At 56.1% G+C, this 115343-nt stretch carries 114 protein-coding genes, 3 tRNA genes and 2 rRNA genes (1 of these 119 running past the window's edge); 52 read left to right on the top strand and 67 right to left on the bottom strand.

Going from position 1 to position 115343, the window contains the following annotated elements; translation table 11 throughout:
- From mdcA to ACLEXF_RS15005, 10 genes are all read left to right on the top strand, one after another.
- A protein-coding gene (gene mdcA / locus ACLEXF_RS15050; protein ID WP_064187867.1) for a malonate decarboxylase subunit alpha crosses the window boundary here: on the top strand, positions 1–1401 show its 3' portion. 267 nt of this gene lie to the left of the window's left edge; 1401 of the gene's 1668 nt are visible here — the last part of the coding sequence; the start codon falls outside the window, past its left edge; the stop codon is at positions 1399–1401.
- Between the two features lie 11 nt (positions 1402–1412).
- Positions 1413–1745 carry a malonate decarboxylase acyl carrier protein gene (gene mdcC, locus ACLEXF_RS15045; RefSeq protein WP_017899902.1) on the top strand — a complete coding sequence of 111 codons (333 nt, stop codon included), beginning with the start codon at positions 1413–1415 and terminating at the stop codon, positions 1743–1745.
- Positions 1738–2667: a biotin-independent malonate decarboxylase subunit beta gene (locus tag ACLEXF_RS15040; RefSeq protein WP_407259581.1), complete on the top strand. Its 930-nt coding sequence runs from the start codon at positions 1738–1740 to the stop codon at positions 2665–2667. The genes mdcC and ACLEXF_RS15040 overlap by 8 nt, the downstream gene beginning before the upstream one ends.
- Complete coding sequence (gene mdcE / locus ACLEXF_RS15035) at positions 2667–3548, top strand: biotin-independent malonate decarboxylase subunit gamma (RefSeq protein WP_069603430.1); 882 nt, start codon at positions 2667–2669, stop codon at positions 3546–3548. Before ACLEXF_RS15040 ends, mdcE begins: the two co-directional genes overlap by 1 nt.
- A gap of 16 nt (positions 3549–3564) precedes the next feature.
- Positions 3565–4668 (top strand): acyl carrier protein, encoded by a 1104-nt coding sequence (locus ACLEXF_RS15030; protein ID WP_407259580.1) that lies wholly within the window; start codon positions 3565–3567, stop codon positions 4666–4668.
- Positions 4665–5369: a malonate decarboxylase holo-[acyl-carrier-protein] synthase gene (gene mdcG / locus ACLEXF_RS15025; RefSeq protein WP_057212851.1), complete on the top strand. Its 705-nt coding sequence runs from the start codon at positions 4665–4667 to the stop codon at positions 5367–5369. Before ACLEXF_RS15030 ends, mdcG begins: the two co-directional genes overlap by 4 nt.
- 1 nt (position 5370) lies before the next feature.
- Positions 5371–5589 carry an acetyl-CoA carboxylase biotin carboxyl carrier protein subunit gene (locus ACLEXF_RS15020; RefSeq protein WP_335891316.1) on the top strand — a complete coding sequence of 73 codons (219 nt, stop codon included), beginning with the start codon at positions 5371–5373 and terminating at the stop codon, positions 5587–5589.
- Positions 5590–5835: 246 nt separating this feature from the next.
- Positions 5836–6216 (top strand): malonate transporter subunit MadL, encoded by a 381-nt coding sequence (gene madL, locus ACLEXF_RS15015; RefSeq protein WP_407259579.1) that lies wholly within the window; start codon positions 5836–5838, stop codon positions 6214–6216.
- A gap of 19 nt (positions 6217–6235) precedes the next feature.
- Positions 6236–7006, top strand: coding sequence for a malonate transporter subunit MadM (gene madM, locus ACLEXF_RS15010; RefSeq protein WP_017899909.1), 771 nt, complete (start codon positions 6236–6238; stop codon positions 7004–7006).
- A 44-nt stretch (positions 7007–7050) separates the two neighbouring features.
- The gene (locus ACLEXF_RS15005) at positions 7051–7482 is read left to right on the top strand and encodes a HutP family protein (RefSeq protein ID WP_043520982.1); all 432 of its coding nucleotides are present in this window, start codon (positions 7051–7053) and stop codon (positions 7480–7482) included.
- Here the strand turns inward: ACLEXF_RS15005 and ACLEXF_RS15000 are convergent.
- The 13 genes from ACLEXF_RS15000 to ACLEXF_RS14940 all read right to left on the bottom strand — a co-directional run bounded on the left by ACLEXF_RS15000 (position 7445) and on the right by ACLEXF_RS14940 (position 22189).
- Positions 7445–8386, bottom strand: coding sequence for a LysR family transcriptional regulator (locus ACLEXF_RS15000; protein WP_017899911.1), 942 nt, complete (start codon positions 8384–8386; stop codon positions 7445–7447). The two genes, ACLEXF_RS15005 and ACLEXF_RS15000, sit on opposite strands and share 38 nt — an antisense overlap.
- Positions 8387–8487: 101 nt before the next feature.
- The gene (gene mtr / locus ACLEXF_RS14995; protein WP_043520983.1) at positions 8488–9732 is read right to left on the bottom strand and encodes a tryptophan permease; all 1245 of its coding nucleotides are present in this window, start codon (positions 9730–9732) and stop codon (positions 8488–8490) included.
- A gap of 143 nt (positions 9733–9875) precedes the next feature.
- On the bottom strand, positions 9876–11807 hold the full coding sequence (gene deaD, locus ACLEXF_RS14990) for an ATP-dependent RNA helicase DeaD (RefSeq protein ID WP_004206168.1): 1932 nt from the start codon (positions 11805–11807) through the stop codon (positions 9876–9878).
- Positions 11800–11880, bottom strand: coding sequence for a protein YrbN (gene yrbN, locus ACLEXF_RS14985; RefSeq protein ID WP_085903200.1), 81 nt, complete (start codon positions 11878–11880; stop codon positions 11800–11802). Before yrbN ends, deaD begins: the two co-directional genes overlap by 8 nt.
- Before the next feature lie 104 nt (positions 11881–11984).
- Entirely contained in the window at positions 11985–12869 is an 885-nt protein-coding gene (gene nlpI / locus ACLEXF_RS14980; protein WP_004206169.1) for a lipoprotein NlpI, read from the bottom strand.
- Between the two features lie 108 nt (positions 12870–12977).
- Entirely contained in the window at positions 12978–15113 is a 2136-nt protein-coding gene (pnp, locus tag ACLEXF_RS14975; RefSeq protein WP_004206170.1) for a polyribonucleotide nucleotidyltransferase, read from the bottom strand.
- 242 nt (positions 15114–15355) lie between these two features.
- Positions 15356–15625, bottom strand: coding sequence for a 30S ribosomal protein S15 (gene rpsO, locus ACLEXF_RS14970; protein WP_002918244.1), 270 nt, complete (start codon positions 15623–15625; stop codon positions 15356–15358).
- 148 nt (positions 15626–15773) lie between these two features.
- Entirely contained in the window at positions 15774–16718 is a 945-nt protein-coding gene (gene truB, locus ACLEXF_RS14965) for a tRNA pseudouridine(55) synthase TruB (protein WP_017899913.1), read from the bottom strand.
- Positions 16718–17119: a 30S ribosome-binding factor RbfA gene (rbfA, locus tag ACLEXF_RS14960; protein WP_002918248.1), complete on the bottom strand. Its 402-nt coding sequence runs from the start codon at positions 17117–17119 to the stop codon at positions 16718–16720. Before rbfA ends, truB begins: the two co-directional genes overlap by 1 nt.
- A gap of 102 nt (positions 17120–17221) precedes the next feature.
- Positions 17222–19912, bottom strand: coding sequence for a translation initiation factor IF-2 (gene infB, locus ACLEXF_RS14955; RefSeq protein ID WP_004206173.1), 2691 nt, complete (start codon positions 19910–19912; stop codon positions 17222–17224).
- A 24-nt stretch (positions 19913–19936) separates the two neighbouring features.
- Positions 19937–21424: a transcription termination factor NusA gene (nusA, locus tag ACLEXF_RS14950; RefSeq protein ID WP_002918252.1), complete on the bottom strand. Its 1488-nt coding sequence runs from the start codon at positions 21422–21424 to the stop codon at positions 19937–19939.
- A gap of 27 nt (positions 21425–21451) precedes the next feature.
- The gene (gene rimP, locus ACLEXF_RS14945) at positions 21452–21904 is read right to left on the bottom strand and encodes a ribosome maturation factor RimP (protein ID WP_002918364.1); all 453 of its coding nucleotides are present in this window, start codon (positions 21902–21904) and stop codon (positions 21452–21454) included.
- 208 nt (positions 21905–22112) lie between these two features.
- Positions 22113–22189: transfer RNA gene (locus ACLEXF_RS14940), tRNA-Met, on the bottom strand.
- Positions 22190–22496: 307 nt separating this feature from the next.
- On the opposite strand from ACLEXF_RS14940, the gene argG reads away from it, so the two are divergent.
- The 3 genes from argG (at position 22497) to ACLEXF_RS14925 (ending at position 25548) form a co-directional block, all read left to right on the top strand.
- Positions 22497–23840 (top strand): argininosuccinate synthase, encoded by a 1344-nt coding sequence (gene argG / locus ACLEXF_RS14935; protein WP_004144895.1) that lies wholly within the window; start codon positions 22497–22499, stop codon positions 23838–23840.
- A gap of 173 nt (positions 23841–24013) precedes the next feature.
- Positions 24014–24643, top strand: a complete 630-nt coding sequence (locus ACLEXF_RS14930; RefSeq protein WP_004206175.1) for a winged helix-turn-helix transcriptional regulator — start codon at positions 24014–24016, stop codon at positions 24641–24643.
- 353 nt (positions 24644–24996) lie between these two features.
- Entirely contained in the window at positions 24997–25548 is a 552-nt protein-coding gene (locus ACLEXF_RS14925) for a YfaZ family outer membrane protein (protein WP_032456656.1), read from the top strand.
- A gap of 41 nt (positions 25549–25589) precedes the next feature.
- On the opposite strand, the gene ACLEXF_RS14920 is transcribed toward ACLEXF_RS14925, so the two are convergent.
- The 7 genes from ACLEXF_RS14920 to rlmE all read right to left on the bottom strand — a co-directional run bounded on the left by ACLEXF_RS14920 (position 25590) and on the right by rlmE (position 31729).
- Positions 25590–25838, bottom strand: coding sequence for a hypothetical protein (locus ACLEXF_RS14920; protein WP_074447386.1), 249 nt, complete (start codon positions 25836–25838; stop codon positions 25590–25592).
- Between the two features lie 297 nt (positions 25839–26135).
- Positions 26136–26222: transfer RNA gene (locus tag ACLEXF_RS14915), tRNA-Leu, on the bottom strand.
- 9 nt (positions 26223–26231) lie between these two features.
- Positions 26232–26561, bottom strand: coding sequence for a preprotein translocase subunit SecG (gene secG / locus ACLEXF_RS14910; RefSeq protein WP_002918369.1), 330 nt, complete (start codon positions 26559–26561; stop codon positions 26232–26234).
- A 229-nt stretch (positions 26562–26790) separates the two neighbouring features.
- Positions 26791–28128, bottom strand: coding sequence for a phosphoglucosamine mutase (gene glmM / locus ACLEXF_RS14905; protein ID WP_004206179.1), 1338 nt, complete (start codon positions 28126–28128; stop codon positions 26791–26793).
- Entirely contained in the window at positions 28121–28969 is an 849-nt protein-coding gene (gene folP, locus ACLEXF_RS14900) for a dihydropteroate synthase (RefSeq protein WP_004206182.1), read from the bottom strand. The genes glmM and folP overlap by 8 nt, the downstream gene beginning before the upstream one ends.
- A 96-nt stretch (positions 28970–29065) precedes the next feature.
- Positions 29066–31000, bottom strand: a complete 1935-nt coding sequence (ftsH, locus tag ACLEXF_RS14895; RefSeq protein ID WP_004206183.1) for an ATP-dependent zinc metalloprotease FtsH — start codon at positions 30998–31000, stop codon at positions 29066–29068.
- A 99-nt stretch (positions 31001–31099) separates the two neighbouring features.
- Positions 31100–31729 carry a 23S rRNA (uridine(2552)-2'-O)-methyltransferase RlmE gene (gene rlmE, locus ACLEXF_RS14890; RefSeq protein ID WP_002918373.1) on the bottom strand — a complete coding sequence of 210 codons (630 nt, stop codon included), beginning with the start codon at positions 31727–31729 and terminating at the stop codon, positions 31100–31102.
- A 123-nt stretch (positions 31730–31852) separates the two neighbouring features.
- Here rlmE and yhbY point away from each other — a divergent pair, with 123 nt between their 5' ends.
- Positions 31853–32146, top strand: coding sequence for a ribosome assembly RNA-binding protein YhbY (gene yhbY / locus ACLEXF_RS14885; RefSeq protein WP_002918374.1), 294 nt, complete (start codon positions 31853–31855; stop codon positions 32144–32146).
- 152 nt (positions 32147–32298) lie between these two features.
- Here yhbY and greA read toward each other — a convergent pair whose 3' ends face one another.
- Positions 32299–32775 carry a transcription elongation factor GreA gene (gene greA, locus ACLEXF_RS14880; protein WP_002918375.1) on the bottom strand — a complete coding sequence of 159 codons (477 nt, stop codon included), beginning with the start codon at positions 32773–32775 and terminating at the stop codon, positions 32299–32301.
- Positions 32776–33010: 235 nt separating this feature from the next.
- On the opposite strand from greA, the gene dacB reads away from it, so the two are divergent.
- Positions 33011–34444: a serine-type D-Ala-D-Ala carboxypeptidase gene (gene dacB / locus ACLEXF_RS14875; protein WP_004206185.1), complete on the top strand. Its 1434-nt coding sequence runs from the start codon at positions 33011–33013 to the stop codon at positions 34442–34444.
- 52 nt (positions 34445–34496) lie between these two features.
- On the opposite strand, the gene cgtA is transcribed toward dacB, so the two are convergent.
- From cgtA to rplU, 4 genes are all read right to left on the bottom strand, one after another.
- Entirely contained in the window at positions 34497–35675 is a 1179-nt protein-coding gene (cgtA, locus tag ACLEXF_RS14870) for an Obg family GTPase CgtA (RefSeq protein ID WP_004206186.1), read from the bottom strand.
- Positions 35676–35690: 15 nt separating this feature from the next.
- Positions 35691–36656, bottom strand: a complete 966-nt coding sequence (locus ACLEXF_RS14865) for a DMT family transporter (RefSeq protein ID WP_004206187.1) — start codon at positions 36654–36656, stop codon at positions 35691–35693.
- Between the two features lie 93 nt (positions 36657–36749).
- A complete protein-coding gene (gene rpmA, locus ACLEXF_RS14860) occupies positions 36750–37007 on the bottom strand; it encodes a 50S ribosomal protein L27 (protein ID WP_002434222.1) in 258 nt (85 codons plus the stop codon).
- 20 nt (positions 37008–37027) lie between these two features.
- Positions 37028–37339 (bottom strand): 50S ribosomal protein L21, encoded by a 312-nt coding sequence (gene rplU, locus ACLEXF_RS14855; RefSeq protein ID WP_002918379.1) that lies wholly within the window; start codon positions 37337–37339, stop codon positions 37028–37030.
- A 260-nt stretch (positions 37340–37599) separates the two neighbouring features.
- Here rplU and ispB point away from each other — a divergent pair, with 260 nt between their 5' ends.
- The gene (gene ispB, locus ACLEXF_RS14850) at positions 37600–38571 is read left to right on the top strand and encodes an octaprenyl diphosphate synthase (RefSeq protein WP_004206188.1); all 972 of its coding nucleotides are present in this window, start codon (positions 37600–37602) and stop codon (positions 38569–38571) included.
- 196 nt (positions 38572–38767) lie between these two features.
- The gene (sfsB, locus tag ACLEXF_RS14845) at positions 38768–39040 is read left to right on the top strand and encodes a DNA-binding transcriptional regulator SfsB (protein ID WP_004206189.1); all 273 of its coding nucleotides are present in this window, start codon (positions 38768–38770) and stop codon (positions 39038–39040) included.
- A gap of 54 nt (positions 39041–39094) precedes the next feature.
- Here sfsB and murA read toward each other — a convergent pair whose 3' ends face one another.
- From murA to mlaF, 7 genes are all read right to left on the bottom strand, one after another.
- Positions 39095–40354, bottom strand: coding sequence for a UDP-N-acetylglucosamine 1-carboxyvinyltransferase (gene murA / locus ACLEXF_RS14840; protein WP_004206190.1), 1260 nt, complete (start codon positions 40352–40354; stop codon positions 39095–39097).
- 53 nt (positions 40355–40407) lie between these two features.
- The gene (ibaG, locus tag ACLEXF_RS14835; RefSeq protein ID WP_004144910.1) at positions 40408–40662 is read right to left on the bottom strand and encodes a BolA family iron metabolism protein IbaG; all 255 of its coding nucleotides are present in this window, start codon (positions 40660–40662) and stop codon (positions 40408–40410) included.
- A gap of 136 nt (positions 40663–40798) precedes the next feature.
- A complete protein-coding gene (mlaB, locus tag ACLEXF_RS14830; RefSeq protein ID WP_407259577.1) occupies positions 40799–41089 on the bottom strand; it encodes a lipid asymmetry maintenance protein MlaB in 291 nt (96 codons plus the stop codon).
- On the bottom strand, positions 41089–41724 hold the full coding sequence (gene mlaC, locus ACLEXF_RS14825; RefSeq protein ID WP_004206194.1) for a phospholipid-binding protein MlaC: 636 nt from the start codon (positions 41722–41724) through the stop codon (positions 41089–41091). The genes mlaB and mlaC overlap by 1 nt, the downstream gene beginning before the upstream one ends.
- Positions 41725–41742: 18 nt before the next feature.
- The gene (mlaD, locus tag ACLEXF_RS14820) at positions 41743–42294 is read right to left on the bottom strand and encodes an outer membrane lipid asymmetry maintenance protein MlaD (protein WP_004206195.1); all 552 of its coding nucleotides are present in this window, start codon (positions 42292–42294) and stop codon (positions 41743–41745) included.
- 4 nt (positions 42295–42298) lie between these two features.
- Entirely contained in the window at positions 42299–43081 is a 783-nt protein-coding gene (mlaE, locus tag ACLEXF_RS14815; RefSeq protein WP_004150949.1) for a lipid asymmetry maintenance ABC transporter permease subunit MlaE, read from the bottom strand.
- 7 nt (positions 43082–43088) lie between these two features.
- The gene (gene mlaF, locus ACLEXF_RS14810) at positions 43089–43901 is read right to left on the bottom strand and encodes a phospholipid ABC transporter ATP-binding protein MlaF (RefSeq protein WP_407259576.1); all 813 of its coding nucleotides are present in this window, start codon (positions 43899–43901) and stop codon (positions 43089–43091) included.
- A 209-nt stretch (positions 43902–44110) separates the two neighbouring features.
- Between mlaF and ACLEXF_RS14805 the strand changes: the two genes are divergently transcribed.
- From ACLEXF_RS14805 to npr, 11 genes are all read left to right on the top strand, one after another.
- Positions 44111–45088, top strand: coding sequence for a calcium/sodium antiporter (locus ACLEXF_RS14805; protein WP_004206198.1), 978 nt, complete (start codon positions 44111–44113; stop codon positions 45086–45088).
- Positions 45085–46089: an arabinose-5-phosphate isomerase KdsD gene (gene kdsD, locus ACLEXF_RS14800; protein ID WP_369707407.1), complete on the top strand. Its 1005-nt coding sequence runs from the start codon at positions 45085–45087 to the stop codon at positions 46087–46089. The genes ACLEXF_RS14805 and kdsD overlap by 4 nt, the downstream gene beginning before the upstream one ends.
- Before the next feature lie 14 nt (positions 46090–46103).
- Positions 46104–46670 (top strand): 3-deoxy-manno-octulosonate-8-phosphatase KdsC, encoded by a 567-nt coding sequence (gene kdsC / locus ACLEXF_RS14795; protein ID WP_023319211.1) that lies wholly within the window; start codon positions 46104–46106, stop codon positions 46668–46670.
- Positions 46667–47242: an LPS export ABC transporter periplasmic protein LptC gene (lptC, locus tag ACLEXF_RS14790; protein WP_004206202.1), complete on the top strand. Its 576-nt coding sequence runs from the start codon at positions 46667–46669 to the stop codon at positions 47240–47242. The genes kdsC and lptC overlap by 4 nt, the downstream gene beginning before the upstream one ends.
- Positions 47211–47756, top strand: coding sequence for a lipopolysaccharide ABC transporter substrate-binding protein LptA (lptA, locus tag ACLEXF_RS14785; RefSeq protein WP_002918415.1), 546 nt, complete (start codon positions 47211–47213; stop codon positions 47754–47756). The genes lptC and lptA overlap by 32 nt, the downstream gene beginning before the upstream one ends.
- A gap of 6 nt (positions 47757–47762) precedes the next feature.
- Complete coding sequence (lptB, locus tag ACLEXF_RS14780) at positions 47763–48488, top strand: LPS export ABC transporter ATP-binding protein (protein ID WP_004206203.1); 726 nt, start codon at positions 47763–47765, stop codon at positions 48486–48488.
- Positions 48489–48535: 47 nt separating this feature from the next.
- Positions 48536–49969: an RNA polymerase factor sigma-54 gene (gene rpoN / locus ACLEXF_RS14775; RefSeq protein WP_004206204.1), complete on the top strand. Its 1434-nt coding sequence runs from the start codon at positions 48536–48538 to the stop codon at positions 49967–49969.
- A gap of 22 nt (positions 49970–49991) precedes the next feature.
- Positions 49992–50279, top strand: a complete 288-nt coding sequence (gene hpf, locus ACLEXF_RS14770; RefSeq protein WP_004206206.1) for a ribosome hibernation promoting factor — start codon at positions 49992–49994, stop codon at positions 50277–50279.
- Between the two features lie 70 nt (positions 50280–50349).
- Complete coding sequence (gene ptsN / locus ACLEXF_RS14765; RefSeq protein WP_004144926.1) at positions 50350–50838, top strand: PTS IIA-like nitrogen regulatory protein PtsN; 489 nt, start codon at positions 50350–50352, stop codon at positions 50836–50838.
- Positions 50839–50883: 45 nt separating this feature from the next.
- Positions 50884–51738, top strand: a complete 855-nt coding sequence (gene rapZ, locus ACLEXF_RS14760; RefSeq protein WP_004206208.1) for an RNase adapter RapZ — start codon at positions 50884–50886, stop codon at positions 51736–51738.
- Positions 51735–52007, top strand: coding sequence for a PTS phosphocarrier protein NPr (npr, locus tag ACLEXF_RS14755; RefSeq protein ID WP_002918431.1), 273 nt, complete (start codon positions 51735–51737; stop codon positions 52005–52007). Before rapZ ends, npr begins: the two co-directional genes overlap by 4 nt.
- A 62-nt stretch (positions 52008–52069) precedes the next feature.
- On the opposite strand, the gene mtgA is transcribed toward npr, so the two are convergent.
- The 4 genes from mtgA to uxuA all read right to left on the bottom strand — a co-directional run bounded on the left by mtgA (position 52070) and on the right by uxuA (position 57231).
- Entirely contained in the window at positions 52070–52795 is a 726-nt protein-coding gene (gene mtgA / locus ACLEXF_RS14750; RefSeq protein ID WP_206339665.1) for a monofunctional biosynthetic peptidoglycan transglycosylase, read from the bottom strand.
- Entirely contained in the window at positions 52792–53445 is a 654-nt protein-coding gene (gene elbB / locus ACLEXF_RS14745; RefSeq protein ID WP_004206211.1) for an isoprenoid biosynthesis glyoxalase ElbB, read from the bottom strand. Before elbB ends, mtgA begins: the two co-directional genes overlap by 4 nt.
- A gap of 233 nt (positions 53446–53678) precedes the next feature.
- Complete coding sequence (arcB, locus tag ACLEXF_RS14740; protein WP_023319214.1) at positions 53679–56018, bottom strand: aerobic respiration two-component sensor histidine kinase ArcB; 2340 nt, start codon at positions 56016–56018, stop codon at positions 53679–53681.
- A gap of 148 nt (positions 56019–56166) precedes the next feature.
- The gene (uxuA, locus tag ACLEXF_RS14735; RefSeq protein ID WP_044524869.1) at positions 56167–57231 is read right to left on the bottom strand and encodes a mannonate dehydratase; all 1065 of its coding nucleotides are present in this window, start codon (positions 57229–57231) and stop codon (positions 56167–56169) included.
- Between the two features lie 297 nt (positions 57232–57528).
- Here uxuA and ACLEXF_RS14730 point away from each other — a divergent pair, with 297 nt between their 5' ends.
- Both ACLEXF_RS14730 and ACLEXF_RS14725 read left to right on the top strand, forming a co-directional pair.
- Positions 57529–58545: a Zn-dependent oxidoreductase gene (locus ACLEXF_RS14730; protein WP_108450829.1), complete on the top strand. Its 1017-nt coding sequence runs from the start codon at positions 57529–57531 to the stop codon at positions 58543–58545.
- 76 nt (positions 58546–58621) lie between these two features.
- Positions 58622–59905 carry an MFS transporter gene (locus tag ACLEXF_RS14725; RefSeq protein ID WP_407259574.1) on the top strand — a complete coding sequence of 428 codons (1284 nt, stop codon included), beginning with the start codon at positions 58622–58624 and terminating at the stop codon, positions 59903–59905.
- Between the two features lie 52 nt (positions 59906–59957).
- Here ACLEXF_RS14725 and ACLEXF_RS14720 read toward each other — a convergent pair whose 3' ends face one another.
- Positions 59958–60893 (bottom strand): TIGR01212 family radical SAM protein, encoded by a 936-nt coding sequence (locus tag ACLEXF_RS14720; protein ID WP_423265786.1) that lies wholly within the window; start codon positions 60891–60893, stop codon positions 59958–59960.
- Between the two features lie 673 nt (positions 60894–61566).
- On the opposite strand from ACLEXF_RS14720, the gene gltB reads away from it, so the two are divergent.
- A complete protein-coding gene (gltB, locus tag ACLEXF_RS14715) occupies positions 61567–66027 on the top strand; it encodes a glutamate synthase large subunit (RefSeq protein WP_017899925.1) in 4461 nt (1486 codons plus the stop codon).
- Positions 66028–66036: 9 nt separating this feature from the next.
- Positions 66037–67455 carry a glutamate synthase subunit GltD gene (gltD, locus tag ACLEXF_RS14710; RefSeq protein ID WP_004206218.1) on the top strand — a complete coding sequence of 473 codons (1419 nt, stop codon included), beginning with the start codon at positions 66037–66039 and terminating at the stop codon, positions 67453–67455.
- A 71-nt stretch (positions 67456–67526) separates the two neighbouring features.
- On the opposite strand, the gene nanQ is transcribed toward gltD, so the two are convergent.
- The 12 genes from nanQ to zapE all read right to left on the bottom strand — a co-directional run bounded on the left by nanQ (position 67527) and on the right by zapE (position 76785).
- Positions 67527–67994, bottom strand: a complete 468-nt coding sequence (gene nanQ / locus ACLEXF_RS14705; protein ID WP_004206219.1) for an N-acetylneuraminate anomerase — start codon at positions 67992–67994, stop codon at positions 67527–67529.
- Complete coding sequence (nanK, locus tag ACLEXF_RS14700) at positions 67981–68865, bottom strand: N-acetylmannosamine kinase (RefSeq protein ID WP_004206220.1); 885 nt, start codon at positions 68863–68865, stop codon at positions 67981–67983. Before nanK ends, nanQ begins: the two co-directional genes overlap by 14 nt.
- The gene (locus ACLEXF_RS14695) at positions 68862–69551 is read right to left on the bottom strand and encodes an N-acetylmannosamine-6-phosphate 2-epimerase (protein WP_004206221.1); all 690 of its coding nucleotides are present in this window, start codon (positions 69549–69551) and stop codon (positions 68862–68864) included. Before ACLEXF_RS14695 ends, nanK begins: the two co-directional genes overlap by 4 nt.
- A 49-nt stretch (positions 69552–69600) precedes the next feature.
- Complete coding sequence (locus ACLEXF_RS14690) at positions 69601–71088, bottom strand: MFS transporter (protein WP_060656524.1); 1488 nt, start codon at positions 71086–71088, stop codon at positions 69601–69603.
- A gap of 104 nt (positions 71089–71192) precedes the next feature.
- Positions 71193–72086 (bottom strand): N-acetylneuraminate lyase, encoded by an 894-nt coding sequence (nanA, locus tag ACLEXF_RS14685; RefSeq protein ID WP_004206223.1) that lies wholly within the window; start codon positions 72084–72086, stop codon positions 71193–71195.
- A gap of 148 nt (positions 72087–72234) precedes the next feature.
- Entirely contained in the window at positions 72235–73014 is a 780-nt protein-coding gene (gene nanR / locus ACLEXF_RS14680) for a transcriptional regulator NanR (protein ID WP_004206225.1), read from the bottom strand.
- A gap of 93 nt (positions 73015–73107) precedes the next feature.
- On the bottom strand, positions 73108–73602 hold the full coding sequence (gene sspB / locus ACLEXF_RS14675; RefSeq protein WP_002918465.1) for a ClpXP protease specificity-enhancing factor: 495 nt from the start codon (positions 73600–73602) through the stop codon (positions 73108–73110).
- Positions 73603–73605: 3 nt separating this feature from the next.
- Positions 73606–74244 (bottom strand): stringent starvation protein SspA, encoded by a 639-nt coding sequence (gene sspA / locus ACLEXF_RS14670; RefSeq protein WP_002918467.1) that lies wholly within the window; start codon positions 74242–74244, stop codon positions 73606–73608.
- Complete coding sequence (locus ACLEXF_RS14665) at positions 74214–74498, bottom strand: hypothetical protein (RefSeq protein WP_136023330.1); 285 nt, start codon at positions 74496–74498, stop codon at positions 74214–74216. The genes sspA and ACLEXF_RS14665 overlap by 31 nt, the downstream gene beginning before the upstream one ends.
- Positions 74499–74555: 57 nt before the next feature.
- Complete coding sequence (rpsI, locus tag ACLEXF_RS14660; protein WP_000829818.1) at positions 74556–74948, bottom strand: 30S ribosomal protein S9; 393 nt, start codon at positions 74946–74948, stop codon at positions 74556–74558.
- Between the two features lie 15 nt (positions 74949–74963).
- The gene (gene rplM, locus ACLEXF_RS14655; protein ID WP_002918559.1) at positions 74964–75392 is read right to left on the bottom strand and encodes a 50S ribosomal protein L13; all 429 of its coding nucleotides are present in this window, start codon (positions 75390–75392) and stop codon (positions 74964–74966) included.
- A gap of 265 nt (positions 75393–75657) precedes the next feature.
- A complete protein-coding gene (gene zapE / locus ACLEXF_RS14650) occupies positions 75658–76785 on the bottom strand; it encodes a cell division protein ZapE (RefSeq protein ID WP_004206226.1) in 1128 nt (375 codons plus the stop codon).
- Positions 76786–76975: 190 nt separating this feature from the next.
- Between zapE and zapG the strand changes: the two genes are divergently transcribed.
- The 3 genes from zapG (at position 76976) to degS (ending at position 80062) form a co-directional block, all read left to right on the top strand.
- Positions 76976–77374, top strand: coding sequence for a Z-ring associated protein ZapG (gene zapG, locus ACLEXF_RS14645; protein ID WP_004206227.1), 399 nt, complete (start codon positions 76976–76978; stop codon positions 77372–77374).
- A gap of 174 nt (positions 77375–77548) precedes the next feature.
- Positions 77549–78916 (top strand): serine endoprotease DegQ, encoded by a 1368-nt coding sequence (gene degQ, locus ACLEXF_RS14640; RefSeq protein WP_043520990.1) that lies wholly within the window; start codon positions 77549–77551, stop codon positions 78914–78916.
- A gap of 87 nt (positions 78917–79003) precedes the next feature.
- Positions 79004–80062 (top strand): outer membrane-stress sensor serine endopeptidase DegS, encoded by a 1059-nt coding sequence (gene degS / locus ACLEXF_RS14635; protein ID WP_002918568.1) that lies wholly within the window; start codon positions 79004–79006, stop codon positions 80060–80062.
- A 135-nt stretch (positions 80063–80197) separates the two neighbouring features.
- On the opposite strand, the gene mdh is transcribed toward degS, so the two are convergent.
- A complete protein-coding gene (mdh, locus tag ACLEXF_RS14630; protein ID WP_004206230.1) occupies positions 80198–81136 on the bottom strand; it encodes a malate dehydrogenase in 939 nt (312 codons plus the stop codon).
- 414 nt (positions 81137–81550) lie between these two features.
- Between mdh and argR the strand changes: the two genes are divergently transcribed.
- From argR to yhcN-B, 3 genes are all read left to right on the top strand, one after another.
- Positions 81551–82021 (top strand): transcriptional regulator ArgR, encoded by a 471-nt coding sequence (argR, locus tag ACLEXF_RS14625; RefSeq protein WP_002918625.1) that lies wholly within the window; start codon positions 81551–81553, stop codon positions 82019–82021.
- A 371-nt stretch (positions 82022–82392) separates the two neighbouring features.
- Positions 82393–82656 (top strand): peroxide/acid stress response protein YhcN, encoded by a 264-nt coding sequence (gene yhcN / locus ACLEXF_RS14620; protein WP_017899932.1) that lies wholly within the window; start codon positions 82393–82395, stop codon positions 82654–82656.
- Between the two features lie 98 nt (positions 82657–82754).
- Positions 82755–83021: a DUF1471 family stress response protein YhcN-B gene (gene yhcN-B, locus ACLEXF_RS14615; RefSeq protein WP_002918627.1), complete on the top strand. Its 267-nt coding sequence runs from the start codon at positions 82755–82757 to the stop codon at positions 83019–83021.
- A gap of 50 nt (positions 83022–83071) precedes the next feature.
- Here the strand turns inward: yhcN-B and ACLEXF_RS14610 are convergent, their stop codons facing one another.
- The 4 genes from ACLEXF_RS14610 to aaeX form a co-directional block, all read right to left on the bottom strand.
- Entirely contained in the window at positions 83072–83347 is a 276-nt protein-coding gene (locus tag ACLEXF_RS14610; protein WP_002918629.1) for a barstar family protein, read from the bottom strand.
- A 79-nt stretch (positions 83348–83426) separates the two neighbouring features.
- On the bottom strand, positions 83427–85394 hold the full coding sequence (gene aaeB / locus ACLEXF_RS14605) for a p-hydroxybenzoic acid efflux pump subunit AaeB (RefSeq protein ID WP_032456666.1): 1968 nt from the start codon (positions 85392–85394) through the stop codon (positions 83427–83429).
- Positions 85395–85399: 5 nt separating this feature from the next.
- Positions 85400–86332, bottom strand: a complete 933-nt coding sequence (gene aaeA, locus ACLEXF_RS14600; protein ID WP_004206234.1) for a p-hydroxybenzoic acid efflux pump subunit AaeA — start codon at positions 86330–86332, stop codon at positions 85400–85402.
- A gap of 7 nt (positions 86333–86339) precedes the next feature.
- Entirely contained in the window at positions 86340–86543 is a 204-nt protein-coding gene (aaeX, locus tag ACLEXF_RS14595; protein WP_002918640.1) for a p-hydroxybenzoic acid efflux pump operon protein AaeX, read from the bottom strand.
- 131 nt (positions 86544–86674) lie between these two features.
- Here aaeX and aaeR point away from each other — a divergent pair, with 131 nt between their 5' ends.
- On the top strand, positions 86675–87604 hold the full coding sequence (gene aaeR, locus ACLEXF_RS14590; RefSeq protein ID WP_004206235.1) for an HTH-type transcriptional activator AaeR: 930 nt from the start codon (positions 86675–86677) through the stop codon (positions 87602–87604).
- A gap of 35 nt (positions 87605–87639) precedes the next feature.
- Here the strand turns inward: aaeR and tldD are convergent, their stop codons facing one another.
- The 9 genes from tldD to ACLEXF_RS14545 all read right to left on the bottom strand — a co-directional run bounded on the left by tldD (position 87640) and on the right by ACLEXF_RS14545 (position 100181).
- The gene (tldD, locus tag ACLEXF_RS14585; RefSeq protein ID WP_004206236.1) at positions 87640–89085 is read right to left on the bottom strand and encodes a metalloprotease TldD; all 1446 of its coding nucleotides are present in this window, start codon (positions 89083–89085) and stop codon (positions 87640–87642) included.
- An 88-nt stretch (positions 89086–89173) separates the two neighbouring features.
- Positions 89174–92971, bottom strand: coding sequence for an AsmA2 domain-containing protein YhdP (gene yhdP, locus ACLEXF_RS14580; RefSeq protein WP_043520992.1), 3798 nt, complete (start codon positions 92969–92971; stop codon positions 89174–89176).
- Between the two features lie 37 nt (positions 92972–93008).
- Positions 93009–94478 (bottom strand): ribonuclease G, encoded by a 1470-nt coding sequence (rng, locus tag ACLEXF_RS14575; RefSeq protein WP_004206239.1) that lies wholly within the window; start codon positions 94476–94478, stop codon positions 93009–93011.
- 2 nt (positions 94479–94480) lie between these two features.
- A complete protein-coding gene (locus ACLEXF_RS14570; RefSeq protein WP_004206240.1) occupies positions 94481–95062 on the bottom strand; it encodes a Maf family protein in 582 nt (193 codons plus the stop codon).
- 7 nt (positions 95063–95069) lie between these two features.
- Entirely contained in the window at positions 95070–95558 is a 489-nt protein-coding gene (mreD, locus tag ACLEXF_RS14565) for a rod shape-determining protein MreD (protein ID WP_002918648.1), read from the bottom strand.
- Complete coding sequence (mreC, locus tag ACLEXF_RS14560) at positions 95558–96550, bottom strand: rod shape-determining protein MreC (RefSeq protein ID WP_004206242.1); 993 nt, start codon at positions 96548–96550, stop codon at positions 95558–95560. Before mreC ends, mreD begins: the two co-directional genes overlap by 1 nt.
- A gap of 70 nt (positions 96551–96620) precedes the next feature.
- Positions 96621–97664, bottom strand: coding sequence for a rod shape-determining protein MreB (gene mreB, locus ACLEXF_RS14555; protein WP_002918653.1), 1044 nt, complete (start codon positions 97662–97664; stop codon positions 96621–96623).
- Positions 97665–97969: 305 nt separating this feature from the next.
- Positions 97970–99910: an RNase E specificity factor CsrD gene (gene csrD / locus ACLEXF_RS14550; RefSeq protein WP_004206243.1), complete on the bottom strand. Its 1941-nt coding sequence runs from the start codon at positions 99908–99910 to the stop codon at positions 97970–97972.
- 79 nt (positions 99911–99989) lie between these two features.
- Positions 99990–100181 carry a hypothetical protein gene (locus ACLEXF_RS14545; protein ID WP_017899936.1) on the bottom strand — a complete coding sequence of 64 codons (192 nt, stop codon included), beginning with the start codon at positions 100179–100181 and terminating at the stop codon, positions 99990–99992.
- A 231-nt stretch (positions 100182–100412) separates the two neighbouring features.
- On the opposite strand from ACLEXF_RS14545, the gene msrP reads away from it, so the two are divergent.
- From msrP to fis, 10 genes are all read left to right on the top strand, one after another.
- Positions 100413–101414, top strand: a complete 1002-nt coding sequence (msrP, locus tag ACLEXF_RS14540) for a protein-methionine-sulfoxide reductase catalytic subunit MsrP (RefSeq protein ID WP_423265785.1) — start codon at positions 100413–100415, stop codon at positions 101412–101414.
- Entirely contained in the window at positions 101414–102013 is a 600-nt protein-coding gene (gene msrQ / locus ACLEXF_RS14535; protein ID WP_004206245.1) for a protein-methionine-sulfoxide reductase heme-binding subunit MsrQ, read from the top strand. Before msrP ends, msrQ begins: the two co-directional genes overlap by 1 nt.
- 232 nt (positions 102014–102245) lie before the next feature.
- The gene (gene aroQ / locus ACLEXF_RS14530) at positions 102246–102698 is read left to right on the top strand and encodes a type II 3-dehydroquinate dehydratase (RefSeq protein WP_004206246.1); all 453 of its coding nucleotides are present in this window, start codon (positions 102246–102248) and stop codon (positions 102696–102698) included.
- 22 nt (positions 102699–102720) lie between these two features.
- Complete coding sequence (gene accB, locus ACLEXF_RS14525) at positions 102721–103188, top strand: acetyl-CoA carboxylase biotin carboxyl carrier protein (protein ID WP_004206250.1); 468 nt, start codon at positions 102721–102723, stop codon at positions 103186–103188.
- A 10-nt stretch (positions 103189–103198) separates the two neighbouring features.
- Complete coding sequence (accC, locus tag ACLEXF_RS14520) at positions 103199–104548, top strand: acetyl-CoA carboxylase biotin carboxylase subunit (RefSeq protein ID WP_004174096.1); 1350 nt, start codon at positions 103199–103201, stop codon at positions 104546–104548.
- Between the two features lie 110 nt (positions 104549–104658).
- Positions 104659–104901 (top strand): DUF997 family protein, encoded by a 243-nt coding sequence (locus ACLEXF_RS14515; RefSeq protein WP_004206253.1) that lies wholly within the window; start codon positions 104659–104661, stop codon positions 104899–104901.
- On the top strand, positions 104891–106342 hold the full coding sequence (panF, locus tag ACLEXF_RS14510; RefSeq protein WP_004206255.1) for a sodium/pantothenate symporter: 1452 nt from the start codon (positions 104891–104893) through the stop codon (positions 106340–106342). Before ACLEXF_RS14515 ends, panF begins: the two co-directional genes overlap by 11 nt.
- A gap of 11 nt (positions 106343–106353) precedes the next feature.
- Entirely contained in the window at positions 106354–107235 is an 882-nt protein-coding gene (gene prmA, locus ACLEXF_RS14505) for a 50S ribosomal protein L11 methyltransferase (protein ID WP_064178170.1), read from the top strand.
- Between the two features lie 357 nt (positions 107236–107592).
- Positions 107593–108558 carry a tRNA dihydrouridine synthase DusB gene (gene dusB, locus ACLEXF_RS14500; protein WP_004144972.1) on the top strand — a complete coding sequence of 322 codons (966 nt, stop codon included), beginning with the start codon at positions 107593–107595 and terminating at the stop codon, positions 108556–108558.
- Positions 108559–108582: 24 nt separating this feature from the next.
- Positions 108583–108879, top strand: a complete 297-nt coding sequence (gene fis / locus ACLEXF_RS14495; RefSeq protein WP_000462905.1) for a DNA-binding transcriptional regulator Fis — start codon at positions 108583–108585, stop codon at positions 108877–108879.
- An 84-nt stretch (positions 108880–108963) separates the two neighbouring features.
- Here fis and envR read toward each other — a convergent pair whose 3' ends face one another.
- The gene (gene envR, locus ACLEXF_RS14490) at positions 108964–109617 is read right to left on the bottom strand and encodes an acrEF/envCD operon transcriptional regulator (protein WP_004206257.1); all 654 of its coding nucleotides are present in this window, start codon (positions 109615–109617) and stop codon (positions 108964–108966) included.
- 375 nt (positions 109618–109992) lie between these two features.
- On the opposite strand from envR, the gene ACLEXF_RS14485 reads away from it, so the two are divergent.
- The 3 genes from ACLEXF_RS14485 to ACLEXF_RS14475 all read left to right on the top strand — a co-directional run bounded on the left by ACLEXF_RS14485 (position 109993) and on the right by ACLEXF_RS14475 (position 114770).
- The gene (locus ACLEXF_RS14485; protein ID WP_043520994.1) at positions 109993–111132 is read left to right on the top strand and encodes an efflux RND transporter periplasmic adaptor subunit; all 1140 of its coding nucleotides are present in this window, start codon (positions 109993–109995) and stop codon (positions 111130–111132) included.
- Between the two features lie 12 nt (positions 111133–111144).
- Positions 111145–114255: an efflux RND transporter permease subunit gene (locus ACLEXF_RS14480; RefSeq protein ID WP_004206260.1), complete on the top strand. Its 3111-nt coding sequence runs from the start codon at positions 111145–111147 to the stop codon at positions 114253–114255.
- 293 nt (positions 114256–114548) lie between these two features.
- Complete coding sequence (locus ACLEXF_RS14475; RefSeq protein ID WP_004206262.1) at positions 114549–114770, top strand: membrane protein; 222 nt, start codon at positions 114549–114551, stop codon at positions 114768–114770.
- 226 nt (positions 114771–114996) lie between these two features.
- On the opposite strand, the gene rrf (ACLEXF_RS14470) is transcribed toward ACLEXF_RS14475, so the two are convergent.
- The 3 genes from rrf (ACLEXF_RS14470) to rrf (ACLEXF_RS14460) form a co-directional block, all read right to left on the bottom strand.
- Positions 114997–115112 (bottom strand): 5S ribosomal RNA (rrf, locus tag ACLEXF_RS14470).
- 38 nt (positions 115113–115150) lie between these two features.
- A tRNA-Thr gene (locus tag ACLEXF_RS14465) sits at positions 115151–115226 on the bottom strand.
- 14 nt (positions 115227–115240) lie between these two features.
- Positions 115241–115343, bottom strand: a 5S ribosomal RNA gene (gene rrf, locus ACLEXF_RS14460); the annotation flags it as partial.

Below are 115343 nucleotides of genomic sequence, written 5' to 3'. Positions count from 1 at the left end.
CATCTGGATTTGTTTGAAAAGGGCATCGCTGAAAAGCTCGATTTCGCCTATGCCGGACCGCAGGATGGCCGTCTGGCGAAGCTGATCCAGGACGGTAAGATTAAGCTCGGGGCCATCCACACCTATCTGGAGCTGTTCAGCCGCTACTTTGTCGACCTCACGCCGCGCGTGTCGCTAATCACCGCCTTTGAAGCGGATAAAGACGGCAATCTCTACACCGGCTTTAACACCGAAGATACGCCTGTTATTGCCGAAGCCACCCATTTCCGCCAGGGGATTGTGATCGCGCAGGTCAACAAGATTGTCGATAAAGTGCCGCGCGTTGATATCCCCGGCGACTGGGTAAATGCGGTGATTGAAGCGCCGCGCCCGTTCTACGTCGAGCCGCTTTTTACCCGCGATCCAGGGCTTATTACCGACACCCATGTGCTGATGGCAATGATGGCGCTGAAAGGTATCTATGCCGAATACGGCGTTGAGCGCATTAACCACGGCATTGGCTTCTTCACCGCTGCCATTGAGCTGCTGCTGCCCACCTACGGCGAGGAGCTGGGGCTGAAAGGCAAGGTCTGTACCCATATGGTACTCAACCCGCATCCGACGCTGATCCCGGCGATCGAAAGCGGCTGGATCCAGTCGGTGCACTGCTTCGGCGGTGAACTGGGCATGGAGAAATATGTCGCCGAACGCCCGGACGTCTTTTATATCGGCCAGGACGGCACGCTTCGCTCCAATCGCGCCTTCGCCCAGGCTGCGGGTCACTACGCGCTCGATATGTTTATCGGCGGCACGCTGCAGATCGATAAGTACGGAAACAGCAGCACCGCCACCGCCAGCCGCGTTTCAGGCTTTGGCGGCGCGCCGAATATGGGCTGCGACGCCAAAGGCCGCCGTCATGCAACGCAATCCTGGCTGAAATGCGGCGAAGAGTTCAAGGCCACCCAACAGCAGCTGATTGGCGATATGCCGCGCGGCAAACGTCTGGTGGTGCAGATGCAGGAAACCTTCCGCGAGAAGCGCCAGCCCGCTTTCGTCGACAAGCTGGACGCCTGGGAACTGGCGGAAAAAGCCAACCTCGCCCTGCCGCCGGTCATGGTGTACGCCGATGACGTCACCCACGTACTGACCGAAGAGGGCATCGCCTATCTGCACCGCTGCGAAGGGCTGGAACAGCGCATGGCGGCCATTCGCGCCGTGGCGGGCTACACCGGCATTGGCCTTGCCGCCGATCCGGCACAGACCGCACAGCTGCGAGAGGCTGGCATTGTCAAAACGCCGGAAGATTTAGGCATTGATCGCCGCCGCGCCAACCGTCAGATGCTGGCGGCGAAAAGCATTCGCGATCTGGTTGACTGGTCTGGCGGACTCTATAACCCGCCCGCTCGATTCCGTAACTGGTAGGGGAAAAGGACATGGCTCTACATCAAATATCACATCATTTCAGCGGCACCCGCGAAAGAGCATCTCTGCCGCAAACCGTGCACTGCGGCGTGGTAGGCTCTGGCGATCTGGAGGTCCTGCTGGAGCCGAAAGCGCTGGCGGGCGGTATTGAAGTCACTATATCCACGCCGGTGACCGGTTTCGATCATATCTGGGAGATTGTGCTGAAACGGTTTCTGGAAAATGGACCGCTGGGCAACATGCAGGTCAGCATCAATGACAATAACGCCACGCCCGCGGTAGTGGCTTTACGAATTCAGCAAGCGTTACAGCAGGCTATGCCGGGAGAAACCCATCATGAATGATCTGCGTTATCTGGAAGCCAGCGCCCGGGTTCGCGCCAGTTCGCTGGTGGATAAAGGCACCTTTACTGAACTGATCGGCCCGGCGGCCAAGCGAACCAGCCCGCACCTGCCCGTGCTCAATGAGGCGGTTGAATTTGACGACGGTATCGTCACCGGTATCGGCCTGTTGGGCCAGCACCCGGCCATCGTCATCTCCCAGGAGGGGCGCTTTATCGGGGGGGCAGTGGGTGAAGTGGGCGGCGCCAAGATGGTCGGCGCGCTGATGCTGGCGGACGAACTGGCGGCGCAGACCACCGACCCTGCCCGCCGCCCGATCGTCCTCATCTCCTTTGAAACCGGCGGCGTGCGTCTGCATGAGGCTAACGCCGGACTGCTGGCCCACGCCGAGTGCATGGACATGCTGCAAACACTGCGCGGTCGCGTACCGGTGGTGGCGATGATTGGCAGCAAGATCGGCTGCTTTGGCGGGATGGGGTTTGTCGCTGCCGCTACCGACGTCATCGTGATGAGCGAATCGGGCCGCCTGGGGCTGACCGGGCCTGAGGTCATCGAACAGGAGATGGGCCGCAGCGAGTTCGACGCTTCTGACCGCGCGCTGGTGTTCCGCACCACCGGCGGTAAGCACAAGTATATCGTCGGCGACTGCAACTATCTGATTGCCGACTCGCTGGCAGCCTTCCACCAGCAGGCCGCGCTGATTGCCGACCTGCCCTGGCCGCAGATTGAAGCCATGCGCCGCATCGGCAGCGAAGCAAAAGTACGCGCCCAGATGGCGCTCACGCAAAAAATCAGCGAGTCAGAGCCATCAGATGCGCGGGATGTCTGGGCGATGGCGGGCAATACCGCGCCCCAGTCTCTGGTGGATATGGATCTCGACACGTTCCTGAGCAACGTTAAACGCCTGCCGGTGGAGGAAGCATAATGGAAAATTTACTCGGCCAGGGCCGCGCCGCTATCGATTTGATTGTTGACGAAAACAGCTTCGAAGAGAACGCGCTGGCGGATCTCGAGCTGCCTTATGAGGATTACGGCCCAGGGGCCGTCATCGGCAGCGCCCGCATTAGCGGTGAAGTCTGTACCGTTATTGCTAACGACGCCATGACCTTTAACCCGCGTTTTCCGGTGGTCTACGCCGGGGTTATCGGGCTGGAAGAGGGCTACAAAATGGCGCTGGCGGTCTATCGCACGCTGGCGATGGATAAAGACAAGCCCGTCGGCGAGAAACGTCCGCTGGTGCTGATCGTCGACACTCCCGGCAACGGGCCGGGCAAGCTGGAAGAGATCATCGGCATGAATAAAGCCACCGGTGCCTATCAGCTGGCGCTGGCTGAGGCGCGCCATGCCGGACACCCGATTATCGCGATGGTCATCGGTCGCGCCATTAGCGGCGCGTTTCTCTGCCACGGTTTACAGGCCGACCATATCCTGAGCCTGACGTCGGAATTTGGCACCATGATCCACGTCATGCCGCTGAGCAGTATCGCGCGTATTACCCGTCAGGACGTGGAGCGTCTGAGCGAACTTTCCCGCACCAATCCGGTCTTCGCGGCCGGGCCGGAGTTTTTCTGGCAGTTGGGCGGGGTGGAAGCGCTGATCAAGGCGATCCCGGAGATGAAAGGGACGATCGTTCGCCATATCGCAGAAGTGCGCCAGCAGAAACAGGCGGCTGGCGTGACGGCGACAGGTCCGCAGGGGCGTGGGATCGCAGGCGAAGCGCGCGGCGGCAGAAAAATGCGCAACGTGATTCTGGCGCAGATGCGCGAGGAGTATCGGGCGGTCGCGGCGCGGTATCAACCGGCCTGATTCTGGAGTTCGCGCTATGAACGATCCCATCGCCACACTCGAATGGCTGGTTGACGCCCAGCAGGGTATCCCCACGCTGACGGAGATGCCGCGCCGCACGCTGAGCGATAAAGGCATCGCTGGCCCCACAGCGGCTCACGTTATCGAGGAGATCCACACGCCGTTGAATCTGGCTCTGGTTACCTTTACCACCGGCAGCAGCGCATTTCAAAACATTGTCGGCGTAACGCAGAACGAACTGCCGTTGCGTATCGTGGCGGGTAAGCGTGTGCTGGCGGAATGCGGCGTAACCGCAGGGCAGCATATGGTGGTGACCTACGCGCCGCTGGTGAATGTGTTCACGCGTCAGGCGCTGGACGAGAGCAGTCTGCACTGGTCTTTTTTATCCCGCTCCTGCCGGGACGCGCTGCTGATTGCCCTGTGTCGCCAGCAACCGGATGTGGTGGTGGGAGAGTCCTCATTTTTACGCGCCACGCTCGAACAGGCGCTAAAGATGAATCTGCTGGCGTATTTACCCAAAACGCTGACGCTGATTACCGCAGGCACGCCCCTTGATGAAGCGCTGGTTCCGCTGTGCGCTTCGCTGGGTTATGGACTGCATGATGTCTACGGTTGCCAGGAATTCGGCTGGCTGATCCTGGACGGCCTTCCGCTGCGGGAAGATATTTCGCTGGTCGCCGCGCCGCAGGGCGGTGACTGGCGGGAAGTTATCGTTGGCGGCCTGCCGACCGGCGACAGCTTTCCCGTGGCGACCAACGGCCATCTGTGTAATGCGCAGGGCAAAATCCAGACCTGGAAGCGTCAGCGCACCACGCCGGAATATGACATGGTGGTGATGGCGACTACCGCCCATCACCGGGAAATTATCGAGCGGACGGCACGGACGATTTTACGTATCAAGGGGCGTGTTTGCCGGGTCAGCGCGCAGTTACAAACCCAGGCCAGCGCCACCCATATCCGCCTCTACCCCGTTACGGTTCCTGGGGAGGAAGCGGCAAAAACCGCGCCGGTCGATGTTATCGGTCCGCAGGCCACCGCGCAGTTTGACGCCCTGCTGGCGGCGCAGCGAGATTTACAGCAACAGGCGAAAAACGATCCGGCATGGAGCAAGCAGCGATGAGTGCCTTGCAACGCCATACTCTGTGCTGGCTGGACAGCGCTGAGCTGCGGCTGATTGCGAGGCAGATGAACGGCGCGTTTAGCGCCCTCCCCGCCTCATGGCGGGAAGAGGCGCGGGACTATCTGCTCTCCGGATATCTCCCCGGCATTGTGCGCAGAGGCATTCGTGATGAAGTGAGTATTTCCCTGGGATTTTGCTTTCCGCAGCGCTGGCAAGGGCAGCGTTTACGGCTGGCGACGGTGGCTTCATTACAGGCCGTCACGCGCGTGTCAACGCCGGAGCAAACGGCCACCCTGCCTGCCGTCAGCCGTACCAGCGCGACACGTGCCTTTAACGCCCTGCGTCAGGCATGGCGCGGGCCGGAAACCGGGCTCGGCGTATGGGGGTCGGTGGCACTGGAGATGGCGACGCCCTGGCTATGGACGGACAGTCGCTCCGATTTAGATATTCGCATTACGCCCTGGCACGAAATGGCGTTAAGCGATTGTTACTCATTTCTGACTGATATTGCTCAGCAATATTCAGTGCGTATTGATGGGGAAATTAACTTACCCAACGGTTTTTCTATCAATATCCAGGAATGGTTTAGCGGGAGTCTGACCCTGCTGGCTAAAGGTGAGACCGATGTCGAATTAATGACGCGACATGATGTCGCCGGGTTAATAAAACATCTTTCAATGAAATATATTAAAGGAAATTAATATGTCTGAAGTTAAATCAAAAGTACCGGGTGTGGTCGATGAAATTAAAGCTGCAGTGGGCGACAAAATTGAAAAGGGCCAGCCGGTTGTGATCCTGGAAGCCATGAAAATGAAAATGCCTGTCGCCTCGCCGGAGGCTGGCGTATTAAAGTCACTGGCGGTGAACGCAGGCGATCGCGTAAACCCAGGCATGGTCTTATTTGAAATTGCCGCTGAGTAGACCGTCACGTTTTTAATACTAAATAAATAGTGCGGCATTCCTTTGTGATATAACCATTATGCCTGAGTCATATCAGCGATAAACATTTCGCTGATATGACAGGCAGAGTGTGTACGTATAAATTGACTGTTGACTGTCCGCATCATAAAAACAGACTGTGCTAAAAGCCCTTGTCTTACTTTATTGTCATTTCCCGGTTCGGGTAGCCTCTTATGCTTTTAGTGTGGTTATAGAAAGAGAAACATCATGATTATTTACGGATTGATGTTAATGGGATTATGCATGTTCGCCGGGTTAATTGTCGGCGATCTTTTGGGCTTGCTGCTTGGAATTGCCGCCAATATCGGCGGCGTCGGCTTTGCCATGCTTTTTTTAGTCGTTATTTCCCAGAAGCTGACGGATAAGGGGCTGTTGTCTAAACCTGCCGAACAGGGGGTTGGATTCTGGAACGCGATGTATATCCCTATTGTTGTCGCCATGTCCGCGAACCAGAACGTTGTGGCCGCGCTCAAAGGAGGCCCGGTGGCGCTTATTGCTGGCCTTGGCGCAGTGGTGATTGGTTTTCTGCTGATTAAACCACTGAGCAAAATCGGCAACAAAAGTACGATGGCACGTTCAGCAGACTAACCGGTGGAGAGTATAAAGAATGGAACAATTCACAAAGATTCTTACCAGTAACTTCACCAGCAATGCCCTGGTCACCGCTTTTGTGGTGGTTGGTATTGTCTGCTGGGTTGCGGCCTGGCTTTCAACCCACGTCTTTCGCGGTAAAATTCACAGTTCGGCGATCGCCATTGCCGCGGGTCTGCTGCTGGCCTGGCTAGGCGGCGAACTCACCGGTGGCAAAAAAGGGCTTTCCGACATCACGCTTTTTAGCGGTATTGCGCTAATGGGCGGCGGCATGTTCCGTGATTTTGCCATTATCGCCACCGCCTTTGGCGTGAAGCTTGAGGAGCTGAAAAAAGCGGGCCTCGCGGGCGCGCTGGCGCTGGTCGTCTCTACCGTGCTCTCCTTCTACCTGGGAGCGATTGTTGCCTGGGCCTTCGGCTATACCGATGCGGTCAGCATGGCGACTATCGGCGGCGGCGCAGTGACCTTTATTGTCGGCCCGGTTACCGGCGCGGCGCTTGGCGCAAGCTCGGATGTTATCGCGCTCAGTATCGCTGCCGGAGTGATTAAATCTATCGCCATCATGATTGTTACGCCGCTGGTGGCCAAACCCGCCGGACTGAACTCTCCCGCTGCAGCCATTGTCTACGGCGGGCTAATGGGTTCCACCAGCGGCGTGGCGGCAGGGCTGGCGGCGACTGACCCGAAACTTGTCCCTTATGGCGCAATGACAGCCACCTTCTATACCGGCCTGGGCTGTCTGCTGGCACCCTCTGCGCTCTATCTCTCTTTATCCCCGTTCTTTTAACCGCATGCGCCTGTTGTTTTATGCAACAGGCGCCAGGGAGACTTATGGATTCATTTCAACGTATGAAGCCCGGGCAAATTGCGATGCAGGCCTCACTGTGCACGCAGGAGGAAGAGGAGATTTTTCGGCAAAAGTTACTGGCCGATAAACCCGAACACCGAATCGGCTTTGCGTTTATCAGCGGCACTCCTGACGAACTGCGAAACAAACTTCAGCGCTCCGTCATCGGCTGTGCGTTGAAGAATCAAATCATCACCAGGCAGGAATCGGCCATTTTCACCTTATGCTCACTCAGCCGCCAGGCGCTGACCCACGCGTTAACGAATACTATCAGCGATGATCATATCCGCATGAAAATTGCCTTAGTCAGCACCCCCCGGTGGCTCGCCGTCGCCATGTACGGCGAAGCCCAGGTTTATCAGCGGATTACCCAGGAAATCATGGGGCTTTCTCTACATCGTTATTCTCCAGCATAAGCTGCCTGGCATACATACGGCATTCTGCGAGAAGAGATAGCAGTCCTGGATGATTTTCCTGGCTACGGGGAAAAACAAGCGATATCTCCTGCTCCATACGAAAGGCCTCCTGCAAAGGCAACAGGCGTATACCGCTACGAAAAAGCCCACGCATGCGCCCGGGAATAAGCGTGTAACCCACTCCGGCATTCACCATGCTCATTAACGAAAAAATATCATGCACCCGCAGCGCAATGTCAGGTTCAAATCCAGCGATACGAAACGCTTGCTGGAAACCTCTCCAGGTGGCGAACCCCTCACTCAGGGCGATAAACTTTTTACTCTGTAGCAGGGAGAGGTCAACGGGTACTGATAGAGTATCCGCATCCTGTACGGGAACCGCTAAATAAATGGAATCAGAAAATATCGTCCAGGTTTCAAATAAATGAGAATTATATTCATCGGGCGTTGAAATTAATGCTGCATCAATACTTCCTGCATTTAAAGCTTCTAATAAAACTTTATTAGAATTCATAATAAATTCTATAGAAAGTTCCGGGCGACGATTTTTCAACCCCTGAACAATCTGCGGCGCCGTTTTCAGCACCAGTGAATAGAGCAGACCTAAGCGTAATGCCGGAGAGTGATATCCTGAAGCTTCTCGCGTCATGTAAACACAGCGTTCCATGGCATCCATCACTTCTTTGGCATGCTTTTGCATCACCCAGGCCGCGGGACATGGTTGTAAATTTCGGCCATTATGCGTAAACAGAGCACAGCGTAGATTATCTTCCAGAGAATGAATGGCGCGGTGTACACTGACCGGAGATATTTTCATATTCTCTGCTGCCTTAGAAATATTCATGGTTTCCATATATCCAAGGAAAATTTCCAGTTTACGCAAAGTGATGTCTTGCTCAGGCATATAAACATCCCCTTATTTAAAATGACCTTACCTGATAATAAGAGAATGCTGGGGAATATATATTGAGCCAGATCGGTAATTCTGGCTCAGGTAGATTAAAATTACTGGTAAACAGGCAGCAGATTAACGCTCGACAGAATGTGTACAACCGCATTGCCAAGGCCAAACAGTAGGATCAGCACAATCATCGGTGTTCCGCCCCATACGCGGAACTGTGGGCTGCCGAAGCGTTTACGCGAGGCGCGAGCCAGCAGCGCCGGTACAATCGCCGCCCAGATCGTCGCCGCCAGGCCGGCATAGCCGATGGCGTAGAGGAAGCCATCGGGTTTCACCAGCCCGCCCATCATCGGCGGAATAAAGGTCAGCAGCGCAGTTTTAAAGCGCCCCAGCGCGCTGTCGTCAAAGCCAAACAGATCCGCCAGGTAGTCGAACAGCCCCAGCGTGACGCCAAGGAACGAGCTGGCGACGGCAAAGTTAGAGAACACCACCAGCAGCAGATCCAGGCTCCGGCTGTTCAGCACCCCGCTCAGGGCCTGCACCAGCACATCAATGTTGCCGCCCTTCTGCGCGATGTCGATAAACTGCGGACGCGGGATATTGCCCATCGTCACCAGCAGCCAGACCACGTACAGACCCAGCGCCAGCAGCGTACCGTAGGTTAAGCAGCGGATAATGGTGCGTGGATCTTTGCCGTAGTATTTCATCAGGCTCGGCACGTTGCCGTGGTAGCCAAACGAGGCCAGGCAGAACGGCAGCGTCATCAGCAGATATGGCGCATAGGAGGCGTTCTTTTCCGCAACGTTAAACAGCGTCGTCGGCTCGACGTGCCCCAGCAGACTGCCGAAGGTCAGGAAGAAAGTGATCACCTTGGCGCCGAGCACAACAGCCGTCATGCGGCTCACCGCCCTGGTGCTCATCCAGACGATAAATGCCACCAGCAGCGCAAAGCCAAAACCCGCCGCCCGCGCCGGCACCTTCAGCGACATCTCGCTAAACGTATGATGCAGTATCGAGCCGCTGGCTGAAATATAGGCGTAGGTCAGGATATACAGCACAAAGGCGATCGACACGCCGTTGACCAGGTTCCAGCCCTTGCCGAGCAGGTCTTTGGTAATGGTGTCGAAGCTGGAGCCGATCCGGTAGTTAAGGTTGGCCTCGAGGATCATCAGACCGGAGTGCAGCATGCAGAACCAGGTGAAAACCAGCGCCGCCAGCGACCAGAAAAACCACGCGCCGGACATCACCACCGGCAGCGAGAACATACCCGCGCCGATAATCGTGCCGCCGATGATCACCACGCCGCCAAACAGGGACGGACGGGTTGCCGTAGTGGTTAGTGTCGCCATTTACCGAAATCTCCAGTCAAAAATACTTTCCCACGATGGGTGCGAAGCACTGTACCAGTACACGAGTACAAAAGAAATAAAAAAAGCCCCAATCATGACGATCGGGGCTGTATTATTTAGTTTACGCTAGCGGGCTGCGTTAATTATGCATCGCCACCGAAGCGACGGCGACCGGCAGAGTCATCGCGGCGCGGCGCGGATGCATCGTCACGACGCGGCGCACGGCCTTCACGACGTTCGCCGCTGAAACGACGACCATCACCACGACCACCTTCACGACGCTCGCCACCGAAGCCACGACCGCCTTCACGACGCTCACCGCCGAAGCTACGACCGCCTTCACGACGTTCACCACCGCCACGACGTTCGGTGCGCGGCTGCGCATCGCCCAGCAGCTGCATGTTCATCGGCTTGTTCAGGATGCGGGTACGAGTAAAGTGCTGCAGCACTTCGCCCGGCATCCCTTTCGGCAGTTCGATGGTGGAGTGAGAAGCGAACAGCTTGATGTTACCGATGTAGCGGCTGCTGATATCGCCTTCATTAGCGATCGCGCCAACGATATGACGCACTTCAACACCGTCATCGCGACCCACTTCAATGCGATACAGTTCCATATCGCCTACGTCACGACGCTCACGCTTCGGACGATCTTCGCGATCGCCACGCGGAGCGCGATCGTTGCGGTCGCCACGACGCTCGAAGCGATCGTCACGGTCACGGAACTCACGACGCGGACGCATCGGCGCATCCGGCGGCACGATCAGCGAGCGTTCGCCCTGGGCCATTTTCAGCAGCGCGGCAGCCAGCGTTTCCACGTCCAGCTCTTCGCCTTCCGCCGTCGGCTGGATTTTCGCCAGCAGCGCACGGTACTGGTCCAGATCGCTGCTTTCCAGCTGCTGCTGGACTTTGGCGGCGAATTTTTCCAGACGACGTTTGCTCAGCAGCTCTGCGTTCGGCAGCTCCACTTCCGGGATGGTCAGCTTCATCGTACGTTCGATGTTGCGCAGCAGACGACGTTCACGGTTCTCAACGAACAGCAACGCGCGGCCCGCGCGGCCCGCACGACCGGTACGACCGATACGGTGAACGTAGGATTCAGAATCCATCGGGATGTCGTAGTTCACCACCAGGCTGATACGTTCAACGTCCAGACCACGGGCTGCCACGTCAGTCGCAATCAGGATATCCAGACGACCGTCTTTCAGACGCTCCAGGGTCTGCTCACGCAGCGCCTGGTTCATGTCGCCGTTCAGCGCCGCGCTGTTGTAGCCGTTACGCTCCAGCGCTTCAGCCACTTCCAGGGTCGCGTTTTTGGTACGGACGAAGATAATCGCCGCATCAAAATCTTCCGCTTCCAGGAAACGCACCAGCGCTTCGTTTTTACGCATACCGTAGGCAGTCCAGTAGCTCTGGCTGATGTCCGGACGAGTGGTCACGCTGGACTGAATACGCACTTCCTGCGGCTCTTTCATAAAGCGGCGGGTAATGCGACGGATCGCTTCCGGCATGGTGGCGGAGAACAGCGCGGTCTGATGCCCTTCCGGGATCTGCGCCATAATGGTTTCTACGTCTTCGATAAAGCCCATGCGCAGCATTTCATCTGCTTCATCCAGTACCAGACCGCTCAGTTTAGAGAGGTCCAGGGTGCCGCGCTTCAGGTGGTCCAGCAGACGACCCGGGGTACCGACAACGATCTGCGGACCCTGACGCAGGGCGCGCAGCTGCACGTCATAACGCTGGCCGCCGTACAGGGCAACCACGTTTACGCCGCGCATATGTTTAGAGAATTCCGTCATTGCTTCAGCAACCTGTACCGCCAGCTCGCGGGTCGGCGCCAGCACCAGGATCTGTGGTGCTCTCAGCTCAGGATCGATGTTGTTCAGCAGCGGTAAAGAAAACGCTGCGGTTTTACCGCTACCGGTCTGGGCCATACCCAGAACGTCGCGGCCGTCCAGCAGATGCGGAATGCACTCAGCCTGGATCGGAGATGGTTTTTCGTAACCCAGATCGTTAAGCGCTTCAAGGATAGGAGCCTTCAGGCCCAGATCTGCAAAAGTGGTTTCGAATTCAGCCATGTAGTACGTGTGCCTCAAAATTAATGGCGGCCAGTCTACATAACTCATCGTGAAAATTTACGGTAATTTTCATTGAAAAGTGTGAACCGGCTCAAAGTAGGTGTATTAACGAACAACAACGCCCTCACCCGCGAAGGTGATGGCAAGCAAAAAACTATGGGCTGATGTGTTCGTCAGCTATTGCTGGTCCGATTCTGCCAGGTCATCTTGCTCCTGGCCCAAGAGCGATAATTCCAACAATGCGTATCGGTGCTCAACGTAGTTATGTACGTTGTTGGCGACCGCCAGTTTGAACAGTGCCGTAGCGCTGTCCTTGTCCCCCAGACTTAGGTAGTACTTACCTAAATAGAAGTTGGTTTCACTGAGATGCTCAGCGAGCGAGGTGTTATCCGTTGCGTCTGCCTTCAGACGAGTCATCAGCTCTTTTTCGCTAATGTCGCCAAGGTAGAACTCGACAATGTTCCATCCCCATTGCTCTTTGTCCGACTTGTCTAAGCGCTCTCTGAGTGCTTCAAGCGCCCGCTTCTCGTCGAGTTTACGCTCGGCGATATAAAGCCACAGGCTACGGAAAGGATCATTGGGATCGTCTTGATAAAACGCCAGCAGATCATCTTGCGCTAACTTAGCCCGGCCGCCGTAATACAGGGCGATACCGCGGTTCAAGTGCGCGTAGTTGTAAGTTGGATCAAGCTCAAGTACAGAATCAAACGCTTCATAGGCAGCATCAAAATTGCCTGCCTGCGTTAAGTAAATACCTAAGTAATTGAATACTTCAGGCATATCGGGTCGGATTGCCAGCGCTTGTGAAAAATCATTTCGCGCTAATGCCCTCAGACCGAGACTATCATACAACACTCCGCGCTCATATAAAAGCTGTGCGCGTTCGTCATCGGATAAAGCCCGACTGGCAAGAATTTGTTCCATACGTGCCAGAATCACTTCTTGCTGTAAAGTCGGTTGCAATGGTACTGCGAGGACGGCGTCCTTACGCCAGGCGGTGCTACTGCATCCTGCCAGCGTGAGAGCTGTCGCCACGAAACACCAGCGCAAAAAAGGCTTCATTTCCCACTCCCGAAGACAACGATTGGATGAACGTCCTGTTCCCCGGCTGCAAACGAGGCGTCCTGCCCGTAAAACGCCCTCCGCAAAAGCGGAGGGCTAACGGCAACCTTACTCGCCCTGCTCGGCAGCCGGAACTTCCGGCGCTGCGGCAGACGGAGTCTGTTCAGTTGCTTCTTTGATGCTCAGACGGACACGGCCCTGGCGGTCAACTTCCAGAACCTTAACCGGCACTTCCTGACCCATCTGCAGGTAGTCAGTCACTTTCTCAACGCGCTTGTCAGCGATCTGCGAGATGTGAACCAGACCTTCTTTACCGCCGCCGATGGCAACGAACGCGCCAAAGTCAACGATACGGGTCACTTTACCATTGTAGATACGGCCAACTTCGATCTCAGCGGTGATCTCTTCGATACGACGGATAGCATGTTGTGCTTTGTCGCCGTCAGTCGCTGCGATCTTCACAGTACCGTCATCTTCGATTTCGATGGTGGTACCGGTCTCTTCGGTCAGGGCACGGATAACAGAACCGCCTTTACCGATAACGTCTTTGATCTTGTCCGGGTTGATCTTGATGGTATGGATACGCGGTGCGAATTCAGAGATATCGCCGCGCGGCGCGTTAATCGCCTGCTCCATCACGCCCAGGATGTGCAGACGCGCACCTTTAGCCTGGTTCAATGCAACCTGCATGATTTCTTTGGTGATACCTTCAATTTTGATATCCATCTGCAGCGCAGAGATACCGTCGCGGGAGCCCGCTACTTTGAAGTCCATATCGCCAAGGTGGTCTTCGTCACCGAGGATGTCAGACAGCACGACGAAGTTGTCGCCTTCTTTCACCAGGCCCATGGCGATACCCGCCACGGCGGCTTTCACCGGCACACCAGCGTCCATCAGCGCCAGAGAGGCACCGCAGACGGAAGCCATGGAAGAAGAGCCGTTAGATTCGGTGATTTCAGACACCACGCGTACGGTGTACGGGAATTCTTCGATAGTCGGCATCACGGCCAGAACGCCGCGCTTAGCCAGACGACCGTGACCGATTTCACGACGCTTCGGAGACCCCACCATGCCAGTTTCACCTACGGAGTACGGAGGGAAGTTGTAGTGGAACAGGAAGGAGTCGGTACGCTCGCCCATCAGTTCATCGATGTTCTGCGCATCGCGTGCGGTACCCAGCGTCGCGGTAACCAGCGCCTGCGTTTCGCCACGGGTGAACAGTGCGGAACCGTGAGTACGCGGCAGAACGCCGGTACGAACGTCCAGACCACGGATCATATCTTTTTCGCGACCATCGATACGCGGCTCACCGGCCAGCACGCGGCTACGAACCACGTTTTTCTCGATAGCGTGCAGGATTTCACCCAGTTCGTTAGCGTCCAGGGTTTCATCTTCTGCAACCAGCGTAGCGATGGTTTCAGATTTGATCACATCAACCTGAGCGTAACGCTCTTGTTTGTCGGTGATACGGTAAGCATCGCTCAGGCGGGATTCAGCCAGCGCAGCAACGCGCGCGTTCAGCGCTTCGTTGACGGCTTCCGGCTGCCAGTCCCAACGTGGTTTACCGGCTTCTTTCACCAGGTCGTTGATGTTCTGGATAACAATCTGCTGCTGCTCGTGGCCAAAGACCACCGCGCCCAGCATCTGGTCTTCGCTCAGCAGTTCCGCTTCGGATTCCACCATCAGTACGGCCGCTTCGGTACCGGCCACCACCAGATCCAGTTTGCTGGACTTCAGCTCTTCCTGGGTCGGGTTCAGTACGTACTGGTCGTTGATGTAACCCACGCGCGCGGCGCCGATTGGGCCATTGAACGGAATACCAGACAGGGACAGCGCTGCGGAAGCGCCGATCATCGCGACGATATCCGGGTTAACCTGCGGGTTAACGGAAACAACGGTGGCGATAACCTGAACTTCGTTAACGAAGCCTTCCGGGAACAGCGGGCGAACCGGGCGGTCAATCAGACGCGCGATCAGGGTTTCGCCTTCGCTTGGGCGGCCTTCACGACGGAAGAAACCACCCGGGATTTTACCGGCAGCGTAGGTGCGCTCCTGGTAGTTAACCGTCAGCGGGAAAAAGTCCTGGCCTGGCTTCGCTTTTTTCTGGCCCACAACGGTCACGAATACCGCAGTGTCATCCATGCTAACCATCACAGCGGCCGTTGCCTGGCGCGCCATCATGCCGGTTTCCAGGGTCACGGTATGCTGGCCGTACTGGAATTTACGAACGATCGGATTAAGCAAAATTCTATCCTTTTTATCTATAAATCACGCCATATCCACGACATAGCGTCTATTGACCCGATCCTCTGCATCCTCGCGACTAATGACAACCTTTACCCGCCCCTGCGGATGAAGCCTCTCATTAGCCGCGCGAACCTCTGCATGAAGATCATTACTAGCAACAATACATGAGTTTTGAATGAATTGCTGCCGCCCGGTCGAAAAAAGGGGCCGTCAGGCCCCTTTTTCTGAAACTCGCAGAATTAGCGACGCAGACCCAGACGCTCGATCAGCGCGGAGTAACGTGCAACATCTTTACGTTTCAGGTAGTCGAGCAGTTTACGACGCTGAGAAACCATGCGCAGCAGACCACGACGGCTGTGGTGATCTTTTTTGTGCTCTGCAAAGTGGCCCTGCAGGTGGTTGATCTGTGCAGTCAGCAGTGCAACCTGAACTTCGGTAGAACCGCTGTCGTTTTCGCCACGACCAAACTCAGAAACGATTTTTGCTTTAGCTTCAACGCTTAGAGACATTTTAGAACTCCAGAAATTAAAAGAAAGAAAGGGTGCCGATCTCTAATTCAGCGACCCCTGATGCAACGCCCGAAAATGTTAAAACACTTTAGCGGACGTTAAGCGGCGATATTCTACTCGTAGCAGGCTTTTATCGCAAGAAAAGCGCTTACGCCGGGTATTCCACCACCAGACGACGCGGCGCCACGCGGCCTTCATCGTCAATTTCGCCCATGCCGAGAAACTTGCCGGATTCGCTTTCCATCACCCGCACCAGCCCGTTAAGCGGCGCGCCTGACTGACGTACCGGGTTGCCGTTTTTAAAATAGACCGCGGAGGTCTCCGGGATGGTCACCAGCGGATAGTCCGAGGCCGGGCTGTCCATGGGCATCAGTAGCGGATCGAGCAGCTGCGCGGCAGGAATATCCTGCGCCGCCGCCTGATCGACCAGCGCCTGCAGCTGCTCGAGGGTTACCATCCGCTCAACCGGGTATTTGCTCACCGCCAGGCGACGCAGGAAAATCACGTGCGCGCCGCAGCCGAGCTTCTCACCTAAATCATCGATAATCGTCCGGATGTAGGTGCCTTTCGAGCAGTGGATCTCCAGCTCCAGCTCATCGCCTTCGTGGCGGATAAACAGCAGCTCATAGACGGTAATCGGCCGGGATTCCCGCGGGACGTCAATCCCCTGACGGGCATATTCGTATAGCTTCTTGCCCTGATATTTCAGCGCCGAGTACATCGACGGCACCTGCTGCGTCTCGCCGCGGAAGCTGTCCAGCGCCGCCGCCAGCTGTTCGTCGCTAAAGGTCAGCGGGCGCTCTTCCACCACCTGGCCGTCGGCATCGGAGGTATCGGTGCGCTGGCCAAGTTTGGCGATCACGCGGTAGCGCTTATCGGAATCCAGCAGGTATTGGGAAAACTTGGTCGCTTCGCCAAGGCAGATCGGCAGCATGCCGGTCGCCAGCGGATCCAGCGCGCCGGTGTGTCCGGCGCGGTTGGCGTTATATATACGCTTTACTTTCTGCAGCACATCGTTGCTGGAGGCGCCCTGAGGCTTATCCAGCAGCAATACGCCGTGCACGTCGCGGCCGCGACGACGAGGACGACTCATCAGTCCTCCTTGCTGTCGTCCGGGTTCACACGACGCTCATCGTCGTGTTTCACCACGCTGGTGACCAGGTTGGACATGCGCATCCCTTCTACCAGTGAGTTGTCGTAGAAGAAGGTCAGCTCCGGCACGATGCGCAGGCGCATCGCTTTCCCCAGCAGAGAGCGGATAAAGCCAGAGGCTTCCTGCAACGCTTTGATGCCCGCTTTCACCGCGGCTTCATCTTTGTCGTTGAGGAAGGTGACATACACCTTGGCATAGGCCAGGTCACGGGACATTTCCACACCGGAAACGGTGGTCATCATGCCCAGACGCGGGTCTTTGATTTCACGCTGCAGGATAATCGCAATCTCTTTTTGCATCTCCTGGGCCACGCGCTGCGGGCGACCAAATTCTTTCGCCATAATAAATTCTCCAGAATAAAGACAAAAAAGGGGCCTAAAGCCCCTTTTTAAAATGATTGCCGGGTGGCGCTTCGCTTCCCCGGCGGCTTAGCCATCCGATGATTAATCGATGCTACGCTGGATTTCGATGATTTCGAACACTTCGATCATATCGCCAACGCGAACGTCGTTGTAGTTCTTCACACCGATACCACATTCCATGCCGTTACGGACTTCGTTAACGTCATCTTTGAAGCGGCGCAGGGATTCCAGCTCGCCTTCATAGATAACCACGTTGTCACGCAGCACGCGGATTGGGTTGTGACGTTTGATGGTCCCTTCGGTAACCATACAGCCCGCGATGGCGCCGAATTTCGGCGATTTAAAGACATCGCGCACTTCAGCCAGACCGATGATCTGCTGTTTCAGTTCCGGAGACAGCATACCGCTCATCGCCGCTTTCACTTCGTCGATCAGGTTATAGATGACGGAGTAGTAGCGCAGATCCAGGCTTTCCGCTTCGATAACTTTACGCGCAGAGGCATCGGCACGAACGTTGAAGCCAACCAGAATCGCGTTGGATGCTGCAGCCAGGGTGGCGTCGGTTTCGGTGATACCACCTACGCCGGAACCGATGATCTTCACTTTCACTTCGTCGGTAGACAGTTTCAGTAAGGAATCGGAAATCGCTTCGACAGAACCCTGTACGTCCGCTTTCAGCACGATGTTCACTTCGTGAACTTCGCCTTCGGTCATGTTAGCGAACATGTTTTCCAGTTTAGATTTCTGCTGACGCGCCAGCTTAACTTCACGGAATTTGCCCTGACGATACAGCGCCACTTCACGCGCTTTTTTCTCGTCACGAACCACGGTCACTTCGTCACCGGCAGCCGGCACACCGGACAGGCCGAGGATTTCCACTGGAATGGACGGACCCGCTTCCAGCACTTCGCGACCCAGTTCGTCACGCATCGCACGCACACGGCCGTATTCGAAGCCGCACAGAACGATATCACCCTTGTGCAGAGTACCTTCGCGAACCAGAACGGTAGCAACCGGACCACGACCTTTATCAAGGAAGGATTCGATCACTGCGCCGCTCGCCATCCCGTTACGGACCGCTTTCAGCTCGAGGACTTCAGCCTGCAGCAGGATCGCGTCCAGCAGGTCGTCGATACCGGTACCGGCTTTCGCGGAGACGTGGACGAACTGGCTCTCGCCGCCCCACTCTTCCGGCAGGATGCCGTACTGGGACAGTTCATTCTTCACGCGGTCCGGATCGGCTTCAGGCTTATCGATCTTGTTCACCGCAACTACCACCGGCACCTGCGCCGCTTTGGCGTGCTGGATAGCTTCGATAGTCTGCGGCATCACGCCGTCGTCTGCCGCCACCACCAGAACCACGATATCCGTCGCCTGCGCACCACGAGCACGCATGGAGGTAAACGCGGCGTGGCCTGGGGTATCCAGGAAGGTGATCATGCCGTTGTCGGTTTCTACATGGTAAGCACCGATGTGCTGGGTAATACCACCCGCTTCGCCGGAGGCAACCTTAGTAGAACGAATGTAGTCTAGCAGCGAGGTTTTACCGTGGTCAACGTGACCCATGATGGTCACAACCGGTGCGCGCGGTTCAGCCGCCGCGCCGGTGTCACGGTCGCTCATTACCGCTTCTTCCAGCTCGTTTTCACGACGCAGGATAACTTTGTGGCCCATCTCTTCGGCAACCAGCTGTGCGGTTTCCTGGTCGATGACCTGGTTGATGGTCGCCATGGCGCCCAGCTTCATCATCGCTTTGATGACCTGAGAACCTTTCACCGCCATCTTGTTAGCCAGTTCGCCAACGGTGATGGTTTCGCCGATCACCACGTCACGGTTAACGGCCTGCGCCGGCTTCTGGAAGCCCTGCTGCAGAGCAGAACCTTTACGGTGCTTACCGCCTTTACCGCCGCGAACGGCCGCACGGGCTTCTTCACGATCGGCTTTCGATTCAGCGTGTTTGTTGCCTTTCTTCGCCGGACGCGCCGCTTTGCTGCTGCGGCTGCGGCCGCGACCGCCTTCAACTTCACGATCGTTATCATCTTCAGCCTGACGAGCATGCTGTGACGTGGTGACGTGATAGTCGCTGGTGTCTTCCGGGCTGTCTGAAGTTTCAGACCAATTTTTTTCGTTTTCTTCTGCCATACGGCGTGCTTCTTCCGCTACACGGCGCGCTTCTTCTTCAAGTTTGCGGCGTGCTTCTTCTTCCGATTTGCGCTTCAGTTCCGCGGCTTCGTTCTCGCGACGGATCTTTTCAGCCTGGGCGGTTTTGGTCATTTCGTCGGTATGTTGATTGCTCACTTTGTCTTTTTCCGCAGCTTCACGTTTCGCTTTATCAGCGACTTCACGTTTAGCTTGTTCTGCGGCCTCACGTTCAGCTTTTAATTGCGCCTCGCGTTTCGCTGCTTCTTCAGCTTCACGACGGGCCTGCTCTTCCGCTTCACGCTGCGCCTGCTCTTCCGCGGCCAGGCGTTCAGCCTCTTGCGGATCGCGTTTCACAAAGGTGCGTTTCTTGCGGACTTCGATTTGTACCGATTTACTCTTTCCACCGGTACCTGGAATATTCAACGTACTGCGCGTCTTACGCTGTAACGTCAGCTTGTCTGGCGCCGAACCATGCTCACGGTTCAGGTGCGTCAACAAAGTTTGTTTCTCTTGCGAGGTCACAGAATCATCAGCCGTTTTGCGGATGCCTGCGTCAGCAAATTGCTGTATCAGGCGATCCACAGAGGTCTGAATCTCTGAGGCCAGCGCTTTAATAGTCACATCTGTCATGCTGTTCCTTCCTGCTACAGTTTATTACGCTTCGTCGCCGAACCAACAAATGTTGCGAGCGGCCATGATGAGCTCGCCAGCTTTCTCGTCGGTCATCCCTTCGATATCAGCCAGGTCATCAACGCCCTGCTCGGCGAGATCTTCCAGCGTACAAACACCACGGGCAGCCAGTTTGAATGCCAGGGCACGATCCAGACCTTCGAGATTCAACAGATCATCGGCAGGTTTGTTATCTCCCAGGCTTTCTTCCTGAGCCAGCGCCAGCGTAGTCAGTGCGTTTTTCGCACGCTCACGAAGTGCTTCAACGGTGGCTTCATCCAGACCGTCGATTTCCAGCAGTTCTTTCATCGGCACATAGGCCAGCTCTTCCAGCGAGGAGAAGCCTTCTTCAACCAGCACTGTCGCGAAATCTTCATCAATATCGAGATATTTGGTGAAGGTATCGATAGCGGCATGCGCTTCCGCCTGGTGCTTAGCCTGCAGATCGTCAACGGTCATCACGTTGAGTTCCCAGCCGCTGAGCTGCGAGGCCAGACGAACGTTCTGACCGTTACGGCCAATCGCCTGCGCCAGGTTGCCCGCTTCTACCGCGATATCCATGGTGTGTTTATCTTCATCCACCACGATGGACGCGACGTCTGCCGGCGCCATAGCGTTAATCACGAACTGCGCCGGGTTATCATCCCAGAGGACGATATCGATACGCTCGCCGCCCAGCTCAGTGGAAACCGCCTGCACGCGCGCGCCACGCATACCGACGCAAGCGCCAACCGGGTCGATACGCTTGTCGTTGGTTTTCACCGCGATTTTGGCACGAGATCCCGGATCGCGAGCCGCCGCTTTGATTTCCAGCACTTCTTCACCGATTTCCGGCACTTCGATGCGGAACAGTTCGATCAGCATCTCAGGTTTGGAACGGGTCACGAACAGCTGGGCGCCACGCGCTTCCGGACGGACTGCGTACAGTACGCCGCGAATGCGGTCGCCCGGGCGGAAGTTCTCACGCGGCAGCATATCTTCACGCAGGATCACGGCTTCAGCGTTGTTGCCCAGATCCAGAGTGATGTTGTCGCGGTTCACTTTTTTCACCACGCCGGTGATGATCTCACCTTCGTGCTCGCGGAACTGATCGACCACCATTGCGCGCTCGGCTTCGCGAACTTTCTGCACGATAACCTGTTTAGCGGTCTGGGTGGTGATGCGGTCGAAAGTGACAGACTCAATCTGATCTTCGACGTAGTCACCGACGTTCATGCTTTCATCTTCGAAACGCGCGGCTTCCAGCGTGATCTCGCGCGTCGGCTGGGTCACTTCTTCTACAACCAGCCAGCGACGGAAAGTGTCGAAATCGCCGCTCTTACGGTCGATTTCAACGCGAACGTCGATCTCTTGTTCGTATTTTTTCTTGGTGGCCGTTGCCAGCGCGCTTTCCAGCGCTTCGAAAATTTTCTCACGCGGCAGCGCTTTTTCGTTGGAAACGGCTTCAACAACAGCCAAAATTTCTTTGTTCATCGGGGCCTTTCACCTCAATCCAGACTGTTAAAAGTGGGGAACCAGGTTCGCCTTCTGGATGTTACTCAGCGCGAACACTTCATCTTTGCCTTCGACGGTTACCGTGATCATTTCACCGTCTACCGCTTTGATAATGCCCTGCCATTTGCGACGGTTCTGAACCGCCATGCGCAGCACCAGCGCAACTTCTTCGCCAGTGAAACGTTGATAGTGTTCGGCGGTGAACATCGGACGGTCGAGACCAGGCGAAGAGACTTCCAGGTTGTAAGCGACAGTGATCGGGTCTTCGACATCCATGACGGCGCTTACCTGGTGGCTCACATCAGCACAATCATCAACGTTGATGCCATCTTCACTATCAATATAGATGCGCAGTGTGGATGTGCGACCGCGAATAAATTCGATGCCGACCAGCTCAAAGCCAAGCGCTTCAACCGGCGCAGTGAGCATCTCTGTCAATTTTTGCTCTAATGTGGACAAACCCACCCCCAAGACATAAAAAAAGGGCGTATAGCCCAGTTATTCTGAAGTCAGATAACAAAAAACCCCGATAAATCGGGGCTTTAGATAACTGAACCCTGAGATCGCCATGGCGATCTGGAACACCTTCCGCAAGAATTCTTTCAAATTCGGCTACGAAGGACACCTAGTCCTCACAGTATATTTGAAAAAGTACTTAATGGGAAAGTGGTTGCGGGGGCCGGATTTGAACCGACGACCTTCGGGTTATGAGCCCGACGAGCTACCAGGCTGCTCCACCCCGCGCCTGAAACGTGGCATATTTTACTCTTTTTGAGCAAAAGACGCAAATACTGCTGGGATTTGGTACCGAAGACGGGACATAAAATCGGGATGAATTGTAACGGCAACTAGTATATTTTGTCAACATGCATTTTAGCGCCCCCGATTGCCGTTTGTGCTGGTATTTCAGGCTTTTTTAGCAAAAAGATGATGAAGCCCTTCCTGTCGCCAGTAAAAGATGGTTAAATGAATACTCACAATTAATGCATAAAAATGCAGTTAAGGTTGTTGGGTCGAACTCACCACAGTCTATCGAGCAGGGTTTTATTTTATGACGACGATTCTCAAGCATCTCCCGGTTGGTCAACGTATTGGTATCGCTTTCTCTGGTGGACTGGATACCAGCGCCGCGCTGTTATGGATGCGCAAAAAAGGCGCCGTGCCTTATGCATATACCGCTAACCTGGGTCAACCGGACGAAGACGACTACGATGCTATTCCGCGCCGCGCGAAAGAGTACGGCGCCGAAGGTGCCCGTCTGATCGACTGCCGCAAACAGCTGGTCGCAGAAGGGATCGCCGCGATTCAGTGTGGCGCTTTCCATAACACCACTGGCGGGTTGACCTATTTCAACACCACGCCGCTGGGCCGCGCGGTCACCGGCACCATGCTGGTAGCGGCAATGAAAGAAGACGGCGTTAACATCTGGGGCGATGGCAGCACCTATAAAGGCAACGATATCGAACGTTTCTATCGCTACGGCCTGCTGACCAACGCTGAACTGCAGATCTACAAACCGTGGCTGGACAGCGATTTCATCAATGAACTCGGCGGCCGTCACGAAATGTCCGAATTTATGATCGCCTGCGGCTTTGACTACAAGATGTCGGTCGAGAAAGCCTATTCCACCGACTCCAACATGCTCGGCGCTACCCACGAAGCGAAAGATCTGGAGTTTCTGAATTCCAGCGTCAAGATCGTCAACCCGATTATGGGCGTGAAGTTTTGGGACGAAAACGTGAAGATCCCTGCGGAAGAAGTCACCGTACGCTTTGAGCAAGGCCACCCGGTGGCGCTGAATGGCAAAACCTTCGCCGATGACGTTGAAATGATGCTGGAAGCCAACCGCATCGGCGGTCGTCACGGCCTGGGCATGAGCGACCAGATCGAAAACCGCATTATCGAAGCGAAAAGCCGCGGCATTTATGAAGCCCCGGGGATGGCGCTGCTGCATATCGCCTACGAGCGTCTGCTGACCGGTATTCATAACGAAGATACTATCGAGCAGTATCACGCTCACGGTCGCCAGCTGGGCCGTCTGCTGTATCAGGGCCGCTGGTTCGATTCCCAGGCGCTGATGCTGCGTGATTCGCTGCAGCGCTGGGTCGCCAGCCAGATCACCGGCGAAGTCACCCTTGAGCTGCGTCGCGGCAATGACTACTCGATCCTCAATACGGTATCAGACAACCTGACCTATAAAGCAGAGCGCCTGACCATGGAAAAAGGCGATTCCATGTTTACCGCTGAAGACCGTATCGGCCAGTTGACCATGCGTAATCTGGATATCACCGATACTCGCGAGAAGCTGTTCGGCTACGCGCAGTCTGGACTGCTGAGCGCCTCCTCAGCGACGGGTTTACCGCAGGTTGAAAATCTGGAAAACAAAGGCAAATAATCGCCTGACGATGTTTACTCTCTCTGCCGGCGGCTCTCCGCCGGCTTTTTATTTTTTGTTACCAGTCAGCAGCAGAAAAATCGAAAAGAGGCATTTTTTCCTTATCACCCGGCCGGCAAAATTGTTGACTATAATAGCCTCAATTGATTAATTCATATCTGGTGATAAACATCATGAATATTAAACCGCCGATCAGGCCGCAAAAGGCCATTGACCGACTGATCGATGTGCTTGAGCCACACGCGACGCCCGTTAACGCGATCGCCAGAAAAAGACTAACGTGGGAATATAAAGGTAAGACCCAACTCTTTATTTTTAAAAAAGGCGAGCTGTCGATTATTCGTAATTCCGACAAGCTATTGATGGTGACCGTCTATGAGCCGCATCTGTTCGGCGTGGCGGAAATGCTGCAGCCCAGCCGCAGCCATAGTCTGCGGGCGGAGGTCTCTTCCGAACTGCTGCGTATCGATTATGACCTGGCGTCGGCGCTATTCCGTCAGCACAACCTGTGGGAAGAAGTTACCAGCCTGCTGGCTTATCATACCTCGTATATGGTATATCGTGACGATCTGGTCCTGCAGCAGCGAACCTATTCGGTGATCCGTAACCATCTGCTGGAAATGATGCTCTTAACCGAAGAGACTCGGCAGCGCGTGTCTATTCTGGAATATATTCAGGACCGGACCCATCTGTCGCGCAGCAGTATTCTCAATGTCTTGTCAGCCTTAAAGAAAGGCGGTTATATTGCCTTTGCCCGCGGCGGTTATTTGCAAAGTATCGCCTCGCTTCCGGAAAAATTCTAACCCGCGCCCGTCACCATCTTTTTGTCGTTATTCACCTTACTGTTGAAAATGTTTAAATTTAAATCAATAAACGCTAACGGTAAAAAAAGAAAAATTTTATGCTGAGTTCCTGAATTTACCGGTGGACAACATGTCCCTGAGATCAACCAGCAGACTGCCACTCACGGCGTTAACCGCCGGGCCTGCATCAGCTCAGGATATGCCACCGGAAATCGGCCAGGCGTGAGCAGCGGCAGCGGGAGTTGACCCCTCTTGTTTGCCGCCTGCAGCGACCATAACGATGAGATCCAAGAACCCGTTAATTTTGCCCGAACGCCCGTATCGGGCTTTTTTTTATCTGAAGGAATTCAACAATGAAGTCTATTGCTCCAAAAATGGTTGCCGTGATGATCGCTTTAGGGGCCAGCAGCGCTGCCTGCGCATCCGTTAACCTGCATGGTGAAGCCGGCGCCGAGTTTACCAATCTGTCCGCCAGCTTTGGTGCCGGGGAACCTGGCATGACGTTCAACACCCAGTGGGCCCACAGCGACAATGACGGGGACAGCGTAGGACTGGGAATGGGTTACAACTTTAACCTCGGACCCTTTCTGATGACGCTGGGCGGTAAAGGGGTCTATTTGAACCCTAAAGATGGTGATGAAGGTTACGCTATCGCCGCAGGTGGCGGAGCAGAACTCCCACTCGGCCAGTACTTCACGCTCTTCGGTGAGGGTTATTACTCGCCGGACTCGATGTCCAGCGGCGTCGATGATTATGTGGAGGCTAATGCCGGGCTACGCCTTAACGTGCTTCCGTCGCTAAATATCGAAGCTGGCTATCGTTATATCGATATGGCGGGGAAAGATGGCAACCGCGACAACACCCTCGCCGACGGGGCCTATGCCGGGGTTAACTTCCGCTTTTAATCCATGCACAGGGATTGCCTTCCGGCAGTCCCTGTCTCATCTCAGCTGGTCAGTGGCACGCTTTTCAGTACACGGTTGATCTCCTGCAGACCAGCAATATTATTCTCTTTACGGTAAACGTCATTCATGGATGCCATCTGCTCCAGGCGGGTCAACGCGCCATACACCTGATATGCCTCGCTGTGTCTGTCGAACACATCGCGGCGCTCCACATCCTGCAAATAATGGCTTTTCAACGAATGATTAAGGCGACCAATCAGTGCCGTATTGTCCTGGAAATAGCGCGTCACCGCCTGGGCATTGTTCGCCGCAGTCCCCGGCTCACTGTGCGATACCGGTACGGTTAGCGTATTAATCGTCTCCACCGTTTTGGATGGGGATGTTGAACTGCATCCCGCTAAACCGAGCACGCCGGCGACGATAAGCACCCCGATCTTGTTCATTGTGTCACTTCACCTCTGTTAATTTGACGAGGCGACTTTAACGACAGCAAAAGGAGGGGACCAGCGAAGAGATGTTTAATAATAAATGGTCGGTGGGGACAAAAACAAAAAAAGACGCTTTTCAGCGTCTTTCTTCTGGAATATTGGTACCGAGGATGGGACTCGAACCCACAAGCCCGTTAGGGCACTACCACCTCAAGGTAGCGTGTCTACCAATTCCACCACCTCGGTACAGAATACTTAGTGCGGGATATCGCTGGTCGGCTGAGCCGGCGCAGTTGGCTGAGTTTGCTCCGTTTTCGGCGCGCTCAGGTTATCCCACTCACTTCCTTTACTGGTCTTGTTGCTGTTGATATTACCCAGCGCCAGACTGATGATGAAGAACAGCGCAGCCAGGATGCCGGTCATACGGGTCATGAAGTTACCAGAACCGCTGGACCCAAACAGTGTGCCGGAAGCGCCTGCACCGAAGGAGGCTCCCATATCAGCGCCTTTACCTTGCTGCAGCATAACCAGACCTACGAGGCCAATCGCTACAATAAGGAAAACAACCAAAAGAGCTTCGTACATAATCAACCTGTTCCTTGCGGATTTGCCGCATACCAAGTGCTTCGACCAATAAAGCGGGACGTTTTAACGTTTCCCACTGAAGCGGGTGTGAATACTAACCAAAGCGAATGACCTTCGCAAGGGCAATTTCGACACATTGTATCAACTGCAGAAAAAAACAGCAAAAAGCCGGTATTCGATCATAAAAAAGGCGGCAAGCGCCGCCTTTTTAACCACTTAGCCGGCAAGCTTAGACGCTTTTTACCGCTTCGGCGATGCGATGCGCAAACTCGTGCACCTGATCTTCATGCTCGCCTTCCACCATGACGCGGATCAGCGGCTCCGTACCCGATTTACGCAGCAGGACGCGGCCACGCTTACCTAATGCCGCTTCCACTTCTGCGGTCACCGCTTTGACATGCTCATTCTCCAGAGGGTTGCCGCTGCCCTCGGTAAAGCGCACATTCACCAGCAGCTGAGGGAACATCTTCATGCCGCTGCACAGGTCATGCAGGCTCATGTGGTTGCGTACCATCGCCGCGACCACCTGCAGACTGGCGACGATGCCATCGCCGGTGGTGGTTTTATCCAGCAGGATCACATGGCCGGAGTTTTCCGCACCGATGCGCCAGCCTTTTTCCTGAAGCATCTCCAGCACATAGCGGTCGCCCACCTTCGCACGGGCAAACGGGATGCCTAGCTGCTTGAGCGCCAGCTCCAGGCCCATATTGCTCATCAGCGTACCGACGGCGCCGCCGCGCAGCTGTCCCTGACGCAGCCCTTCCCGGGCGATGATGTAGAGGATTTGGTCACCATCGACTTTATTGCCTTCATGGTCAACCATGATCACCCGATCGCCATCGCCGTCGTAGGCAATGCCCAGATCGGCTTTTTCCGCCAGCACGCGCGCCTGCAGCGCCCGCACGTCGGTAGCCCCGACCTCTTCGTTGATGTTGAGGCCGTCAGGCTCACAGCCCATCGCGATAACCTGGGCGCCCAGCTCGCGGAATACATTAGGAGCGATGTGGTAGGTTGCGCCATGCGCACAGTCCACCACCACTTTCAGCGTGGAGAGGCTCAGTTCATTGGGAAAGGTGCCTTTACAAAACTCAATGTAGCGCCCCGCGGCATCGACGATACGGCTGGCTTTACCCAGCTCAGCCGAATCCACACAGGTGAGTTCTTTCTCCATTTCGGCTTCAATCGCCTCTTCCACATCATCAGGCAGCTTGGTGCCCTCAATGGAGAAGAACTTGATGCCGTTGTCGTAGAAAGGGTTATGTGAAGCGGAGATGACGATCCCCGCCTCGGCGCGAAAGGCGCGCGTCAGGTAGGCAATCGCCGGCGTCGGCATTGGCCCGGTGAACGATGCAGAGAGTCCCGCTGCCGCCAGCCCGGCTTCCAGCGCCGATTCCAGCATATAGCCCGAAATACGGGTATCCTTGCCGATGATAATTTTACGCGAGCCGTGGCGCGCTAACACTTTACCCGCCGCCCAGCCGAGCTTAAGCACAAATTCCGGAGTGATCGGCGCATCGCCGACGCGGCCACGAATACCATCGGTGCCAAAATACTTGCGGTTACTCATAACGTTTTTTTCCCTTAGCGGCGAGGGTGGCTTCCACCACGCGCAGCGCTTCTACCGTTTCTTTGACATCATGGACGCGGATAATCTGCGCGCCCTGCATTGCTGCTATGACGGCACACGCCAGGCTGCCGTTCAGCCGTTCCGACGGCCCAACGTTCAGCAACTGACCTACCATCGACTTACGCGACATACCGACCAGCAGCGGCAGACCAAAGTGATGAAACTCTCCCAGCCTGGCCAGCAACTGATAATTGTGGGTGAGATTTTTACCGAAACCGAATCCCGGGTCGAGCAGCAATTTTTCTTTTGCGATCCCCGCCTGTTCGCAGCGCACGATGTGTTCATTAAAAAAGCGCTCTACATCGGCGAAGACATCCTCATACTTCGGCGCCTCCTGCATGGTTTTCGGCTGTCCCTGCATATGCATCAGACACACCGGCAGCCCGGTTTCCGCCGCGGCCTGCAGCGCGCCGGGTTCGGTCAGCGAACGAATATCGTTAATGATATGCGCCCCCGCTCGGGCCGATTCGCGGATAACCTCCGCTTTGGAGGTGTCCACTGAGATCCACACCTCAAAGCGCTGGGCGATAGCCTCCACCACCGGGATCACCCGCGCAAGCTCCTCTTCCACGCTAACCTCAGCCGCCCCTGGCCGCGTCGATTCACCGCCGATATCAATGATGGTCGCCCCGGCGTTGATCATCAGATTGGCATGCTTCACCGCCTCAATCAGCGAATTATGGGCGCCGCCATCAGAGAAGGAGTCAGGCGTCACATTAAGAATACCCATCACGTGGGGGTGAGAGAGATCGAGGGTTGAGCCCTGGGCTACAAGTTTCATCACAAAATCCCTGAGACAGAAGAGGTTAAAAAAGAAAAACCCCGGAGCGGGCGCCCCGGGGTTTTAAGGTTAAAACAAGACATCAACAGCGGCAGCTTATTTGTCGCCCAGCTGCTCTGACATGGTGTTGCCCGGGTTCGGCGTACGCGGTTCATCAACCGGACGCGGCGCACGAGGCGTGCCATTGTTGTCAGAGTTGTTAGAAGAACCTGGTTCTTCCCAACCCGCTGGCGGACGAACATCGCGACGAGCCATCAGGTCGTCAATCTGCGGCGCATCAATGGTCTCATACTTCATGAGCGCATCTTTCATCGCGTGCAGAATATCCATGTTGTCGTTCAGCAACTGGCGAGCACGACCATAGTTACGCTCAATCAGCGATTTCACTTCCTGGTCGATGATACGCGCGGTTTCATCGGACATATGCTTCGCTTTCGCGACGCTGCGGCCGAGGAACACTTCACCCTCTTCTTCCGCATACAGCAGCGGACCGAGTTTGTCGGAGAAGCCCCACTGGGTCACCATGTTACGCGCCAGGTTCGTCGCCACTTTAATGTCGTTGGACGCGCCGGTAGAAACATGTTCCGGACCGTAGATAATCTCTTCCGCCAGACGACCGCCGTACAAGGTGGAGATCTGACTTTCCAGTTTCTGACGGCTGGCGCTGATCGCATCGCCTTCCGGCAGGAAGAAGGTCACACCCAGCGCACGACCGCGCGGGATAATCGTCACTTTGTGTACCGGATCGTGCTCCGGCACCAGGCGACCGATAATCGCGTGGCCCGCTTCGTGGTAAGCGGTAGACTCTTTCTGCGCTTCCGTCATCACCATGGAGCGGCGTTCCGCACCCATCATGATTTTGTCTTTCGCTTTTTCGAACTCAACCATCGAGACGACGCGTTTGTTGCCGCGGGCAGCAAACAGGGCCGCTTCGTTGACCAGGTTGGCCAGGTCCGCACCGGAGAAGCCAGGGGTACCGCGAGCAATGATTGCCGCATCGATATCCGGCGCCAGCGGAACGCGACGCATATGCACTTTCAGGATCTGCTCACGACCGCGAACATCCGGCAGGCCAACCACCACCTGGCGGTCAAAACGGCCCGGACGCAACAGCGCGGGGTCAAGAACGTCCGGACGGTTAGTCGCCGCGATAACGATAATGCCTTCGTTACCTTCAAAGCCGTCCATCTCAACCAGCATCTGGTTCAGGGTCTGCTCACGTTCATCGTGGCCACCGCCAAGACCGGCGCCACGCTGGCGGCCGACGGCGTCGATTTCATCGATGAAGATGATGCAAGGCGCTGCTTTCTTAGCCTGTTCGAACATGTCACGCACACGAGATGCACCAACACCGACGAACATTTCTACGAAGTCAGAACCGGAAATAGTAAAGAACGGCACTTTTGCTTCGCCAGCGATCGCTTTCGCCAGCAACGTTTTACCGGTACCCGGAGGACCGACCATCAGGACGCCTTTCGGGATCTTACCGCCCAGCTTCTGGAAGCGGCTCGGCTCACGCAGGTATTCCACCAGTTCGCCGACCTCCTCTTTCGCTTCGTCACACCCGGCAACGTCAGCAAAAGTGGTTTTGATCTGATCTTCCGTCAGCATACGGGCTTTGCTTTTGCCGAAGGACATCGCGCCCTTCCCGCCGCCACCCTGCATTTGCCGCATAAAAAAGATCCAGACGCCGATCAACAGCAGCATAGGGAACCAGGAGATGAAGATGGAAGCCAGCAGGCTTGGCTCTTCTGGTGGTTCACCAACCACTTTGACGTTTTTAGTCAACAGGTTATCGAGCAGCTTCGGATCGTTAACCGGAATGTAAGTCGTGTAACGGTTACTATCTTTCTTGGTAACGTTGATCTCACGTCCGTTGATACGCGCTTCGCGAACCTGGTCCTGATTGACCTCTTGCAGGAAGGTAGAATAATCCACCTTGCGGCCATTCGACTCGCTGGGCCCAAAGCTCTGGAATACTGACATCAGCACAACGGCAATGACCAGCCAGAGTATTAGGTTTTTCGCCATGTCACTCAAGGGATTAACCTCTTATTACAACTGTGTTAAAAACAGCGTCAGGATACTCTATATCCAGTTTCTTTCAAACTTTCGTTTGAAATCTGCCGGTTATGGTTTACGCCCGGTCGCTACAATATACACTTCACGCGAACGAGCGCGGGAAGAGTCCGGCTTACGAACTTTGACCTTCGTAAACAGGGAGCGAATTTCTCGAAGATACTCATCGAAGCCTTCGCCCTGGAACACCTTCACTACAAAACTACCACCTGGCGCTAATACATCACGAGACATTTCAAGCGCCAGTTCTACCAGATACATAGCCCGGGGAATATCCACCGCCGGTGTTCCGCACATATTCGGCGCCATATCGGACATGACCACTTGTACTTTACTGTCGCCCACTCGCTCAAGTAACGCTTTCAGGACTAATTCATCACGAAAATCGCCCTGAAGGAAGTCCACACCAACAATTGGATCCATTGGTAAAAGATCGCAAGCGATGATGCGGCCGCTGTTGCCGATCTGCGTGACCGCATACTGCGACCAGCCACCGGGAGCAGCACCGAGGTCAACTACCGTCATCCCCGGCTTAAAAATTTTGTCACTTTGCTGTATTTCATCAAGTTTAAACCAGGCACGGGAACGTAACCCCTTTTTCTGTGCCTGTTGAACATATTTATCGCTAAAGTGTTCCTGAAGCCAGCGGCTTGAGCTGGCAGAACGCTTTTTACCTGTCATTTAACATTCCCGTTCGGGTTCATCGTACTTTACTGCGTAAAAATCGACGCGGTAGTTTGGCGATATATGGGAGATGGCGGTAGAATGACCCGTTTTCAATCCCAACGTAAGCAAAAAAATACGATGAATCTGAGTACTAAACAAAAACAGCACCTGAAAGGTCTGGCACATCCGCTCAAGCCGGTAGTTATGCTTGGCAACAATGGTTTGACCGAAGGGGTACTGGCCGAGATCGAACAAGCGTTAGGGCACCATGAACTCATCAAGGTGAAGATCGCCTCAGAAGATCGCGAAACTAAAGCCTTGATCGTGGAAGCCATCGTGCGCGAAACCGGCGCCTGTAACGTACAGGTCATCGGTAAAACGCTGGTTCTGTACCGCCCAACGCCAGAGCGTAAAATCTCGCTGCCACGCTAAGAATATCCTCAATCCCGACACAACTTTGTGTAAAACGAGGGATTTCTGTGGCCAGGCGAGCAAAATGCCATGCTCGTGACGTTGATAAAAGGCCGCTATGCGGCCTTTTTCCTTTCTTTACAATCTATAAACATCGTAGCGGGAAATACGCCTTACAGGTATTCAACCTTGGTAATTTCGTATTCCACTTCCCCACCCGGTGTGCGGATAGTCACGACGTCATCCTGCTCTTTACCGATCAGACCACGGGCAATCGGCGAGTTCACGGAGATCAGATTCTGCTTAAAATCAGCTTCGTCATCGCCCACGATACGGTAGGTCTGCTCCTCGTCAGTATCGAGGTTCAGCACACTGACGGTTGAACCAAAAATCACCCGGCCATTGTTCGGCATTTTGGTGATATCGATAACCTGCGCGTTGGACAGTTTCGCTTCGATGTCCTTGATACGCCCTTCGCAGAAGCCCTGCTGTTCACGCGCAGCGTGATACTCGGCATTCTCTTTCAGATCGCCGTGTTCACGGGCCTCAGCAATAGCGGCAATGATTTCAGGACGACGCACAGACTTCAGATAATCCAGTTCTTCGCGCAGTTTTTCAGCGCCACGTAAGGTCATCGGAATCGCTTGCATTAGTTATACCTCTTTATCATTCCTTCAGGGAACGGATAGCCCCGCTCCGCCACCTGTCCTGTACACGGGCAGGACACGAGCAAAAAGAAACCGACCCGGGAAACACTCCCCAGGTCAGCAGCAATTTTTCATTTGATAGGTATTTTACCCCGAAGTTCATTATGGGTCATCGTTTACTTTACTGGGCGTTGCACCGTAGTATGACGGCCTGGCTTCAGGTTGTTAGCGCGAGATTATGCGATTTCCCAGATTTATCATCGGATTGACTGCCGGTATAGCGCTTAGCGCTCAGGCGGCGAATATTGACGAGTACATCACCCAGCTTCCCGCCGGTGCGAACCTTGCCTTTATGGCGCAAAAGGTCGGCGCGTCGACGCCGGAAATCGACTATCACAGCCAGCAAATGGCACTTCCAGCCAGTACGCAAAAGGTCATCACCGCGCTGGCGGCGCTGCTGCAACTGGGGCCCGATTTTCGCTTCACCACCACGCTGGAAACCAAAGGCTCACTGGACGGCGGCGTGCTGAAAGGCGATCTGATCGCCCGCTTCGGCGGCGACCCAACGCTGAAGCGGCAGGATATTCGCAACATGGTGGCGACGCTAAAAAAAGCTGGCGTGCAGCGTATCGACGGCAATGTGCTTATCGATACCTCGGTCTTCGCCAGCCATGATAAAGCGCCGGGGTGGCCGTGGAACGACATGACGCAATGCTTCAGCGCTCCGCCTGCGGCGGCGATTGTCGACCGCAACTGCTTCTCGGTCTCGCTGTATAGCGCGCAGAAGCCGGGCGATCTCGCCTTCATTCGCGTCGCCTCCTATTATCCGGTCACCATGTTCAGTCAGGTTCGCACCCTGGCGCGCGGCTCATCGGAAGCCCAGTATTGCGAACTGGACGTGGTGCCGGGCGACCTCAACCGCTATACCCTCACCGGCTGCCTGCCGCAGCGTAGCGAACCGCTGCCGCTGGCCTTTGCGATACAGGATGGTGCCAGCTATGCCGGGGCGATCCTTAAAGCGGAGCTGAAGCAGGCGGGGATCGCCTATAGCGGCACGCTGCTGCGTCAGACACTGGCCAATGAGCCCGGTACGGTATTAGCCACCACCCAGTCGGCGCCGCTGCACGATCTGCTGCGGATCATGCTGAAGAAATCCGACAACATGATTGCGGATACCGTTTTTCGTACCATCGGTCATGCCCGGTTCGGCGTACCAGGGACCTGGCGGGCAGGATCCGATGCCGTACGTCAGATCCTGCGTCAACAGGCTGGTGTTGATCTTGGCAACACCATCATCGCCGACGGCTCTGGCCTGTCGCGCCACAACCTGATCGCCCCGGCGACCATGATGCAGGTGTTGCAGTATATCGCCCAGCACGACACCGAGCTCAACTTCATCTCTATGCTGCCGCTGGCGGGCCATGACGGCTCGCTGCAGTATCGCGCCGGCCTCCATCAGGCGGGCGTCGATGGCAAAGTCTCGGCGAAAACTGGGTCACTGCAGGGGGTTTATAACCTTGCGGGCTTCATCACTACCGCCAGCGGGCAAAAGGTGGCCTTCGTGCAATACCTCTCCGGCTACGCCGTGGAGCCAGCCGATCAGCGTAATCGCCGCATACCGTTGGTGCGCTTTGAAAGCCGGCTTTATAAGGATCTGTACCAGAACAACTAAAAACAAAAGGGCCGCATCAGATGCGGCCCTTTTTGATCCAAAGAAGTCAGGATTAGCGTTTGTAGATGAATTCGACGCCTTCTTCGTCGTCTTCGTCCCAGTCGTCATCCCAGTCTTCGTCATCTTCCACTTCGGCTTCGGCCTCTTCAAGCTGCTGACGGTGATAGTCGTCCCACATAAACTCGACTTTCTCCGGCTTCTGCTCTTCTTCCGCCTGCACGATGGGGTTTTCGATGATGAAGGTCATCACGTCCCAGCACAGATCTTTCACGCCCTGCTGGCTGGCGGCGGAGATCAGGTAGAATTTCTCTTCCCAACCAAGCGCTTCAGCAATCGCCTTCGCTTTAGCTTCGGCTTCCGCTTTGTCCATCAGGTCAATCTTGTTAAAGACTAACCAGCGCGGTTTGGAGGCCAGCTTCTCGCTGTATTTCTCCAGTTCGCCGATGATGATGCGCGCGTTCTCAACCGGATCGGAACCGTCGATAGGCTCGATGTCGATCAAGTGCAGCAATACGCGGCAGCGCTCAAGGTGCTTGAGGAAGCGGATACCGAGGCCTGCGCCTTCCGCTGCGCCTTCAATCAGCCCCGGGATATCGGCGACCACAAAGCTCTTCTCGTTGTCCATACGCACCACGCCCAGGCTTGGTACCAGGGTGGTAAACGGATAGTCAGCCACTTTTGGCTTGGCGGCGGAGACCGCACGGATGAAGGTGGATTTACCGGCGTTCGGCATCCCCAGCATTCCGACGTCCGCCAGCAGCATCAGCTCCAGCTGCAGGTCGCGCTTATCACCCGGCGTACCCATGGTCTTCTGACGCGGGGTACGGTTAACGGATGATTTAAAACGGGTGTTGCCCAGACCGTGCCAGCCGCCCTTCGCCACCATCAGACGCTGACCGTGTTTGGTCATATCGCCCATGGTCTCGCCGGTGCCCTGGTCGATAACCCGGGTCCCGACCGGCACTTTTACCGTCACGTCTTTACCACGCTTACCGGTACAGTCGCGGCTCTGGCCATTCTGCCCGCGTTCGGCGCGGAAAGATTTTTCAAAACGGTAGTCGATCAGGGTATTCAGGTTCTCGTCCGCTTCCAGCCAGACATCGCCGCCGTCACCGCCATCGCCGCCGTCCGGGCCGCCTTTCGGAATATATTTCTCGCGGCGGAAGCTTACGCAACCATTGCCGCCGTCACCTGCTACGACCAGGATCGTTGCTTCATCTACAAACTTCATTTTACTCTCCGTAAATCATTCGCCTGAGCGGGGCAGCGGTACTACCGCCTCTCGCTTACGCCAACGTCCCCAAAGACGATGACCGATGGCGGAATACATCGCGCCCGCAACCACGACAAACGCACCGAGATAACCAATCAGGTTTAACATCGGTCTGGCGAAAACATCGGGCCAGGCCATTGATAATAAATCAGAAAACAGTAGCGTAAACAGTGGCGTCAAGGTGATTAACGCGCTGACCTGCGCCGCCTGCCAGCGCGCCATGGCTTCCGCCAGCGCGCCGTAGCCGACCAGGGTATTTAACCCGCAAAAAATCAGGCATGCCAGTTGCCAGCTGCTTAACCGGGATATCACCCCAGGCTCAGCGAGCGGCAGTAATGCAATCGTACATAAAGTGTACAGCAAAAATAGTATCTGCTGCGATGCCAGACGGCGCAATAACACCTTTTGCGCGACGCCGTAGCTTACCCACACCGTGGCGGCAGCAACGCCGAAAATTACCCCCCACGTGTAGTCCGTCAGGCGGGTAAAGATTTCAATCAGGCTGGTGTTGAAGAACATCACCAGCCCGCTGAGCAGCATCAACGCGCCCACCACCTGGGTGCCGCGCATGCGCTCTTTCAGAATCACGACGCTAGCCACCATCATGCCCACCGGCGATAGCTGGCCGATGACCTGAGAAGCCGTGGGGCTGAGATACTGCAGGGAAGAACTGAACAGAATGAAGTTACCGAACAGACCGCCGGTGGCAATCGCTAATAAGACCAGCCAGCGCGGCTTGCGAAAAATCCGCAGCGGCGGCAGTTTGCCTTTGATCGCGAGGATCGCGCCAAGGCCAATACTGGCCATCAGGAAGCGATAAAACACCACCGTTGGCGGCGCCATCACCTCAAGAACCTGCTTCATTGCAATCGGCAACGCTCCCCAACACATCGCGGTGGTAAGCGCCAGAATAATGCCAATCCCAGCCTGCTGCTTCATGCCTGTTTCCCTGCAAAAATTTTCCGGTAGACGAATGTAAAAAGCCCCGCAACGTGTTGCGGGGCTTTCATCCGTTACCGGGACGCGAAAAACTTATTCAGCAACGATGCTGATGAATTTACGGTTTTTCGGGCCTTTAACTTCGAACTTGACTTTACCGTCAGTCAAAGCGAACAGAGTGTGGTCACGGCCGCAACCAACGTTGGTGCCAGCGTGGAATTTGGTACCACGTTGACGAACGATGATGCTACCTGCCAGAACTGCTTCACCGCCGAAACGTTTTACGCCCAGACGTTTAGCTTCTGAATCGCGACCGTTACGAGTCGAGCCGCCAGCCTTTTTATGTGCCATTTAAATCTACTCCTCAGGTCTTAGGCGCTGATGCCAGTGATTTTCACATCAGTGAACCACTGACGATGGCCCTGCTGCTTACGATAGTGTTTACGACGACGAAACTTAACGATTTTAACTTTCTCGCCACGACCGTGAGCAACAACTTCAGCTTTGATTACGCCGCCCTCAACGAAAGGAACGCCGATCTTGATTTCTTCACCGTTTGCGATCATCAGCACTTCAGCGAACTCAACAGCTTCGCCAGTTGCGATGTCCAGCTTTTCCAGGCGAACGGTCTGACCTTCGCTTACTCGGTGTTGTTTACCACCACTTTGGAAAACCGCGTACATATAAAACTCCGCTTCCGCGCACCTCTTCGTGTGATTCAGAGTGCGCTATAAATATTCACAATAGGGCGCGAATATTACGCAAAACGCGAGCCTTTGACAAGAGCGATTAGCGATCAATGCAGAAAAAAAACACAACTTTCACGACAACGTTTATCTACGGCAATTTTTCAGTACAATCATATCTTCTTTTAATTCTGTCTTAATCCTTCTGTGATCCCACCTGGATTCATGGTAACAGGACATTTGGCCCGGCTTTTGCGATGAATTTAGAAAAAATCAATGAGTTAACCGCGCAAGATATGGCGGGTGTCAATGCGACGATTCTTGAGCAACTCAACTCCGATGTTCAGCTTATCAATCAGTTAGGCTATTACATCGTCAGCGGCGGCGGCAAACGCATTCGCCCGATGATTGCTGTGCTCGCCGCGCGCGCGGTGGGTTATCAGGGGAGCGCGCATGTCACCATTGCTGCGCTGATTGAATTTATTCATACCGCCACCCTGCTGCATGACGACGTCGTCGATGAGTCTGATATGCGTCGCGGCAAAGCCACGGCAAATGCGGCGTTTGGCAATGCCGCCAGCGTGCTGGTCGGCGATTTTATCTATACCCGCGCCTTTCAGATGATGACCCAGCTGGGCTCGCTGAAGATCCTCGAGGTCATGTCGGAAGCGGTGAACGTCATTGCCGAAGGCGAAGTGCTGCAGCTGATGAACGTCAATGACCCGGATATCACGGAAGAGAACTACATGCGCGTCATCTACAGCAAGACGGCGCGTCTGTTTGAGGCAGCCTCGCAGTGTGCGGGACTGTTGGCCGACTGCACTGCCGAAGAAGAGCGCGCGTTACAGGATTATGGCCGCTATCTCGGCACCGCTTTCCAGCTGATCGACGATTTACTCGATTACAGCTCCGACGGAGAGCGGCTCGGTAAAAACGTCGGTGACGACCTCAACGAAGGCAAACCGACGCTACCGCTGCTGCACGCCATGCACCATGGTACCGCCGATCAATCGGCGATGATCCGCGGGGCTATCGAGCAGGGCAACGGCCGCCATCTGCTGGATGCCGTCCTGGAAACGATGGCTGCCTGCGGTTCGCTGGAGTGGACGCAGAAACGTGCTGAAGAAGAAGCTGACAAAGCGATTGCCGCGCTGCAGATTCTCCCGGACACCCCCTGGCGTGAAGCCTTGATCGGGCTGGCGCATATCGCGGTTCAGCGCGATCATTAATCCCCTCTCCTTCCCGCGCAATGCGCGGGAAAGTTCCAGTAAAAACCCATTCCCTACCGTAAATTTCCGGATATCTTGATACATTCTGAATATTCCGACGCTTTAACAGAACTTGTTAGAACCTTACCTGGTGCGCGGGTATAGTGTCTCCGTCGCCCATATGGGCCGTTCAGGATCTTTATCACCAGGAGAATTTATGGATAAGTTCATCGACTGGCATCCCGCAGATATTGTTGCTGGATTACGTAAACGGGGAACATCGCTGGCGGCAGAGTCGCGACGGCACGGTCTGAGTTCTTCAACGCTGGCGAACGCCCTGACCCGCCCCTGGCCGAAAGGCGAATTAATCATCGCCACGGCGCTGGATACACAGCCATGGGTCATCTGGCCGTCACGCTACCATGATCCGGTAACGCATGAGTTTATCGACAGAACGCAGATGATGCGTCAGAAGAAGATGGACAAGTGATGTGATTATGCGACAAGGACCCGGGAGAGACACCCGGGCCCTGTCAGGACGCGATTACTCGCCTTTCACGCGCTGAATATTGGCACCCAGCGCCTGCAGTTTATCTTCAATACGCTCATAGCCACGATCGATATGATAGATGCGATCGACGATGGTGGTTCCCTCAGCGATACAACCTGCCAGCACGAGGCTCGCCGAAGCACGCAAATCGGTCGCCATCACCTGCGCGCCCGAAAGCTGCTTCACGCCATGACAGATCGCGGTATTGCTCTCGATCTCCGCGTGAGCACCCATACGGATCAGTTCCGGAATGTGCATAAAGCGGTTTTCAAAGATCGTTTCGGTGATCACGCCGGTCCCTTCCGCGACCAGGTTGAGCAGCGTGAACTGGGCCTGCATATCGGTCGGGAAGCCCGGATGCGGCGCGGTACGCACGTTAACCGCTTTCGGACGGTTGCCGTGCATATCAAGGCTGATCCAGTCTTCGCCCGTTTCGATGTCCGCTCCGGCGTCGCGCAGCTTTGCCAGTACGGCATCGAGGGTATCTGGTTGCGCGTTACGGCAGAGGATCTTGCCGCCGGAAATGGCTGCGGCCACCAGGAAGGTCCCGGTTTCAATACGGTCCGGCAGCACACGGTAAACGCCGCCGCCCAGACGCTGCACGCCTTCGATGGTGATGCGATCGGTACCCTGGCCGCTGATTTTTGCGCCCAGCGCGTTAAGGAAGTTCGCGGTATCGACGATCTCCGGCTCGCGAGCGGCGTTTTCGATAATCGTCGTCCCCTCGGCGAGGGTCGCTGCGCTCATGATAGTGACGGTGGCGCCGACGCTCACTTTATCCATCACGATATGCGCGCCTTTCAGACGACCATTGACCGAAGCTTTTACATAACCTTCTTCCAGTTTGATCTCGGCGCCCAGCTGTTCCAGGCCGCTAATATGCAGATCGACCGGACGCGCGCCGATGGCGCAGCCGCCAGGCAGAGAGACTTGTCCCTGACCGAAACGCGCCACCAGCGGGCCCAGCGCCCAGATAGAGGCGCGCATGGTTTTCACCAGATCGTACGGAGCACAGAATACATCGACCGGGCCGGCGTCAATCCACACCGAACCATTGCGCTCTACCTTCGCGCCCAGCTGACTCAGCAGCTTCATGGTGGTATCGATGTCTTTCAGCTTAGGTACGTTCTGGATCTCTACCGGCTCTTCGGCAAGCAGCGCGGAAAAGAGGATTGGCAGGGCGGCGTTTTTTGCACCGGAGATGGTGACTTCGCCCTGAAGGCGAGTCGGCCCCTGAACACGGAATTTATCCATTGATTCTGTTCTCTATTAAAAATTCACATACGCTGCAGGGGATCCCCCACAGCTTAGAAGCCATTTAGTTTGCGGTCTCGCGCCCACTCCTGCGGAGTAAAGGCCTTGATCGACAGCGCATGGATGCGGTTGTCAGCAATATATTCCATCAGCGGCGCGTAGACGCTCTGCTGCTTTTTAACCCGACTCATGCCATCGAACATCTCACCCACAGCAATAACCTGAAAGTGGCTGCCATCGCCAGAGACGTGGACTTCCTGGAGGGGGAGTGCGTTCATCAGCACGGTCTGAATTTCATGATTTTCCATGGGCTCAAATTTATCTGATAGTGAAAACAGCCCAACATCTTAGAGGAAAGTGGCGCGGTCTTAAACAAGCAAAAAGCCCCGGCGAAAAGATTGCCGGGGCTTTCGGAATAGCTTCAGCGCTAAGACACTGAAAAGATTATGGGATCATATCGACAGGCAGGTTGTAAAGACCGACCAGCGTTTGCAGATTTCCGCTCTTGCCGATCAGCTGCGCTTCCCGGCCCTGGCGGCGAATCAGCGCCACAAAATGTACTAACAGCGCCAGGCCCGCCGTGTCCACGCGCGTGGTCTGACTGAGATCGATGATCGCTGTCCCCGCTGTCGCCTGGGCGCGTGCCTCCCAGAGCGGGACCAGCAGATCCTGGTCCAGCTCTCCGTGCAGCGCCAGCGTCTCGCCATCACGAGTCCAGCTCAGCTGCCCGCTCATTATTTTTTCTGTTCCAGGGTGATCGGCTGAGCGGAGATCGCTTTGAGCTGCGCGGTCAGGCCATCAACGCCCTTGGTACGCAGCAGGTCGCTCCACTCGTTTTGTTTGGTGGTGATCATGCTGACCCCTTCCGCAATCATATCGTAGGCCTGCCAGTTGCCGGTCTGGGTATTTTTACGCCACTGGAAGTCGAGACGTACCGGCGGACGGCCGTTCGGGTCGATGATAGTGACGCGGATCGGAATGATGGTCGCGCTGCCCAGCGGCTGTTCCGGGGCAATCTGATAGGTCTGACCATGGTACATTGCCAACGCCTGGCCATAGGCCTGCTTCAGGTATTCACGGAAGGCGGCAAAATAAGCTTCACGCTGCGCCGGGGTAGCTTCTTTGTAATAGCGGCCCAGCACCAGCGCGCCGGCATACTTCACCTGCACATAAGGCAGAAGCTCCTGGTCGACGATGTCGCGCAGATAGTTAGGGTTGGCCTTGATCTTCGGCTGTTCATTCTTCAGGCGATCGAAGGTTTTCTGCGCCGCTTCATTCATCAGCTTATACGGATTGGACTGGTCTGCCGCCTGGGCGGCGGTCAGCGGGGCAATCACCAGCATGGCGACCATGAGTAAGCGTTTAAACATATCGTGTTTCTCCTGAAATTAATGCGTCGTGCCGGCTGCCGGCGTCGCGTCAGTATGACCTTCTGCCTCGGCCTTATCATTGCCAGAATTCTGATTGTCGCCGCCCTTACTGTTATAAAGGAACTGACCAATCAGATCTTCCAGCACCATAGCGGACTTGGTGTCCTGGATAGTACCGCCGTCTTTAAGAATAGTCGTCCCGAGGTCCGGGTCTTCAAAACCGACGTTCAGCGCCAGATACTGCTCGCCCAGCAGGCCAGAGGTGCGGATCGCCAGCGAACTGGTATCCGGGATATGGTTGTAGCGCTCATCGATATCGAGCTCCACGCGCGGCAGATAGGTTTTCGGGTCGAGGGTGATGTCCGCCACGCGGCCAACAACCACACCGCCGATGCGCACCGGCGAGCGTGCTTTCAGGCCGCCGATATTATCGAAGGTCGCGTAAAGACGGTAAGTCGGCTCAGTACGTAGCGAGGTGACGTTCGCCGCCTTCAGGCAGACAAACAGCGCCGCCAGCAGCGCCACCAGTAAGAACACCCCTACCCAGATTTCATTTTTTTTCGTTTGCATGAACTCAATTCCCAAACATCAGCGCAGTCAGCACAAAATCCAGCCCCAGAACCGCCAGCGACGCATGCACCACGGTGCGCGTAGTCGCCCGGCTAATCCCGGCGGAAGTGGGGATAGCGTCATAACCATTGAATAACGCAATCCAGGTTACCGTAATGGCGAATACCAGGCTCTTAATCAGGCAGTTCACCAGATCCATTCGCCAGTCGACGGCATTTTGCATCGCGGTCCAGAAAAAACCACCATCAATGCCTTTCCAGCTCACGCCCACCAGCGCTCCACCCCAGATCCCCACCGCAACGAAGATAATCGTCAGCAGCGGCAGCGAAATGACGCCGGCCCAGAAACGGGGAGAAATGACGCGGCGCAGCGGATCCACCGCCATCATCTCCATACTGGAGAGCTGTTCCGTGGCCCGCATCAGGCCAATCTCGGCGGTCAGCGCCGACCCGGCGCGACCGGCAAACAGCAGCGCGGCGACCACCGGCCCCAGCTCGCGCAGCAGCGACAGCGCCACCAGCATGCCAAGACTGGTCTCTGCGCTGTAGGTGGTTAAGACCAGATACCCCTGCAGCCCGAGCACCATACCGATAAACAGGCCCGATACAATGATAATCAGCATCGACAGAACGCCGACGTTGTAGAGCTGACGAACCAGCAGCGGCGCGTGCTTGCGAAACTCTGGCTTGCCGACAACGGCGTTGAACAGCATTAATCCGGCGCGTCCAAAGGTCGCGGTGGTTTTAATACCGCGATGGCCTAGCGCGGCCAGCGCATTAAACAGCATCAGTCGCTCAACTCCCTATGCCTAATAAATCATGGTGATAGTCGCCAGCCGGATAACGGAACGGCACCGGGCCGTCGGCAATACCATCAATGAACTGACGAACCCGAGGGTCAGCATTCTCACGTAGCGACTGGGCACTGCCGTGGGCGACAATCTTTTTATCCGCCACGATATACGCATAGTCCGCAATGCTCAGCACCTCAGGCACATCGTGCGAAACCACGATGCAGGTGACACCCAGCGTGCTGTTGAGTTCAGAAATCAGCTTCACCAGCACGCCCATGGTGATGGGATCCTGCCCGACGAACGGTTCGTCGAACATAATGAGATCCGGCTCCAGGGCAATGGCCCTCGCCAGGGCGGCGCGGCGCGCCATGCCGCCGGAAAGCTCAGAGGGCATTAACTTCGCCGCACCGCGCAGCCCTACCGCCTCCAGCTTCATCATCACCGTCGTATGCAGCAGCGCAGGCGGCAGATGCGTATGTTCGCGCAGCGGGTAGGCGACGTTGTCAAAGACATTGAGGTCGGTGAACAGCGCCCCGGACTGGAACAGCATGCTCATCCGCTTACGCACAGTGTACAGACGCGAACGGGTCATCTGCGGCACGTTCTCGCCATCGAACAGGATCTCTCCCCAGTCCGGCGGGATCTGTCCGCCGATCAGGCGTAACAGGGTAGTCTTGCCGATCCCCGAAGGTCCCATAATCGCAGTAATTTTACCGCGCGGCACCGACAGCGAGATGTCGTCGAAGATCACGCGATCGCCGCGAGAAAAGCGGATACCGCGCACTTCAACTAAATTCGCCTGAGTTTGGCTCATAAAATCATCCTTACTAAGCACCTGATGGGCAAGCATCGCCCTTTCTTACGCCACAATCACAACATTTTTACAGAATCTTACCTGCACAGGTTAGCGAAAGCTGGCATTTGTTTTACTTTTGGCACGCATAAAGTCAAAATTAAGAATTCGTTACGCTGCGTAGGGATAACCCAGCGAGGCGACGATTATACCTGAAGAAAGGACTTTAGATGCTCTTAGCGACGGCTCTGTTAATTATTGGTTTATTGCTGGTTGTCTACAGTGCCGATCGTCTGGTCTATGCCGCCTCCATCCTCTGTCGCATGTTGGGGATCCCGCCGCTGATCATCGGTATGACGGTGGTGAGTATTGGCACTTGCCTGCCAGAGATCATGGTTTCCACCGCGGCCTCGCTGCATGGACAGACCGATCTGGCGGTGGGCACCGCGCTCGGCTCCAACATTACTAATATTCTCCTGATCCTCGGTCTGGCTGCCTTACTCAGGCCATTTACCGTGCATTCTGATATTCTGCGCCGCGAATTACCGCTAATGTTGCTGGTCAGCGTACTGGCAGGGCTGGTGCTCTATGATGGTCAACTGTCCCGTCTCGACGGCCTGTTTTTACTGGCGCTGGCGCTGCTATGGCTGCTGTTCACCATCAAAATCGCCCGTCTGGCGGAACGCCAGGGAAGCGATAGCCTGACCCGCGAACAGCTGGCCGAACTGCCGCGTGAAGGGTCGCTGCCGGTCGCTCTGCTGTGGTTAGGGGTGGCGATGATCGTCATGCCGATGGCCACCCGCATGGTGGTAGATAACAGTACGGTGCTGGCAAACTATTTTGCCATCAGTGAACTGACCGTCGGCCTGACGGTAGTGGCGATAGGCACCAGCCTGCCGGAGCTGGCCACCGCCATCGCCGGGGCGCGCAAAGGGGAAGATGACATTGCCATCGGCAATATCATCGGCGCAAATATCCTCAATATTGCGCTGGTGCTGGGTTTGCCGGCGCTGATCGCGCCGGGAGCCTTTGCGGCGGAAGCCTTTACCCGCGACTATGGCGTGATGTTGCTGGTCAGCCTGATCTTCGCCGTGCTGTGCTGGCGCCGCCAGCAGCAGCCGGGACGACTGGTTGGCGCGCTGCTGGTCGGCGGTTTTGTGGTTTGGTTGGCGATGCTGTTCTGGACAGCGCCGCTCTTCGTTGAATGACTCGGGATAACATCATGTCGCAAATAGATTTGCCCACGGATTTTGACTTTCAACAGGCAGGCCGTCAGGTGCTGGAAATTGAACGTGAAGGTCTGGCCCAGCTCGATCAGTATATAAATGACGATTTCACCCGCGCCTGCGAAACGATTTTCCGCTGCGGCGGGAAGGTCGTGGTGATGGGGATGGGCAAATCCGGCCATATCGGCCGCAAAATGGCGGCAACCTTCGCCAGTACCGGCACGTCGGCATTTTTTGTCCACCCAGGCGAAGCCGCGCACGGCGATTTGGGCATGGTTACGCCGCAGGACGTGGTGATTGCGTTGTCGAACTCCGGCGAATCGAACGAAATCCTCGCGCTGATCCCGGTCCTGAAACGTCAGCAGGTGAAGCTTATCTGCATCACCAGCCGGCCTGAAAGCAGCATGGCGCGCGCGGCGGATATCCATCTGTGCGTGAAAGTGCCGAAGGAGGCCTGTCCGTTAGGGCTGGCGCCCACCTCCAGCACCACCGCCGCGCTGGTGATGGGCGATGCCCTCGCCGTCGCCCTGCTGGAAGCCCGCGGCTTTACCGCTGAGGATTTCGCCCTCTCGCATCCGGGTGGCGCACTCGGTCGTAAGCTGTTGCTGCGCGTCAATGATATTATGCATACCGGTGATGAGATCCCGCACGTCGGCCTGCAGGCCACCCTGCGCGATGCGCTGCTGGAAATCACCCGTAAAAATTTAGGTATGACCGCTATCTGCGATGACGACATGAACATCATCGGTATCTTTACCGACGGTGACCTGCGGCGGGTCTTCGACACCGGCATTGATATGCGCGATGCCAGCATTGCCGACGTCATGACCCGGGGAGGGATCCGTATCCGTCCCGGCACCCTGGCGGTGGATGCGCTAAACCTGATGCAATCCCGTCATATCACCTGCGTGCTGGTTGCCGATGGCGACCATCTGCTGGGTGTGGTACATATGCACGATCTCCTGCGCGCGGGCGTAGTGTAAGTAAGGAAAAAATAATGAATAATGCTGATGCTCAGTTAGCGACCTGCTATGGGCCGGTAAGCCAGACGTTTCTCGATCGCGCGGCTAAGATCCGTTTACTGATCCTTGATGTCGACGGTGTATTATCCGACGGGCTTATCTATATGGGTAATCACGGCGAGGAGCTGAAAGCGTTCAACGTCCGCGATGGCTATGGTATCCGCTGCGCGCTGACCTCTGGCATTGAAGTGGCGATTATTACCGGACGAAAAGCTAAACTGGTAGAAGATCGCTGTCAGACGCTGGGCATCACGCATTTGTATCAGGGGCAGTCGGACAAGCTGCTGGCGTTCCGCGATCTCACTGACAAACTGGGCGTGCGGCCAGAGGAAGTCGCCTACATCGGCGACGATCTGATTGACTGGCCGGTGATGGCCGAAGTGGGGCTTAGCGTCGCCGTCGCGGATGCGCATCCGCTGCTGCTGCCGCGCGCCGATTACATCACCCGGATTAATGGCGGACGCGGCGCGGTACGCGAAGTCTGCGATTTGTTACTATTGGCGCAGGGCAAGCTGGATGAGGCCAAAGGGCAATCAATATGAGTAAAACCAGACGTTGGGTTATCATTTTACTGTCGCTGCTCGCGCTGATCCTCATCGGCCTGAATTTGGCGAATACGGACGACACGGCCCAGCAGGAGGTCAATCCCAACGACCCGACGTATAAAAGCGAACACACTGACACCGTGGTGTACAGTCCGGAAGGCGCCCTGAGCTATCGGCTGATTGCCGAGCATGTGGAGTATTTTTCCGATCAGGAGGTCTCTTGGTTTACCAAACCAGTGATGACCACCTTTGATACCAATAAGGTGCCGACCTGGTCAGTCAGAGCAGATAAAGCGAAGCTGACAAATGACCGGATGCTCTATCTTTACGGGCACGTTGAGGTGAATGCGCTCGCGCCTGACTCTCAACTGCGCAAAATTACGACGGATAACGCCCAGATAAATCTGGTAACGCAGGACGTTACCTCTGATGACATGGTGACGTTATACGGCACCACATTTAATTCCAGCGGCCTGAAAATGCGTGGAAACCTTCGCAGCAAAAATGCCGAGCTGATTGAAAAGGTGAGAACCTCTTATGAAATTCAGAACAAACAAACTCAGCCTTAAGATTGCGCTCGCCGGCGCGTTACTGGCCGCCAGCCTGCCGGCCCTCGCCAAGACGGGCGATACCGATCAGCCGATCCATATCGAATCCGATCAGCAGTCGCTGGATATGCAGGGCAATGTCGTCACCTTCACCGGTAACGTGGTCGTGACTCAGGGGACGATCAAAATTAACGCTGATAAAGTGGTGGTCACCCGTCCGGGCAATGAAAAAGGCAAAGAGGTGATCGAAGGTTTCGGTAACCCGGCCACCTTCTACCAGATGCAGGATAACGGCAAACCGGTAAAAGGCCGGGCGTCGAAAATGCGCTATGAGCTGCAGAACGATTACGTCGTGCTGACCGGCAACGCGTACCTTGAACAGCTCGACAGCAACATCAAGGGCGACAAGATCACCTATCTGGTGAAAGAGCAAAAAATGCAGGCCTTCAGCGACAAAGGTCGACGCGTCACCACCGTTCTGGTGCCGTCCGAGCTGCAGGACAAAAGCGGCAACCAGCAAAAGAAGAGTAACTAATCCGTTATGGCAACCTTAACTGCGAAGAATCTCGCTAAAGCGTATAAAGGCCGCCGCGTGGTGGAAGATGTCAGTCTCACCGTTAACTCGGGGGAGATTGTCGGCTTGCTTGGCCCCAACGGCGCCGGTAAAACCACCACCTTCTACATGGTGGTCGGGATTGTGCCGCGCGACGCGGGCAATATTATCATTGATGACGAAGACATCAGCCTGCTGCCGCTGCACGCGCGCGCGCGCCGGGGGATCGGCTATCTGCCGCAGGAAGCCTCGATTTTCCGTCGCCTGAGCGTTTATGACAACCTGATGGCGGTCCTGCAGATCCGTGACGATTTGAGCAGCGAGCAGCGGGAAGATCGCGCCAAAGAGCTGATGGAAGAGTTTCATATTGAGCACCTGCGCGACAGCCTCGGTCAGGCGCTCTCCGGTGGTGAACGCCGCCGCGTCGAAATCGCCCGCGCGCTGGCGGCCAACCCGAAATTTATTCTTCTGGATGAACCCTTTGCCGGCGTGGATCCGATCTCGGTTATCGACATCAAACGCATCATTGAGCATTTGCGCGACAGCGGCCTCGGCGTACTGATTACCGACCATAACGTCAGAGAGACTCTCGCGGTCTGCGAACGCGCGTATATTGTCAGTCAGGGACACCTTATCGCTCATGGTACACCGCAGCAGATCCTCGAAGATGAGCAGGTTAAGCGCGTGTATCTTGGGGAAGACTTCAGACTCTGATAGGGTAGAGGTTACAGACGTTTTAGCCGGAGATATTTACCCTGAACATGAAGCAAGGTTTGCAATTAAGGCTTAGCCAACAGCTTGCCATGACGCCGCAGCTACAGCAGGCGATTCGTTTGCTGCAGTTGTCCACGTTAGAACTCCAGCAAGAGCTCCAGCAAGCGCTGGAAAGTAACCCGTTGCTTGAGCAAACCGATCTTCACGACGAGGTAGAGGCGAAAGAGGTGGAGGACCGCGAGTCTCTCGATACCGTCGACGCACTTGAGCAAAAAGAGATGCCCGACGAGCTTCCTCTCGATGCAAGCTGGGATGAAATCTATACCGCCGGTACGCCGTCAGGCAACGGCGTGGACTACCAGGACGACGAACTCCCCGTTTATCAAGGCGAGACCACCCAGACGCTGCAGGATTACCTGATGTGGCAGGTCGAGCTGACGCCCTTCACCGATACCGACCGCGCCATCGCCACCTCCATTGTCGACGCCGTCGACGATACGGGCTACCTCACCGTTCAGATTGAAGATATCGTCGACAGCATCGGCGATGAGGAGATCGGCCTCGAAGAAGTGGAAGCCGTCCTGAAGCGCATCCAGCGTTTTGATCCGGTTGGCGTCGCGGCGAAAGATCTGCGCGACTGTCTGCTGATCCAGCTCTCGCAATTCGCCAAAGAGACGCCTTGGCTGGAAGAGGCCCGGCTGATTATCAGCGATCATCTCGATCTTCTGGCCAACCATGATTTCCGCACCCTGATGCGGGTGACCCGGCTGAAAGAAGAGGTGCTGAAAGAGGCGGTGAACCTGATCCAGTCCCTGGATCCCCGTCCAGGCCAGTCCATTCAAACCAGCGAACCGGAATATGTCATTCCCGACGTGCTGGTGCGCAAGGTCAGCGGCCGCTGGACCGTGGAGCTCAACGCCGACAGCATTCCACGGCTGAAAATTAATCAGCAGTATGCGGCAATGGGCAACAGCGCCCGCAATGACGCCGACGGCCAGTTCATTCGCAGCAATCTGCAGGAAGCCCGCTGGCTGATTAAAAGTCTGGAAAGCCGCAACGATACCCTGCTGCGCGTGAGCCGCTGCATCGTAGAACAACAGCAGGCTTTTTTCGAACAGGGTGAAGAGTATATGAAGCCGATGGTGCTGGCCGATATCGCCCAGGCCGTCGAGATGCATGAATCGACGATTTCCCGTGTCACCACGCAAAAATATCTGCACAGTCCGCGCGGTATTTTTGAACTGAAGTATTTCTTCTCCAGCCATGTCAATACCGAAGGCGGCGGCGAAGCCTCGTCGACGGCGATTCGCGCGCTGGTGAAGAAACTCATCGCCGCGGAAAATCCCGCGAAGCCGTTGAGCGACAGTAAGCTCACCTCCATGCTGTCCGAGCAGGGTATCATGGTCGCGCGCCGCACTGTCGCGAAGTACAGAGAGTCTTTATCCATCCCGCCGTCAAACCAGCGTAAACAACTGGTCTGACACAACCGATAAGGAAGACACTATGCAGCTCAACATTACAGGACACAACGTCGAGATCACTCCCGCGATGCGCGACTTCGTCACGGCGAAGTTCAGCAAGCTGGAACAATTTTTCGACCGGATCAATCAGGTCTATATTGTGTTAAAAGTAGAGAAAGTGACGCAAATTGCGGACGCGAATCTGCATGTCAACGGTGGCGAAATCCATGCCAGTGCGGAAGGGCAGGATATGTATGCAGCTGTCGATGGTCTTATCGACAAGCTGGCAAGACAGTTAACGAAGCATAAAGATAAACTAAAACAACACTAATTGTCCGGGCCCCCCTGCGTCAGCCGCCAGGTAACATCGGCGACGGGCGCGGGGGCGCTCAGGTGAAATTATGATGAACAACGATTCGGCTCTACAACTGAGCAACGTCCTGAACCAGGAATGTACCCGTAGCCAGGTTCACTGCCAGAGCAAGAAGCGTGCTCTGGAAATCATTAGCGAACTGGCCGCCAAACAGTTAAGTTTGCCGCCGCAGGTGGTGTTCGAAGCGATCCTCACCCGCGAAAAAATGGGCAGTACCGGGATTGGCAATGGTATCGCCATTCCCCACGGAAAACTGGAAGAGGATACGCTGCGTGCTGTCGGCGTTTTTGTCCAGCTGGAAACCCCCATCGCCTTCGACGCGATCGACAATCAGCCTGTCGACCTGCTGTTCGCGCTGCTGGTGCCGGCCGATCAGACAAAAACCCACCTGCATACGCTCTCCCTGGTGGCCAAACGGCTGGCCGACAAAGCGATTTGTCGTCGCCTGCGCGCGGCGCAGAGCGATGAAGAGTTGTATGAGATCATCACCGAAGCAGGAAGCAGCGATGACGCATAACGGCAGTCGCACCTTATCCTTTATCGTACTGAGGAGAAACGGTACATGGTACTGATGATCGTCAGCGGCCGCTCGGGCTCGGGTAAATCCGTCGCTCTGCGAGCGCTGGAAGATATGGGCTTTTACTGCGTGGATAACCTGCCGGTCGTGCTGCTGCCCGATCTGGCACGGTCGCTGGCTGACCGCAATATTTCGGCGGCCGTCAGCATCGACGTGCGGAACATGCCGGAATCACCGGAGATCTTCGAGCAGGCGATGAAAAACCTGCCGGAGTGCTTTTCGCCGCAGCTGCTGTTTCTCGATGCCGATCGCAACACGCTGATCCGTCGATACAGCGACACCCGTCGCCTGCATCCGCTGTCGAGCAAGAATTTGTCGCTGGAAAGCGCCATCGATGAAGAGAGCGATCTGCTGGAGCCCCTGCGCTCGCGGGCCGATCTGATTGTCGATACCTCGGAGATGTCGGTTCACGAGCTGGCGGAAATGTTACGCACCCGGCTGCTGGGTAAACGAGAACGCGAACTGACCATGGTCTTCGAATCCTTCGGCTTTAAGCACGGTATCCCGATCGATGCCGATTACGTCTTTGACGTGCGCTTTCTGCCAAACCCGCACTGGGATCCGAAGCTGCGTCCCATGACCGGTCTGGATAAGCCGGTGGCCGCCTTCCTCGATCGGCACACCGAAGTGCACAACTTTATTTACCAGACCCGGAGCTATCTTGAGCTATGGTTACCGATGCTGGAGACCAACAATCGCAGCTATCTGACGGTGGCCATTGGCTGCACCGGCGGTAAACATCGTTCGGTTTATATTGCTGAACAACTGGCTGACTACTTCCGCTCGCGCGGTAAAAACGTGCAGTCTCGTCATCGGACGCTGGAAAAACGTAAATCATGACCGTAAAGCAGACCGTTGAAATCACCAATAAGCTGGGCATGCACGCCCGCCCGGCGATGAAGCTGTTCGAACTGATGCAGAATTTCGATGCCGAGGTGTTGCTGCGCAACGATGAAGGCACGGAGGCGGAAGCCAACAGCGTCATTGCCCTGCTGATGCTGGACTCGGCGAAAGGACGGCAGATAGAGGTGGAGGCCAGCGGTCCGCAGGAAGTGGAAGCCCTCGCCGCGGTGATTGCCCTGTTTAATGCCGGGTTTGACGAAGACTAAAGGTGACGCTTCCCGGCGACGGAGACTGGCGACGGTACCAGCCCCGGCGCCGGATTTACCCGCTAATAGAGCTTATGCTCACGCATGAACCCTTCCCCACCCAGCTGTCGCATCTGGCGTAAGATCCAGGCCTGGCGGTTGCGCACATAGCCCGAAGGCGCGTCGGCGCAATAGCGGATCGGGTTTGGCAGCACCGCGGCCAGCAGAGCCGCTTCCCCCGGCGTCAACTGGCTGGCGGGCTTATGAAAATAGCGCTGGGCGGCCGCTTCCACACCAAAAATCCCCTCGCCAAACTCGGCAATATTCAGGTAGACGGTCAGGATTCGCTTTTTACTCCACACGGTTTCCATGCCGACGGTCAATCCGGCCTCCAGCCCCTTGCGAAGCCAGCTACGACCATCCCACAAAAACAGGTTTTTCGCCGTCTGCTGCGACAGCGTTGACGCGCCGCGGATGCGGGTATCGTGACGCTCATTGTGCGCCAGCGCCTTTTCGATTGCCGAGACGTCAAACCCCCAGTGTTCCGGGAACTTCTGATCTTCGGCGGCAATCACCGCCAGCCCCATCCACGGGGAGATCTTATCCATGGCGACCCAGTCGGAGTGCGCCAGATAGTGGACATCGCCGGACAGCCAGGCGCTTATCTGCCGCTCAAGCATGACTGCCGAAAAGGGCACCGGCAGCACGCTAAACAGCGCGATCCCCCCGCCCCAGAAGACGGCGGCGATCAGCAGCAGACGCAGCGCCAGTCGTTTGAGCAGCGCGAAGGGCGCAATGCGGAGCTTCATGCGCTCAGCGCCAGCACGCGGGCGACCAGTTTTTCGATCCCAGTGGCGGCTTGCACAATATTCTCCGCCAGCATATACGCCGGGGTGGTGACCACTTTATTCTCTTCATCCACCACGATGTCATCGACCGGGCAAGGCACATGCTCCGCCCCCATCTCCTCCACCACATCGGCAGTGTCGAGATCGGTCCCGATAGTCATCCGCAGCGGAAACGCAAAGATCTTCGGCAGCAGCGCCGGAGCGATGCACATAAAGCCCAGCGGCTTGCCGGCCTGATGCATCGCCAGCGCCAGGGCCCGTAGATCGTGGTCCACCTCGCATTTGCTGCCCTCGGCAGCGAAGCTGCTTAAGTTTTTCGCCGCGCCGAAGCCGCCGGGGACGATCAGCGCGTCCAGCGTCTCCTCACGCGCTTGCGCCAGCGGCAGGATGTCGCCGCGGGCGATGCGCGCCGCTTCCACCAGCACGTTGCGCTGCTCCGTCAACGGTTCACCCGTCAGATGGTTGATGACGTCGCGCTGCGGTTTATCGGGCGCAAAGCAGACCGCCTGCGCGCCGTTGCGCGCGATCGCCAGCAGGGTAATCACTGCCTCATGAATTTCACTGCCGTCGTACACGCCGCAGCCGCTCAGTACCACACCAATTTTTTTCATCGCCTTCGCTCCTCCATGCAACTCACTGAAACCAGTCAAAAATGTCGATTTACTCGCTATGCTTCACATATTTTACTGATTCATGTAACAAATTAGTTAAGCTTTGCTATCTTAATGAGCGAGCAATCCACTTCTCAGGTTGCGCCACGTAACAACATCACTCAAATCACACTGGCTCAACCACCAGTTCCCTGGTGTTGGCGCAGTATTCGCGCACCCCGGTCTGTCCGGGGTCATTTTTTCCCGGCCTTCGCCACCCATGCCTTCAGAATCGCCACGTCGTTTTGCCACTCGGATTTCATCTCTTCAACCCATTCAGCGACATTATCAGACCAGGCAGGCAGGTCCGGCGTCTGGATCTGCTGACCCAGCTGCTGGATGTGGCGCAGGCCAATAGAACCCGCAGCCCCTTTGATCTTATGCCCCTCTTCGACGATCCCTTTTTGATCGCGGGCGGTGAGATTAGACTCAAGGACGGACATATAGCCCGGCATCATCTTCTCAAACACCGCGAGACCATCGTTGATAAGCTTCGGTCCCACCAGTTCGATGTATTGCTCCAGCATATCGGTATCCAGCACCGCGTCGGCTTTATGCAGATCGGCCGCCGGCGCTTCCTGCGCCTCCTCTTCCGGCGCATCCCAGAATTTTTTGATCATGGCCGTCAGCGCCGGCACCGATAGCGGCTTGCTCAGCACATCGTCCATGCCGGCATCAAGATACTCTTTCTTATTCTTCAGCACGTTGGCGGTCAGGGCTACCAGCGGCGGCAGCTCATCCGCGGCAAAATTCTGTTTTAGCTGACGAGAGATATCCAGACCCGTCATATCCGGCAGCTGGATATCCAGCAGCACCAGGTCGTACTCGCCAGGCTCAAACATCTCCAGCGCGGCTTTACCGGTCATCGCGACATCCACGCTGTTACCCAGCTTTTCCAGCACCGAGCGCGCCACGATGACGTTGAGCTCAATATCTTCTACCAGCAGCACGTTGAGCGCCGGTAATGGCATGTCGTCTTCCGCCAGGGTATCTTCCACTTCTTCCGCAATGGCAGGCGCATGGACGGTGAGCGTAAAGGTCGCTCCTTTACCCGGCTGGCTGGTGACGCTGATATCGCCGCCCATATTGCGCGCCAGGCGGCGCGATACGGCGAGGCCAATCCCGGTGCCGGTGGCTGGTTTGCCGCCGTGGCTGTCTTTGACCTGGTAATACATCGCGAATATTTTGTCCTGTTCCGCTTCAGGAATACCAATCCCGGAGTCTTCCACTTCGAAGTGCAGGATATCGCCTTCGTCATAGCGCACGCGGACGTTCACCCCACCGCCCTGTGGGGTAAATTTCACGGCGTTGCTGATAAGATTCCACAGGATCTGCCGCAGGCGGGTGCCGTCGGTGATCACCTTGTGCGGCAGCGGCAGGCTCGGCTCCAGCACAAAGCGCAGCCCCTTCTGCTGCGCCTGCAGACCGGAAAGGTTTTCAAGGTCGGCAAGGAAGCTGGTGAAGTCCACCGGCTGGTTATCGAGCTGTACCTTACGGCGCTCCATTTTATCCATGTCGATAATATCATTGAAGATATTCCCCAGCGTCACCGCCGAGACATGGATGGTTTTCAGGTATTTTTCCTGCTCGCTGGTCAGTTCGGTATCCAGCAAAATTCGGCTCAGCCCGACGATCCCGTTCAGCGGGGTACGCAGCTCATGGCTGATGGTGGAGATGAAGGTGGTTTTATCCCGGCTGGCGCGTTCGAGGGCGTCCTGATAGCGTTTTCGTTCGGTGATATCGCGCCCGAAGCCCATCAGGCCGCGACGCTTACCGACGCGATCGTAGTACGGGACCTTGCGGATTTCAAAGCACGCTTTACGGCCATCGGGATAGTCCAGCCACTGCTCATAGGTCAGCGATACATTGTGGCGGAACACCTTCTCATCGGTTTCCAGCACCTTTTCCGCTGCTTCTTCGCTATAGACGTCCTGTGGTTTGAGGTGGATCAGCTGTTTCTCGCTTTTGCCGGTCAGCAGCTCCATCGCCCGGTTACAGCCGGAAAACTCTTTATCCTCATTGCGGTAAAAGACCAGGTCCGGGGAGGCGTCGAGGAAAGAGCGCAGAAAGGAGGATTGCTGTTCGAGCTGGATCTGCGTCTCTTCACGCTCTTTCATCTCGATCTTCAGCTGCTCAAGGGTGGTCTCACGCTCGGCTTCCGCCTTTTCACGTTCGCCAATCTCCTGATTCAACTGCGCAATATTGTCTTTCAGCTGCACGTTCAGCTTCAGATCGCGCTCGCGCATCTCCTCCAGCTTCTCCACCAGCCGCGACAGACGCTGGCGGGACTCTTCAAGTTGCTCCACCACCACCGAGAGAAAGTAGACCGCCCACGGGGTGATGAGCAGACCGAAGAAGATAGAGCGGATAACGTCGATGCTTTCAACCTGGCCATGCAGCACCATGGTGACCGCCATCTGTACCACGATGGCCAGCACCACCAGCGCAAGAGCCAACAGCATTGAAAAGCGGACCAGACCCAGCTTCATCATCAGGTCGACATAATACTGCGCCAGCATACGAATTTGCTTCATAGGGGATTCCTTCACGACAACTCCGCACAATAATACTCAATTCTGAGCAATGCGCTGTAAGTTGTGCAAAAAATGCGGGAAGGAGCCGATATGACGGCTGGCCGCCAAGGCGAACCAGCCGCTAAAAAGAGGCATGGTCAGGAGGAGGCTAGCGCTTGCTTAGCGCCTCCCAGAGACCTTTGAGGTAGGTCACCCCGAGTGCGCGATCGTATAAACCATAGCCCGGGCGTCCGGTCTCTCCCCAGATAAAACGGCCATGATCCGGGCGTATATAGCCGTCGAAGCCGTTGTCGTGCAACGCTTGCATCACCTTGTACATATCCAGGGAGCCGTATTCTGACGGATGGGCGCACTCGTAAAAGTCTTTATCCTGCATCAGTTTAATATTGCGGACGTGGGCAAAATGGATCCGCTTACGGCGGGTAAACTCAGCCAGAATAGCGTATACGTCGTTATCCGGATCTTCGGCAATCGAGCCGGTGCAGAGGGTAATGCCGTTGGCGGGTGAATCGACAGCCCGGCAGATCCAGTCCAGATCGTCGCGGTTTTTGACCACACGCGGCAGGCCAAATATCGAGTACGGCGGATCGTCAGGATGGATCGCCATTTTCACGCCCACCTCTTCGCAAACCGGGATCACCGCCCGCAGAAAATAGACCAGGTTCTCCCGCAGCTTGTGGTCATCCACCGCGCTATATTTGGCAAACAGGGTCTGCACTTCCGCCAGCCGTTCCGGCTCCCAGCCCGGCAACGCGAAGCCGTTTGAATTCTCCAGGACCTCCTTCACTACGTCTTCCAGCCGCTTATCGATATCTTTCTTCTCAAAAGCCATCGTCAAAGAGCCATCCGGCAGGACGTAGTTCATATCCGTCTTCATCCAGTCAAACACCGGCATGAAGTTATAGCAGATGACTTTGACGCCGAAGCGGGCAAGGTGGCGAATGGTCTGCTGATAGTTGGCAATATAGCGGTCACGGGAAGGGAGGCCGATTTTGATGTCGTCATGGATGTTGACGCTCTCTATCACCTCCATTTTCAGGCCTGCGGCATGGGCCTGGCTGACCAGACGCTCAATTTTATCCTCCGGCCATACCTCGCCGACCGCGACGTCATAGAGCGCGCCGACCACTCCCTCCACGCCGGGCACCTGGCGTATATGCTCTAATGAAACCTTATCTTCCTCTGGTCCAAACCAGCGCATTGTCATCTGCATCGTCATCACCTGCTCAACATAGTTTAATTTCACCCTACTACCATACCAGTAATCATAATTGATTGAGCCTTAACTGTCGTGATGACGATCACATTCCTGCTGACCGGCTCGTCGGTAAGGTCGCTTTCGCGGCATTCATAATTTTTCTCAATTTATTTCAATAGATTAATCATTCCCGGGCTTTTTCTGACGACCTTCGCCAAATGTGATCCAGAGCTAGTTATGATCAATTGCATACTTGTATGGTAATAAAAATAACGCTATTTGTTCAGAAAACAGACAAGGGAAGGAACAGAAATGAGAAGCGTCGTTGTCAAAGAGCCAGGCCAACTGAACATCGAATCCCGTCCGGTTCCCGCTCCGGGCGCCCACGAAGTCCGGGTGAAAATCGCCTTTGCCGGGATCTGCGGGTCCGATGTGCATATCTATCAAGGCCATAACCCCTTCGCGAAATATCCCCGCGTTATCGGCCATGAATTCTTCGGCATCATTGATGCCGTCGGCGAGCAGGTCTCTTCGGCACGCATCGGCGAGCGCGTCGCGGTCGACCCTGTCGTCAGCTGCGGCCATTGTTATCCCTGCTCGGTGGGGCGGCCGAATGTCTGTGCGCAGCTCCAGGTCATCGGGGTTCACTGCGACGGCGGATTCAGCGACTACGCCTGCGTGCCGGCGAAAAACGCCTGGCGCATTCCGGAGGCCATCAGCGATCGTCAGGCGACGATGGTTGAGCCTTTTACCATTGCGGCAAACATTACCGCCCAGCTGCAGCCCACGGCGCAGGATATCGCCCTGATCTACGGCGCAGGTCCGATGGGTCTGACGGCGATCCAGGCGCTGAAAGGGGTGTATGGCGTTAAGCAGGTGATCGTAGTGGACCGCATTGCCGAACGTCTGCAGATGGCGCGGGACAACGGCGCCGATTTGACGCTGGATAACACTCACCAGCCGCTGGCGGAACAGCTGGCGCAGCGGCAGATAGCCCCCACGCTGATCATCGATGCCGCCTGCCATCCGGCGATCCTTCAGGAGGCCATTCTCCTCGCCTCTCCCGCCGCACGCATCGGCATACTCGGCTTCTCCGGTGAGCCGTCCACCCTGACCCAGCAAAGCATCACCAGTAAAGAGATCTCCATTTTCTCCTCCCGGCTAAACAGCGGGCGTTTTCCGCTGGTTATCGACTGGATGGAGAAAGGCCTTATCCAGCCTGAGGCGTTAATCACCCACTGCATGCCGCTGGAGCAGGTAAAAGAGGCGATGGAGATTTTCGCCAACGATCGGAAAACTTGCTGCAAGGTATTGCTGCAGCTGGGTTAAATGCTAAATAACGGGCGACGTGAATATTGATATCCGTCGCGCCAGAGCTCAATAATATAATCATCATGGTGTCATCATGGGAAAAAATATCCGCTGGATTATCGTCCTGTTATTATTTTTAGTATATATGATTAATTATCTGGACCGGGTGGCGTTATCCATTACGGTACCAATGATTGAAAAGGATCTGGCGCTAAACGCTGAACAATTTGGTATTATTTTCGGCAGTTTTTTCTTCGGCTATGCGGTATTTAATTTTATTGGCGGTCTGGCCGTAGATAAGTTTGGCGCAACGCTAGTCCTGGGGCTGGCGGTGGGGATGTGGTCGCTGTTTTGCGGCTTAACTGCCTTTGCCACCGGCTTTTATTCCATGCTGATGCTGCGAGTCCTCTTCGGGATGGCTGAGGGCCCGATTTGCGCGTCGGCGAACAAGATGATCAACGGCTGGTTTCCCAAGAAGCAAGCGGCCACCGCCGTGGGGCTGCTCAGCGCCGGCTCTCCGCTGGGCGGCGCGATTGCCGGCCCCATCGTCGGTTATCTGGCCCTGGCATTCGGCTGGCGCCCGGCGTTTATGATTATTTTCGCCATCGGCATTGTGTGGATGATAGTGTGGTTTTTTATTGCCGCTAACTCGCCGGAAAAACATAAACATGTCAGCCGGGAAGAGCTCATGCTCATTAATAATATGAAGCAAGAGGAGTCTGCGCTGGAATCAACTGAAAATCAAACCGCCCACTCGCTGGGTTATTATCTCAAACAACCTATTATACTGGTGACGGCCTTTGCCTTCTTTTGCTACAACTATATTCTGTTTTTCTTTCTCAGCTGGTTTCCGTCCTATCTGGTTCAGCAGCACCATCTCGATATTAAACAGATGAGCCTCACCACCATGATCCCATGGATAGTCGGCTTTGTCGGTCTGGCGCTGGGGGGCTATATTTCCGATAAAATTTTTAAACTCACCGGACGCCTGCTGCTGTCACGCAAAATTGTGCTGGTGGTATGTCTGCTGATGGCCGCCATCTGTGTGGGGCTTGCCGGTACCGTCAGCAGCGTCGTTCCTGCCGTTCTGCTGATGTCAGTCTCCATCTTTTTCCTCTATGTCACCGGAGCGATCTACTGGGCGATTATCCAGGACGTGGTGCATAAATCCCGCGTTGGCGGCACCAGCGGCTTTATCCACCTTATCGGCAGCGTCTCCGGCATCGTGGGACCGATTGTCACCGGCTATATCGTGCAGTCTACCGGTAAATTCGACAGCGCCTTTGTCCTCGCCGGCACTATCGCCGCGCTCGGCGCCCTGCTGGTGCTGTTCGTGATCAAAACGCCGCGTGTGACGATGAAAGCCAGTCAGGCTTAGTTGACAGGAAAGCCATGCCCGGCGCAGCCATCACGCCGGGCATCCTCTTAGACTATTTCGCCGACTGGGGCGCGACCCAGCTGCGGCCCAGCGCCGAACCCTGAGCGCCCTGCTCATTCAGATAGCGATCCAGTTCAACCATTCCGGTCCAGCGATTTTCGCACCACAGCGGCGCGAGCAGCGTCGGCCGACGGGCGCTGGCCGATATGCGATGGTAGATCACCTCCGGCGGGGTATGGCGGATCATCTCCCCGGCGGTGACGGTATACGCCTCCAGTTCGATGCCATCGAGACGACCGGCCTGCCATGCTTTTGCCATAATGCTGCCTTTCACAATATGCAGCGGATGCAGCTTTATGCCATCCACGCCGGTGGTCACGACCCGATCCACCGTCTCGAGGCCATGCTCCTGGCTCTCCCCGGGCAGGCCGACGATCAGATGCGCGCATACCTTCAGTCCGCGCTCACGCGCCAGACGCGCGGTGCGCTGGTAACAGGCGAAATCATGCCCGCGGTTAATGCGATGCAGGGTCTTATCATGGGCGGTCTGCAGCCCCAGCTCCAGCCAAACCTCATACCCCTGCTGGTGGTATTCACTGAGCAGGTCGAGAACCGCCTCCGGCACGCAGTCCGGGCGGGTGCCAACGCAGAGGCCAACGATATTCGCCTCGCTGACGGCCTGACGATACATCGAGCGGAGCACCTGCACTTCAGCAAAGGTGCTGGTATAGGCCTGAAAGTAGGCCAGATAACGCTTTGCCCGGTTAACAAGCTGCGCCTGATGGGCGAGCTGTTCGGCGATGGATCGATGCTGCTGCGCTTCATCCGCAAACGAGGCCACGTTACAGAATGTGCAACCGCCACGGCCCAGCGTGCCGTCGCGGTTCGGGCAGCTAAAACCGCCGTGCAGCGTTAGCTTATGGACCTTTTCGCCATAGCGGCGCAGAAGATCCCCACCAAACATATTGACTAATTTCTGTAACTGCATAATCTGATAGACCGGCCTCAACAAAGGGGGCCAAGCCTGCCACTTTTCGTCACCGACGGCGATGACCTGGATCAATCGTCAGCGCGGCGAATCATCTCATTGCATAAACAATCATGATTACTGCAATTTCATTCACACGCAGGGTAATGAGTTTTCCTTATATTTCATCATCGCGCGGCCCTAATCTGCTTTATGGTAAAAAACAGTATTAATGTCCATCACACACATTTACAGCAGTCAAATGTGCTAATAATGAAATGTATTTCAGCGTAGATCGGTAATGCAAAGCCGCGCGCACAGTGAGACAGATCACACTAGCCTTACCCTCTGCAGGCGTATCCAAAGCATAAAAAATGGCATTATTTATTTTAAAAACAACAAGTTAATACCTGCATAGCACATTTTTGTATTAATAAGATTGCCATTTGACGTAAGTGTGGATTCCCGATAAGTTGGGAATCCGCTGGAAGCTTTCTGGATGAGCACTCTGCTCATCATATTTATGCAGTAATTGAGATTCCCTCTTAACAGCAAGTCCTCAAACTTGTGTACCGATGCGAAAAGGATTTAAAGAGGGCGAATGCGAGGTGCAAACCCCGTCGCCATGCTCTTTCTGTGCCTGTGCGCAATCGGTATCGGAGGGGGTCCGTAGAGCCTGGGGAGGTTCACTGATATGTTGTACGACAAATCCCTTGAGAGGGATAACTGTGGTTTCGGCCTGATCGCCCACATAGAAGGCGAACCTAGCCACAAGGTAGTGCGAACCGCGATACACGCACTGGCCCGCATGCAGCACCGTGGCGCAATCCTTGCCGATGGTAAAACCGGCGACGGTTGCGGTCTGCTGCTGCAAAAACCCGATCGTTTCTTCCGCATCGTTGCCGAAGAGCGCGGCTGGCGTTTAGCCAAAAACTACGCCGTTGGGATGCTGTTCCTGAATAAAGATCCTGAACTGGCGAAAGCGGCGCGCCGCATCGTTGAAGAAGAACTTCAGCTTGAGACCCTGTCGATCGTCGGCTGGCGCGATGTGCCGACCAACGAAGGCGTGCTCGGTGAAATCGCCCTCTCCTCGCTGCCCCGTATTGAGCAAATCTTTGTTAACGCCCCGGCCGGCTGGCGCCCGCGCGATATGGAGCGCCGTCTGTTTATTGCGCGTCGTCGCATTGAAAAACGCCTGCAGGAAGACAAAGATTTCTACGTTTGTAGCTTGTCCAACCTGGTCAACATCTATAAAGGTCTGTGTATGCCGGCGGATTTGCCGCGCTTCTACCTGGACCTCGCAGACCTGCGCCTGGAGTCGGCTATCTGCCTGTTCCACCAGCGCTTCTCCACCAACACCGTACCACGCTGGCCGCTGGCACAGCCGTTCCGCTACCTGGCGCACAACGGTGAAATCAACACCATCACCGGCAACCGCCAGTGGGCTCGCGCCCGTACCTATAAGTTCCAGACCCCGCTGATCCCGGACCTGCACGACGCCGCGCCGTTCGTTAACGAAACCGGCTCCGACTCCAGTTCAATGGACAACATGCTGGAGCTGCTGCTGGCCGGCGGGATGGACATTGTGCGCGCCATGCGTCTGTTGGTGCCGCCAGCCTGGCAGAACAACCCGGATATGGATCCGGAGCTGCGTTCATTCTTCGACTTTAACTCCATGCATATGGAGCCATGGGACGGCCCGGCGGGCATCGTCATGTCCGACGGTCGCTACGCGGCCTGTAACCTCGACCGTAATGGCCTGCGCCCGGCGCGCTACGTCATTACCAAAGATAAGCTCATCACCTGCGCCTCTGAAGTCGGCATCTGGGACTACCAGCCGGACGAAGTGGTTGAAAAAGGCCGCGTGGGCCCGGGCGAGCTGATGGTTATCGATACCCGTGCCGGACGCATTCTGCACTCGGCGGAAACCGATGACGATCTGAAGAGCCGCCATCCGTATAAAGAGTGGATGGAGAAAAACGTTCGTCGCCTGGTGCCGTTTGAAGATCTGCCGGACGAAGAGGTTGGCAGCCGCCAGCTGGACGACGATCTGCTGGCCAGCTACCAGAAACAGTTTAACTACAGCGCGGAAGAGCTGGACTCGGTTCTGCGCGTGCTCGGCGAAAATGGCCAGGAGGCGGTCGGCTCTATGGGCGATGACACGCCGTTTGCCGTCCTTTCCAGCCAGCCGCGCATTATCTACGATTACTTCCGTCAGCAGTTCGCCCAGGTGACGAACCCGCCTATCGATCCGCTGCGTGAAGCGCACGTCATGTCGCTGGCCACCAGCATCGGTCGCGAAATGAACGTCTTCTGCGAAGCGGAAGGCCAGGCGCATCGTCTGAGCTTCAAATCTCCGATCCTGCTGTACTCCGATTTCAAACAGCTGACGACGATGGAAGAAGAGCACTATCGTGCCGACGTCCTCGACATCACCTTCAACCCGGCAGAGGCTTCCCTCAGCGAGACGGTGAAGGCCCTGTGCGACAAAGCGGAGCAGATGGTACGCGATGGTACCGTGCTGCTGGTCCTCTCCGACCGTAACATCGCCAAAGACCGCCTGCCGGTGCCGGCGCCGATGGCCGTTGGCGCGATCCAGACCCGTCTGGTCGATAAAAGTCTGCGCTGCGATGCCAACATCATCGTTGAAACCGCCAGCGCCCGCGATCCGCACCACTTCGCCGTGCTGCTGGGCTTCGGCGCGACAGCTATCTATCCGTACCTCGCCTATGAAACGCTGGCGAAGCTGGTCGACAGCAAAGCCATCGATAAACCGTACCGTGCGGTGATGCTGAACTATCGCAACGGTATCAACAAAGGTCTGTATAAGATCATGTCCAAGATGGGGATCTCGACCATCGCCTCCTACCGCTGCTCGAAGCTGTTCGAAGCGGTCGGTCTGCATCGCGATGTCTCCGACCTCTGCTTCCAGGGCGTGGTCAGCCGCATCGGCGGCGCCGGCTTCGACGATTTCCAGCAGGATCTGCTGAATCTGTCGAAACGCGCATGGCTGGCGCGCAAGCCGCTGGCTCAGGGCGGTCTGCTGAAGTACGTTCACGGCGGCGAATATCACGCCTACAACCCGGACGTGGTGCGCACCCTGCAGCAGGCTGTGCAGAGCGGTGAGTACAGCGATTATCAACAATACGCGAAGCTGGTTAACGAACGCCCGGCGGCCACGCTGCGCGATCTGCTGGCGCTCAACCCGGGCGAAGATGCCATCAGCATCGACGACGTGGAGCCGGCGAAGGAGCTGTTTAAACGCTTCGATACCGCAGCGATGTCGATCGGCGCCCTGAGTCCGGAAGCGCACGAATCGCTGGCGGAAGCGATGAACAGCATCGGCGGCTTCTCCAACTCCGGTGAAGGCGGTGAAGACCCGGCGCGCTACGGCACCAACAAAGTGTCGCGCATCAAGCAGGTGGCATCCGGCCGCTTCGGCGTCACCCCAGCCTATCTGGTCAATGCCGACGTTATCCAGATCAAAGTCGCCCAGGGCGCGAAGCCGGGTGAAGGCGGTCAGCTGCCGGGTGATAAAGTCACCCCGTACATCGCTAAACTACGCTATTCGGTACCGGGCGTGACGCTGATCTCCCCGCCGCCGCACCACGATATCTACTCTATCGAGGATCTGGCGCAGCTGATTTTCGACCTCAAGCAGGTTAACCCGAAAGCGATGATCTCGGTCAAGCTGGTTTCGGAACCGGGCGTGGGCACCATCGCCACCGGCGTAGCCAAGGCTTATGCCGATCTGATCACCATCGCCGGCTACGACGGCGGCACCGGGGCAAGCCCGCTCACTTCAGTGAAATATGCCGGCTGTCCGTGGGAGCTTGGTCTGGTGGAAACCCAGCAGGCGCTGGTCGCTAACGGTCTGCGTCACAAGATCCGTCTGCAGGTGGATGGCGGCCTGAAAACCGGCCTCGATATCATCAAAGCGGCGATCCTTGGCGCGGAAAGCTTCGGCTTCGGCACCGGCCCGATGGTGGCGCTGGGCTGTAAATACCTGCGTATTTGTCACCTGAACAACTGCGCGACCGGCGTGGCGACCCAGGATGACAAACTGCGTAAGAACCACTATCACGGTCTGCCGTTCAAAGTGACCAACTACTTTGAATTTATCGCCCGTGAAACCCGCGAGCTGATGGCCCAGCTGGGCGTCAAGCGACTGGTGGATCTGATTGGCCGCACCGATCTGCTCAAAGAGCTGGATGGGTTCACCGCCAAGCAGCAGAAACTGGATCTGGGTAAACTGCTGGAGACCGCAGAGCCGCATCCTGGCAAAGCGCTGTACTGCACCGAAAATAACCCGCCGTTCGATAACGGCGTGCTCAACGCCCAGCTGCTGCAGCAGGCGAAACCGTACGTGGATGAAAAGCAGAGCAAAACGTTCTGGTTCGATATCCGCAATACCGACCGCTCCGTGGGGGCCTCGCTGTCCGGGTATATCGCCCAGACCCATGGCGACCAGGGACTGGCGGGCGACCCGATCGTCGCTCACTTTAGCGGCACCGCGGGCCAGAGCTTCGGCGTGTGGAACGCCGGCGGCGTGGAACTGCATCTGACGGGCGACGCCAACGACTATGTCGGCAAAGGCATGGCGGGCGGTCTGCTGGCCATTCGTCCTCCGGTGGGCTCCGCTTTCCGCAGTCACGAAGCCAGCATTATCGGCAACACCTGCCTGTACGGCGCGACCGGTGGTCGTCTGTACGCCGCAGGCCGCGCAGGTGAGCGTTTCGCGGTGCGTAACTCCGGCGCCATTACCGTGGTGGAAGGCATCGGCGACAACGGCTGTGAATATATGACCGGCGGCATCGTCTGCGTGCTCGGTAAAACCGGCGTCAACTTTGGCGCAGGGATGACCGGCGGCTTTGCCTATGTCCTGGATGAAGATGGCGACTTCCGCAAGCGCGTGAATCCGGAGCTGGTGGAAGTGCTGGACGTTGACTCTCTGGCCATCCATGAAGAGCACCTGCGCGGTTTAATCACCGAGCACGTACAGCTTACCGGTTCGCAACGCGGCGAAGAGATCCTCGCCAACTGGCCGGCCTTCTCCGCGAAGTTTGCGCTGGTTAAACCGAAGTCCAGCGATGTTAAAGCACTGTTGGGTCACCGTAGTCGTTCCGCAGCTGAGCTGCGGGTGCAGGCGCAGTAAGGGGTTAAGATGAGTCAGAACGTTTATCAATTTATCGACCTGCAGCGCGTTGATCCGCCAAAGAAACCGCTGAAGATCCGTAAAATTGAATTTGTGGAAATTTACGAGCCGTTTTCAGAAGGCCAGGCCAAGGCGCAGGCAGATCGCTGCCTGTCCTGCGGCAACCCGTACTGCGAATGGAAGTGCCCGGTGCATAACTACATCCCGAACTGGCTGAAGCTGGCCAACGAGGGACGTATTTTTGAGGCGGCTGAGCTGTCGCACCAGACCAACACCCTGCCGGAAGTCTGCGGGCGCGTTTGCCCGCAGGACCGCCTGTGTGAAGGCTCCTGTACGCTGAACGATGAGTTCGGCGCGGTGACCATCGGCAACATCGAACGCTATATCAACGATAAAGCATTCGAGATGGGCTGGCGTCCGGATCTCTCCGGCGTGAAACCGACCGGTAAAACCGTCGCTATCATCGGCGCTGGCCCGGCGGGCCTCGCCTGTGCCGACGTCCTGACCCGTAACGGCGTCAAGGCGGTGGTGTTTGACCGCCATCCGGAAATCGGCGGCCTGCTGACCTTCGGTATCCCGGCGTTCAAGCTGGAAAAAGAGGTGATGACCCGCCGCCGGGAGATCTTCACTGGCATGGGCATTGAGTTCAAACTCAATACCGAAGTGGGCCGTGACGTGCAGCTTGACGACCTGCTGAAAGAGTACGATGCGGTGTTCCTCGGCGTTGGCACCTATCAGTCAATGCGCGGCGGGCTGGACAACGAAGACGCCCAGGGCGTCTACGACGCGCTGCCGTTCCTGATCGCCAATACCAAGCAGATCATGGGCTTTGGCGAAACCGCCGATGAGCCCTACGTCAGCATGGAAGGCAAACGCGTGGTCGTGCTCGGCGGTGGCGACACCGCGATGGACTGCGTACGCACCTCCGTCCGTCAGAATGCGGCTCACGTGATCTGCGCCTATCGTCGTGACGAAGAGAACATGCCGGGTTCAAAACGCGAAGTGAAAAACGCGCGTGAAGAAGGCGTGGAGTTCCAGTTCAACGTCCAGCCGCTGGGTGTGGAAGTGAATGCCAACGGCAAAGTGTGCGGCGTGAAGATGGCGCGCACCGAGATGGGCCAGCCGGATGCAAAAGGCCGCCGTCGCGCGGAGATCGTTCCCGGCTCTGAGCACGTGGTGCCGGCAGACGCCGTCGTCATGGCGTTTGGCTTCCGTCCCCACAGCATGGAGTGGCTGGCGAAGCACAGCGTCGAGCTGGACTCCCAGGGCCGCATCATTGCCCCGGAAGGCAGCGAGAACGCCTTCCAGACCAGCAACCCGAAAATCTTCGCCGGTGGCGATATCGTGCGCGGTTCCGACCTGGTAGTCACCGCGATTGCCGAAGGACGTAAAGCGGCGGACGGGATCCTGAACTACCTGGAAGTGTAATGCGAATACCCGGATAGCGGTTTTATCCGGGTATGGGACTCAGGCCCGATGGTTAATCCCATCGGGCTTATTTATGCGCTTAACAAATTTGCGCTGACTTTAATCACCACTTTTTTTATCTCTGCGGGCTCGGTTATTACGCATCCTGGCTTATGCGGTTCACCCGGCATAAAGATCGCGAACATACCTGGCGTCAGAATGACCGACTGTTCGCCATCAATCGCGTTGCACAGCTGATAATCCTCCTCAACGTGCATCTCCTCGCACTGCATTGCGGAGCCGGCTACGCCGAAAAAAATCTGCTCTTCGCCCGCCAGTAATATCTGGATATCGATAAACTTCGTATGTAGTTCAGCCTTTTTATCTGCCGGAAACTCCGTCATAAACTGCATCACATTCATAAAGACATTATCCCCTTGAAGTTCAACGCTTCCGGGAGAAAGACTCAATAAATCATGATCCAGGGCGAGGGATATCGCCTTTTGTAGCCCCGACGACACGCCAGCCAACAATGGATTGTTTACATCACCGATTATCATGGCTTCTCTCCTTGCCCCATAGCGCCGCTCCCAGCAGGCCAGCATCATGGCGATAGTGTGCTGCGCATAATGGAACCTGGTAAATAGCCGGTTCTTGCGCCAGATAGTCCCTCACCAACGGTAAGTACCCATCCGCCAGGCCAATACTGCCGCCAACGACCACGCACTGGCAATCGGTCAACGCTTTAAGATCGGCAATCATCCGCGCCAAAGTTTGTGCCGAGTGCTGAATGAGTAAACGCGCCTGCGGGTGGCCTTGCGCCGCAAAAGTAAAAATAGATTTCGCATCCAGTCCGCAGAGATCGTCAGTTGCCGCCGCGGCGATTCCCCGTCCGGAAGCAATGGCCTCTACGCAGCCGACGCGGCCGCAGCCGCAAAGCGGTCCGTCAGGATCGGCTAACGAGTGCCCCAGGTGTCCGGCCAGGCCTCCGGCCCCGGTAAGTAAAGTACCGTTGCTCACCACGCCGCCGCCAACCCCGGTAGAAACGGTAATAAACGCCATATCGCTGACCTTATCAGCCATCGCCTGGTATTCCGCCCAGGCTGCCGCCTGAGCATCATTTATCGCCAGCGTTGGCAGACCGGTTATTTCTCGTAACGTTTTTACCAGCGGGAAGTGCATGAGTCCGCCAAGATTCTGTGGATTAATTGCAATCAGGTTTCCTTCACGAATAATCCCGGTCGAGGCTATCGCGACGCGCTTTGCCCGCATGCACAGAGGCCTGACAAGCGCCTCCAGCGCCGTGTTCAGAGCATCCGCTGTTTTGCTGGCAGGAGTGGGTAGCTCGCGACGATCGCAGAGCAGCAGGTCATCCGTTACCAGCGCCGCAGCAAGCTTCGTACCGCCAATATCTATCGCCAGCGTCGTCATGACTTCGTCTCTTTTAACGCCGTGTTATACCACTGGCAAATATGTTCCAGGCGGGTAATCGCAGAACCAACGGTCACCGCCCACGCACCGTGGCGTATGGCTTCCGCTGCCTGAGCCGGTGTGTTGTAGCGCCCTTCCGCATTCACCCTGCAGCCGGCCTCCGCCAGCGCTTTCACCAGCTCCAGATCTGGTTCATCCGGGGTATACGCCATGGTATAGCCCGACAGCGTAGTGCCGATGATTTCCGCGCCAAGAGCCTGACAGGCCAGGCCATCCTCAAGAGAGGAGCAGTCGGCCATCGCCACTAGCTTATGCTGGTGGATACGCGCCAGTAGCGTTGCCACTGGAACAGGGCGCGCTCGCTCTGTGCCATCAACGGCGATAATATCGGCGCCAGCCTGCATCAATGCATCGATATCTTCCAGATAGGGCGTGATCCTTACCGGCGAATCATCCAGATCGCGTTTAATAATGCCGATAATCGGCACCTTTACCTGCGCGCGTACCGCGCGCAGATTCTCTACGCCTTCAATGCGCAACGCGACCGCCCCGGCCTGCTCCGCCGCCAGCGCCATCGCGGCAACGATCTCCGGCTTATCCAATGGGCTGCCGGGTACCGGTTGACAGGAAACAATAAGACCGCCGTTAGCGCTAATGCGTAAATCCAATTCTTTAAGCAAAGACATACTCGCTCCCTGATAAATATGCACACCCGGCACCGCAGCCGGGCTGTTGTTATCTGGTCTTAACTAAGCCGCTTTTGTTACCACCAAAAGGCACCGCTCCGATTAGAGGTTTACCATCGATCGCATCATGAGTTCGTATCGCTTCCGGCCGAATCCAGCGCTGTACGCGGGACGGCATATCCAGCCCAATCAGCAGGATTACAACGAAGGTCAGACCAAAAGAGAGCGATCCCAACGCGGTACCCAAATCCAAACGCTGGGCAATTAAGGCACCCAGCACCGGCGCAATCGCGCCTCCCAGCGCCCCCACGTTGTAGGTAAAACCAAGTCCAGCCGCTCGCTGATCGGTATCGAAATAACCGCCAATCAGTTTTGGCAAGATCCCGGAGATCCCCTGCCCTAACATCTGCTGGAAAAACAGAAGCAGGCCAAGAACCCAGATGTGTGTGCCGCCAATTGCAAAGACCGGAATAATCAACAACTGTGAAGCCAGCAGGCTGTAAACATAGGCCTTGCGGGTGCCCAGCCAGTCCCCGAGAAATCCGCCCACACAGCAGCCAACCGCCGCGCCAAACCCGCTGAAAAACAAAATCTTTGCCACCGTCGTCGGGTCATAGGCCAGCTCGGTTTTCAGATAAGTCGGCAGCAGCGCCTGAATTGGCCATGAATAAAGGAAGGCGAAAAGTACCACCACCATCAGCATCACGCCCGTAGGCCAGCGTTTACCGCTGCCCTGCACCATAAAGCTGATAAATATCACCGCGCACATTACGCCCAGCAGCAGAACGATACCTGCATTTTGTAAGCCACCGGCAAAACAGAACCATAGGGCAGTCGCCGCCACGATGGTCATCAGGATGTTAATAACCCGATGCTTGCCGCGATAAAGCAGATCGACCATAGTCTGTACCGGTTCTTTGCCTTCATGATTCTCTTTCCAGTCTTCGGCTTCCGGAATATTTTTCCGCAGCCAGAGGGCAAATACGATGGGAACAATGCCGATGAAAAAAAGCGCGCGCCAGCCCCAGACGGGTACCACCAGGCTATAAACCTGTGCGGCGATAACTGCGCCAACGGAAAACCCGGAAATCAGAAAACCGCTGGCCTTATTGCGTAGATGCCTCGGCCAGCTTTCGATAACGTAAGTGGCGCTGGAGCCGTACTCTCCAGCCATTCCCATACCGATAACCAGACGCGCGATAAACATTGTTGTGTAACCCGGCGCAAAACCGCAGGCCAGAGTACCGAGAGAGAACAGAATAATGCTGGTCACCATCGCCAGGCGTCGACCATAGCGATCGCCCATCGCGCCAAGCATCAGACCGCCAAACCAGCGAGAAATGAAAGCCGCTGAGATGAGACTTGCAGCCTGCACGGTCGTCAGGCCAAAATCCCCCTGCACTTCGGTGAGCACCAGGGCGATTAATACAAAATCAAAACCATCAAGCAGATACCCGAGCCAGGCGGCGGAAAAAGCCCGCCACTGGGGACGGCTAAGATGGCGGTACCACGGGATGTTCTGGGGCAGTGTACTCATTTTACTCTCCCGACGATGTTTGTTGTCGCGCCAGGGGGCTTCGCTTGCCTGGCCAGGAAAGAGCAACCGCAGGCCGGAAAGCACTGTCGCCACCCGGCTACCGATCAGCCGTGTTCCTGCATTAGCTGCTGCGCCAGCGCTTTCAGCTCCGGCAAGAATTTTTCGTCTACCGGTGCAAACGGCTTACGGCATAGCGGCACAGAGACCACATCCATATAGTGCAATACGGTTTTCAAACCACGGAATACGCCGGTTTTAATCAACAGGTCGATTACCTTGTTGCACTCACATTGCAGCTGCTGTGCTTTGGCAACATCACCCACTTTCAGCGCCGCGACCATTCCCTGGTAACGCCAGCCCATGATGTTGTAAGTACTCCCAATACCGCCATCAGCTCCTGCCAACAGACCTGAGGCAAATATCTCATCGTAACCGTTGTACAACACCAGATCCGGATGAGCCCGTCGGATCTGTTCCATCTGGAATAGATCGCCTGAAGTCTGCTTTAGCGCACCGACGCCAGGCAGCGTCACCAGGGTATTGATTTGATCGAGGGTCAGCTTCACGCCGCTTAGCGCCGGGATGTTGTACACCACCATCGGCAAGCCATCAGCCGACTCAATAATGGCCTGATAATGCGCGCAGTGTTCTTCGAAACTAAACGGATAATAGAACGGCGTGACGGCGGAGACAGCATCGTAGCCATAACCTACCGCAGCCCTTGCCAGTTGCTGGCTTTCGAGGGTACTCACGCAGCCGACATGGGCGATAAGAGTCATTTTGCCTTTCGCCTCTTCCGCTACGATCTCCAGCACTTCCTGACGCTCTGTGCCGCTCTGGACAAAGGCTTCACCGGTAGATCCTCCAACATATAGTCCATCAACACCCTGGCGCAGATTAAATCGCACCAGTCGACGCAGGCTCTCTTTATCCAGTTTTTGCTGCCCATCGAACGGCGTAAGCAACGCCGCCATAACCCCACGTAAATTGACCGCCATATCTACCTCTTTGTGAATTCTTAATGATTAACTATGTACCTTTATACCTGTTATACCAGATCAAATAAGCAGCAGAGTAATAGAGAACGCTTATAATGCGATCTACTTCACTAAACGATCCTCAGGATCGTGAGGATAAACTACGAGATCAGGCTTTCTGACCTAAGGCGTGCCAGGTGGCGGATACGCTATTGAGGTGGGTCTGGAGGGCGCGATCGGCTTCGTCAGGATCGCGACGACGAATAGCATCAACAATAGCGATATGCTGTTGATAGCTGACGCTGTTATGTTCGTGCAGTTCGCGCTCGGGCACCGTTGGCCGGGCGGCGATTAGCCAGTCCAGCAGGGCCACATGGATAGCCATAAAGATTGGATTACCGGGGATCTCCGCAAGCACGCGGTGAAATTCAACGTCAGAGCGGATAAACAGCGCATTGTCATCCAGCGATTGACTGTTGATCTTTAGCGCTTGCGTCAGCTTTTCCAACTGCTCATTGCTGGCGTGTTCTGCGGCATAGCGAACCAGACTGGACTCAAAAAACAGACGCAGCTGTTCAAAATGCGCGATACCGCCAGGGTGAGACAAAAAGTCTTTCGCCATGCCGGAAAGCTCGCCAATGATGGTGTCCGCTGAAGGCCGGGAAACGCGAGCGCGTTCGCCGTTGCTGATCTGCACCAGTCCCTTACGCTTCAGCGCCGCCAGCGCTTCACGAACCGAAGGACGTCCAACGTTAAAAAAGGTCATCAGCTCACGTTCGGACGGCAGCTGTTCACCCTCCGCAAACTCCCGGCGCCGGATCATCTGCTCCAGCTCTTCTTCCACCATTTCAGACAGTTTTTTGCGCGCCAGAGGACGGCGGCCAAGGCTGTTGCCAATGGAGGACGGGGTATCTTCGGCTTGTGGATCAAATGCGCTCATAGGGACCATTGCGTGATTTGTGACAGCATGTGACGGCTGTTCCATCTTAACACAAGAATTTTGCAGAGAGCATAAAACAGGCCCCGAAGGGCCTGGTAAGGATTATTTCACGACGCGCAGCGCCGGGCGGCCACCGCGCGGCGGCGGCGTGTCGTCAGGATCGTCGTCGTGATTGTCCGGCTTATCGCCATCAATCACCGACATCACCGTTTCGCTTTCACTCTCAGGCGCGACGTCATCATCGTTGAGGCTGCTGACGTCTTCGTCATAGGCCGCTTCCGGTTCAAACATCGTGCCAGCGCCGTTCTCACGGGCATAGATGGCGAGTACCGCAGCCAGCGGGACAGACACGTTGCGCGGCACGCCGCCAAAGCGCGCGTTGAAGCGCACTTCGTCGTTCGCCAGCTCAAGATTACCTACCGCACGCGGAGCAATATTGAGAACGATTTGCCCGTCGCGCGCGTACTCCATCGGCACGAGCACGCCCGGCAGTGTGACATCCACCACCAGGTGCGGCGTCAGCTGGTTATCCAGCAGCCAGTCATAAAACGCCCGCAGCAGATACGGGCGACGCGGCGTCAGCTGTGATACATCCATTATTTAGCCCCGACCGAGGCGCATTTCACGCTCGGCTTCAGTTAAAGAAGCGAGGAAGGAATCACGCTCAAATACGCGAGTCATATAGCCTTTGAGCTCTTTCGCGCCTGCGCCAACCAGCTCCACACCGAGAACCGGCAAACGCCACAGCAGCGGCGCCAGGTAGCAATCCACCAGGCTGAACTCATCGCTCAGGAAGTAAGGTTTCTGGGTGAAGACCGGCGCGATGGCCAGCAGTTCTTCACGCAGCTGCTTACGCGCAGCATCAGCTTGCGCTGCGGTACCGCTCTGGATGGTGTTCATCAGCGAATACCAGTCCTTCTCGATACGTTGCATATACAGACGGCTTTCGCCACGCGCCACCGGATAAACCGGCATTAACGGCGGGTGCGGGAAACGCTCATCCAGGTATTCCATAATGATGCGGGATTCCCACAGAGTGAGCTCACGATCCACCAGCGTCGGTACGCTTTGATTCGGGTTGAGGTCAATCAGATCCTGAGGCGGGTTGTCCTTCTCCACGTGCTCTATCTCAAAACTGACACCCTTCTCGGCCAGCACAATGCGGACCTGATGGCTATAGATGTCAGTAGGACCAGAAAACAGCGTCATTACCGAACGTTTGTTGGCAGCGACAGCCATGAAAACCTCCAGGTATATTCAGAATTTTGTACTGCTGCCAGCCACTCATGGCCAGCCAGATGTAAAAACCCCATTAGCGCGATGTCACCTTCGTTCACGAATAAAACAAAAAATGAACAATCACCAGCATTTGGGCAGAAAATTGGATGATAGTTTACCAGATTTTGAAGACGTTGTGGTGAGGGGATTCTGGAAATGCTGAAAAAGTGGCGAGAACCGGCGGTAAGCTTGTGGATAACAGTCGTTTTATCCATAAAAAAACCCGCCGAAGCGGGTTTTTTCGCAAATTGTTCTGCGTGAGCAGAAAACAATTAACGTTTGGAGAACTGCGGACGACGACGTGCTTTACGCAGACCGACTTTCTTACGTTCAACCTGACGAGCGTCACGAGTGACGAAGCCAGCTTTACGCAGTTCAGAACGCAGGGACTCGTCGTACTCCATCAGAGCGCGGGTGATACCGTGACGGATCGCACCAGCCTGACCAGAGATACCACCACCTTTAACAGTGATGTACAGATCCAGTTTCTCAACCATGTCGACCAGTTCCAGCGGCTGACGAACTACCATGCGGGCAGTTTCACGACCGAAGTACTGTTCCAGAGAACGCTGGTTGATAACGATTTTGCCGTTGCCCGGTTTGATGAAAACGCGAGCTGCGGAACTTTTGCGGCGACCAGTGCCGTAGTATTGATTTTCAGCCATTGCCTATAATCCCGATTAGATGTCAAGAACTTGCGGTTGCTGTGCCGCGTGGTTGTGCTCGTTACCCGCGTAAACTTTCAGTTTACGGTACATAGCACGACCCAGCGGGCCTTTTGGCAGCATGCCTTTAACCGCGATTTCAATCACACGCTCAGGACGGCGGGCAATCATCTCTTCAAAGGTCGCTTCTTTGATACCACCGATGTGGCCGGTGTGGTGGTAGTACATTTTGTCTTCGCGCTTGTTGCCGGTAACAGCAACTTTTTCTGCGTTCAGAACGATGATGTAATCACCGGTATCAACGTGCGGAGTGTATTCCGCTTTGTGCTTACCGCGCAGGCGACGAGCCAGTTCAGTAGCCAGACGGCCCAGAGTTTTACCGGTCGCGTCAACAACATACCAGTCGCGTTTTACGGTTTCTGGTTTAGCTGTAAAAGTTTTCATTAAAAGCTTACCCAAATAATAAGTTACACGTTGGTGAACACCCAAACGTTTAGTCAGTTGAGGTTCACACGACATTGTCCAGCAAACCTACCCCTTCGAATAGCCTATGCCGGCACATAGAAAGTTTCGGGAAAAAAACCTTCTCGTAACGTGGGGTCGCAAGATTATAGAGAAGTCGGGGTCAAAGATCGACCCCTTTATGAGATTTTTCAGGCAGCTCCCGGGGCGGCCCTGCGGCCCTGAATTCGCCGGGAAAAGTGTCCTGTCAGGGCATATGCGGGCGCTTGAGGTACTCTTCGCTCTGCATCTCCTGCAGGCGCGACAGACAGCGCTGGAACTCAAACTTCAGCCGCTCTCCCTGATAAATGTCGTACAGCGGCACCGCCGCGCTGACCACCAGCTTCACGTGGCGCTCATAGAACTCATCCACCAGGGCGATAAAGCGCCGGGCTTCGCTCTCCAGCTGCGCGGTCATCACCGGCACGTCGAACAGCATCACGGTGTGGAACAGGCGGGAGAGCGCAATATAGTCATGCTGGCTGCGGGCATCCACGCACAGCGTGGCGAACGACGCCGCCAGCGTCTGGTTTTCCACGCCGAGGGTCGGCAGCTCGCGATGGTTGATCTCCAGCGTCGGCCCGGCAGCGCGCGGCGCGCCGGCCAGCGCCAGCCACAGTTTATCCATCTGTTCGCGGGTGTCGTTATTCAGCGGCGACAACCACAGGTGCGCTTGGGTCAGGGTACGCAAGCGATAATCGATGCCGGCATCAACGTTCATAATATCGCAATGCTGCTTGATGGCGTCGATAGCGGGCAGAAAACGGGCGCGCTGTAGACCATTGCGATAGAGCTCATCCGGCGGAATATTGGAGGTCGCCACCAGCGTGATGCCGCGGGCGAACAGGGCTTTCATCAGACCGCCCAACAGCATGGCGTCAGTAATATCGGAGACAAAAAACTCGTCGAAACAGAGCACGTCGGTTTCCGCTTTAAAGCGGTCGGCGACAATCTCCAGCGGGTCGCTATGGCCCTGCAGGGTGGTCAGCTCTTCATGCACCCGCAGCATAAAGCGATGGAAATGCAGGCGCTGCTTACGCTCGCCCGGCAGGCTCTGGTAAAACAGGTCCATCAGCCAGGTTTTCCCTCGCCCCACGCCGCCCCACATATACAGGCCGCGGACAGGCGTCGCCTCGGCTGCTGGTTCGCGCTTACCCAGCAGTTTGCCGAATTTCGCGCGCAAACCGCCGCCTGACGCGACGGGCGCGGGCTGAGTCTGCAGCTCCTGGTAAATGGTATCAAGGCGGCTCACCGCTTCTTGTTGGACGTCGTCGGGTTGATGGCTGCCCTCTTTCAGGGCTGAAAGGTAACGCGATGTTGGAGACAGGCTTTGCATGATCTAATTGTTATTCCTTGAAAACCGTGATGTCGAAGCTCACGATTGACGAAAAAAAGGCCGTTCTACACTACGCGATGATACGCCAGGATTCCACTTCTGTGGAATTAGCGGTTATAGTGGCACTATCGGGCGCAGGCGGAGAGCCTAAGAGCCACCCTACGGAACCACAATACAACGGGAGATGTTCATGACCTGGGAATACGCGCTAATTGGGTTAGTCGTCGGTATCATCATTGGTGCCGTCGCCATGCGTTTCGGCAACCGCAAACTGCGCCAGCAGCAGGCGCTGCAGTTCGAACTGGAAAAGAATAAAGCCGAGCTTGAAGAGTACCGTGAAGAGCTGGTCAGCCATTTTGCGCGCAGCGCCGAGCTGCTGGATAACATGGCGCACGACTACCGTCAGCTGTATCAGCATATGGCGAAAAGCTCTAACAACCTGCTGCCGGATTCCATGGCAGACGCCAACCCGTTCCGCAACCGCCTGGCAGAGTCTGAAGCCAGCAACGATCAGGCGCCGGTCCAGATGCCGCGCGACTACTCCGAAGGCGCATCCGGTTTACTGCGCGGTGGCGCAAAACGCGATTAATCGATCGCCTCTGCTAAAATATTCTCCGGGCGCGCCCATCGCGCCCGCTCCTTCCCCCACTTCCCGGCTACAATTTAAACCAGTCCCCACATTGTTACCTGCGCAAAAATTCAATAACATCAGGTTATTCAGGACATTTTTCCATACACCTCAGGTTACGAGAGCCAGCATCTAATGAAGAAACAGACTTTGCTGTTGAGTGCGTTAGCGTTAAGCATTGGGTTATCGTTGTCGGTTCTGCCTCCGGCAGCAGCATCCTTACCGACTCAGGTGCCCGGCCAGGGCGCGTTACCAAGCCTGGCGCCGATGCTGGAAAAGGTCCTGCCGGCGGTAGTCAGCGTGCAGGTGGAAGGCACTGCCTCGTCGACGCTCAATATGCCGGAAGAGCTGAAGAAATATTTTGGCGATAACGCCCCGCAAGAACAGGCGCAGCCGTTCGAAGGGCTCGGGTCCGGCGTCATCATCGACGCAGCGAAAGGCTACGTGCTGACCAATAATCACGTCATCAATCAGGCGCAGAAGATCAGCGTCCAGCTGAACGATGGCCGTGAATTTGATGCCAAACTGGTCGGCAGCGATGAACAGAGCGATATTGCGCTACTGCAGCTGATTAAGCCGTCAAACCTGACGCAAATCGCCATTGCTGACTCCGATAAACTGCGCGTCGGCGACTTCGCCGTCGCCGTCGGCAACCCGTTCGGCCTTGGCCAGACCGCCACCTCCGGCATTATCTCTGCCCTTGGCCGCAGCGGCCTGAACCTTGAAGGGCTGGAGAATTTCATCCAGACCGATGCCTCCATCAACCGCGGCAACTCCGGCGGCGCGCTGTTGAACCTCAACGGCGAGCTTATCGGGATCAACACCGCGATCCTGGCGCCGGGCGGCGGCAGCATCGGCATCGGCTTCGCCATCCCGAGCAACATGGCGAAAACCCTCGCCGACCAGCTCATTCAGTTTGGCGAAATCAAGCGCGGCCTGCTGGGCATTAAAGGCATGGAAATGAGCGCCGATATCGCCAAGGCGATGAACCTCAACGTTCAGCGCGGCGCCTTCGTCAGTGAAGTGCTGCCAAACTCCGGCTCCGCCAAAGCGGGGATCAAATCCGGCGACGTCATCGTTAGCCTGAACGGCAAACCGCTGAACAGTTTTGCCGAACTGCGCTCGCGGATCGCCACCACCGAGCCGGGGACCAAAGTCAAACTGGGCCTGCTGCGCGATGGAAAACCGGTCGATGTCGAAGTGACGCTGGATAAGAGCACCTCCTCCACCGCCAGCGCTGAGCTGATTATCCCGGCTCTGCAGGGTGCCTCGTTTAGTGACGGTCAGATGAAAGATGGTACCAAAGGGGTGGTGATCGATAATGTCGATAAAGGCAGCGCCGCCGCCCAGGTCGGCCTGCATAAGGATGACATTATCATTGGCCTTAACCGGGAGCGTATTCATTCGATTGCCGAACTACGCAAAGTGCTCGAAGGCAAACCGCCGGTCATCGCCCTGAACGTGATCCGCGGCAACGAAAGCATCTATCTGCTGCTGCGCTGATTGTCTCCCCGGACATCGCCGCCATGTGCGATGTCCGGACAACTCATGCTATGCTGCGCCTGACCATTCATTAACGATATCTGCATCATGCCTGGAAAGTTATTACGTTCAGTACTCATCGGTTTGCTTGTCGGGGGCCTGCTGTTGGCCTTGATGCCTTCGCTGCGCCAGTGGCAGCTGGCGCCGACCACTCAGAACGATACGGCAGACGACTCCCCTGCGAGCTATAACGCCGCCGTACGCCGTGCGGCGCCCGCCGTAGTGAACGTCTATAACCGCGCCCTGAACAGCACCAGCCATAATCAGCTGACGCTTGGCTCCGGGGTGATCATGGACCAGCGCGGCTATATCCTGACCAACAAGCATGTGATTAACGATGCCGACCAGATTATCGTCGCGCTGCAGGACGGCCGGGTCTTCGAAGCGCTGCTGGTAGGCTCCGATTCCCTGACCGACCTCGCGGTGCTGAAGATCAACGCCACCGGCGGGCTGCCGGTGATCCCGATCAACCCGAAACGCACGCCGCACATCGGCGATGTGGTGCTGGCGATTGGCAACCCCTATAACCTGGGACAGACCATCACCCAGGGGATCATCAGCGCCACAGGGCGCATTGGCCTCAACCCTACCGGGCGCCAGAATTTCCTGCAGACTGACGCGTCGATCAACCACGGTAACTCCGGCGGGGCGCTGGTGAACTCCCTCGGCGAGCTGATGGGCATTAACACCCTCTCCTTTGATAAGAGCAACGACGGCGAAACGCCGGAAGGCATTGGTTTTGCGATCCCGTTCCAGTTAGCGACCAAAATTATGGATAAGCTGATCCGCGATGGCCGGGTGATCCGCGGCTATATCGGCATTAGCGGCCGGGAGATCGCCCCGCTACACGCGCAGGGCGGCGGGATCGATCAGATCCAGGGGATCGTGGTTAACGATGTCGCGCCGGACGGACCGGCCGCACAGGCGGGGATCCGCGCCAACGACGTGATCATCTCCGTGAATGACAAACCTGCGGTCTCTGCACTGGAAACGATGGATCAGGTGGCCGAGATCCGTCCGGGATCGGAAATTCCGGTGGTCATCATGCGTGATGATAAGAAAATCACGCTCCATATCGCCGTCCAGGAATACCCGGCCACCAACTAAGCGGCTCTCCGGCTGGGGGCTACGTTATTTGCTAGATACCGGATCGGCCGGGAATCTGACCAGAAACCCGGTCACCATGAATGCAAGGCAATAAAAAGCCGGAACAACGGTTCCGGCTTTTTTGCACGTGCGAGGTTACTTGTTAACGAAGTCTTCGCCGAGCGCGATATCTTTCTTCAGGGTGTCCAGCATGCCTTCCAGCGCCTGTTGCTCAAAGGCGCTGAGTTTGCCGATAGACTGACGCTCTTCCACGCCGTTTTTCCCCAGCAGCAGCGGCTGGGAGAAGAAACGCGCATACTCGCCGTCGCCTTCCACGTAGGCACACTCCACTACACCTTTTTCTCCCTGCATGGCGCGAACCAGAGAGAGACCAAAGCGCGCAGCCGCCTGACCCATCGACAAAGTCGCCGACCCGCCGCCCGCTTTCGCTTCCACGACCTCGGTACCGGCGTTTTGAATGCGTTTAGTCAGATCGGCCACTTCCTGATCGCTAAAGCTGACGCCCGGGATCTGCGACAGTAAAGGCAGAATGGTGACCCCGGAGTGACCGCCAATAACCGGGACTTCCACCTCGGTTGCCGATTTACCTTTCAGCTCCGCCACAAAGGTATTGGAGCGGATGATGTCCAGCGTAGTCACGCCGAACAGTTTGTTTTTATCGTACACGCCAGCTTTTTTCAGCACTTCGGCGGCGATAGCCACGGTGGTATTCACCGGGTTGGTGATAATGCCGATGCAGGCCTGCGGGCAGGTTTTGGCAATCTGCTGCACGAGGTTCTTAACGATACCCGCATTCACATTAAACAGGTCTGAACGATCCATGCCGGGCTTACGCGCTACGCCCGCGGAGATCAGCACCACATCAGCGCCTTCCAGCGCTGGGGTAGCATCTTCACCGGAAAATCCTTTAATTTTTACATCTGTGGGGATATGACTTAGATCTACCGCCACGCCCGGCGTAACCGGAGCGATGTCGTACAACGAGAGCTCTGAACCTGAAGGCAGTTGGGTCTTAAGTAGTAGGGCAAGCGCCTGGCCGATACCACCGGCAGCGCCAAGGACTGCAACTTTCATCCTAAACTCCTTATTATGGTTAATTTAGTCTTTCGTTATTCCGTCGCCTGGACCTTAATTCACAAGATGAACAATTACAATGATTATGGCTGAAGAATGCATGATTGTGCGTAGCAATAGAACAGCGGCGCACGTTATGCTTCCTGACTGACCATCCAGCAAAGCGAAGTACCGGATCGACTATTGGTTACAATACACCCAGCCAGTTGCGCAAAACAACACCAACTCAATAACATTTCATTTACTTTTACATGGCTTTAAGCGTTGTGATGAGAACATGTTCCTTATACGGTTTTTTTGCTAAAATATGCCCCCTTCATAACATTATTGACCTATCCCTTCGCGGATTATTTGCATAAAAATTCACGGTTATGCATAATGATGTTGATTTTACCACCATAATCTGGGTGACTTATGCGAAGTTCGGCAAAACAAGAAGAACTGGTTAAAGCGTTTAAAGCGCTGCTTAAAGAAGAGAAATTCAGCTCGCAGGGAGAGATCGTTCAGGCGCTGCAGGAAGAGGGCTTCGAGAATATCAACCAATCGAAGGTTTCCCGCATGCTCACCAAATTTGGCGCGGTTCGTACCCGTAACGCCAAAATGGAAATGGTCTATTGCCTGCCTGCCGAGCTTGGCGTGCCGACCACCTCCAGCCCACTGAAAAATCTGGTGCTGGATATCGACTATAACGATGCCGTCGTGGTGATCCATACCAGCCCCGGGGCAGCGCAGCTGATCGCCCGTCTTCTCGACTCGCTGGGCAAGGCGGAAGGTATTCTTGGCAGCATCGCCGGGGATGACACCATCTTCACCACGCCAGCGCGTGGTTTCACAGTAAAAGATCTGCACGACGCTATCCTGGTACTGTTCGAACAGGAACTCTGAGCATTCCCCTCTGGCAACCGTCAGAGGGTGGATTACTCCCTCTTCTCTCCCCCCTTTCAACTCAACAAAAATTTAACATTTTGTGTGATTTAGCCTGTCTATACGTTCTTTTACGTAAGGCAAACGCCTAAAACGCACAAAAGATCAAAATCGTATACCTTTATGATTTTATTAGAAATAAAACTTATCTCCGTCTACGACTTGTCATTTTTAATTCTTATCGGTTATAAAAAGCGCAATCCATTGTAACTATTAACGCACAAAACAATTAGCATGGTATTAATATTTTTGGTGATTAGTGTATACTTGTTTTTGTGATGAGGGTCACGAAACAAAGACCCTCAACAAAAAGATTCGACGAGGTGAACATCATGAAAATCAAAACCACTGTAGCAGCTCTCAGCATCCTGTCCGTCATGTCGTTTGGCGCTTTCGCCGCTGACGTTATCAACAGCGAGCAGGCCCAGGGCCGCGAGGCCATCGGCACAGTATCCGTCGGCGCGGTAGCATCATCCCCGATGGATATGCATGAAATGCTGAACAAAAAAGCGCAGGAAGAAGGAGCTTCTTCTTACCGCATTATCGAAGCCCGCACTGGCGACCACTGGCATGCCACTGCTGAGCTGTATAAATAAGTTTTAGATCGTCAACGATTAACCCGACAAAAATTCTCTACCGCGGCCCGGACCCATTCATCGCCCGCCGCGGCGAAACAAAGACTGGAGTAAAGATTATGAAACGCGCAATGATCATCGCATCCCTTGGCCTGGCTTCCCTTCTCTCTTTCGGCGCAAGTGCGGCCGTTCAACAAGTGAACGCGGAACAAGCACAAAACCTGCAGTCCATGGGCACCATCTCGGTTTCCCAGGTAGGTAGTGCGCCAATGGACATGCGTCAGGAACTAGCCGCTAAAGCCGAGAAAGAAGGCGCCAGCAGCTACCGTATTATTGAAGCACGTACCGGCGATAGCTGGCACGCCACCGCTGAGCTGTACAAATAAACCCTCGTCGTCTTATTTCGACGACTTGCCCCCGCCTGCCGGGGGCTTTTTTATGCCTGACGGGCGTTAAAACGTAACTCCCCCTCCAGCTCTTCCTCTGCTTCATCAAATAATAAAATTAATGCCCCAAAGCGCCGACGCTGCTTGTCATTTAAATGGATGAACTCAATGTCCAGCGGCAGCGGCAGCAGCCCACCGGTCACCGCGTCCCATAGCGAATCAAGGTTGTTGACCTTATCCTGAGCCAGCTCGAAGGTCCGGGAGAACTCCCGGTAGAAATCCTGTTGCTCGGCGATTTCGTCAAAATCAAACGTATAGGTGGTCATGACAGCCCCTCCCGCTTCTCTTCCTGTCGCCGTTAAGTATAGCGATAAAAAAACCGACGCCTGGGCGTCGGTTTATGGGTTAACTGCTGGTCAGCACATGCTGGTACTTGTGCAACATCTCAACCAGTCGCCGTACCGGCTCGGTCACCTGCGGCGAAGCCTCCCAGACCCGCAGCTTCTCCTGATAAACATCAAGCTCCGCCAGCAGCCGGGTAAAGTAGCGCCGACGCTTATCATCGCTCCCGGCGGAGATCACATGATCCGCAGTACGTCGCAGCTGGCGATGGAACGCCGACAAATCCTCGTTCACCGGCACGGGCGCATCGCGCAGGCGCTGGTGGGCAATGATTAACGTCAACGCCAGACGGAAACGGGCGACATCGCCGGGAAATTTGTTGAGCAACAAAAACAGCTGCTGATAGAGCGCGGGCAGATGATTCTCTTTGCGACGCGCCGAATTGGTGGTCAGCGAAGAGACCGCCGCTGAGACAAACTGGTTCAGCAGCACCCGACCGGTTCTTGCCCGGGAGTTATCCCTGACAATCAGAATAACCATCAGAGCGAGGAAACAGCCGACGATCTGCCCCAGCGCGCTATCGAGGAACTGGCTGAACTGGAACTGCATCGGGTTATCCAGCACCAGAATGTTGATGGTGCTCGCCAGCGCTCCCAGCGATCCGAGGCGCCTTTTCTGCACTTCGATACCGATAAAAAACGCCATCGCCGCCAGGCTGATACAGAGCAGCAGCATACTCTGCTGCGTCGCCGGCATGATCACCAGAAAGTACAGGGTACCCAGCGGTAACGCTGCCAGAGTACCGTAGAGGAAGTCTATCGCCACCATTCTCGGGTTAGGTAGACGCATCGCCAGCGCGGTAACCACGGCAATCATTACCATCGCCCCGCTGCCTGAGGTCCAGCCCGTCCACAGCCAGAACAGCGTCCCGAGGATACAGGAGACGGAGGTGCGCCAGAAGTTCACCATCGCGTGGTGACGCTCGGCGGACTCCACTTTAACCACCGTTTCGCCGCGCAATACACCGTCTTCGATGCGGCTGATTTTGGTATTGCCCACCACGCCACGCTTAAGCAGCAGGTAACGGGTGGCTGCGCCTACCCAGCTGTAGATGGTGACCGGCGTATTATGCTCGCCTTTCCAGGTCAGGAAGCGACGCATACGCTTCAGCTGCTGGTGAACATCCTGCACTGTCTCAACCGGCTCAGCAAACAGCTCGCGGTAGTCGTCCGTCACCATTTCCGGTCGCGAGTTCTGAATCAGGTAGGTTTCGCAAGCCTGGGTGATAAGCGTTAGCGAGAGGGTATTGATCGCCTTCAGGCGTTGATTCGCCTTAGCCCAGCGAGAGGATTCCATAATCAGGTTACTGCGCATGCCTTCCAGCGCGGTGGTGCGACGCACCAGCGCACCCCAGGCCTGATCCACTTCCTCTTTTTCGCCGTGCGCAACGCATAACTGCATCAGCTTATACTGTGCAATCAGCAGGTTATCCAGCTCAAGGTCGATCTCTTTTTTAATCGAACGTGGGGAGAACAGCAGATCGGCGACGATGGCGCTGACAATCCCGATGACAATTTCGCTGCAGCGCTCAACGGCAAACTGCGGCGCCAGCATCGGATTGGTGTGGATGGTAATAATGATAATCAGCGCGGTGTAGCCGGCCAGCCCCCAGGCATAGGAGTTTTCGACCTTGACCAGCGACGAAACCCAGGTACAAAACCCTGCCCACAGGCAGCATACCAGCATCATCAGCAGAGGGGCGCGGATCATCAGGATGATGATAACCAGCGCCGCAATACAGCCGATAAAGGTCCCGGCAATACGCAACATGCCGCGATAGCGGATCGCGCCGGAGTACGGCTCTCCCCCGGCGGCAAAGGCCGGGCCAGCGGCGACGATTGCCGCGGTCAGCACCGCCCAGCGTGGCGTTTCGAGCTGAAAATGGAAGCCGACGAACAGCGCCAGCACCACCGCGCATGCAAGCTTAATGGCAAAGCGGAGATGCTGGGGAGCAATAGTATATGTCCCCATAGCGATTAACCGAATTCGCGCAGGCGCATAGCCAGTTTCTGGAAGAAGTTGGCCTGGCTGGTATCACGGTCTTCTTTACCGGTGATCACCACCGTCGCCGTGGTGCCCGATGGCCACAGATTCCCCTGCTGGTGGTCAAGACGAATACGTACCGGCACACGCTGCGCCAGACGCACCCATTCAAGGTTGGAATCCACCGAGGCCATCCCTTTCGAGTCGCTGCTGCTGCTGGCGTTGGTTACCCCCGCAGCGATACTGTCCACCGTGCCTTTAATGGTTTTGCTGCTGCCAAGCGGGGTAATTTCCGCCCGATAGCCAGGACGGACGCCTTCCAGTTTGGTCTCTTCCAGATAGGCCATGACGTAAAATGTATTCTCTTTCACCAGCGCCACCGCCGTGGAGCCGCGGGTGATAAATTCCCCGGTATAGACGTTAAGGTTGGTTACCCAACCATCCGCAGGGGCACGAATCTCCGTGCGCTCCAGGTCCAGTCTGGCCAGGTCGCGGCTGGCCACCGCTTTCGCCAGCTGATGCTCAACCGTCTGCAGCACATTGTTCGCCTGGTCAATCTCTTCCCGCGACATCGCCTGGACGCCAAGCTTATTACGCCGACCGGCTTCGACACGTTTTTCCTGGGCTAACGTCTGGTAGTAGGCAACATCGGCTTCCGCCTGCGCCAGCGCTTTTTGGTAACGAGGCTGGTCAATAACGAACAATACCTGGTCTTTCTTAACCAGTTGGTTATCCTTGACGTTTACCTGGGAGATCAGCCCGGAGACGTCGGGGGCAATGGCCACAATGTCGGCGCTAAAGCGCGCATCCCGCGTCCACGGCGAGGCGGTGTAGTAAACCCAGGCGCGGAAAATCGCTACGAAGGCCAAAATGACCAGTATCACGGTAATAGCAGTACGGAGGATATTTCTTGTTAGTGTTTTCACATCAACCTCAAACGAACAAGCGCGATATCAAATAAAAAAGGCAGCAATATAGCGCCGTATTAAACAGTGCAGGGTGCCAGACAAAATCGTAAATGCCGGTCGGAACCAGCAATCGGTGCACCAGCCAGAAGATGGCCAGCGACAACAGCAACTCGAAGAAGATCGGCGGAAACGATAAGCCGAAAATCACGATGACAGGAAACAGACTCATGATGACCTTGAATAAGAAGCGTACAGGTAGTGAGCAGATGCGTTTATTATGTAGCTAACAATATATTAACGTAACGATTGCCGCATTATCTACAATGTGTGATCTAAATCACTTTTAAGCCAGAGTGAATAATGGAACGATTAAAGCGCATGTCCGTTTTCGCCAAAGTGGTCGAATTAGGTTCCTTCACCGCAGCGGCCCGCCAGCTTCAGATGAGCGTTTCCTCAATCAGTCAGACCGTCGCCAAACTGGAAGATGAACTGCAGGTGAAGCTGCTCAACCGCAGCACCCGCAGCCTTGGCTTAACGGAAGCGGGTAAAATTTACTATCAGGGCTGCCGTAGGATGCTGTTTGAAGCGCAGGATGTCCATGAGCAATTATACGCATTTAACAACACCCCCATCGGGACGCTGCGTATCGGCTGCTCTTCAACTATGGCACAGAATGTTCTGGCGCGCATAACGGCGAAAATGCTGAAAGAATACCCCGGGCTCTCCGTCAATCTGGTCACCGGCATACCTGCGCCGGACCTGATCGCCGACGGTCTTGACGTGGTGATCCGCGTGGGTGCCCTGCAGGATTCCAGCCTTTTTTCCCGCCGCCTGGGATCAATGCCGATGGTATTATGCGCCGCGAAAAGCTATCTGGCGCAGGCTGGCAATCCGGAGAAACCGGCCGATCTTACCGGGCATGCCTGGCTGGAATATAGCGTGCGGCCGGACAATGAGTTTGTCATTATCGCGCCGGAAGGGATCTCAACCCGCCTGACCCCGCAGGGGCGCTTTGTGACCAACGACCCCATGACGCTGGTGCGCTGGCTGACCGCCGGGGTGGGTATCGCCTATGTGCCGTTGATGTGGGCGATCGAAGAGATCAATCGCGGTGAGCTTGAGATCCTGCTGCCGAGCTACCAGTCCGATCCGCGGCCGGTTTACGCCCTGTACACCGAAAAGGATAAACTGCCGCTGAAAGTGCAGGTCTGTATCAACTATCTGACGGAATATTTTGTCGACGTGGCGAAGATCTATCAGGGGATGCACGGGAGAGGGATCGCCCGCTGAAGCGGTTCCCGGCGACGCCGGGAACCCGGTCAGGATCAGGCGGTGCCGCCGACGGTAAGATTATCGACCTTCAGGGTCGGCTGGCCAACGCCCACCGGCACGCTCTGACCCTCTTTGCCACAGACGCCGACGCCGTTATCCAGACGCAGATCGTTACCCACCATCGAAATCTGCTGCATGGTCTCAATCCCGGAGCCGATCAGGGTCGCCCCTTTCACCGCCTTCGTGACCTTGCCTTTTTCGATCAGATAGGCCTCGGAGGTGGAGAAGACAAACTTACCGGAGGTGATATCCACCTGCCCGCCGCCGAAGTTAGGCGCGAAGATACCATAGTCCACCGACTCGATAATCTCCTGCGGCGTGGACTGGCCCGCCAGCATATAGGTGTTGGTCATACGCGGCATTGGCAGATGGGCATAGGATTCACGGCGGCCGTTGCCGGTCGGCGCGACGCCCATCAGACGCGCATTGAGTTTATCCTGCATGTAGCCTTTCAGGATGCCGTTTTCGATCAGCACATTGTATTGACCCGGCGTGCCTTCATCATCGATAGCCACTGAGCCACGACGATCGACGATGGTGCCGTCGTCCACGACGGTGCACAGTTCAGAGGCGACTAATTCCCCCATATGACCGCTAAAGACCGAGGTGCCGCGACGGTTGAAATCGCCTTCCAGGCCGTGACCGACCGCTTCGTGCAGCAGGACGCCAGGCCAGCCGGCGCCGAGCACCACCGGCAGCATTCCCGCCGGGGCGGCGACCGCTGAGAGGTTAACCAGCGCCATGCGCACCGCTTCTTTCGCCCAGGCATCGGCCCGCACTTCGCCCTCCTGAGAGGCAAGGAAATAGTCATAGCCAAAACGCCCGCCGCCGCCGCTGCTGCCGCGCTCGCGTTTGCCGTCCTCTTCCACCAGTACGCTGACCGAGAGGCGCACCAGCGGACGAACGTCCGCGGCCAGAGTGCCGTCGGTGGCGGCCACCAGAATCAGTTCATAGACGCCGCTCAGGCTGGCCGAAACCTCCTGCACACGCTGATCCGCCGCGCGAGCGACTTTGTCGACCCGGCGAAGAATATCCAGCTTCTCTTCCCGGCTCATACTCTGCAGCGGGTCGATGCTGGTATAGAGGGCGCTGTGCTCTACGGCGCCGAGGGTCTGTACTTTGCCATTGCCGGTCTCGCGCACAATGGTCCGCGCCGCCTGGGCGCTCTGCTCCAGCGCCAGCTTGCTGATCTGGTCAGCGTAGGCAAAGCCCGTTTTTTCGCCGCTGACGGCGCGCACGCCTACGCCCTGGTCGATATTGTACGACCCATCTTTAATGATGCTGTCTTCCAGAACCCAGGATTCGTGATAGCTCGACTGAAAATAAAGATCGCCGTAATCGAGGCGGCGCTCGGTCAGTTGACCAAGAATGGCAAACAGGTCCTGATGATTCAGGCCATTTGCCGACAGTAATTGTTCACTTACCAGGTTCAGACTCATCGTTATGCTACTCGTTTGTTGCCGCCTGACAGGCGGAAATACAGAAGGCTATCTATTGAGATTGCGGCAATTCCCGGCAATCGTCAAATCATTGCTTTTTGTTGCTGCGCGCCTGGCGCAGCACTTCATTGATCTGCGGCTGGTCAATCGGGCCGGTGATGCGATAGCGCAGTATCGAGACTTTGTTCCACAGCGGCCCCAGCACCTTGCTGGCGGCAAACACCGCCGCGCCGACAATCGGGTTGACAGCAAAAGCCGCAGCCACGCCGACGGTCGCGGAGATCTCCGGCGCGACCACCGCCTGCAGATCCAGCTGGCGACGCACCAGATCGACCGACCCTTTCATGGCAATGTCCGCCTCCAGACCATCCACCAGCGTATCATCGGTATGCAGTACGCCATCCTTAATCCATGCCGTACTGTTAATCGAGTCAAAGTAAAAACCTTCGCTGAAGGTATCGCTGAAGTCGAAGCGCAGTTTGCGCAGTAGGGCATCGACGCTCAGCAAACGCAGCAGCTGGCCTGCATGTCCGGTACTCAGGTCGGTAAACTGCCCCTTGCCGAGGTGGCTTTTAATGATCCCATTGAGCGAGGCGACATCGGGTGACCAGGGCGGCGCGCGCCAGTGGAGATCGTAGTCGATATCAAACGGCGAATCCTTCACCGGTGTGGAAACGCCAAAGAAATCCGCAAATTCATCCGTTTTATTGCCATGCAGTCTGCCTTTCAGCGAGGTGCGCACCCCGGAAGGGGCGTTAACCCACACGCCGTCGGTCGTCAGCCGGCCAAACCCGGTATCCACCAGGCCGTTGGAGAGCGTTAAGGTATCGCCCTTGATCGTCACATCGCCGTCGATGCGGCCATATTTTTGCCCCCACAGCCAGCATTCCGCGCAGCGCAGTTGCAGATCGGGCCAGCCGTGGAAATCCAGCCGCGTCTCCGCCTGAGAAGTCACGTTCTCCGTTCCGCCCTTGCCGCTGGCGCTGGCCGGGTTGAAATAGAGATAACGCACATTTGCCAGCCACGGGGCATTGTCGCGCATCGTCAGGGTGGCGTTGATCTCACGCCCCTGCGCCTCAACCTGCGAGCCGCCGGCGACCGGCTGCGACATCAGACTGACGTTGTTCCATTGCTGGCCGGCCAGCGCCAGCGACGGCGTACGCAGCACAATGCGCGGTGGAAAGAGGACACTGCTGCTGACTTCATTCGCCGCGCCCTTCTGGAACAGCGCCAGCCATTGCGCGCCATCCATCGGCGGCAGATTGAGTTCAACGCCGGGCTGGTCGGGCAGCGGAGAGAGGCCTTTGCTATCCGTCGTGAGGATCGCTCTGTCCAGCGTCAGCTTACGGTTCAGCAACCAGCGGCTGTTAATATGATTCTTCGCGCCAACGGATCCGGTCAGGTCGAAGCTGCTGAGACCGCCGGCGACGTTAATTTTGACCGGCAGGGGTTCGCCAGCGGACTTGTTGACCGGTGAAGGTAAGTGACTGCTCACATTCTTCAGATCGCCATTGATATCAACCTTATAGCTGGCATTGCCATGGTACGGCAGTTCGATAGCGACCTTGCCATCCCACGGAACGCTACCGCTCAGCGTCTCATTAACCGCTTTCGGCAGCAGTCCGGTGTGCGACGGCTGCCAGGTGGCGTTCATCCCGACATCCACCAGAAACGCTTTTTCGCCTTCGCGGGTGGAAAAATTGAGGTTCAGCGGCTGATTAAACCAGGTCGCGCTCAACGTTTGACTATTAAGATCGCCATTCACGAAGCTGAAATTACCGCTCAGGTTCTGCAACGTAGTATCTAATGGTTTGATAAACAAGCTATTATTCTGCAGCCGTACATCGCCTTTCGCGGTGGTCATCTCGCCATCGAGGGGGATATTCAGATGTAAGCGAGCGCTCACATCCCCATCCAGTTGCAGGGAATCCAGCGCTGCCCCGAGCGAGGCTTTCAATGGCGTGGTGTTGAAATAAGGGCCCACCTCTTTGCCCGGGCCTTTGATGTCAGCATCAATCAGCAGTTTTTCCTGCGCATAATCCGGGATCACGGCATCGAGATTGCTGGCGGTCACATTGCCGAGCATCGCTTTATCCGCCCGCATCCACAGGCCGCTGTTGATAAAATTGAGGTCGATATTCAGCCCGGTCAGCGCCGGCCAGTCCGGTTGAAAAGCGAAAGTGGCATTCTTCAGCGGGACGTAAACCTGGAACTGGCCTTCATTGTGCGGATACGGGAACAGATGTGGGTTACCGCCATACACCAGCGTCGCATCGCGAGCCTGCCCGGCTTTAATCGCGCCGCTGAGATAGTCCACCAGCGCTTTGCCCATCAGGTTTTCCGGGAAGTAACGCCACGCCTGGCCGCCATCGTTGGTGCTGATCCCCGCCAGAATGCCCAGCCACGGATCGTCCCCCTGCGGTTGCAGATAGCGGAAGCCGCCGCGGGCGCGTACCCCCGTCGCCTGCACGTCAATATCGCGGCCATCAAGCATAAAGCCTTTGTCATTTTTCACCCAGCTGAGGGTGGCTTCGCCAGCGGCGATCTCCAGCGGGGCCCGGAAAACTCCGGCATACGGCATCTGCGCCTTCGTCATGCGGGCGCGCAGTTCCCCGTGCTCCACGCTGCCATTCAGGCTGCCGGAAAAGTGTTCCGCTCCCGGCAGGAGTTTCCACTGCTTCCACGCCAGATCGCTCCACTGCGCCTGAAAGCGCGTTTTCTCCGTCGCCTGCAGGGGAATATCGAGAGCCAGCAGATTGATTTTGCCGCTGGGCTGCGTGGTGCGCCAGAGTTCGCCCAAAGAAGGCGCCAGCTTATCGGCAAACGGCTGCAATCCGCTCAGGCCACTGAGCGCTAAATTGCTGGCGCGAATACGTAATTCATCGCTACGCTGATGACCGTCGCCACCGACATCCTGCCCCGGGATCCACGCCATCGCCAGCGCGCCGCTTGGCCACGGTTTATCGTCGATCGCGATCCGCGTATCGGGAATATAGAAGCCCCAGCTCTGCTTGTCGTGAGAGAGATGCGCCGTCAGGTTATCCACTGACAGATGATGAACCTCGCTATCCCCTTGCCAGCTGGCGCCCCCTTTTTTCAGCCATACGTCGCCGCTGGCTACATCGCCTTTTTCAATAGTCATCCAGCCTTCGAGGCTGAAGCGGGCGCTTTTCAGCGCGATATTGTCCTGCATCCAGCGGCCTAGCCAGGGTTTGACGTCAATATCGTCAGCCTGCAGCCAGACCCGGCCTTTATTCAGCAGGCCATCCTCATCGCGGAGATCCATCCGCACCTGCATGACGCCATGCTGGCCGGTGAGACTGGAAAGGCTGAGCTGCCCCTCGGCGCGGTGACGGTTCCTGCCGTTAAGCCAGGTCAGCTGCGGGACCGCCAGCTCCGCCCGCTGACCAGAAATGGTCAGGAAGCTCAGATGGCTGTCGCGCAGAGTAAAGTGGTCGAACTGACGTAAAAAGAGATCGCTGATGCGGTCGGTTTTCAGACTTTCGCCGCCGTCATTGGTCTGAATCGGGGTATTGGTATGGACCTGCAGCTGCCAGAAGGTGAGATCGCGAAACTGCCAGCGCATATGCAGCAGACTTTGCCAGACGTCCAGCGCCAGGGTCACGCGCTTGACCGCCATTGTCCCTCCATCCTTCAGCCCAACATGAATATCGCGGACATCTAATGTTGGGCCAAAAGTTTGCCAGCTGGCGGCGATCTGCGAGGCATCCACCGGCGTGCCGGTGAGGGCGGAGATTTTCTCCAGCAGCTGCGGACGCCAGGCGTCGAGCTGCGGCAACACGAGACGCAAGCCACTCACCAGCAGCGCGACGATAACAATCAATGTTGCCACGGTGAGCAATAAAATCCCGGGCAGTCGCCTCACGCCTCTCTCCTTGTCAGCCGCACAATGACGCGGTGTCTTACATCATAACCACATCGAACTGCTCTTGATTATAGAGCGGCTCAATTTGTACCTTCACCTGCTTGCCGACAAAGATCTCCACTTCCGCCAGCGCATGCGACTCTTCCCCTTTCAGGGTTTCCGCCACCGCAGGGGAAGCATAGACCAGGAAGCGATCGGAATCATAAGCATGATGCACGCGAACGATCTCACGCATAATCTCATAGCATACCGTTTCCACGGACTTTACCGTTCCGCGTCCGTGGCAGGTCGGGCATTCGTTGCACAGCACATGCTCCACGCTTTCGCGGGTGCGTTTCCGGGTCATCTCCACCAGACCCAGCTGGGAGAAACCGTTGATGCTGGTCTTCACCCGGTCTTTGCTGAGGGCCTGCTCCAGGGAGTGCAACACCCGCCGGCGATGGTCTTCATTGTTCATGTCGATGAAATCAATGATGATAATGCCGCCGAGGTTACGCAAACGCAGCTGGCGGGCTATCGCCTGGGTGGCTTCGATATTGGTATTGAAGATAGTATCGTCAAGATTGCGGTGCCCAACAAACGCCCCGGTGTTGATATCGATGGTGGTCATCGCCTCGGTCTGGTCGATGATCAGATAGCCCCCGGACTTGAGCTCGACTTTACGCTCCAGCGCGCGCTGAATTTCGTTCTCAACGTCAAAGAGATCGAATATCGGCTGACGGCCGCTGTAGTGTTCCAGCTTGCTGGTCATTTCCGGAATATATTCGGCGGTAAATTCCAGCAGCGCCTCATAGGTCAGCCGCGAGTCGACGCGAATACGATCGAGATGCGCATCGGCAAAATCCCGCAGCACGCGCTGAGCCAGGGCCAGCTCGCCGTACAGCTGATAGCGGGTCTGGTTGCGCTTTTTGCGCTCCATCACTTTGGTCCATACGCGCTTAAGATAGGCGGCATCGGCGGCCATCTCCTGCTCGTGGACCCCTTCCGCGGCGGTGCGAATGATAAACCCGCCCTGCTCGTCGCAGTACTCTGCCACGACCTTTTTCAGCCGCTCGCGCTCGGCTTCGCTTTCAATCCGCTGAGAGACCCCCACATGGGAGGCGCCTGGCATAAAAACCAGATAGCGGGAAGGCAGGGTAATATCGGTGGTCAGACGCGCGCCTTTGGTACCGAGCGGATCTTTAACCACCTGAACCATCAGGTCCTGGCCCTGACGCACCAGCTCCGAAATATCGCGCACGGTAAACTGCTTTTGCTCCTCACCGGCAACGCATTCGGTATGCGGCATGATATCGGAGGCGTGGAGGAACGCCGCCTTATCCAGACCAATATCTACAAAAGCCGCCTGCATTCCCGGCAGCACTCGGCTAACACGACCTTTGTAGATATTGCCTACTATTCCGCGTCGCGCTTCACGCTCAATATGGATTTCCTGCAGAATACCGCCATCAATATACGCAACGCGCGTTTCGGATGGCGTTACGTTCACTAATAATTCAGCCGTCATCTTTATCCCTTTTCTTTACGCAGTGAGTTAAAGTTACTGAGCAACTCATACGTTTCCACCAGCGGTAAGCCGACTACGGCGTGATAGCTGCCATTAATCTTCCTGACGAAGCAGCCACCCAACCCTTGAATACCGTATGCACCTGCTTTATCTAAAGGCTCGCCGCTGGCCACATAATCGGCGATATCCTGCTCGCTGAGCGTTCGGAAGGTCACTTCCGTGACCACCAGACAATCCAACGTCTGCTGCTTATCCGCCAGCGCCACCGCGGTCATGACCTGATGGGTTTGGCCGGAAAGCAGGCGCAGCATCGCTGCAGCGTGTTCGGCGTCGCGCGGTTTTTCCAGCACTTCGCCGTTCAAAATAACAATCGTATCCGCTCCCAACACCGGCAAATCCCGCGATGCCAGCGCCACTCCGGCCTGCGCCTTTTCACGCGCCAGACGGACGACATAGTGCTGTGCGCTCTCCTGCGGCTGGCGCTGCTCCTCGATACCAGGAACCAGACGCTCGAACGCGAGACCAAGCTGAGTCAGCAGTTCCTGCCGACGCGGGGAACCAGAAGCAAGATACAGAGTTGTCATATCAACCTTATTGCACTGCAAATTGCTGACGCACTTTACGCATCAGCAGGAAGAGCCATGGCCAGAGGATACCGTTTACTACACTACTCCAGAATACTTCCGGACGGAAAGAGACGTTGATCACTAAAAACTCTGCCCAGAAAACAATGATATCCACGGCGAGGGATAACAGCATGACCACCAGCGCCTGTTGCCACAGCGCCAGGTTACGGAACAGCTGATACTTCAGCGCCACCAGATAGGCGACGATGCTTAAGGACAGCGCGCGAACGCCCAGCGTCGAGCCGCTGATGAGATCAAGAATAGCCCCCATCACGAAGCCCGTCCCCACGTTCACCCGGTGCGGCAGCGCGAGGATCCAGTACAGCAGGATCAATAATACCCAGTTGGGCCGGAAAACGCTGATGTCCGCCGGCCAGGGCATAATTTGCAGCAATAGCGCTATAAGAAACGAGAGCCAGATAACCCAGCGTCCCTGGCTACGGTAACTTGCCACTATTGCCCCCCTGCAGGCTGCGACGGCTGAGACGGCGTCAGCCCGGTGGCGGGCGCCGGCATCTGCGGCCCCATCGCATCCGGCGCAGGCAACACCTGCGGCATCATCTGCATCAGGCGTTCGTTAGCCACGCGATGAACCTCTTCCGGAGTCATCGGATTAGCGCCATTGCGATCGGCGCCCCACAGCAGCAGCAGATAGCGCAAACGCTGCAGACCGGCCGTCGGACGCGCCTGGATCACCGTGTAGGCGCGCTGGGTGTCCAGTTTCACTGAAGAGACAACCCCAACCGGGTACCCTTCCGGGAAACGGCCGCCAAGACCGGAGGTCACCAGCACATCGCCGACGCGAATATCGGTATTGGCCGGCAGATGCTCAAGCTGGAGGTCGTCGGTGCAGCCGTTACCGGCGGCAATGACGCGAATGTCGTTACGCAGGACCTGGATCGGCAACGCATGGGTGGCATCACAGATCAGCAGTACCCGGCTGGTCATTTTCGCTACCGCCACGACCTGCCCCACCACGCCTTTATCGCTGATAACCGGCTGGCCTTCGTAGACGCCGTTGACGCTGCCCTTATCGATAACCACCTGATCGCTGTAGGGGTCGTTGACCGTTGAGATGACCTGGGTCACCATTTTTTGCTCGTCCTGGCGCAGCGGCGAGCCAAGCAGTTCACGCAGGCGTGCGTTCTCCTGCTTGTACTGGCCCAGCATCAGCAGATCGCTGTTTTTCAACAACAGCTCCTGACGCAGCGCGCGGTTTTCCAGTTCGAGCTGGTCACGGGTAGCCAGCGTCTGCGATACGCTGTCGAGCAGTTCCCGGGGACCATTAGAGACAAAGTAGAAAGGGCTGACGGCTGTATCCATGTACGTTCTGATTTGACTGAACGTACCCAGGCGGCTGTCGGCGATAATCACGCCAAGCGCCACCAGCACCGCCAGAATAAGGCGAATCTGTAGCGAGGGGCCACGGCTAAAAATTGGCTTCATAGGCTATGCGTATTCTCGTGTCAGTAAAGACCTGGGGCAGCGGGTAAGCCACCCCGGACCTTCAGGCTGACTACTCTTCGCTAAACAGGTCGCCGCCGTGCATGTCGATCATTTCCAGCGCCTTGCCGCCGCCACGCGCTACGCAGGTCAGCGGATCTTCAGCAACCACGACTGGAATACCGGTTTCTTCCATTAACAGACGGTCCAGGTTGCGCAGCAGCGCACCACCGCCGGTGAGAACCATCCCGCGCTCGGAGATATCAGACGCCAGTTCCGGCGGGCACTGCTCAAGGGCAACCATGACCGCGCTCACGATGCCGGTCAGCGGCTCCTGCAGCGCTTCAAGAATTTCGTTTGAGTTCAGGGTGAAACCGCGTGGCACGCCTTCCGCCAGGTTACGGCCGCGCACTTCAATTTCACGCACTTCATCGCCCGGGTAAGCCGAACCGATTTCATGTTTGATACGCTCAGCGGTCGCTTCACCGATCAGGGAGCCGTAGTTACGACGCACGTAATTGATGACGGCTTCGTCGAAACGGTCGCCGCCGATACGCACGGAAGAAGAGTAAACCACGCCGTTCAGGGAGATAACCGCCACCTCGGTGGTACCGCCGCCGATATCCACCACCATGGAACCGGTCGCTTCAGAAACCGGCAGGCCAGCGCCGATCGCGGCCGCCATCGGTTCTTCAATCAGGAACACTTCGCGAGCGCCTGCGCCCTGCGCGGATTCACGGATAGCACGACGCTCAACCTGGGTGGCGCCAACCGGCACGCAGACCAGTACGCGCGGGCTCGGGCGCATAAAGCTGTTGCTGTGCACTTGTTTGATAAAGTGCTGCAGCATCTTTTCCGTCACGAAGAAGTCAGCGATAACGCCGTCCTTCATCGGGCGAATCGCCGCGATATTACCCGGGGTACGGCCGAGCATCTGCTTCGCTTCATGACCCACGGCGGCGACGCTTTTCGGCGATCCGGCACGATCCTGACGAATGGCCACCACGGAAGGCTCATTCAATACGATGCCTTGTCCTTTTACGTAAATAAGGGTATTCGCGGTACCCAGGTCAATGGACAGGTCATTGGAAAACATGCCACGAAATTTTTTTAACATACTAAGGGATAATCCTGAAAGCTGGGGCGGAAAACAAAATCCGCTTACTTTACCAACCACACGCAGCAGCGACAAGGCGCAAAAATCACCTGCTGCGGTGAAAATTAGTGCAGTTCATTTCCTTTGTTACAAATTTTTCCGACTCCGTTCATTGCTGAAATCTTCAGCAGCGCTCCACGCCTGAATTTGTAACCTGTCAAAGGAGGGTCACTGGCATTTACATTGCGATGATCCGGCAGGTAGACAAGCACACCCCCTTCACGATGGCGCGCGTTATTCTACGTGAAATCACGCTAAACGGCAGATCAAACCGAGTATCTTTGCGAATATTTTTTCACATTTGTGTCAAGTGGCTGTGAGGCGGCAAAAAATTCCCCCTGCCCGCCCGTGACACCGCATTGGGACAGTACCAGCCACTCGCTGCGGCTGCGTACGCCCGTCGCAAAAACTTGCATAGGCATGCCTTTACAGGCTTCCACCAGGCTTTGCACCAGCAGCTGGTTCTCGCTGCGCTTTTCGATATTGCGCGCCAGCCCCGGATGCAGTTTGATCAGCTCCGCATCCAGCTGCTTGATCCAGCTAGTTCCCACCAGGGTTAACCCTGCCTGAACCACCGCCACCCGAACGCCAAGCGCGTTAACCAACCGCATAACCGGCTGCAGACGGCCGATATATTGACAAACATCTGCCTCAGCAAGTTCAAAAATAATCCGCTGACGCTGCGATTTTTCACACTGCATCAGAGCATCACGCAGCCAGCGCTGGAATCGCGGACGGATCAGCGACTCCACCGACAGCTGGAGCGCCAGATTCTCCTCGGGCCAGAAGCCTAAAAATGGCAGCAGGCGCGTCACCTGCAGGCGGTCATACTCCTCCGCCAGGCCAAACTGCAGCACCATCGGCATATACTCGGCGGCGATCACCTCTTCCTTACCGTCGTACATCCGCGACATCAGTTCACGGTGATGCACCCGGCCATCGCGAGTGACGGCGGGTTTCTGATACAACCGCGGCCCGCCGCGGCTCAGCATCTGTTCGATCAGCGTCCGCCAGCGAACGTTGCCGCGGCCTTTCTCCGGAAGGGTATCGTCATAGACCGACCAGCTGTTGCTGCCCTGCAGCACCGCGTTGCGCGTTGCTGCTTCAGCATGTTCCATCACTTGCGCCGCCGATTGTCCACTGCGGAAAGAACAGATGCCGATATGCATCATATCGTCACGATCGAGAATGCGCGTCGGAGGCAGCGCGTCCATGGCCTTCAGCAACAGTCCAGCGATGCTATCCGCCTCTTTTAACGTGCGGTGCGGCAGCAGCACGGCGAAGTCGCTACGGTGATAGCGGGCCAGCAGCGCGCCAGGGTAACGCATAATAAAGGTAGAGAGCAGGTTGATTAGCGTGAAGTAATGTTCTTCGGCCGCCGCTCGTCCCCAGTTGTCCCGCAGCAGATCAAACTCCGGCAGACGGATCATCATCACGATGCCGTACGCCCCCACCTTCTCCTGATCTTCGAGCAGCGTGGCCAACTGATTGTCAAAAAACAGGCGATTGTTCAGCCCGGTTTTGGAATCCTGTGCCGCATAGGAGCGAATCAGCGTATCCATCCGGCTGCGCTGATCGCTGGCGAATTGCAGCTCCGACAGCAGCATATCCAGCGCGCTACTGGTGCTGGCAGGCCATTCATAGACTGACCCGCGCACCTGCGGCCCGCGCTCGCCGCTCAGGATGCGCGTGGAACGAAGCTCAAGCAGTTCCTGACCTGCCAGCTGGCGGCGTATCCAGCGGACGGCGAAGAAAATAATCACCACCATGAAGCCGATGGAGATCGACAGCGGGGCGGTGATTGACAGCGAACGGAAATAGTTCACCATCGGGTCAACGTAGACCAGATGCAGGGTGATACCGGGATGTTTCAACGACGGGACCGTGATCTCACGGAATTGCTCATGACTGCCCAGCGGGCGGTAGCTGTCGGTTCGGGAGTGGCTGTAGAGCGGTTTACCGTTAAGCATGAAATCGATATGCACGATCTCTATCGGCGTCATCAGCTCATCCAGCTGCGGCTCAAGCTTATCAAAAGAGGTGGTGATGAGCCGGTTATCCAGCATGGTCGCCACCGCCTGAACCCGGTTTTCGACCTTGTTCTCAATGCCGTTGTAAAAACTCAGCGAAGCGCCAATCAGCGTGACAAAGATGGTCAGGCTAGTTAGCAGCGTGATAAAGGCTGAGAACTTCGTCGTTAATCGCATCCCTGTGTTAACTCCGCGAGTGAATGACTGCCCGATGAACCATCAGGCTCCCGTGCCGGCGCGCGCCTTGACGCTAGCATTAACCTTTTAAAGCGCGACGCATACTATCAAAGATGGCGAGTCTGGCAATGGAATGCGTATTATCGGCGAAAGTATGCCGATAGCGAGTATAGTCGGCAGAAAAAATTTGCCAAACGCCGCCCGCCTGCGGCCTGCGCCAGAAGCGCTTTAATTTTAGACGCTGGATGGCAAACCCGCGCCAGCGGCGCACATTATTGCTAATTTTCCATCCTGCCAGCCTCCCGCCCGCTTTTTTCCCCTGCTAAAGATGCCGGGTCAGGCGCGTTAAAGGAAACGTCATGCGCCACTTTCCGATGATTCCTGGACGACCGCGCCCCAGCTTCGGCGGTGGCGAATGCGCCTAATGTGCAATTTTTCGTGACATATTCGCGATTCATCGCCGCCTCCGTCATGCTTAGGGAAACGCATGACGGAGGACACCATGAAAAGAAAAAAACTGACGGAAGCCGACGTCACGGCCGAATCCGTTTTTATGCTCCAGCGGCGCCAGGTGCTGAAAATGCTGGGCATCAGCACGACCGCCCTTTCGCTTCCCGCCGCCGCACAGGCCGACCTGCTGGACTGGTTTAAAGGCCACGACCGTCCGCCAGCCCCGGCGGGCAAGGCCCTGGACTTTGCTAAACCCGCTGAATGGCAGGCTAACCTGACGCTTACTCCGGAAGATAAAGTCTCCGGCTACAATAACTTTTATGAATTCGGCCTCGATAAAGCCGATCCGGCGGCGAACGCGGGTAGCCTGCGCACCGATCCCTGGACGTTGACCATCGGCGGTGAGGTGGCGAAGCCGCTGACCCTTGACCATGACGATCTGACCAAACGCTTCCCGCTGGAAGAGCGTATTTACCGTATGCGCTGCGTGGAAGCCTGGTCGATGGTGGTCCCCTGGGTCGGCTTCCCGCTGCATAAGCTGTTGGCGCTGGTGGAGCCCACCAGCAACGCGCGCTATGTGGCCTTCAAAACCCTCTATGCCCCGGATCAAATGCCCGGGCAGAAAGATCGGTTTATCGGCGGCGGGCTCGCTTACCCTTACGTGGAGGGGTTGCGGCTGGATGAAGCGCTGCACCCGCTGACGCTGCTCACCGTCGGGGTGTATGGCAAAGCGCTGCCGCCGCAAAACGGCGCGCCGGTCCGCCTTACCGTGCCGTGGAAGTACGGTTTCAAAGGCATTAAATCCATCGTCAGCATTGAACTGACCCGCGAGCGGCCACCGACCACCTGGAACCTCGCGGCGCCGGACGAATACGGCTTCTTCGCCAACGTCAATCCGCACGTCGATCACCCCCGCTGGTCACAGGCTAGCGAGCGGTTTATCGGTGCCGGCGGCGTGCTCGATGTGAAACGTCAACCGACGCTGCTGTTTAACGGCTATGCCGACGAGGTGGCGTCGCTGTATCGCGGCATGAATCTGCGGGAGAACTTCTAGTGCGTTTCACCGTCAAACAGATCGCCTGGTTGAAGGTTTTACTTCATCTGGCGGGGTTTTTGCCGCTGGTCTGGTTATTCTGGGCCGGGCACCAGGGCTACTTTAGCGCCGATCCGGCCAAGGATATCCAGCATTTTACCGGCAGGATGGCGCTGAAGTTTCTGCTGGCGACGCTGCTGGTCTCCCCGCTGGCGCGCTACGCGAAACAGCCATTATTGATTCGCGTTCGCCGCCTGTTAGGTTTATGGTGTTTCGCCTGGGCGACCCTGCACCTGACCAGCTATACCCTGCTGGAGCTGGGCATTAACAATCTGGCGCTGCTGGGCTCGGAGATTATCAACCGCCCCTATCTGACGTTAGGCATGGTCAGTTGGGCGATCCTGCTGGCGCTGGCGGCGACGTCGACGCAGGCGATGCAGCGAAAACTGGGCCGCCGTTGGCAACTTTTACACAACTTCGTCTATCTGGTGGCGATCCTCGCGCCGATTCACTACCTGTGGTCAGTGAAGATCCTCTCACCGCAGCCCATCATTTATGCCCTGCTGGCAGTCGCGCTCCTGGCATGGCGTTACAAGAAGTTTCGCCAGTGGTGGCGCTGAATCCGGTAATGTGCAGTTTCCCGCAGATCCTTTATCAACCGCGACTCTTTTTAAGATAGCGGTTGATAATCTTCCCTGATAAGACCAGTATTTAGCTGCCAATTGCTACGAAATCGTTATAATGTGCGACTTTGGCTTTCCTGACAGGGTTTTCTGACCCTGAAAAGGTGACAAGGGCGCATTGAAGGTATATGTTGTTTTTTACCCGAAAATGGCAGGAGATCGCCACACGATGGCAGACAAGTTTCACATTTTGCTTTTGAATGGTCCAAACATTAACATGCTCGGTACCCGCGAGCCAGAGAAGTATGGATCTCTCACGCTGGCTGAGATTGTTAACCATTTAACATCTGAAGCAGCGGCGCTGAATGTGAGCCTGGATCACCTGCAGTCCAACGCGGAGCATGCGTTAATCGACCGAATTCATCAGGCTAAAGACAACGTGGACTATATCCTGATTAATCCGGCCGCGTTCACGCATACCAGCGTAGCAATCCGTGACGCGTTGCTTGCCGTGAACATCCCGTTTATCGAGATTCACCTGAGCAATGTGCATGCACGCGAACCCTTCCGCCAGCATTCGTATCTGTCAGATATCGCCGCTGGCGTTATCTGCGGACTGGGGGCGGACGGCTATTCATACGCTTTACAGACGGCGGTAAAACGCCTGTCACAATCACACTAAACAAAGAGTACGGAACCCACTCATGGATATTCGTAAGATTAAAAAACTGATCGAGCTGGTTGAAGAATCAGGTATCTCCGAACTGGAAATTTCTGAAGGCGAAGAGTCTGTTCGCATCAGCCGCTCTGCACCGGCCGCAAGCTATCCGGTTATGCAGCAGGCTTATGCTGCGCCGATGATGCAGCCTCAGGCACCTGCCGCCGCGGCTGCCGCGCCAGCTGCAGCAGCAGAAGCGCCGGCAAAAGCGGAAATCAGTGGTCACATCGTACGTTCCCCGATGGTTGGTACTTTCTATCGTACGCCAAGCCCGGACGCGAAAGCGTTTGTGGAAGTTGGCCAGAAAGTTAACGTGGGCGACACCCTGTGCATCGTCGAAGCGATGAAAATGATGAACCAGATCGAAGCCGACAAAGCCGGCGTGGTGAAAGCCATTCTGATCGAAAGCGGCCAACCGGTAGAATTCGACGAGCCGCTGGTAGTTATCGAGTAACGAGGCGAACATGCTGGATAAAATTGTCATCGCTAACCGTGGCGAGATCGCACTGCGCATCCTGCGTGCCTGTAAAGAACTAGGCATCAAGACCGTTGCTGTGCATTCCACCGCGGATCGCGATCTAAAACACGTATTGTTAGCGGATGAGACGGTCTGCATCGGTCCGGCTCCGTCCGTAAAAAGCTATCTGAACATCCCGGCTATCATCAGCGCCGCTGAGATCACCGGCGCGGTAGCAATTCACCCGGGGTATGGCTTCCTCTCTGAGAACGCCAACTTTGCTGAGCAGGTTGAGCGCTCCGGCTTTATCTTCATCGGCCCGAAAGCCGACACCATCCGCCTGATGGGCGACAAAGTGTCCGCGATCACCGCCATGAAAAAAGCCGGCGTCCCGACCGTACCCGGTTCTGACGGCCCGCTGACCGACGACATGGACGCTAACCGCGCCCATGCCAAACGCATCGGCTATCCGGTGATCATCAAGGCCTCCGGCGGCGGCGGCGGTCGCGGTATGCGCGTTGTGCGCAGCGACGCTGAACTGGCCCAGTCCATCTCCATGACCAAAGCGGAAGCCAAAGCGGCTTTCAACAACGACATGGTCTACATGGAGAAATACCTGGAAAACCCGCGTCACATCGAAATTCAGGTGCTGGCGGACGGTCAGGGTAACGCTATCTATCTGGCTGAACGTGACTGCTCCATGCAGCGCCGTCACCAGAAAGTGGTCGAAGAAGCGCCGGCGCCGGGCATCACCCCGGAACTGCGTCGCTACATCGGCGAGCGTTGCGCGAAAGCCTGTGTCGATATCGGCTACCGCGGGGCGGGTACCTTTGAGTTCCTGTTCGAAAACGGCGAGTTCTACTTCATTGAAATGAACACCCGTATCCAGGTAGAGCATCCGGTAACTGAAATGATCACCGGCGTTGACCTGATCAAAGAGCAGCTGCGTATCGCAGCCGGTCAGCCGCTGTCCATCAAGCAGGATGAAGTGGTGGTTCGCGGCCATGCGGTGGAATGCCGTATCAACGCCGAAGACCCGAACACCTTCCTGCCGAGCCCGGGTAAAATTACCCGTTTCCACGCGCCGGGCGGCTTTGGCGTGCGCTGGGAGTCCCATATTTACGCCGGTTACACCGTACCGCCGTACTATGACTCCATGATCGGCAAACTGATCTGCTACGGCGAAAGCCGTGACGTGGCGATTGCCCGCATGAAGAATGCGCTGCAGGAGCTGATCATCGATGGCATCAAGACCAACGTCGATCTGCAGATGCGCATTATGAGCGACGAGAACTTCCAGCATGGTGGCACCAACATCCACTATCTGGAGAAAAAACTCGGCTTGCAGGAAAAATAATTCTGCACTCTCAGCAAAAGGCCGGATTTTCCGGCCTTTTTTCTTTTTCTCTCTCCTCATCTATACCATGCGGTACAATCCCCGCTTTCTTCATCCTCAAGGGACAAAAAATGGACAAACGCTTTGTTCAGGCCCACAAAGAAGCGCGCTGGGCGCTGTGGCTGACCCTTCTCTATCTTGCCGCCTGGCTGGCCGCCGCCTATCTGCCGGGGGTGGCTATCGGTTTTACCGGCCTGCCCCACTGGTTTGAAATGGCCTGCCTGCTGGTTCCGCTGCTGTTTATTCTGCTGTGCTGGGCGATGGTCAAACTGGTTTTTCGCGACATTCCTCTGGAGGACGATGATGCAGTTTGAGGTCATTATTCCCCTGATCGCCTATCTGGTGGTGGTGTTCGGCTTATCCCTTTACGCCATGCGAAAACGAGCCTCAGGAAGCTTTCTGAATGAGTACTTTCTCGGCAGCCGCTCGATGGGCGGCTTCGTGCTGGCCATGACGCTAACCGCCACCTATATCAGCGCCAGCTCATTTATCGGCGGACCCGGCGCCGCCTATAAATACGGCCTGGGCTGGGTGCTGCTGGCAATGATCCAGCTTCCCGCCATCTGGCTGTCGCTGGGCGTACTGGGAAAAAAATTCGCCATTCTTGCGCGCCGTTACAACGCCGTCACCCTCAATGACATGCTGTTTGCGCGCTACCAGAGTCGTCTGCTGGTCTGGCTGGCCAGCCTGAGTCTGCTGGTAGCCTTCGTTGGCGCCATGACCGTCCAGTTTATCGGCGGTGCCCGCCTGCTGGAGACGGCTGCGGGTATTCCCTACGATACCGGTCTGCTGATCTTCGGCATCAGCATCGCGCTGTATACCGCTTATGGCGGCTTTCGCGCCAGCGTGCTCAACGACACCATGCAGGGCATGGTGATGCTGATCGGCACGATCGTGCTGCTGGTGGGGGTGATCCACGCCGCCGGCGGGATTGGCCATGCGGTAGAGACCCTGCAGTCGATCGATGTCAAGCTGGTGTCCCCTCAGGGGGCGGAAGATATCCTCTCGCCAACCTTTATGGCCTCGTTTTGGGTGCTGGTCTGCTTCGGCGTGATAGGCCTCCCGCATACCGCCGTGCGCTGTATCTCCTACAAAGACAGCAAAGCCGTGCATCGCGGCATCATTATCGGCACCATCGTGGTGGCGATCCTGATGTTTGGCATGCACCTGGCCGGCGCGTTAGGTCGGGCGGTGATCCCTGACCTCACCGTACCGGATCTGGTGATCCCGACGCTGATGGTCAAAGTGCTCCCGCCCTTTGCGGCAGGGATCTTTCTGGCCGCGCCGATGGCGGCGATTATGTCGACGATCAATGCCCAACTTCTGCAAAGTTCCGCTACGATCATCAAGGATCTGTATCTGAATTGGCGTCCGGATCAGGCGACTAACGAAAAGCGGCTAAAACGCATGTCCGCCGGCATTACGCTCCTGTTGGGTGTCCTGCTGCTGCTCGCGGCCTGGCGACCGCCAGAGATGATTATCTGGCTGAACCTGCTGGCCTTCGGCGGCCTGGAAGCCGTCTTTCTGTGGCCGCTGGTGCTGGGCCTGTATTGGGAACGTGCCAACGCGGCTGGCGCGCTGAGCGCGATGATCGTGGGTGGTGTACTGTATGCGGTACTTGCCACGCTGAAAGTGCAGTTTCTCGGCTTCCATCCGATCGTTCCCGCGCTGCTGCTGAGTTTACTGGCGTTTGTGGCAGGGAATCGTTTCGGCCGTCCCGCACCACAGCCACCTATTTTGACTACTGATAAATAAAGAGTTTTGCTATGCCATGGATCCAACTGAAACTAAATACCACCGGCGCGAACGCTGAAGATCTTAGCGATGCGCTGATGGAGGCCGGATCGGTCTCGATCACCTTCCAGGATACGCACGATACGCCGGTATTTGAGCCGTTACCCGGGGAAACCCGGCTGTGGGGCGACACCGACGTGATCGGCCTGTTCGATGCCGAAACCGATATGAAAGCGGTCGTTGCCCAACTGGAGCAGCACCCGCTGCTGGGCGCCGGATTCGCGCATAAGATCGAGCAGCTGGAAGATAAAGACTGGGAGCGGGAATGGATGGATAACTTCCATCCGATGCGCTTCGGTGAGCGGCTGTGGATCTGCCCGAGCTGGCGCGACGTTCCGGATGAAAATGCCGTCAACGTGATGCTCGATCCGGGTCTGGCCTTCGGTACCGGCACGCACCCGACGACATCCCTGTGCCTGCAGTGGCTCGATGGACTCGACCTCAACGGAAAAACGGTCATTGATTTCGGCTGCGGTTCCGGCATCCTGGCGATTGCCGCGCTGAAGCTGGGAGCCGCAAAAGCGATCGGCATTGATATCGACCCGCAGGCTATTCAGGCCAGCCGCGATAACGCGCAGCGTAACGGCGTCTCTGAGCGTCTGGAGCTCTATCTTCCTCAGGACCAGCCCGAGTCGATGAAAGCCGACGTCGTGGTCGCCAATATCCTGGCTGGCCCGTTACGTGAGCTGGCGCCGTTAATCAGCGTCCTGCCTGTTTCAGGCGGTTTGCTGGGGCTTTCCGGCATCCTTGCCAGCCAGGCGGAGAGCGTCTGTGAAGCCTACGCCGATATCTTCACACTTGACCCGGTGGTCGAGAAAGAGGAGTGGTGCCGGATCACCGGCCGGAAAAACTAAGTGCAATGCGGCCTGTGGGCCGCATTTTTGTTTCCAGTAGCCACCAAATAATGCCAGGAAATGAGAGGCAGATCGCACTACAGAGCACTTTTTTGACTATAAAAACAGCGTTTTATATCGCCTGGTAGCGAGTTTGTCTAAGAAAAATCGAGAAGTTTTATGATTTTATAAATGGACACAAATTATCCATCAGCCATTAAATCAATGATTAATATAAGTATTTATTCATCCCTTTTACGTTAGTCCCGGATTCATTGATCTGCAACAGAGGATTGCTCAAAGTTTGGCCTTTCATCTCGTGCAAAAAATGCGTAATATACGCCGCCTTGCAGTCACAGTATGGTCATTTCTTAACTCATGCGCATCGGACACCACCAGCTCAGAAATCGCCTGATCGCAGCGCCCATGGCTGGCATTACTGACAGACCATTCCGGACGCTGTGCTACGAGATGGGAGCGGGTTTAACCGTTTCCGAGATGATGTCCTCTAACCCACAGGTGTGGGAGAGCGACAAGTCCCGTTTACGGATGGTGCATATTGATGAGCCCGGTATTCGTACCGTGCAAATCGCCGGTAGCGTGCCGGAAGAGATGGCTGCCGCCGCGCGGATTAACGTGGAAAGCGGCGCCCAGATTATTGATATCAATATGGGATGCCCGGCGAAAAAGGTGAATCGCAAGCTTGCAGGTTCAGCCCTCTTGCAGTACCCCGACCAGGTGAAGTCGATCCTGACGGCGGTCGTGAATGCGGTGGACGTTCCTGTGACTCTCAAGATTCGCACCGGTTGGGAACCGGAACACCGTAACTGCGTAGAGATTGCCCAACTGGCCGAAGAGTGTGGCATTCAGGCTCTGACTATTCACGGACGCACCCGCGCCTGCTTGTTTAACGGAGACGCTGAGTACGACAGTATTCGGGCAGTTAAGCAGAAAGTTTCCATTCCGATTATCGCGAATGGCGACATTACTGACCCGCTTAAAGCCAGAGCTGTGCTCGACTATACAGGGGCTGATGCCCTGATGATAGGCCGTGCAGCTCAGGGAAGACCCTGGATCTTTCGGGAAATCCAGCATTATCTGGACACTGGAGAGCTGCTGCCCCCGCTGCCGCTGGCAGAGGTCAAGCGCTTGCTTTGTGCGCACGTTCGGGAATTGCATGACTTTTATGGTCAGGCAAAAGGGTACCGAATCGCGCGTAAACACGTCTCCTGGTATCTTCAGGAACATGCTCCAGATGACCAGTTTCGGCGCACATTCAACGCCATTGAGGATGCCAGCGAACAGCTGGAGGCGTTGGAGGCATACTTCGAAAATTTTGCGTAATAGAAATAAAGAGCTGACAGAACTATGTTCGAACAACGCGTAAATTCTGACGTACTGACCGTTTCTACCGTTAACTCTCAGGATCAGGTAACTCAAAAGCCCCTGCGTGACTCGGTTAAACAGGCACTGAAGAACTATTTTGCTCAACTGAACGGTCAGGATGTGAATGACCTGTATGAGCTGGTACTGGCTGAAGTTGAACAGCCCCTGTTGGACATGGTGATGCAATACACCCGTGGTAACCAGACCCGCGCTGCCCTGATGATGGGCATCAACCGCGGTACGCTGCGTAAAAAACTGAAAAAATACGGCATGAACTGATACTAGTCAGTTGCTTGCTTGATATAAAAGGCGCTCTTCGGCATGGGGAAGCGCCTTTTTTATTACCTGCGACAGCGGGACACATCACTGATTCACCGCCCGCAGTACCGGCGCCTCCGATACATGAGCAGCACAGACTACCGCCATAACATTATCCACCAGCGCAGGCGCCTGCTGATAAAGATCGAAGCGTTGCGGATCGAGCAGCCAGTTTTTAATCAGCCCGGAAAAGGCGCTGTGTAAAACAATTAATATCACTTCAATATTTGTTTCGGCTGGCAATATATTGTTACGCACACAGCGCTGAAGCATGCCGCCAATCAGCGAATAATTAAAACCAATGCGCTGGCGAATTTCGTTTTCCGAAAGCATATCATTGGCAAACTCGCAGCGCTGATAAAGAATTTGCATCAGCGCGCGCTGGCGAGGATTCGCAGCAATATAGCGGAGCCCGGTAATAAACCGCTCGCGCAATGCATTTAACGGCTCCTGTTCATTCTCTGTTACGAGGCTATGCTGAATCAAATCCCTGAGCGGTGGCTGCTGCTGCCACATTTCATTAAACAGCTCAGTCTTACTGGCAAAATGCCAGTATACGGCGCCGCGGGTCACTCCCGCCGCATCAGCAATATCCGTCAGGGTTGTGTTGGTCACCCCCCGCAGGGCGAACTGCTGGATCGCGGACTCAATCAGGAGCTGCCGCGTGCGTAGCGCCTCTTCTTTCGTTTTTCTAGCCATACAAGCCCCTTCCCGTCAGACAGGTTATTCAGGATTTTCTGAAGATCGCTTAACCTAACATTTGTCATGGAATATTTTTTAGCAAAAATGCAGACAAGTTAATTCTGAAGCTGCCGCCAAATAAATCACCCAAAATAATATTAATAAATAACCCATTCACTGAATTGATGTCTATTTATTAAGTTTTACAATTGAGGTAAATAGCAAAAAAATCCTGCGCGCTTTTTTGTTTTTGCGTGCCTTGCTGATTGCTCAAAAATAAGTATCCCTTACATCCAGCGGCGTTTATTTGTAGGATGGCAAACTGCTTTTTAATTCCCTCTTTCTTTCAAAGATTCGCCGCCGAATTTGGCACGTAATCTATAAGGAACCGCCATGACAACTCACGCCAGAGTGACACTTTTATCCGGTTTAATTATCTCGGCCTTATTGCTTACCGGCTGCGATAATTCGGACAACCCGCAACCCCATGCCCAGGCGCCGCAGGTGACGGTCCATGTCGTGAACAGCGCGCCGCTGTCGGTCACCACCGAACTGCCAGGCCGAACTTCAGCTTTTCGCGTGGCGGAAGTCCGCCCTCAGGTAAGCGGAATCATCCTGAAGCGTAACTTTGTTGAAGGAAGCGATGTCGAAGCAGGCCAGTCGCTCTATCAGATCGATCCGGCAACCTACCAGGCGGCGTGGAACAGCGCCAAGGGCGATGAGGCTAAAGCCGAAGCCGCAGCCGCCATCGCCCACTTAACGGTGAAACGCTACGTTCCGCTGCTGGGCACCAAGTATATCAGTCAGCAGGAATACGATCAGGCGGTGGCCACCGCCCGCCAGGCCGACGCTGACGTCATCGCCACCAAAGCCTCCGTGGAAAGTGCCCGCATCAACCTGGCCTACACCAAAGTGACCTCTCCCATTAGCGGACGCATCGGTAAATCGAGCGTCACCGAGGGAGCGTTGGTCACCAACGGTCAGTCGGATGCCCTGGCTACCGTCCAGCAGCTCGATCCGATCTACGTCGACGTGACGGAATCCAGCAATGACTTCATGCGCCTTAAGCAGGAAAGCCTGCAACGCGGCGGCGACACCAAAAGCGTTGAGCTGGTGATGGAGAACGGTCAGGCCTATCCGCTTAAGGGTTCGCTGCAGTTCTCCGACGTGACTGTCGATGAAAGTACAGGTTCAATTACCCTGCGCGCTATCTTCCCTAACCCACAGCATGTCCTGCTGCCGGGAATGTTCGTTCGCGCCCGCATCGATGAAGGCACCGATCCGCAGGCCATCCTGGTGCCGCAGCAGGGGGTGACCCGTACGCCGCGGGGCGATGCCTCCGTCATGCTGGTGAATGACAAAAACCAGGTTGAAACCCGTCAGGTGGTAGCTTCCCAGGCCGTGGGCGATAAGTGGCTTATCACCAGCGGGCTGAAGTCGGGCGATAAGGTGATTATCAGCGGCTTACAGAAAGTCCGTCCAGGCGTCACCGTTAAAGCAGAAGCGGAGCGTGCGGCACCGGTCGCACAATAAGGATACCCAGCCATGTCTAAGTTTTTTATCCATCGACCAGTCTTTGCCTGGGTGCTGGCGATCATCATGATGATTGCCGGAGGTCTGGCCATTCTGCAGTTGCCGATAGCGCAGTATCCGACGATAGCGCCCCCTGCGGTGGCGATCTCCGCTACCTATCCTGGTGCGGATGCCCAGACCGTGCAGGACACGGTCACTCAGGTTATTGAGCAGAACATGAACGGTATCGACAACCTGATGTATATGTCGTCGACCAGCGATTCCGCCGGCTCAGTAACCATCACGCTTACCTTTAAGTCCGGCACCGATCCGGATATCGCCCAGGTGCAGGTGCAAAACAAACTGCAGCTGGCCACCCCGCTGCTGCCTCAGGAAGTCCAGCAGCAGGGAATTAGCGTAGAAAAGTCCAGCAGCAGCTTCCTGCTGGTGGCCGGCTTTATCTCTGATAACCCGGTCACTACCCAGGACGATATTTCCGACTATGTCGCCTCTAATGTTAAAGATCCCATCAGCCGCCTCAACGGTGTGGGCGATGTCCAGCTGTTTGGCGCACAGTACGCCATGCGCATCTGGCTGGATGGCAACCTGCTGAACAAATACAACCTGACGCCAGTGGATGTCATTAATGCGCTGCAGGTTCAGAACGATCAGATCGCCGCCGGCCAGCTGGGCGGTACGCCAGCGCTAAAAGGCCAGCAGCTCAATGCGTCGATCATTGCCCAGACGCGGCTTAAAGATCCGCAGGAGTTTGGCAAGGTCACGCTGCGGGTCAATGCCGATGGCTCTGTCGTCCATCTGAAAGATGTCGCCCGCATTGAGCTGGGCGGAGAGAACTACAACGTCGTCGCCAGAATTAACGGTAAGCCCGCCTCTGGTCTGGGTATTAAGCTTGCGACCGGCGCCAACGCGCTGGATACCGCCACGGCGATTAAAGCGAAGCTGGCCGAACTGCAGCCTTACTTCCCCCAGGGAATGAAGGTGGTCTATCCGTACGATACGACCCCTTTCGTTAAAATCTCTATTCACGAAGTGGTCAAAACGCTATTTGAAGCGATTATTCTCGTCTTCCTTGTCATGTATCTGTTCCTGCAGAACATGCGCGCAACGCTCATTCCGACCATTGCCGTGCCCGTCGTGCTGTTGGGCACCTTCGCCGTACTGTCGATGTTTGGCTACTCCATCAACACCCTGACGATGTTTGGCATGGTGCTGGCGATAGGTCTGCTGGTCGATGACGCTATCGTCGTAGTGGAAAACGTTGAGCGCGTGATGGTTGAGGAAAAACTCTCGCCAAAAGAAGCGACGGAAAAGTCGATGTCGCAGATCCAGGGGGCGCTGGTGGGTATCGCCATGGTGCTCTCTGCGGTATTCGTGCCGATGGCCTTCTTCGGCGGTTCCACCGGCGCGATTTATCGCCAGTTTTCGATCACCATCGTTTCCGCCATGGCGCTCTCCGTGCTGGTTGCCCTGGTCCTGACGCCAGCGCTCTGCGCCACGTTGTTAAAGCCGTCCTCGGTCGAACACCATGAGAAAAAAGGCTTCTTCGGCTGGTTTAACGCCCGCTTTGACCAGAGCGTTAACCACTACACCAACAGCGTCAGCGGTATTTTGCGTGGAACCGGCCGTTACCTGGTGATCTATCTGCTGATCGTCGTGGGAATGGCCGTGCTGTTTATGCGTCTCCCGACATCCTTTCTACCCGATGAAGACCAGGGGGTCTTCCTGACCATGATCCAGCTGCCCTCCGGCGCCACCCAGGAGCGGACACAGAAAGTGCTGGATACCGTGACCGACTACTATCTGCATAACGAGAAGGCTAACGTCGACAGCGTCTTTACCGTGAACGGCTTCAGCTTCAGCGGCCAGGGGCAAAACTCCGGCATGGCGTTTGTCAGCCTGAAACCCTGGGAAGCGCGCAGCGGTGATGAAAACAGCGTGGAGTCCATCATCAAGCGAGCCACCGTGGCCTTCAGCCAGATCAAGGACGCCATGGTTTTCCCGTTCAACATGCCTGCCATTATTGAGCTGGGTACCGCCACCGGCTTCGACTTTGAGCTGATCGACCAGGGCGGGCTAGGTCATACCGCCCTGACGCAGGCGCGCAATCAACTGCTGGGCATGGTGAAACAGCATCCGGATCAGCTGGTGCGGGTACGGCCTAATGGGCTGGAAGATACGCCGCAGTTCAAACTGGATGTCGACCAGGAAAAAGCGCAGGCGCTGGGCGTATCGCTCTCCGATATCAATGAAACGATATCAGCCGCGCTGGGCGGGTACTACGTCAATGACTTTATTGACCGTGGTCGCGTCAAGAAAGTGTACGTCCAGGCTGATGCCCATTTCCGTATGCTGCCGAGCGACATTAACAATATGTATGTTCGTAGCGCCAATGGCGAAATGGTCCCGTTCTCCGCCTTCGTCACTTCGCGCTGGATTTATGGCTCGCCGCGTCTGGAACGCTACAACGGTTTACCCTCCATGGAAATCCTCGGTGAAGCCTCGCCGGGTAAAAGTACCGGGGAAGCCATGGCGCTGATGGAAGCGCTGGCCAGTAAGCTGCCGAGCGGCATTGGTTACGACTGGACCGGGATGTCTTACCAGGAACGCCTTTCCGGCAACCAGGCTCCCGCGCTTTATGCCATCTCGCTGATTGTCGTCTTCCTGTGCCTGGCGGCGCTGTATGAGAGCTGGTCGATTCCATTCTCAGTCATGTTAGTGGTTCCGCTGGGGGTGATCGGCGCGCTGTTAGCCGCCACGCTGCGTGGGCTGAATAATGACGTGTACTTTCAGGTAGGCCTTCTGACCACGATCGGTTTGTCGGCGAAGAACGCGATCCTGATCGTCGAATTCGCCAAGGATCTGATGGAGAAAGAGGGGAAAGGGATCATTGAAGCAACCCTGGAGGCATCGCGGATGCGCCTGCGACCCATTCTGATGACCTCTCTGGCTTTTATTCTCGGAGTCATGCCGCTGGTGATTAGCCATGGTGCCGGCAGCGGGGCGCAGAATGCGGTAGGTACCGGCGTCATGGGCGGGATGCTAACCGCGACACTGCTGGCGATCTTCTTTGTTCCGGTCTTCTTTGTGGTCGTCAGACGACGTTTTACCCGGCACGCTGAATAACCCGGCCTGGTTTTAAAGGCGCCCCCTGCGGGCGCTTTTTTTTCGCCAGGCATATTAGCAACCCGCTCAGCTTCCCGCTATCTGACAACCTCTATCGCGTGCGGCAGCGCGGGGAGACGATCTTTCTCTCCATCTTTTCTGCATATTCCCCTGCTTATCTTCACGATATTTACGTGGCTCATATATTGAGATGATTTCGGCATCCGGGCCGGACAATCCGCGGTGATAAAATAAGCCATTCCGTTCTGCACTGGCTTTCAGTACAACCCTGCGGATTATCCAGAGGTAATATCATGAAAAAGTATTTAATCGTGGCGCTGCTGGCCTCTCTGCTGGCAGGCTGTGCCCATGACTCTCCCTGCGTGCCGGTTTATGACTCGCAAGGCCGCTTAGTCCACACCAATACCTGTATGAAGGGCACAACAGAAGACAATTGGGACACGGCAGGCGCGATCGCCGGGGGGGCCGCCGCGGTAGCCGGCCTCACGTTAGGGATCGTTGCGTTGACCCGCTAATTCACCCCCGACCAGCAGATACTGGGGCTAGCGTCGAACCTGTATCTGCTCTTCTGCGCATCATCCACATGACAACCGGGCAAATAAACTCTCTGTCCCTTGCTGCATTACGAGCAAATCGACTTTGACGGGTTTCCCCTGGTGGCAGGACTGTTTATCAACAGATAACAGATAACACAAAAGCAGAAGGCCCAGTCTTTCGACTGGGCCTTCTGCTTTATTTGATGCCTGGCGATTCCCTACTCTCACATGGGGAGACCCCACACTACCATCGGCGCTACGACGTTTCACTTCTGAGTTCGGCATGGGGTCAGGTGGGACCGCCGCGCTATTGTCGCCAGGCAAATTCTTTACAACGTGCCGAACTTTAACCTAAAAAGTGGTGCTGATACCCAGAGTCGAACTGGGGACCTCACCCTTACCAAGGGTGCGCTCTACCAACTGAGCCATATCAGCACGCTAAATTTGATGCCTGGCAGTTCCCTACTCTCACATGGGGAGACCCCACACTACCATCGGCGCTACGGCGTTTCACTTCTGAGTTCGGCATGGGGTCAGGTGGGACCACCGCGC

This window comes from Klebsiella pneumoniae complex sp. WS1778 (assembly GCF_049472055.1).
Taxonomy (GTDB): Bacteria; Pseudomonadota; Gammaproteobacteria; order Enterobacterales; family Enterobacteriaceae; genus Klebsiella; species Klebsiella quasipneumoniae.
The sequence above is the reverse complement of the archived record's forward strand: the minus strand, read 5'-3'. Positions and strand labels throughout refer to the sequence as shown.

Coding starts and splice junctions, on each gene's coding strand:
- accB (WP_004206250.1), top strand. CDS start 102,721: ATGGATATTCGTAAGATTAAAAAACTGATCGAGCTGGTTGAAGAATCA.
- ACLEXF_RS14570 (WP_004206240.1), bottom strand. CDS start 95,062: ATGACAACTCTGTATCTTGCTTCTGGTTCCCCGCGTCGGCAGGAACTG.
- aaeR (WP_004206235.1), top strand. CDS start 86,675: ATGGAACGATTAAAGCGCATGTCCGTTTTCGCCAAAGTGGTCGAATTA.
- degS (WP_002918568.1), top strand. CDS start 79,004: ATGCCTGGAAAGTTATTACGTTCAGTACTCATCGGTTTGCTTGTCGGG.
- accC (WP_004174096.1), top strand. CDS start 103,199: ATGCTGGATAAAATTGTCATCGCTAACCGTGGCGAGATCGCACTGCGC.
- uxuA (WP_044524869.1), bottom strand. CDS start 57,231: ATGCAGATGACAATGCGCTGGTTTGGACCAGAGGAAGATAAGGTTTCA.
- rpsI (WP_000829818.1), bottom strand. CDS start 74,948: ATGGCTGAAAATCAATACTACGGCACTGGTCGCCGCAAAAGTTCCGCA.
- rplU (WP_002918379.1), bottom strand. CDS start 37,339: ATGTACGCGGTTTTCCAAAGTGGTGGTAAACAACACCGAGTAAGCGAA.
- yhcN (WP_017899932.1), top strand. CDS start 82,393: ATGAAAATCAAAACCACTGTAGCAGCTCTCAGCATCCTGTCCGTCATG.
- zapE (WP_004206226.1), bottom strand. CDS start 76,785: ATGCAAAGCCTGTCTCCAACATCGCGTTACCTTTCAGCCCTGAAAGAG.
- mlaF (WP_407259576.1), bottom strand. CDS start 43,901: ATGAGCCAAACTCAGGCGAATTTAGTTGAAGTGCGCGGTATCCGCTTT.
- ACLEXF_RS14865 (WP_004206187.1), bottom strand. CDS start 36,656: ATGAAGCAGCAGGCTGGGATTGGCATTATTCTGGCGCTTACCACCGCG.
- greA (WP_002918375.1), bottom strand. CDS start 32,775: ATGCAAGCGATTCCGATGACCTTACGTGGCGCTGAAAAACTGCGCGAA.
- lptC (WP_004206202.1), top strand. CDS start 46,667: ATGAGTAAAACCAGACGTTGGGTTATCATTTTACTGTCGCTGCTCGCG.
- nusA (WP_002918252.1), bottom strand. CDS start 21,424: ATGAACAAAGAAATTTTGGCTGTTGTTGAAGCCGTTTCCAACGAAAAA.
- ACLEXF_RS14485 (WP_043520994.1), top strand. CDS start 109,993: ATGACAACTCACGCCAGAGTGACACTTTTATCCGGTTTAATTATCTCG.
- murA (WP_004206190.1), bottom strand. CDS start 40,354: ATGGATAAATTCCGTGTTCAGGGGCCGACTCGCCTTCAGGGCGAAGTC.
- madL (WP_407259579.1), top strand. CDS start 5,836: ATGATTATTTACGGATTGATGTTAATGGGATTATGCATGTTCGCCGGG.
- sfsB (WP_004206189.1), top strand. CDS start 38,768: ATGGATAAGTTCATCGACTGGCATCCCGCAGATATTGTTGCTGGATTA.
- rapZ (WP_004206208.1), top strand. CDS start 50,884: ATGGTACTGATGATCGTCAGCGGCCGCTCGGGCTCGGGTAAATCCGTC.
- lptB (WP_004206203.1), top strand. CDS start 47,763: ATGGCAACCTTAACTGCGAAGAATCTCGCTAAAGCGTATAAAGGCCGC.
- infB (WP_004206173.1), bottom strand. CDS start 19,912: ATGACAGATGTGACTATTAAAGCGCTGGCCTCAGAGATTCAGACCTCT.
- ACLEXF_RS14925 (WP_032456656.1), top strand. CDS start 24,997: ATGAAGTCTATTGCTCCAAAAATGGTTGCCGTGATGATCGCTTTAGGG.
- ACLEXF_RS14610 (WP_002918629.1), bottom strand. CDS start 83,347: ATGACCACCTATACGTTTGATTTTGACGAAATCGCCGAGCAACAGGAT.
- ibaG (WP_004144910.1), bottom strand. CDS start 40,662: ATGGAAAATCATGAAATTCAGACCGTGCTGATGAACGCACTCCCCCTC.
- mreB (WP_002918653.1), bottom strand. CDS start 97,664: ATGTTAAAAAAATTTCGTGGCATGTTTTCCAATGACCTGTCCATTGAC.
- ACLEXF_RS15000 (WP_017899911.1), bottom strand. CDS start 8,386: ATGCCTGAGCAAGACATCACTTTGCGTAAACTGGAAATTTTCCTTGGA.
- kdsD (WP_369707407.1), top strand. CDS start 45,085: ATGACTCGGGATAACATCATGTCGCAAATAGATTTGCCCACGGATTTT.
- zapG (WP_004206227.1), top strand. CDS start 76,976: ATGACCTGGGAATACGCGCTAATTGGGTTAGTCGTCGGTATCATCATT.
- kdsC (WP_023319211.1), top strand. CDS start 46,104: ATGAATAATGCTGATGCTCAGTTAGCGACCTGCTATGGGCCGGTAAGC.
- tldD (WP_004206236.1), bottom strand. CDS start 89,085: ATGAGTCTGAACCTGGTAAGTGAACAATTACTGTCGGCAAATGGCCTG.
- ispB (WP_004206188.1), top strand. CDS start 37,600: ATGAATTTAGAAAAAATCAATGAGTTAACCGCGCAAGATATGGCGGGT.
- dusB (WP_004144972.1), top strand. CDS start 107,593: ATGCGCATCGGACACCACCAGCTCAGAAATCGCCTGATCGCAGCGCCC.
- rpmA (WP_002434222.1), bottom strand. CDS start 37,007: ATGGCACATAAAAAGGCTGGCGGCTCGACTCGTAACGGTCGCGATTCA.
- mdcE (WP_069603430.1), top strand. CDS start 2,667: ATGGAAAATTTACTCGGCCAGGGCCGCGCCGCTATCGATTTGATTGTT.
- mtgA (WP_206339665.1), bottom strand. CDS start 52,795: ATGAAGCTCCGCATTGCGCCCTTCGCGCTGCTCAAACGACTGGCGCTG.
- mdcG (WP_057212851.1), top strand. CDS start 4,665: ATGAGTGCCTTGCAACGCCATACTCTGTGCTGGCTGGACAGCGCTGAG.
- csrD (WP_004206243.1), bottom strand. CDS start 99,910: ATGCGATTAACGACGAAGTTCTCAGCCTTTATCACGCTGCTAACTAGC.
- fis (WP_000462905.1), top strand. CDS start 108,583: ATGTTCGAACAACGCGTAAATTCTGACGTACTGACCGTTTCTACCGTT.
- yrbN (WP_085903200.1), bottom strand. CDS start 11,880: ATGAAAATTACCGTAAATTTTCACGATGAGTTATGTAGACTGGCCGCC.
- yhbY (WP_002918374.1), top strand. CDS start 31,853: ATGAATCTGAGTACTAAACAAAAACAGCACCTGAAAGGTCTGGCACAT.
- yhcN-B (WP_002918627.1), top strand. CDS start 82,755: ATGAAACGCGCAATGATCATCGCATCCCTTGGCCTGGCTTCCCTTCTC.
- arcB (WP_023319214.1), bottom strand. CDS start 56,018: ATGAAGCAAATTCGTATGCTGGCGCAGTATTATGTCGACCTGATGATG.
- nanA (WP_004206223.1), bottom strand. CDS start 72,086: ATGGCGGTCAATTTACGTGGGGTTATGGCGGCGTTGCTTACGCCGTTC.
- mtr (WP_043520983.1), bottom strand. CDS start 9,732: ATGGCGACACTAACCACTACGGCAACCCGTCCGTCCCTGTTTGGCGGC.
- aroQ (WP_004206246.1), top strand. CDS start 102,246: ATGGCAGACAAGTTTCACATTTTGCTTTTGAATGGTCCAAACATTAAC.
- elbB (WP_004206211.1), bottom strand. CDS start 53,445: ATGAAAAAAATTGGTGTGGTACTGAGCGGCTGCGGCGTGTACGACGGC.
- nanR (WP_004206225.1), bottom strand. CDS start 73,014: ATGGTCCCTATGAGCGCATTTGATCCACAAGCCGAAGATACCCCGTCC.
- ptsN (WP_004144926.1), top strand. CDS start 50,350: ATGATGAACAACGATTCGGCTCTACAACTGAGCAACGTCCTGAACCAG.
- cgtA (WP_004206186.1), bottom strand. CDS start 35,675: ATGAAGTTTGTAGATGAAGCAACGATCCTGGTCGTAGCAGGTGACGGC.
- mlaC (WP_004206194.1), bottom strand. CDS start 41,724: ATGTTTAAACGCTTACTCATGGTCGCCATGCTGGTGATTGCCCCGCTG.
- ACLEXF_RS14805 (WP_004206198.1), top strand. CDS start 44,111: ATGCTCTTAGCGACGGCTCTGTTAATTATTGGTTTATTGCTGGTTGTC.
- envR (WP_004206257.1), bottom strand. CDS start 109,617: ATGGCTAGAAAAACGAAAGAAGAGGCGCTACGCACGCGGCAGCTCCTG.
- deaD (WP_004206168.1), bottom strand. CDS start 11,807: ATGGCTGAATTCGAAACCACTTTTGCAGATCTGGGCCTGAAGGCTCCT.
- mlaD (WP_004206195.1), bottom strand. CDS start 42,294: ATGCAAACGAAAAAAAATGAAATCTGGGTAGGGGTGTTCTTACTGGTG.
- ACLEXF_RS14515 (WP_004206253.1), top strand. CDS start 104,659: ATGGACAAACGCTTTGTTCAGGCCCACAAAGAAGCGCGCTGGGCGCTG.
- ACLEXF_RS14695 (WP_004206221.1), bottom strand. CDS start 69,551: ATGTCTTTGCTTAAAGAATTGGATTTACGCATTAGCGCTAACGGCGGT.
- rpsO (WP_002918244.1), bottom strand. CDS start 15,625: ATGTCTCTAAGCGTTGAAGCTAAAGCAAAAATCGTTTCTGAGTTTGGT.
- ACLEXF_RS15030 (WP_407259580.1), top strand. CDS start 3,565: ATGAACGATCCCATCGCCACACTCGAATGGCTGGTTGACGCCCAGCAG.
- panF (WP_004206255.1), top strand. CDS start 104,891: ATGCAGTTTGAGGTCATTATTCCCCTGATCGCCTATCTGGTGGTGGTG.
- ACLEXF_RS15040 (WP_407259581.1), top strand. CDS start 1,738: ATGAATGATCTGCGTTATCTGGAAGCCAGCGCCCGGGTTCGCGCCAGT.
- ACLEXF_RS14665 (WP_136023330.1), bottom strand. CDS start 74,498: ATGGATAAAACGACTGTTATCCACAAGCTTACCGCCGGTTCTCGCCAC.
- truB (WP_017899913.1), bottom strand. CDS start 16,718: ATGAGTCGTCCTCGTCGTCGCGGCCGCGACGTGCACGGCGTATTGCTG.
- nanQ (WP_004206219.1), bottom strand. CDS start 67,994: ATGATAATCGGTGATGTAAACAATCCATTGTTGGCTGGCGTGTCGTCG.
- gltD (WP_004206218.1), top strand. CDS start 66,037: ATGAGTCAGAACGTTTATCAATTTATCGACCTGCAGCGCGTTGATCCG.
- mlaE (WP_004150949.1), bottom strand. CDS start 43,081: ATGCTGTTTAATGCGCTGGCCGCGCTAGGCCATCGCGGTATTAAAACC.
- argR (WP_002918625.1), top strand. CDS start 81,551: ATGCGAAGTTCGGCAAAACAAGAAGAACTGGTTAAAGCGTTTAAAGCG.
- ACLEXF_RS14930 (WP_004206175.1), top strand. CDS start 24,014: ATGAATATTAAACCGCCGATCAGGCCGCAAAAGGCCATTGACCGACTG.
- folP (WP_004206182.1), bottom strand. CDS start 28,969: ATGAAACTTGTAGCCCAGGGCTCAACCCTCGATCTCTCTCACCCCCAC.
- nlpI (WP_004206169.1), bottom strand. CDS start 12,869: ATGAAGCCTTTTTTGCGCTGGTGTTTCGTGGCGACAGCTCTCACGCTG.
- rplM (WP_002918559.1), bottom strand. CDS start 75,392: ATGAAAACTTTTACAGCTAAACCAGAAACCGTAAAACGCGACTGGTAT.
- gltB (WP_017899925.1), top strand. CDS start 61,567: ATGTTGTACGACAAATCCCTTGAGAGGGATAACTGTGGTTTCGGCCTG.
- dacB (WP_004206185.1), top strand. CDS start 33,011: ATGCGATTTCCCAGATTTATCATCGGATTGACTGCCGGTATAGCGCTT.
- rlmE (WP_002918373.1), bottom strand. CDS start 31,729: ATGACAGGTAAAAAGCGTTCTGCCAGCTCAAGCCGCTGGCTTCAGGAA.
- mreC (WP_004206242.1), bottom strand. CDS start 96,550: ATGAAGCCAATTTTTAGCCGTGGCCCCTCGCTACAGATTCGCCTTATT.
- secG (WP_002918369.1), bottom strand. CDS start 26,561: ATGTACGAAGCTCTTTTGGTTGTTTTCCTTATTGTAGCGATTGGCCTC.
- ACLEXF_RS14720 (WP_423265786.1), bottom strand. CDS start 60,893: ATGCAGTTACAGAAATTAGTCAATATGTTTGGTGGGGATCTTCTGCGC.
- aaeB (WP_032456666.1), bottom strand. CDS start 85,394: ATGGGGACATATACTATTGCTCCCCAGCATCTCCGCTTTGCCATTAAG.
- nanK (WP_004206220.1), bottom strand. CDS start 68,865: ATGACGACGCTGGCGATAGATATTGGCGGTACGAAGCTTGCTGCGGCG.
- ftsH (WP_004206183.1), bottom strand. CDS start 31,000: ATGGCGAAAAACCTAATACTCTGGCTGGTCATTGCCGTTGTGCTGATG.
- npr (WP_002918431.1), top strand. CDS start 51,735: ATGACCGTAAAGCAGACCGTTGAAATCACCAATAAGCTGGGCATGCAC.
- lptA (WP_002918415.1), top strand. CDS start 47,211: ATGAAATTCAGAACAAACAAACTCAGCCTTAAGATTGCGCTCGCCGGC.
- degQ (WP_043520990.1), top strand. CDS start 77,549: ATGAAGAAACAGACTTTGCTGTTGAGTGCGTTAGCGTTAAGCATTGGG.
- madM (WP_017899909.1), top strand. CDS start 6,236: ATGGAACAATTCACAAAGATTCTTACCAGTAACTTCACCAGCAATGCC.
- mdh (WP_004206230.1), bottom strand. CDS start 81,136: ATGAAAGTTGCAGTCCTTGGCGCTGCCGGTGGTATCGGCCAGGCGCTT.
- msrP (WP_423265785.1), top strand. CDS start 100,413: ATGAAAAGAAAAAAACTGACGGAAGCCGACGTCACGGCCGAATCCGTT.
- mlaB (WP_407259577.1), bottom strand. CDS start 41,089: ATGAGCGGGCAGCTGAGCTGGACTCGTGATGGCGAGACGCTGGCGCTG.
- rpoN (WP_004206204.1), top strand. CDS start 48,536: ATGAAGCAAGGTTTGCAATTAAGGCTTAGCCAACAGCTTGCCATGACG.
- ACLEXF_RS15020 (WP_335891316.1), top strand. CDS start 5,371: ATGTCTGAAGTTAAATCAAAAGTACCGGGTGTGGTCGATGAAATTAAA.
- ACLEXF_RS14480 (WP_004206260.1), top strand. CDS start 111,145: ATGTCTAAGTTTTTTATCCATCGACCAGTCTTTGCCTGGGTGCTGGCG.
- argG (WP_004144895.1), top strand. CDS start 22,497: ATGACGACGATTCTCAAGCATCTCCCGGTTGGTCAACGTATTGGTATC.
- ACLEXF_RS15005 (WP_043520982.1), top strand. CDS start 7,051: ATGGATTCATTTCAACGTATGAAGCCCGGGCAAATTGCGATGCAGGCC.
- ACLEXF_RS14475 (WP_004206262.1), top strand. CDS start 114,549: ATGAAAAAGTATTTAATCGTGGCGCTGCTGGCCTCTCTGCTGGCAGGC.
- rbfA (WP_002918248.1), bottom strand. CDS start 17,119: ATGGCGAAAGAATTTGGTCGCCCGCAGCGCGTGGCCCAGGAGATGCAA.
- rng (WP_004206239.1), bottom strand. CDS start 94,478: ATGACGGCTGAATTATTAGTGAACGTAACGCCATCCGAAACGCGCGTT.
- ACLEXF_RS14690 (WP_060656524.1), bottom strand. CDS start 71,088: ATGAGTACACTGCCCCAGAACATCCCGTGGTACCGCCATCTTAGCCGT.
- mdcC (WP_017899902.1), top strand. CDS start 1,413: ATGGCTCTACATCAAATATCACATCATTTCAGCGGCACCCGCGAAAGA.
- sspA (WP_002918467.1), bottom strand. CDS start 74,244: ATGGCTGTCGCTGCCAACAAACGTTCGGTAATGACGCTGTTTTCTGGT.
- glmM (WP_004206179.1), bottom strand. CDS start 28,128: ATGAGTAACCGCAAGTATTTTGGCACCGATGGTATTCGTGGCCGCGTC.
- ACLEXF_RS14725 (WP_407259574.1), top strand. CDS start 58,622: ATGGGAAAAAATATCCGCTGGATTATCGTCCTGTTATTATTTTTAGTA.
- ACLEXF_RS14730 (WP_108450829.1), top strand. CDS start 57,529: ATGAGAAGCGTCGTTGTCAAAGAGCCAGGCCAACTGAACATCGAATCC.
- prmA (WP_064178170.1), top strand. CDS start 106,354: ATGCCATGGATCCAACTGAAACTAAATACCACCGGCGCGAACGCTGAA.
- aaeX (WP_002918640.1), bottom strand. CDS start 86,543: ATGAGTCTGTTTCCTGTCATCGTGATTTTCGGCTTATCGTTTCCGCCG.
- sspB (WP_002918465.1), bottom strand. CDS start 73,602: ATGGATGTATCACAGCTGACGCCGCGTCGCCCGTATCTGCTGCGGGCG.
- hpf (WP_004206206.1), top strand. CDS start 49,992: ATGCAGCTCAACATTACAGGACACAACGTCGAGATCACTCCCGCGATG.